Below are 115,343 nucleotides of genomic sequence, written 5' to 3'. Positions count from 1 at the left end.
TTCTCGGGCCCGTCCGCAACCCTTGTAAGCTCCACTCTCTCCATCCTTCCGCCGCGGTATTCGGGCGAAGCGAACAGGATCTGGTCACAAGGGCGGTCGAGGCACACGCGAAAGCGCACGTTCCGCAGTACAGGCGGCGGAGCCTGCTCGATGCGCCACGTTGCGTCCGCCACTCGCAGAAGGTTGACGAGGTTTGCGACCACCAGGCCGTCCTTGCGCCTCGGAATGACCCAGATCTCCTCCGCGGCATAGTCGCTCGACGTAGACGGATAATCCAGCGCGACCAAGCTGAAGTCGTCGCTCGGGAAGAAACTTGGTCCCGAGGTCCCTCCGAACAGGAGATCAGCATACCTGGCACAGAAGTCATAGTAGCCTCGGAGGCTCGAGGCGAGACGCTCAGGGACCCGCTCGTAACGAGGAAAGTACGGGTCCGCCAGCATGTTCGCGCCCTCGCCCAGCTCGATGTGCGAGCCTCCCGCGGAGAAGATGACCGCGTCGAGGTACCTTGCCGAGGCCTCGAGAGCGGGTGAGAGATACGCCGCAAGGACTACCTCCTTCCCGCCGCTCAGCCTCCTCCCTTCGGAAATGAGCTCCACTATGTCCGAGTACGTGTCGTGGGGCGGCCATACCTCAATGTAGACGATGTCCGCGTCTGACGTGGCGATCGTCTCGATGGGCCAATTGTTTACGCAGTTGAACGCGACGAAAGCCCCTGGGCGAACCGCCGTCACCGCGCGCTTTGCGTCGTCGGTGAATTCCGCGAACGCGTCGTCGACCCGGAGAACGCTTCCGCTCTCACACTCGGGGGTCGTGAAGGCGCGCTTCGGATATCCGTACTGGTCTATGTGGATCCCATCGAAGTCCATGGTAGACACGACCCTTTGGTACTCATCCATCATCCTTGCGTGCCACGGAGAGGTTCGTGCAGGATTCATGAGATAGAGGTACCCGCCGCCTAGAGTGTAGGGAACGTCTATTCCTTGCCACAGAGCCCACTCGCGGTGCGCCTCAAAGAACTGCTTCGACGCAGCGTAGACCGTGGCGTACGCCATGGCCGCCATTCCGCGCTCCTGAACGGCGCAAATCCTGTCGGCCACCGCTTTGATCGAGAGGGGTCGACCCATGCTGTCCACGAACTCTTCGTGCTCCGGCAAGAGTGTGTCATGGCGGTACATCCAGTCATAGAACTGAACGGCGTTTATGTGATAACGGTTCATCACTTTCGCTCGCTCGCGAGCGTCAGAGAGGTCGCCCGTGCCGCGCGGAAAGTCGCACATGAATCCGTACCTGGGGGTCTCTCGCCACGAGTCTGCCACATTAAAGGCAGTCGATGCACTCAGGAACTCGTCGCCTGCTTCAAACTCGACGTCGACGCCGTACCCGACTTTCTCATCCGGCGGAAACCACGAGAACGCACGCACGAAAGTCGAGCCTGCCCGCACCTGGACGACATCGCGAACGACGTGAGCTTCATGAGCCAGCCTCTTGAAAGAGACAGTCAGCCGCCCGCTCACTGAGACCGGACGCGGGTTTGAGATCGTCACCTCGATTGAAGCGGGTTCACCTGGCTTGAAGAAGCACTTGGTGGGGCATGAGTCGATGGAAAGTGCCGCGCTCCCGGTCTTCGATCCTTCGTCGCCGAACACGGGGGACGACGCAGCAAGCGTAAACAACACCAAGACAATCACCGCCCGAAAATGACCTGTCATCGCGCGTCCGCCTATCCTTTCATGCCGGTCAAGGTTACGCCCTCTATGAAATACCGCTGAGCCAGGAAGAATACCACGAGAATCGGCAGGGAGAAAACGATCGACGCGGCCATGAGAAGGCTGAATTCGGTACTGTGGAGGCTTTGGAAGAGACGAAGACCCAGCGCCAGTGTGTACTTCTCCTGGTCGCTCAGGTATATTAGGGGCGAGAAGAAGTCGGTCCAGTTCGCAACGAAGATGAATACGCCGACAGCCGTGAGAGCGGGTTTGCTCAGAGGCACTATGATCCGCATGAGGATTCCGAAGTTGCTGCACCCATCTATCTTTGCCGCGTCGCAAAGCTCGTTCGGGATGGTCATGTAGAACTGCCTCAGCAGGAATATGTTGAACGCCCCACCTCCGAGAAACGCGGGGATGATGAGCGCCCGTAGGTTGTTGTACCATCCCAGCCTCTGAAACAACACGAAAACGGGGATCATCGTCACCTGCCCGGGGAGCATCATCGAGGCAAGGAGCACTCCGAAGAGGGCGTCTCGCCCGGGCGCCCGAAGCTTGGCGAACCCATACGCCACTATCGCGCTGGCTGACAGGGCGCCCACGACGCATGCCGACGTCACCAGAGCGGTATTGCCGAGATAGCGCCAAAACGGAATGAACTCGAGCGCCCTTGCGTAATTGCCCCATACGACCGGCTTTGGAATCCACGAGAACTCGGAGGCCACGACCTGGTCGTATCCTTTGAGAGACGTGGACACCATCCAGAGAAACGGCGTCAGGACAGCGACCGATCCTGCTAACAAGGCGAGATAGACGAGAGTCCTACGAAAGATGGCACCACGTTTGGCCATGTCGGAGCCCCTACCTCCTGAAATCCCCCTCGTAGTACACCCACCGGCGGGATAGTCTGAGCTGGAGAAACGTGAAACTGACGAGGATCACGAAGAGTATCCATGCAAGGGCCGAGGCGTACCCCATTTGGAAGAACTCGAACGCGGTCCTGTAGAGATAGAGCACATAGAAGAGGGTCGAATTCAACGGGCCGCCCTGCGTCATCACGTATGACTGCGTGAAGACTTGAAATGACCCTATGATCCCCATGACAATGGAGAAGAACAAAGTCGGGGATAGCATGGGAAGTGTTACGTGAATGAACTGTTGCCAAGGCGTGGCCCCGTCGACAACCGCTGCTTCGTACAGATGTCTGGGGACGCCTTGCAGGCCGGCGAGGAAGATGACCATGCCACCCCCTATTCCCCACAACCCCATCAGGATCAATGCTGGTTTTGACCAGACCGGATCGGCCAGCCACAACGGCCCTTTCACACCAACTACAGACAGAAGTCGGTTTACGAGCCCGTGTTGGGGATTGAAGAGCCATATCCAGAGGATCGACGAGGCGACAGCCGGCATTATGGACGGCATGTAGAAGATGGTCCGGAACACCCGCACTCCGCGAACCCTCTGGTTCAGCAGAAGAGCCAGCGCGAGGCTGCCGGCCACTCCGAGGGGCACCGCAAACAAAGTGTAGTAAGCCGTGTTGTAGAGGGCTGTCCAGAAGAGAGGATCATCCGTGAAGATGGCTACGTAATTGGCAAGGCCTACCCAGGTGGGGGGCTGGAGTATGTTGTACTCGCAAAGGCTATAGTACAAAGATACCACCATAGGACCAAGAGTGAGCACCGAGAAGCCCACGAGCCAGGGGAGTATACACAGATAGAAGTCGCGCGTCTCCCTTACGGCGTTACGGCTCATGCGTCTGTGTCTCGGGCCGGGATTCCTCGAAGCACTGTAGCTGATTTCCTTGGCCATCGTCCGTGTCCCCTCACCATCAAGTCCCGTCGCGCCTTTCCGGTATCCGCGGCTTGCGCCTCTCCGGTATCTGCGGCACAGCCCTCGCAAGCGCGACCGCGGTAGTTCGCAGCGAGCCATGCCTTCCAACGCACATCAGACAGCTACCGTCCAAGGTGCTTGTTGTACCTGTCAAGCACCTTCTGTGCCCTGCTTGCAGCCCATTCCAGAGCAGCTTTCGGTGACATCTCCCCGTGAACGGCCTTGTCGACCGCTTGGTAGATGTAAGATTCGACTTCGGGAAACGCGGGGTGCACCGGCCTGTACCGTGCGTGCTCCATCGCATCGATGAACGGCTTGAGGAGAGGCTCGCCCGCGACTTGCGGATCAAGGGCGGCTGCCTTCAGAGCGGGGATCGTGCCCACCTTGCGCGCGAATAGAACCTGCGCGTCCTTGCTCACCGCGAACTTGATGAATTCCCATGCGGCGTCGGCGTTTCGGGCTCCCTTCGGGATGACAAGGGAGAATCCCCCTGCTATGGTCGCCCGAACCTTGTCTTGAGGAAGCGGAGCGATTCCCAGGTCATCCGCGACCAGCTTCGGCGCGTACTTCCGCATGTCGCTCAGCATCCAGCACCCTTCGGATTTCATAGCCACTTTGCCTGTGTAGAATGGATCCGACAAGTGGCTGCCGAAACCCGCCGCCAAGCTCACAAGGTTGTCGTACCCGTAGTAGTCGACCAGGGACACGACCCATTCCAACGCCTTTGTGCCCTCGGGCCCGTTGAACGCAACCTCGGTGGCATCGGAGTTGAACACTTCCCCTCCTGCCTGCCACAGGTAGTGGATCAGCGATACGCCGTTCCATATCGGCACGAAGCCTACTTGCACGAGCCTGCCTTTCTCATCCCGTTTAGTGAGCGCTTTTGAGTAGCGCACGAGATCGTCCCAGGTCTTCGGGGGTTTCGAGGGATCGAGCCCTGCCTCTTTGAACAGCCTCTTGTTGTACATGAGGACGCGAGAGTTCGTTTCGAAAGGAATGCTGTATGTCTTGCCCCGGTATACAGTCTCGTTCCAGCAAGCCTCGAAGAATGCACTCGGATCCACCTTGTCCCTTGCGATGTACGAGTCGAGGGGAGTCAAGGCATCACGAGACGCGTACTGTCCGGTCATGTATCTATCGAAGAGGACCACGTCAGGCGGAACTTTCCCGGCCACCGACGCCAGCAGCTTGGTCCCCAGATCGGGTGTGACGGTGGGCTTGACGACTATGCTCGACTGGGACTTGTTGAACGCGTCCACCACAGCGACTACACCGTCTCCACCTTCCCCGGTCCAATCGTGCCAAAACGCGATCTCGACGGAAGCGCGTCCCGCGAAAGCCGCTTGACCCGTCATGATCGTTGCAAGCAAACTCGCGCACAAGGTCAAAGTCACGAGCCGAAGGATCTGTCTCACGACAATTCCCTCCCGTCGGGAACCTATTCCTCAGCTGACTGCAGAGTGATGGCGAATACCCTGATGGCTGGCTCCTCGGGCAGAGTCACGGACACAACCTCCCGCGCCGGGTCGGTCTTGAAGGAGAACACATACAGTCTTCCTCCAGGCGTCACGTCTCCTTCAGAGGAATGCTTGTGATCCGTCTCCACTCCAACGTAGCCGCCGAACCCGGGAGCGCCCTTCATGTCAGGGATGCGCTGCGAGACGGTCGAACTGGACCCGTCCACGTAGGTGATGTTGAACGCCGCCCTCCTCGTCCCGGATATGGACGTGACGAGCATGTGCAGGGCCACGCAACGGGTCGCCGGAACTTTCACGACTTGGTTGTAACAGACTATGTTGTTGTCGCGGCCGTCCTCCGTCGGCGGGAATACGAAGTACACCCCACGGAGACGCGCCGCCTGTCCTGCCCGCGCGAGTTGCTCCGCGGGAAGGGACATCCAGCCAAAATCGAGGTCGCCGTCGATGGGGTCGTGGTCCCATGAGATACCATCGTTGTTGAAGTAGTCGTCGAGGTTCACCAGCGTGTAGGTCGTGCTCGTCTGGGCGGCTCGTGCCACGCTGCACGAAGCCGCGAGCGCCAAGAGAACGCACACAGCATTCAGTAAAGCCCTTCGCACTCAGGTTCACCTCCGTCCCGCTGTATCTCCCCGTCTAACTCTGCGCGGAGGCGGCGAACTCCGTCCGCGGCTAGGGCAGCGGAGCCAGCGGGAGGGGGCGGGGCCAGCGCTTCGGACGTTTGAGCCGATCGCGCCCGGTCACGATGGCCTGCCCCGGGCCCCTCCCGATGCGACAGGATCACGGGTAGACATGAGAAACGATCGCGAACGTGTCCTTGTCCTTGCTATATGAGCTCAGAATCGCCCTCTGGTCCACCCCAGGCTTGGTCAGCATGTCCAGGACATTCGGGTGGTACCCGCTTTCGTCGCTCCCTCCGAATTGCCACTCCGTCCTCTCACGGAGAACCCTCCGAACCTTGATACCATCCATCACGTCTTTGCTGCCTTCCTGCCCCATGAGGAGGACCTGGTACCCCCAACCTGGAGACGGCGTCCCCAGCCACGAAAGTGGGACCCAAATCCTTATGGTATTCCCGACAACGCTCGCCTTCTTCGCCACGTGTATGCACGATCGCATCTCGTCGTCCACAAGCCCCGCCATGATGTCCTCGACCTCGGTGCCCCACCCTCCCTCACAGAGCACTGCCTTGTCCCAGAGGGAGTCTTCCGCGAACGCCACGTTGGCCCCGGGCACACACTCGGCAAATCCCGAAGACTTCTCGCTGTCCACGTAGATGTGGAACATCTCCACACTGACGCCGTTCGGACCGCCCCAAGGGTTCGCGATGGGCTTGGCCAGGGTGATCTCGAACCGCGCCTCGTCGGCTTCCTTGTACACCTCGAATTTCACGATGTCGAATGCCCCCGGGAAGAAAACGGAGTTCGTCGGGTAGACATACGTCCCTGGTCCATAATCATCGTCCACCGGATCTGTAAGCGACGAAACAGGCGCCTCGGTTCCCTCCGCAGTGGATACACCCAGTAACACGATGAGCGCGACGAGCATGACAACACTCAACCTCTGTCGCATGGTCTCGTATCCCTCCCTGGCGTCACAGTATGTCTTCTGTCTGCACTGCCCGACTCCCTGCACAGACCCCCTGATTGCATCGCGTTTCCTCTCATTCACCCCCTTGACACGAGCCTCAGTGCCGAAGCGTCCGTATCCCTTCCATCAAGTTCCGCAACTTCGTGCGACAGAACCAGGTACATTGCGTGGGACCAAAGCAAGGGCCTGGCCACCGGACCCCAGCGCTCCACCCATACGCCCACGTATTCTGGGTCGTTCACGTGGTCGCTCACCTGCTCCGGAAGCTCGCCGCGTTCGTCTGCGCAGCCCTCGACCCAATCCAGAATCGGCGCGGCAAGGCTGGGCCGTCCCGTTAGGCAATAGTACCAGCCGAGCCAACATGCCAGGAGCGGCCACTCACCACCGCCGTAGTAGGTGTCCTCTGGGTAGCGGTGGACTCCTCGATGGTAGAGGTGTCGCTCGATCTCATCCACTGTGCATATCATGATCGGGTCGACCGGATCCACGGCAGCGAAAGGCACGGCAAGCCACAGAAGGCTCGCGTCTATGCTTGAGTTTCCTACGGACTTCGCGAACCGTCTTCCGAACGCGCCACGGTCCAGCACGCCGTTTCTCAGTATGTAGTCGCGGATGTCTCCCGCTAGTCTGGTGGCCTTCTCCGCTTCGTCCTGCTTGACGAGATTCCGTGCGGCCGTCAGCCCTCCGTATAAGCAAGCCAGGGTGGCGGGATGGAGCCGATCGCCGAACTCCTCCCAACAATCGTAGTTGGGCATCCTCCAACAAAGAGAGATGTACCTGAGAGTAAGGCTTACGCAGTCGTTGAGCCTATCTACCAGCCCGACATCGCCTGTCATCCGCACGTGTTGGGCAAGGCCCCACAGCCAAGTCCCGTATCCGTCCAACTGGAAGTTGGGCCAGGAGTCGTCCTCCGGAGCTCCATCCAGCCGGTAGCGCGTAGGGAGCATGTCCTTCGAGGAAGGGGTGCCCCCCTGCTCCACGACGCGGGCTATACGGTCCACTCGCGCGGCTCCCTGACGCAGGACCGAGCCCACCCAAAGGTAGAACCGGCGAGCGGAGTCGTGTTGGCCCGCCCGGTCCATGGCGTACGCGGTGAAGGTACCGTCCCGCAGCCAGCAGAACCTGTAAGGAGCGAAGTGCGGACAGGCCACGTATGCACCGCTCGGCGCTTGGTTGCGGCGGATGATTTCGATGCTTCGCTCACGCAGGTCTGGCATTGACTCCCCACCCTTTGAGATCGTTTCTAGTGAGATCGTTTCTAGTTCCAGCCCGACCTCGGTCGGCGGACCTCGATACGCGACTTGCAACTCGCAAGAAAGCGGAGCCCGGATCGGTTTCCATGCTGTTTACCGGTCAACTTACCTTGAGTGTACCATGAGTGGATCTGCCTGTCAAGTCCTTCGAGCGCGACCTGGAATGCCACATGGAGCCATCAACGCGTGGCTTGCTACACGGCCTCGCTACGCTGAGACGATCCACCAGACGCAGTTCGAATCCGGTTCGGGCAATGCCAAGCCGATAGCGGCGCCAACGTCATTGACGGCATGAATGAGGTGGTATAGAATTGAAGTATCGATGTGTTTACCGTGCAACGCCAGGATGTGAGCTCATCCACCTGGCAGCCGGCCAGGTCTCCTGAAGACGGCGGTGCCCGTTCCCAAAGCAACGCTGTCGGGGTTCACGTCACGTGTGCGGTCTAAGTCACGTGGGCACGGCCTGGAATGGCAGACAAAGGAGTGGCCATGATGGCGGCAACCATTCGAGATGTTGCAAGGAAGGCCGGGGTCTCGCACACGACCGTCTCTAACGTGGTGAACAACGTCCCCAAAGTCAGCGAAGAGACGCGCCAGCGGGTCCTCAAGGCAATGGCGGAACTCGGGTTCGAACCGAACCTCGCAGCGAGGAGCCTGTACACCAAGCGATCCTATCTCGTCGGCTACATGGTGCCCGCCATCACCAACGAGTTCTTCATGAACGTGGCGCGCGGGGCCGAGAGGGTGCTGTATCGCGAGGGAATCGGCCTTTTCCTGTGTGACACGACGCTTGCGTCCGAGCGCGAAGCCGACTACCTGCGGAGGCTCATCCGTCACCGAGTGGACGGCATCATCGTGAACTACGTGGCAAACCGAAGGACGATCCATGATGCCGTGCGCGCCGGAATCCCTGTCGTGGCCATCGAATCCCCCCTTGGGGAGCCAAAGATATCTCTCGTGGAAGTGGACAACGCAGGAGCGGCCATGCTCGGAGTCGATCACCTGACCGAGCTCGGACACCGCAATATCGGCGTGATCTCCATAGACTTCGAAAGCGACGTCAACAGAGAACGCTTGCGCGGCTTCCAGAACGGGCTCAAGCTCCACGATCTCCAGCCCCGTTCCGATCTATTGGTGTCTTTGTCGGCGCTCATCAGGGAGAACGGGTACTTCGATCGCACACAAGACCTCACGGCGAGCCCGGTAGCGGCCCATCGTGAACTCGCCGGGATAGTGGAGCGACTCCTGAAGCTCGAGGAGCCGCCGACTGCCCTCTTTTGCTTTGACTATCAGAGCGCCATGCTCGTAATCCGTTGCTTGAACACACTGGGCCTTGCGCCCGGCACCGACGTCTCGGTGCTTGGGTTCGATGCCCCAAACACCGTGACCGTGCCGCGCATCAGCGCAGTAACACAGCCCGCAGCGGAGATGGGCTCGATAGCTGCTGAGCTTTTGCTCGAGAGAGTGCGCGATCCGAAAGCCAGACCCCGGTCTGTGCGGCTCTCAGCCCAATTGACGCTGGGCGAGACCACAGGCCCACCGGCAGTCAGATGAGGCACGGAACGCGGCTGAGTAGTCTTGGAACCGCCGGAACCCCGACCTCTGAGGAAGCGTTCCCGCATCCGCGCCAACAGCCGTTACCATCTTCGGGACGCGCTCGCTCTCGCGGAGTCCGACGAACAACGGTCAGTTGGTGAGCACGACTCAGCGCCCCCGAATAGCGGCTCTTCCCCGGACGCTTCCGGGTCCTCGACCACGACCGCACCTCGTGGGCAGACGCGGGTCACGACGGTTCGGCACGCTACCCCGCTGGCGCCGAACGCCTCTAGCATGGCTTCCGCCACGCTATGGGGGTTGGTGCGGGCAAAGGCAACGACCGACGGACCCGAGCCGCTCAGTGCGGCCCCGAGAGCCCCTGCCCGAGTCGCTGCAACAAGCACGTTGTCTAGACCTGGCACCAGATTCGCGCGATAGGGCTGGTGAAGCCTGTCCGACATAGCAGCGGATAGAAAGTCGAGCCGGCCACACGCGATGGCTCCCACGAGGAGAGCCACGCGGCCTATGTTGTGCACAGCGTCCGCCAGCGTCACGCTTTCGGGGAGGATGCTTCGGGCGAGCTCCGTTGACACGTGGAGGTCGGGTATGGCGACCACCACGTGAAGACTCCCAGGGACGTCGAGCCTGAGATGACACGGAGGCCGATTGCCGTCGGAAACGCTTACCACGAAGCCGCCGAAGAGCGCGGCGGCCACGTTGTCAGGGTGGCCTTCGATCTCGACAGCCAGCTCGAGCAAGGCGTCCTTGGAAAGAGGAAAACCCGCGAGGGCGTTGGCGCCCACGAGCCCCGCCACGATGGCGGCGGCGCTGGAACCAAGACCTCGCGACACCGGGATCGCCTGGTTCACGTGAATGCGGAGCCCCGGCACGACCAGCCCTGCTTCCTCGAATAAGGCGACTGCTGATCTGGCCACGAGATTGGTCCGGTCGGCCGGCTGATCCCCATCGTCCCCGAGGACGGTGATCTCGAGGCCGGTAGGGGCGGTACCCATCCTGACCACGTTGAATATCTCGAGGGCCATGCCCACGGCGTCGAAACCCGGGCCGAGGTTCGCCACTGATGCCGGCACGAAGACTTCGACAGAAGTTGCCACGAACATCGCCTTCCCTCTCGCCTACTTCCTTCTCGTGAGGCTTGCTTCCGTTGATCCGAAGACGTGTTTCCGACCTTTCGACGTTCTCTTCTCGCTGGGCCATCGTTTCGTGTCCACGGCCACTTGATGCATCCACGGGCACAATCATCACGCAGGCGAGGGCGCACGCGGCAGACACGAGCCGCACGACCGCGGACCGCCGACTCCATTGGCACAGGTGTTCAGCCAAGCCTGACGCCAGCCGCGGCGAGAACGCGCTCTACCGAAGTCATGTCAGGTTCTGTCAAGAGAGGCGACTCCCCCAGCCGCATCATGGCTTCGGGATCCTTCAATCCATGGCCGGTAAGGACGCACACGACCGTCGCGTGACCTTTGCCCAAGAAATAGCCCCTGCGCGCCAGCCTGATCACGCCCGCAACCGACGCCGCCGACGCGGGCTCCACGAGGACCCCCTCTCTCGCCGCCAGCAGCCGGCACGCACTGAGGATCTCATCGTCAGTCACGCTGTCTATCAGGCCGCCCGACTCGTCTCTGGCCGCGATCGCGCCTTTCCAGCTCGCCGGGTTGCCTATCCTTATAGCCGTGGCGACCGTCTGCGGTCGGTCCACAGGCCTACCCTCCACTAGGGGAGCGGCCCCTGCAGCCTGGAATCCGATCATGCGAGGCAGCGACGGGATCTTTCCGCTCTCCCTGTACTCGCGAAAGCCTCTCCAGTACGCTGTGATGTTGCCCGCGTTTCCCACCGGAATCGCCAGATAGTCTGGCGCCCGTCCCCCTAGCTGATCACACACTTCGAAGGCAGCGGTCTTCTGTCCCTCGATGCGATCGGGATTGAGGGAGTTGAGAAGCGCGATCCGGTGACGCGCCACGAGCTCCCGCACCACCGCAAGGGCCTGATCGAAGTTGCCTCGGACGGCCACGACCGCCGCCCCATGGGCTACTGCCTGAGCCAGCTTCCCGGCGGCAACGGCGGATTCAGGGATGATGACCACCGGCCGGATCCCTGCCCTCACACAATAGGCTGCGGCTGAGGCTGAGGTGTTGCCCGTAGACGCGCAAACCCCTATCCGGTAACCGGCTTCCCGAGCCTTGCTCACGGCGTAAGCCATACCTCTATCCTTGAATGACCCGGTGGGGTTCAGCCCTTCGTACTTGAGGTACACGCGCAAGACGTCGTCTCCTGCCGAGAAGGGCGGGACGGCCTCTTCCGCCCGAGCTGCGTTCCTTCCCACCTCGGCGCGTGCGTGCCATTGGGCCTCCATCACCGCAGCTGATACTGCGCGGGCCTCGATGAGTGGAGTCCCGCCTTCTCCCAGCGTGATCACGGCGGCTGGATCCACCTTCGGGAGATGGTCGGCGTACGTGGCGATGATCCCTCTTGAACGTGAGTCGCCCATAGCCGGTGCGTTCATTCCGTCTCCCTCCGCGGCCCGGAACGAACTGTTCGGGCCATGTATTAATGGACATTCTACCACGAGCCATCGGCTAATGCCATACCTTGGTGCCAATCCTCACCGTGAATTGACTCCTCGGCAGCATCTGAGACAGTGTGATGTACGGGTCGGGTGACGGCCTCTGGCCTTTCCACGGCAGAGCGTAATTTCCCTCGTTGAGGAGGAACACGTCTTGGCGGCTGTGGTAGAATAGAAGCACGGAGGAAGGTGATCGCGGTGTTGGAAATGAAGGTCCTGAGCGTTATAGCCGATGAGAGCAGCAGCTTTTCCATGCTATTGACTGACGCGGATCAGAGGGTCATCCTGCCTATCGGCATAGGCCCGTTCGAGGCTCAATCCATAGCCATTGCGGTACAGGGAGAAGAGCCTCCTCGCCCTCTCACGCATGATCTCCTCAAGACAGTGTGCGAAGACCTCGGCGCAACCGTGGAGAAAGTTGTAATCACCGACGCCAGAGAAGGAGTGTTCTTCGCGGAGATCCACTTATACCAGGACGGCAAGTCACTCGTCCTAGACTCACGCCCCAGCGACGCCGTGGCGCTTGCCGTACGTTGTGGGTGCCCCATTCTCATGTCCCCCAAGCTCGTGGAATTCACCTACAAGTTCGAGGACATTGTCGCCCAGGAGTGAACGGCTCCGCTCCGCACCCAAACCCGAGTTTTTCCCGAAGTGGCGGACTTTGCAGGAATTCCTCGACGCACGTCGAATAGTCATATCCAGCATCAGGCAGAGTTTCCAGTGCTGCCTTGCGCGACCACATTCGCGACCGAATTCAACCAGCCGTCGGTTGGGCGTCGCCGGGAACCCACAACTCTCCGCCCCGGCTCCTGGGATGCATCGTCCGCATCGATTTCAGCTCTGTGCGGAAGGTCTGTCGCTCGGGACCTCGCTGCCTGAGTCTTCCGCGAGGTCACCCGATAGGTGCCATGGGCACCTGGCATCCCATGCCGTTCCAGCCGGCGGCACACACCACCGTATGGGAGACGTGCTGGATGCTGGACAGACTCATCACCGAACTGTCTTCGCAAAAACCCCTGAGCGCGTCCCGCCAGAAAGCGCTCTTGCTCGCCGCAGCAGCTCTAGTGGAGATGCGCGATCCCGTCACTGCCGGCCACTCCACCAGGGTAGGCAATCTCAGTGCGACCATCGCCCGCGAACTTGGGCTGATTCCAGACATACAGGGGGCTCTGCGTCTCGCGGGGCTTGTCCACGACATAGGGAAGATAGGCGTGCCCAAAGCCTACCTACTGAAAGCGGGAAAGCTCACCGAGGCAGAGATGGCGGAGATTCGTAAGCACCCGGGCCTCAGTTACGAGATAGTCTCGGAGGTGCCAGGCCTTATCCACATAGCGCAGATCGTGCTCCATCATCACGAACGTCTGGACGGTCGCGGCTATCCGGACCGCCTGGCAGGAGACGAAATCCCCCTCGGATCCAGGATCTTGTGCGTGGCGGATAGTCTGGACGCAATGGTTACTGAGCGGGCGTACCGGCCGCCGCTCCCCATCAGCGCAGCCATAGATGAACTCCAGCGTTGCGCGGGGACGCAGTTCGACCCGGTGATCGTCGAGGCGCTCAAGGCGTACCTGCTGCGCAAGGATCTTCAGTTGCCCTAGCGTTGCGGAAGTCCGCGGGCGGGGCGACGTTCATGCGGGCATTCGGGCGGATCGCCTGCACGACGAGCACAGCCGATGAGAACCATGTGCTGGCGAAGCAGGGTGCGACGTACGCAACCCCGCAACGAACGAAACAAGAGACGGAGCTGGGAGGCGTGTGCGGTGAAGTGGTTCATGAACATCAGCTTAAGATTCAAGATCGTGGCCCTGGTGGTGCTCCTCATCGGCAGCGGAGTCGGGATCGGAGCGTTCGCGCTCACGCGGCTCGAGGCGGTGAAGACGGATGCTGTCGAGCTTGCCACCAATTGGCTTCCGAAGACGGAGCTTCTGAAGAAGATGGACGCGCACGTGTCTGAGCTCGAGCTGCAAGTGCTCGAGCTCGCCATGAGCACGAGCGAAATGGACTCCAAGGCGCGCGAGGAAGAGATCCGGAAGCGCCGAAGCGAATTCGAGGCTGATTACGGTCGTGTTGGATCCATGCTCGTAACGGATGAGGGCAAGCGCATCCATGCAGATGTGGGTGGGGAATGGAAGGAGTTCACGGCATTCTTGGAGGAAGCGACAGGCCTCGCAAGCCAGATGCGGGGCCAGGAAGCCATCGAGTTGGTGCGCGGACGTGGACGTGAGGTGGGACACCGGTTGAACACCTCCATCGCCGAGATGATTGCGTTGATTGAGGGACAAGTGAACGCGGTCGTGGCTGAAGCGAACAGAACAGCTTCCGCCGCGACTCGCGACGTCATAGCGGTAATGGTGGTATCCAGCTTGCTGGGCCTCGTGTTCGGCCTCTTGCTCACCAAGGCCGTCATCGACCCGGTTCAGAGGCTGGTCCGCGCGGCCGACAAGGCGGCGAGGGGCGATCTATCCGAGGCTCCCGTGGCTCGATCCGCGGACGAAATAGGCACATTGACCAAGGCGTTCGCCAGCATGCTGGAAAGCCTGAGGACTCTGGTCAGAGAGGTGACCGCCTCCGCGCAGACCGTGGCGGCAACGAGCTCAGAGCTGTCAGCATCCGCGGAGGAGTCGGCCAAAGCTGTGCAGCAGATATCCGACACCGTTCAGCAAGTGGCCGCGGGCGCGCAGGACCAAAGCTCCAGCGTGAATGAAGTGGCGTCGTCTGTGGGCCAGGTCAACCAGGCGATAGTCCAAGTTGCCAAGGGCGCGGAGTCGCAGGTGAGAAGCGTCCATGAGGCGTCCACGGTGGTGAACGGGATGAAGGCATCCCTCAACGAAACGTTGCAAGCTCTGGAGATCGTGGGGGAGTCTTCGCGTCGAAGCGCGCGTTCGGCCGCTCGAGGGGGCGAATCGGTTCGGAACGTCATCTCAAGTATGGAACGGATAGCAGGCACGACACACGCGGTAGCAGAGCGCATCAGGGAGCTGGACAAGCATTCACAAGAGATCGGGCGGATACTGGAGATCATCGACGACATCGCGGAACAGACCAACCTCCTGGCCCTTAACGCCGCCATCGAGGCTGCAAGGGCAGGTGAACACGGGCGAGGGTTCGCAGTCGTTGCAGATGAGGTGCGCAAGCTGGCGGAGCGCTCGTCGAGTGAGACGAAGGCCATAGCGGATCTGGTGAGCCAGGTCAAACAGGCCACGGACAAGGCTGTGGCCGCTATCGACTCGGGGCTGAAGGAAGTGGAGACCGGAAGCGAGCTCTCGCAGGAAGCGGGGAACGCACTCGCGCAGATCTCGTCGGACGCCACCGAGGGTGAGACCCTCATCGGGAGGCTCATCCAGTCAGCGCAGGCTCTAGGCGAGGCGAGCGACAGGGTCGGCAAGGCCATAGACGACATAGTGAGCGTGGCCGAGGAGAACACTGCTGCAACGGAACAAATGGCCGCCGGAGCAGAGGAAGTGAGGAAGGCGGTGGACGCCATCGCGTCGGTGTCCGAGGAGACCGCGGCATCGGTGGAAGAGGTCTCGGCGTCAGCCGAGCAGGTGAGCGCGTCGATTCAGGAGATGGCGACCTCGGCCGAGTCCCTCGCTGACATGGCCGAGAGGCTTCGCGAAGCGGTCAGCAGGTTCAAGGTGTGACAAGAACACGAAAGCGTGACGCATGCCAGAGATGGGGGAGTCGAATTGCCGAGCACAGTCGCAGAAGAGTCGCACGCATCAGTCATGCCCGTCAGCGGCCCAGAGTCCAGTCCGCCGCCGAGATCCGCCGCAGAGTGGTCGAATCGTGGTGAACTCCAGGTCGTCACGTTCAAGCTGGGCGGTGGGGAGTACGGCATCGATATCATGCAGATCCAGGAGATAATCCGGCTCCCGGAGATAGTGCACGTGCCTAAGGCTCCCAAGTTCGTCGAAGGAGTCATCGCCCTGCGGGACCAGGTGCTACCAGTCATCGATCTAGCCAAGCGTTTCGGGGTCCATGCGGCACCCGCGCCCGGGCTCTCCGGGACGCCCGGCACCGGGTCGAAGGGGGCGTCCGCCTCTGGCCGCATAGTAGTCACCAAAGTCAAGGGCAGCCCCACTGTGGGTCTCATCGTGGACGAGGTGTGCGAGGTCATCCGCATCCCCCTCGAAGCGGTGGGCGCGCTTCCGGAGATCGTTGCCGACTCGGGCTCGGGGTTCCTGAAGGGCGTCGCGCGCCTCAACGACAGGCTGATCATTCTCGTGGATCTCGCAAAGACCCTGTCATCGGAGGAGAGCGCCCAGCTGCAAACAGGGATGGAAGGGGATGCGAGAACACATCCCCAAATCCCTTCAGGGATGCCCGCCTGACCGGCCCCGCTGCCGAGGGTGCGCGGACGCTTCCCTGATCCCCTGAACATACCAGTAGTACACCATGATCTGAAGCACCACAGCGAGCAGCGCACGGCTGCCCCGGCGCCTGAGCCGCTCCAGCACGCGGACGGCGCCGGGGCGATCAGGCCAGCCCCCCATCCCGAGGATTGAGACAATCCAAATGAATGGCGCCACCGTCATTGTGGTCATGCGGACGCTGAACGTGGGGTGCTTCCTGACGTATACCATGGCCATGTGGCCGCGTTCGATCTCTCGACGCCTGATAGCGGGTAGATCCTCGATGCCAAACTCGCGTTTTAGGTGATAGCCCGCGGGTGCCTCGGAGCGCACCACGCGCAGCCCCAGCTTCTTCAGCCTCTTGCCGAGCTCGAGGTCCTCCCAGCCGTATTCCGTGAAGTCCTCGTCGAAGAGGCCTGCTTCCACCACCCAGCGGCGTGCGATGGAGACATTGCCACTGGCGAAGAACGCCGTGGAGATGTCGGTGATCTTCCGGGGCTCGGTCGTGGGATCATCTAGATTCGTCGTGTAGATGACCCGTCCGTGCACTATCACCCTGCTGTTGTCCAGGACGATCGCCAAGTCGCCTCCGTCATGCCAGACCTTCGCCGACTCCGATTGCAGACATCCTCCTTCGCGAACTGCCTCGCTGACGTGCTCATTGACATGAGCCTCCACGAATCCGGCGCGGGTCACGATATCGCTGTCCAAGAAGATGAGCAGCGCACCCCTGGCCACTTTGATGCCCTCGTTCCGTGCAGCGGCTGCACATGTATGACTGCGGTAGCGATACACCAGCGGGCAGGGAGGCACATCGGAGGATTCTCGGGCCGTACCGCCTCCCCGAGTCTCCGGAGCTCGTGCATTCCACTGACGGATGAGATCCTTCACCATTTCTCGTGTCCCGTCCGTGGAACCATCGTCGATCACAATGACCTCGTAGAGACCGGCCGGGAACGTCTGGGCGAGAAGCCCGCGTAGGCATTTCTCCAGGATGGCCTCTCGATTGTATGTCGGGACTATCACGCTCACCACCGGGTCCGCGCTCAGCCCTCGGTTCTTGCGCTTGCTCAGACTGTCGTCGCGGGTCTGCCTTGCCATGGATCTTCTTCACCCGACCTATCTTGAGTTCAGTGCGCCGCCGACTCGCCGTACTGACGCTGCTCTCCGGAAAGCGTCCTGCGCGCTCTCGCCCGCGTAGGCAAGAACTCCGTAGATGACGAAGAAAAGAGGGAGCATGTCCCCAGAGTACAAAGTCATATCGAATTGAAGGTGAGCCATGACCGTAGCGAACGCAGCCAACGCAACCCCGGACACACGGCGAGCGCGCACTGCAGCCTCTTCATGCGCATGTTGCACCGAATCTCCCTCTTCGGCTCGTTCTGGAGCTGTCCCTCCGGAGCTCTCGGCGGCCGGGGCCCCTCCGAGGCGAGGAGCTGGCACGCAAGCCCGTGGGTTCTTGGCCTGCCCGCAGGCTTTCACACCGTTCGCGATGCCCAGGCCAACGACGCAGAGAAGGAGTATGAGCCCCGGTATCCCTGTCGACGCCCCGAACTCCATGAAGACATTGTGCGCTGTGGACATCGCCTGATGACCGTACCGTTCGGGATGCGGGTACCTCAGGTATACCTCGTGGAAGTTGTTCACTCCCACGCCCAGGATGGGGCGATCTCTCATCATGAGCGCGGCTGTACGCCAGACCTCCAGTCGATCTCTGTTGGCCGATGGCTTGAATATGCTCTCATATCTCGCCAAGAGAGGCGGGTACATGTAGGCGCACGTGACGAACACTGCAAACAGGCCCAACAGTGCAACGCCGAGCGCCCTGCCCGAACGTAAGCGCAGGCCGGTCATGAGAAGGACGATAAAGCCCACACCTAACGCTACTACGGCTCCCCTCGATTGCGTTGCCGCGAGCGCCCCTCCCGTTAGCGCGACCACCACCATCAAGGCGATTCTCTCCAAGCGTTTCGCAAATCCCACGCATCCCAGTGCCACTACTGCTGCCACGGCGAACACGGTTCCCGCAAGATTGCATCCCCCAACCGGCAGCTGCGCGCGCGGGACCCCCCCGCGTCCCGCCAGATACAGGCCGAAGCCGACTAGTCCATATGCTGCACTAATGCTGCTTGAAGCAAGAAAGCCCCGGAGCAGTTGTCCGCCAAGCATGGAGCGGTCCGCCATCACCTTGTTGACGGCTCCAAGCGTCACCCAGGCACTGAGCGCCATCCCGACTGTGCCGCCCCAAGCGTCGAATCGGCTTACGGCCGTAAGCCCCGACAGCATCATCCACACACCGAGCGCAAGCAGCATGATGGTGGAGCGCGTGGTCCTGATGCGTCTCGAACCGGGATCTGCGGCGATCCGCCGCAGTTGGCAAACGAGGAGCACAAGCTGTGCGGTGAGGGTGTGGCCCATACCCAGCCCTATCGCTCCGGCACAATAGGCTAGTCTCTCGACCGCGGACACCCCGGACTTCGGCGCACTCACTTGTCTTCTCAGGAAACCCGATCCTTGGACGATCTCATTGCATCTCCGCCTCATGGCAACCCCTCTGTTACCTTGCCGGTAGCGGGCCCAAGCCTGGCCACGACGCATAGGCCGTCTTGTACACATGTTCTAGCTAGACAACACGAATCCTTCAGCGCAACTCCTCGGGGTGCCTCCGACGGTTTCTTTCTCCTCTTGCCGTCGCGTTCCGCAGGAATCGCCGCTGGTTTGGAGGAAACCCGTTCTCGGAAGGATCGTAAACGAATCCCACTTCTGAGAGAAAGGAGCAAGACGGCCGACGGCAGCGCCGAGGTCCCGGCCCTCGCTCTCCACGGGCTCCTGGGCATGGGGTATCGATGGTGAGTCCACGACAGCTGTGCGGAACCTGTGGGTCTCCTACGGCGTCATTACCAAGTGATCTCCAATAGTCGGCTGCGGCCCATCACCTGGTTCGCTGACCAGACGCCGACGACCGCGCCAACCAGCGTGTCGCTGGGCCAGTGGGCACGCTCGTAGACTCGTGAGATGGCGACGAGGGTGGCGCCGGCGTAGAAAAGCACGCGATACCTCGGATACTGCCTCGCCAGGACGGTGGCAAGGGCGAACACGGCTGCGCTGTGGCCTGAGGGCATGGAGTTACGCCCTTCGCGTATGCACGGACCCGCGAACGCGTATGGCCCTTCGCCCACCTCAGGTCGCGCGCGCCCAAAAGCGGCCTTGAGAACAGCGCAGCTGATGCCGGAGTAGATGACGGCGTTCGCGGCGAGATATCCCGTCTTCGCATCGTGAAGCGCCACCAGGCCGGAGATCCCAAGGGTTGCGACACCCGTTCCGAGATCCGTGATGGCGTCCCCCAAGCGATCAACCGCGGGATCCCTGGGGCCTTTCGTGATCTCGTCATACAGCTCGCGGTCCACGAGCATGACGGTCCCGGCAGCGAACGTCAGTAACGCGACCTTTCCGGGGTCGAGCTCGACGCGAGGTGCGTAGATTCTGAGAAGGTCATCGCGAAGGCCGTCGACGCCGACCGCTTCAGAGAAAACGTCGGTGTCGTCCTCAGGTGCGGTGCCGTCCTCGGGCGCGGGAATGGAGACTGCGACTTGAACGGGAGCAGGGCACGCCAGGGTGGCTTGCGCGCACACTGCAAGAATGCCTACCCCGAACACCGAGGCAGCCATGGCTACCACCGCCACGGTCCGCACTCGTCCCACGGCTCGTCCCATGCAGGAGCTCGTGCACGAAATGAAGCGACAGCGCTTGCGGCGAATGCGCATTGCTCCACCTCTCTCCCTGAGTCAGCGTCTTCCGAAGCGCGTCTCGCGCCGCAGCTCGTCCTGGATCCCACTAGACTCCGTCAGCCGGCATAGCCGCGCGGATGGCGGCGGTGCCACTCCCAAGCAGTGGCTATTATGGTTTCGAGGTCCTCGTATCGCGGCTTCCAACCGAGCTCTCGCATTATCCTTTCGGAGCTTGCCACGAGCACGGCCGGGTCGCCCGGACGGCGCGGCGCTTCCACGACGGGGATGGATAACCCAGTTACGCGACGTGCTGTCTCTATCACCTGCCTCACGGTGTGACCCTTTCCATTGCCCAGGTTGTACACCTTTGACTCGCACCCGTCCGCGAGTGCCTCGGCGGCCAAGACGTGCGCGGTCGCAAGGTCGCACACGTGAACGTAGTCCCGCACGCAGGTCCCGTCGGGGGTATGGTAATCCGTGCCGAACAGCTCAAGGCGTGGACGCAGGCCCATTGCCGTCATGAGCACGAGTGGGATGAGCTGTGTCTCGGGGTCGTGATCTTCCCCGATGTCCCCGGATGGATCTGCTCCCGCCGCGTTGAAATAGCGTAGAGCCACGTACCGGACGCCGTACGCCCTGTCGTACGCGGAGAGCACGCGTTCGAACATGAGCTTGGTCTCGCCGTACACGTTCGTCGGCCGGCAGTCGGCGTCTTCCTCGATGGGCACCCGTTCCGGGTCACCGTACACTGCCGCAGACGAGGAAAACACCATCCGGCGGACACCCGCCTCCCTCATGACGTCGAGAAGCGTGAGCCCCTTCGCTACGTTGTTGTGGAAGTACTTCGCCGGGTCCTGCATGGACTCGGCGACCGAAGTGTGGGCAGCGAAATGCATCACCACGTCGAAGTCACGAGACGCAAAGACCTCGCGTAGAACGTCTCGGTCACCCGTATCGCCCACGACGAGCGGGCATCCCTCGACAGCCTCGCGATGGCCTTTCTCGAGGTTATCGTACACGACCACGTCGTGGCCAGCTCGGACGAGCTCGCGCACGACGTGACTCCCGATGTATCCTGCGCCTCCAACTACGAGCACACGCACTAGCGAGACCCTCCTCTCCACCCGCCTGCGAACCGCGAATCTGCCGCTTTCTGCCTCACCTATCTCGTAAACCTCACTTCGAGCCCGAACTCCCTGCGCTTCTCGCGCCACGTGGCCGCGATGTCGTAGCAGTGGTGATGGTTCGTCACCGAGAGATCCAGGTCATCCAGGACGCCGGCGTCCACGTCGTAGCTGGATCCCAATTCCACCGTCCACGAAGGCGCGAGCCGCACAGCGAGCTCCACGGTCACTTGGTTGAGCGCGCCTACGGCGTCAAAGGTGAACGGGCTTGCGCCCGACACCACCCTTCGCGTGTATTCCAGACCGGCGACGACGCGCGGCACATCGATGCCGAACGCTTCGAGGCTCCCGAACCGACCTTCGAGGTTGACTGCGGCCATCAGCGACCCGGCACTGTCTCCCGTCTCGTACCAGGCCCGCCTGGCCGATCCGGTCAACGTCAGAGTCGCATCTGCGTTCTTTGCGAACGTGAGGCTCAGAGGCCGCGATGTCACGGAGAGTGCGGCGTAAGTGCGACTGGACCGGGCGCCGCGCGCGGGCTCCTCGAACCGTCCCACGCCTGCGCTCAACGTCAAGCGCGCTCCCGAACCCGGGATCGTCACGGGGCCCAGGGACGCATCTACGGCTGGAAACGAGTATACCGGGCCTGTGCTGGGAAGGTCTTTGCGCGCAGCGGCCTTCAGGACAAGAGGCCCCAACTTCCCGGTGAGTTGCGCGCCTCCCTGCAACCCGGCGTCGTGCGCCGTGCCGGAGCGGTATCGAGCGTCAGCTGCGAAAGACATCTGAGAGAAGGGATCAATCCTGCACATGGCCGACCCGTACGGCCCCTCCCATGAGCGCAGGCCTCCCGTGACCTCCGCGCTCACCCCTGGCGCCGGGCCAGCTTGAGCACGCGCCTCGAGCTGGATGCCCCGCGCCCGCGAAGCGTAAGCTCCATCCCAGCGGATGGTAAGACCCTCGCGCGAGCGGTCCAGGTAACTCATACCGGCCACAAAGCCGCTTTGAGGGTCGTACGAGAGCCTCGGGACGGGATAGCCTTCGCCCTCGACCCATCCCACCCTCTCCCCGCGAAGCGGAATGCTGAGCCTGGGCACGACCAGCACCGGTACTCGTTCCAGCCACAGCACGGGCCAGTCCGCCACGATCCTTCGATCCGGATATATCACGAGCCTTCGCGAGGTCACTCGGTAGCACGGTTCCTCCAGGTCGCACCCGGTCGCGTGGGCGCCGGCAAGCGCAAACTCGCCGGGAGCGAGATCCATCTCCCTCCCTCTCACGAACGCGCCCGGGACGGACACCCTCGGCTCGATCACGCGCCCGGTGGCTGACGCGACATCATATGCAAACTCGCTGCAACTCGTGGTGGACGAGCCGCGACGGACGAGGACGTTCCCGCGCGCCAGGAGCTCTCCGGCGTCCACGTCCACGCTGAGATAGTCGGCGGATACGGAGATCTCTCGATGCGTCGCCCGCACGCTGCCGCGCGCCTCCACGATCGTGCCGTGGCTGCCGTAGCGATACTCGGTGACATCCGCCTCAATGACGATAGGCTCCTCGTCAGCGGACCGGTCGGGCAGAGCCACCGAGCTCGAATCGGCCAGGTCTACCCGCTGACCGCCCGCGTCGGGGCTGCTCTCGCCCATCACCTGTTCGTCTTGCGCAGCACCAGCCGCGTCCGCAGCCCAGACGCCGGCGAGAGCGACGGCGACGAGAGCGACAAGGATGGCTGTCGTGAGGACGCGCGCGCACCGCCCCGTCCCCGCCCGCGCCGCAGCGTGGGCTCCTTGTGTCCCATGCCAGGAAATACTCACTTCACTCCCGAAAGAGGCCCCTCGAACAAGCTCGGGGGGCCTTGCTCACGTATTGAATCCGATCACAGCTGACCACAGCCGAAGGCTTTTCGACTGCCGGCGGACGTCGCCCAGCCCGGCCTATGACGGAAAGCACGCCGGGCAACTGAGGAGTCGCGGTCTTCGCCTCTTCCTCCTACTTGCTACTTGCCGGGCTTCACCTTTACCGTCGGCGCGTCCTTGGCAAGCTCCACGGCTGTGTCCACGGGGAGCGTCATGCCCAAGACCTTCGTGTCGGCGCCCACAGCAACGTAGAACTCGGTGCCGTCGGGAATGTTGACGTCCTTGCCCTGAACGAAGAAGGCTCCGAGCGCCCCGACCGGCCCGAACACGATGAACCCCGCCAGGCCTGCGCCGATGGCCAGCTGCATGGACTCGTTCAGCTGCTGAGTGCTCTCGTCAAAGGCAAGCGGGACCGCCACACCGTCGAGGGTGCGCACGTCCTTGAGTTCCAGCGTTATCTTGCCGTCCTTCCCCAGCCTCCCCGCCGGAGACACGTCCGTTACCATCCCATACCCGCGCGTTCCCTTCGGGATGACGAGCTCGTTCCCGACAACGACGTCGCGGGCAACCTCGATGTCAACCTTCTGCCCCTTCTGCGTGACGCTGGAATCCAATCTCCCGATGAGCCTGATCCTGACGGGCTGGCCTGCCGGAAGCGTCGTATCCTTCGTCCTGAGCGTGCCTTCGGGCAGGCACAGCGCGGCCAGATGATCCGCTCGAACCACGATGGAGCCTTGACTCGGCGCACCGAGGAGCATCGTCTCCAGCCGGTCCAGCTTGGTCACGGCCGGCTCCGACGTCACGCGTCTCTGGACGAACCACTCGACCGCTGTGAGCTTGTACGCCACCGAAGGTCCCACCCCCGGCCCGCCCCCGCCGACCCTACGCAGCCTGGCGATCCGGTCTATCACCGACCCTTCCTGGGGTTTGCCGAGAAGCTCGCTCTCCAACCTGGCCACACGGTCCACGATCGCTCCGGTGAGCTCCCTGCCGTACAGAGCCGCCTCGATCTCCGCAAGGCTCTTCAGGAGCGTGGGCTGCTGCTCCTGGGCAAAGGCGGCAAAGGCCGGGACGAGCGACGAAGCGGTGAAAATGGCTGATAGCGCTATTGCCGCCACAACTCTCCTGATACGTCTCTTGCTGCGTGCGAACACGCGAAGTAACCCCCTTTCCCTCTTTCACAAGCCGACCCCGGGCCCACCCCAACGCCTCCCGAAGCCCCGCCGTCAAGCGAGTCTTCGCAGGACTCCCGCAGGACTCCTCTAGAACCTTATCGTCAGCTCGGCCGTGGCGACATTCGTGCGATGTGACCCTGGTGACATGGTCTCGGGATCTAGATCCTGGAAGTCAATGAGCCTGTAGCCGAGCACAATCGAGGTCGTGCCAGAGAATGTGTAGCCCACGCCGAAGCTCGCGGTGGTCTTGCGCGCATCCAGTGAGAGACCCGGCAGCGTGTAGTCGCCGAACACCCCCGCCGCCTTCAAGCCGGAATCGCGTGTCTCATCATCGGGAGAGGACCCGCTCCATTCGATGCCCTTCGGCACGAGGTCGGTGATACGCGAATACGTGTACCCTGCCTTGATGAAGGCCGAATCCGACAGGGCAAACTTGTAGTCTATCCCTAGCAGCGTCGTCGCCCTGGCTTTGGTTTCGCTGTCTTCGTCAGGCCCTTTGTCCCCCTTGACCAGCTCATAACTGGCACGGAAGATGGCGAGCTGGCTCAAAGCATACTTCAGGTCGAGACGCGCGACGACATCGTCCCCTTCGGCGGGCGCGATGCCACCGGGAACAGGCGGGCCGCCCAGCGAGAGCTCGGCCTTCGCCCCTTCGTCCAAGGGTATGCTGACTGCCTGCTTCTGGCCTCCACCTTCCTGAGCCCCCGGCGTCTGAGACACGGGCTCGAGCGCGGAGGGCGCGCCCGCTTCACTGTCCCCGAGGAGCTCGGACAGCCTCTTGCCGCCGGCAAACGCTTGGCGCCCCGCCTCTCCTGGGATAGCCAAGAGCGCCGCGTTCATGCCTGGGTCCAGACGCAGCCGAAGCGACGGCCACGCTTGGGATGTGTCGATTTGCCGCGGTGTGCCCGGAATCACTCCAAGAAGAGTCTGGGACAGCGCACTCGTCTTGGGTTCCCCATCCAAAACGAGCGCAGCGTCGGCGTCCGTGTTTCCCGCGCCACCCGCCGCCTCGGGTCCGGCGGAGACGCCCAAGTCAACAACTGAAATCGGAGCAACACCGCCAGCCCTGATGGAAGACGCACGCGTCCCGTCCTTATCGTCCGCATTCTTCATGACCCCGGAAGGAACGTACGCGCCCGTCCCAGCCACCAAGGCGAGCTCTGTCGCGAACTCCTCCTGCAGCCGTGCCAGCATGTCGCGTTGCTGCCCGGTCAAGGCCTCCCCCGCCGACGCCTCCCCTGACTTGATACGATCGCAGAGGCGCGCCACCGCCCAGGCCATCTCGTACCTTGTGACGACGCGGCCCCCGCCGAACGCGTCGGCGGAGTAGCCCTCCACGAGCCCCAAACGAGCAAACTGGGCGATGGCCTCATAGGACCAGTGACCCTGCGGCACGTCGCCGAAGGGATTGGTGGCGGCGTGCGCCGTCAAGACGGCGGAGGTGGCGAGGCACACTAAAATCGCGGCGAACACCGACCGGGCGCGACGCACGCCACGGGTCAGCCCGCGAACGCGGACACCTCTGCAGAGAGTGCTTCTCCTCTCGGCTCTTGTATGCGTACTCGCTGCGTTCATCGTAGGCCACCACACCTTAGCCATGCCCCCCGCGGGCCCCGCCTGCTCGAACCTCGCCGCCGCGGGAGACTGGCCGCCAGGGCCTTGGTTTGCCCCAACCTGCTCTGACCCAGCCTGCCTTAATAAGTATTCTATGACCTCAGATGAAATCCCTCCCGAAGTCCTACTTTTCAACCGGATGGAAAAACCTCTCGGCAAGGATGACTGCGACGTAGTCATCGAAAGGTTCACCTGGCGTTCGCATGGTCAGGGGAACGAGCCTTCCGAGGCCGCGGACCGGGTGATCCTTCAGGTACCGTCTGCGTCCCTCCATGCTGCTCTCGTGCTCGTCGATGAAGACCACGTAAGGGGCGCCCGCCCCGGCTTCATGGAATGCGGCGCGGATCGCCTGGGCAAGCGATCTCGAGCCCGTGCGATCGCCGAGCACGATCGTCTCCACGCCATAGGCGCTGGCAAGGAGTCTGACCCGCTCTGCCGCCTCTTCCCTCGGGATTATGCCCTTCGCCAGCACAGTGCCGTCAGCTTTCACCACAGCCATGCCGCATTTGTCGCGCCCTGGATCCACTGCTATCACCGCTTCAGGGACGCCGCGGACGTCCTCTTCGCCATGGCGGTTCCGCCCGTCCATGTCCACACCCCACATGACGTAGTCTTGCCCCACTCTGGATTCTACCAGGATTGGAGGTGGATGAGAACGACCTTCCCGCGAAATCCCCCAAAGGATGACGGGGCCGCGTCACCCGCACGACCGTCCCAGGACGCTGAGAAGCGTAGCACGAGAGCCTTCGGAGCCCGGGACTTGAGGCTAGCCTCGGCGTGAACCTCGTCCGAGAGTACGAACGGTCCCCGGAGAACGCAAAACCCCGGGGGAGGTGACTCCCCCGGGGCAGCGCATCGCGTCTGACTAGAAGGAGACCTTCAGCGAGCCGGTGATTATGCGCGCCGTGTAGTCCATGGTGGTGTCCGCACCAGCGGCATCGGACCTCACGATCTCGTAGCCCAACTTGAGCGTGGTGTTGGTCGCGATGTTGTAGGTGTACGTCACGTCCGCCAGGATGTTCGTGAGCGGCGCATACTCGTACTGGTCCGTCGGGTTCTCCCACCTGTCGAGCTTGTAGAGCCCGGCGTTCGCCTCGACGCTCGCCTTGGGCGTGAGCTGCGAGACTACGCCAGCCTTCAGGATGTTCTTCGTGTACGGCTTGTATTCGCCGAGGATGTCCGTCTTCAGCTCGTAGCCGTAGCTGCCGGTCACCTTCGTCCCCTCGGCGACCGGGAACTCAGCGGCCGCGCCGAACTTCAGCACGCTGGTGTTGGAGTCAACGATGTCGTCGTCGAAGCCGAGGGCGAGCTTGTCGTCCATCTTGCTCCAGTTGTAGCCGCCGGTCAGCTTGAGGTTCGGCGTCATGGCGTAGTCCAGCGCAAGGTCGAGGACGCTCTCGGTGTAGTACGGCTCGGCGACGCCACCGCTCGCCTTGAGGGTAGCCCCGGTGAGTTTGTACTCAGCCGTGGCCGGGCCGAGCTCGGCCTTCACGCCGCCGACCACCTTGAACACGCTGTCACCGGCCGTGAACTCGTCGTCGAGCACGTATGCCTTGTTCTCCAGGTCCACGCTGGGCGTCACGGTCATGGCGCCGAGGGCCATCTTGTACTCCGCGCCCGCGCTGATGGTGCTGATCTTCTCGACGTCCCAGTCGGCCGTCGCGTCCGCGTCGCCCGTGACCTCGTACCCGCCCTTGAGCGTGAGGTTGCCGAGCGGAAGCGTGCCGCTGACGCTCACGGTCTTGAAGTTGTTGCCTATTCCGTCGTCCGTCGTGTCTATGTCCACGAACGCGGGAGCGAAGGTGTCCTCGATTCGCTCGTAGTTCGCGGCGAGCTCGAGCGCCCCGAGCTTCCCGGTGGCCCCCAGCTTCGCGGCGGTGCCGGTCTGGATCTGGGTCTCACCCTCGAACTTAGTGTTCTTCGCGAACTCGCCGGACACTGTCCAACCGGGGGCTAGACCGAAGCTGCCCGCGACTCCGATCACGGTGTCCTTCGCCGGGTCCTCCACGACCGGGTCACCGTCGTCGATCAGCGCGGACTGCAGGTCCTCGAACTGCGACACGTACGCCACGCTGAGCTTCAGGTTGTCGGTGAGAGCCACCTTGCCCTCGCCGGCGCACACGTAATAGGCATACTCCGAAACCGCGGGCACCTTCAGGAACAACGCCGTCCCGGAAACCTTCCCGAAGGACGCCTCGGCGATGACGCCCTCGTACAGCGGGTCGCCGTCGTCCTCGAGGAGCGCGCCGGACATCGTGTAAGGAGTGAACGCGCCCTCCGGCAGCAGGATGCCGCCTGCGTACAGGCGCGCCAGGATCCCGGGAGTGGTCACCTCGAGGGACAGGTTGCTCAACGCGAAGTCGGTTTCGTCGTCATCGCCGTATATCTTCTTCACGGTGCCCACGCCGATGCCCACGACCACGCCGTCGGCCGGCCGCGCCGTCAGGGTCAGGTCCAGCTTGTGCTCGAAGGTGGAGGTGGGCTCGTAGACGCCGTCTGAGTGGTCATCTTCATCATCGAAATCGAAGATGTCGTTCGGGTCGACCCACGCCTTGTTGCTGTCGTCGCCGGATCCAAACTCGGCGTAGATGTCCACGTCCTCGAGCACGACCTCGCTCGACCCGCTTATCGTGACCTTCTCGTGGCCCGCGACATGCTGGTCGAACTTGGCGGCGAGCGCCGCGAGCCCTTCGCTCCCCGCGCCGATCTTCTGCTCGAGATCGGCGATCTTCGCGTTGACCAGGGCGAGCTGCTCTTCGAGAGCAACCACCCTGACGCCGAGAGCCGTGAGCTCCAGATTGAACTCAGCCTTCAAAGCGTCGATGAGGGCGATGAGCTCCTTCGCCTTGGCCTCTATCTTCGCGTTGAGCTCGCTATCGCCCGCCGCTATCTTCTGCTCGAGCTGCGCCTTGAGCTCAGCTTTCAGGGCTTCGAGTTGATCCGCGAGATCCGCATCGCCCGCGGCGATCTTGCTCTCGAGCTCAAGGGCTTTCACGCTGAACTCGCCCTCCAGTAGAGCGATGGCGCCGTCGAGCTCAACCAGCTTCGCGTTGGCTTCGTCGGCCTTCTTGTCGACCTCGTCGACCTTGCCGGAGACCGCGTCAACCGCGCCCTCCACGTTCGCGACCCTGCCTTCGATGCCGGCAACCCTCGCCGCAAGGGCGTCGAGCTCCTCCGTCTTCAGTTTCTCGACTATGGTGTGCTCGACTACCTTCTCAATGACCGGCTTCTCAACGGTCACGGTCTCCTTCTCGATGATCTTCTCGGTCGGCGCAGGGGCCGGAGCCGGAGCAGGCGCGGGCGCCGGTGCAGGCGTCAACCCTGCCTTGGCGGCCTCTATCTCCGCCTTTATCTGCGCGTCGAGGGAGACCAGCAGCCTGGCGATGACCATGGCCATCTGATACCTGGTCATCGGCTGCGCGCCCTTGAAGGTCCCGTCGGGGAAGCCCTCAACGAGCCCGTACGCAGCGAGCTGCTTCACGGCCTCGTATGCCCAGTGATTCTCAGGCACGTCCGAAAACGGACCGGCCGCCGTCGGAACCGCCAGCGCCAGCACGAGTATCGCTGCCAGCGCAATGGGCATATACCTTCTCATCACGATATACCCCCTTGGTTTTAGTCGTCTTCAGGGCGATGTGCCTCGCCCCGCGGGCTCGGCGGAGAGTAGCCTCGTTCCCTCGTCCACTGAGGCCCGCGACGCCCGGCGCACGCCCCTGTCTCTATCCCTCATCGGCCTTCGTGGGAAACCTCAGGTTCTCACCTCCTCTCGCCCACTGCCGCACGGGATAAACGTGGCTAGAACACCAGTATCGGCCTCGTCTTGATGTATTCTCCATTGTGACAAGAATTCCTTCAATTGGTCGGAAGTTTCTTGGCCGTCTCGCAGGTGTTTCGAGGAATCATTCGTCAGGTCATCCTCATTCTCCTTTTCGAAGCTGAACATGGTTATCCTGCCACGTTGGTGCCAAGACAATGCGCCCACCATCAAGTGTCTTCCAGTCTACGTCTCGGATCGCCCGCCCTTGCTCAGGACGTCGACTCGACGCCACTAAACTATATGTGAAAGCGCCCCGGGATCGTCTTCCCGGGGCGCTGCGAGCATTCTTCTTGAGGTATGCCGGCTTTGATGGAAGTCTCGGTACACGCGAGACCGCGGGCCGGGAGGGCATCCCAGCCCGCGGTCTCCTCTGGCAAGAGCGTTCCGCTGGCAAGAGCGTTCCGCGGGGCTAGCGTGACTTACACGGCTAGCCGGCTCCTGTTTCCAAAGCTCAGAGCTTCCTGCAGAAGTCTCTGATTCCTCGTCAGATCCGGAACGGTCTTGCAGCTCCAGCCTAGAACCTCACGACCAGCGACGCCGTGGCGGCGTTCGACCTGAAGTTCTGGGCCGGATCGTCCTTGGCGGTGTACGACGCTACCTTGTAGCCGAGCTCGAGATCGGTGTTCTGCGCGATGTGGTGCGCGAGGCCGACCTCCCCGGTGAGCAGGCGCCCGTCAACGCCGGGGTCCTGCACCGCTCCGGATGCCAATCCGACCTCTCCGGTCAGCTTCGTGTTGGGTGTCAGCTGGCTCTCGACTCCGGCTTTGGCCGTGGTCTTGACTCCAGCCACTTCGGCGCTGTCCTCGGTCCACGGCGTCGCTTCGCTATAGTCGACGCGTTTGTACTCCCAGGACCCGGTGACCTTCGTCACCGTAGTGAGGTTGAAGCCAAGGTCCACGCCGGCTGTCTTCACGGAGTAGTCCTCGTCAACCTCCGCGCTCCTGGGATCCTGGGCGTCCATCCTGTAGGACTTGTACCCCGCTCTCACCGCTATCTGAGGCGCTAGGTTGTGCGAGAAGTCGAGGTCCAGGACCCTTTCGGAGGACACGGGCGCGTTCGCGCCGGTGTCGCGCACGTCGGTGGCCGCGTACTCAACCGAAAGCGGAGCGTACTTCGCGGAGATGGACCGGTTGATCTCGAGCGAGTCGATTATCGGGTTCTCCTGAGCGCTGTCCCTGTGCGTAAACGCCAGGTTCGCGCCAGCCACGACGTCAGCGCCGAGGAGATTCCTCGCGAACTCCGCTCCGACCGCCTTCGTCGCCACGACGTCACGGCCGTTCTCGCCCGCCTCAGGCACCCAGTCCGCGTTGCCTGTCTTCTCATACCCGCCTTTCAGGGTGAGCTCGCCGCCAAGCATGGCAAGCGGCAAGCTGGCCTCGACGGATAGCGTCTTCACGTTGTCGTCGATCCCACGATCCTTATCGGAGTCGTGCGGCACTTCCACGAACTCCGGACGGTAACCGGCCTCGATCCTCTTGTAAGCCGCACCGACGTCAATCGGGCCGATGCGCCCGTCGAGGCTCATGTCGGTCGCGTTGTGCTGCGACCCGGCCTCGTCGGTGTGCCTCGCGAACTCGGCGGAAATACCCCATCCGGGCGCGAGGGCTATTCTCGCGTTCACAGCTGCCACGCTGTCCTTGCTCGCCTCGGCCGGCCCGTTCGCCAACGACTTGTCGTCGTCGAACGCAGTCACGTACGTCGCTCCGACTATGAGGTTATCGGAAAGGGACAGCTTCGCGTCGACGGCCGCAGCGTATCTGGCGTACGACTCGCTGCCCTCCGTGGTGTCCGGAGCCTTCAGCCTCCAAACCAGCCCCGTGGCGTTCATCCGGTCGTACGCGACCTCGGCGAGAGCGCCTTCGTACAGCGGCACCCCGTCTCCGTCGCGGAGCATGTGGCCCTGCAGGGTCAGGTTCGTGAAAGTCCCGGCAGGTTCAGCCACAGCGCCCACGCGCAAGTGCCGCAGCACGCCCGGGGTCGCGATGTCCAGATAGAGACCGTTATCCTTGATCTGGAACGTGTTATTGTCCCAACCGCCCCCGAGGATGTTCGTCATGGCCGCGAGCCCCGCCTCGACCAGGACCTCGTCCGCGACGTTGGCCGTGAGCTTCAAGTTCAGCTGGTGCTCGAACTCGCTCGTCGGGACGAACACGTAGTCGGCGCTGGACGCGTTCTCGAGAGCGTCGTTGTTCTCGGGATTGAACGGATCGAGCCAGGGAGTCCCCGTGCCGTGGACGTCGACGTCCTCGAAAGTTACACGGCTGTCGCCGGAGATGCGGACCTTATCGTGCCCGGCGATGTGGCCCTCCAACTTCGAAGTGGCTTGAGCGAGCTTCGAGCGGAGTTCCGCCGTGGCTTGGTCTACGTTCTCGAGTCTGGAGTTGGCGGCTGCGAGCTGCTCCTCCAGAGCAGTCACTCGCACACCGAGCACGCTCAACTCCTGGCTGAACTCGGCTTTGAGAGCTTCGATGATGGCTATGGCCTCGGCCACCCGCGCGTCGAGGGTCGCCTGGTCCACGCTTCCTTCCTTCTCGATTATGTGTTGCTCGATGATCTTCTCGATGATGGGCTTCTCTACTATGACCCGCTCTATGACCTTCTCGGCCGGCGCGGCGGGAGCCTGTTCCGAAACGGGCTGCCCCGCGGGCGCTTGCGCCTGGCCTTGCGCCTCAGCCCGTGCATCCTCGTCCGCCCGGGCCTCCGCCTCCGCCTGCGCCTCGGCGGCTTCATGTGCCTTCACGGCCTCTTCCGCGGCCCTCCTTGCCTCCTCGACCGCACCCTGTACAGCCTGTTCCGCCGCAAGCCTCGCTGCCTCCTCGGCAGCAACCTTCGCGGCCTGCTCGGCTGCTTGCCTCGCCGCCTGCCCCGCCTGCGCCGCTGCCTCGGCCGCGGCAACCTTCGCCGCCTCCTCAGCCGCGGCCTTGGACGCGTCGGCGGCCTGCGTCTTGGCCTCGTCGATGGCCTTCATCAATTCCTCTCGCTGCTGCGCATCGGAAATGGCCGCTTCATCCTTGGCCTGCTGGACGGCATCCCTGATCTGCGCGTCCAGGTCTGAAAGCATTCGCGCGACCACCATGGCCATCTGGTATCTGGTCATGCCTTCAGCGCCTTTGAACGTCCCATCCGGGAATCCCTCCACTATGCCCGAGGCCGCAAGCTGCTTCACGGCTTCGTACGCCCAGTGGCTCTCGGGAACGTCGGTGAAGGGACTGGCCATGACGGGCAGCGCAAGCGTGAACGCCATAACGACCGCCATGACCGCTGCCAAGTGTCTTCTCATCATCGTCCAATACCCCCTTGAGTTCACGTGAAGAAGGCCCTTCCCGAAACACAAGGTGGCTTGGGCGATGAGAGCATCCTCGTTTCCTCTCACCCCTTGTGCTCCCTGCGATCGGGGCTATGGGCCCTTTTGCCGCCGCCTGACGCTCGGACACTGATGGGGGCACCTCCTTTCCCGCCCGGATTGCCGACGGCGCAAAAGCCTGCGATCATTGCTGCGAATGTTGCTACGGTAAACGCATGAAGCGCCGCGGCGCCAGCCGCGGCCTTACGCGAGCTCCTGGAGTCAACGTTGAGTCGAGCCACCGCAGCTCATGCGCTTGGGATTGTGAGTTCTCTGTAGGTTTACATAATCCTGCCCGTGCGAGCTATACCTGCCCGTGTGGGTTAGTGGGAGCCGAGACAAGTTCGGGGGATGCAGGGATCCGTTGGACGCGGTGGGACTTGTGAGGAAGGCGGTGGTCCACGCCCTTCAGGGCATCTCGGCTTTCAGGGCATCTCAAGGCAAACGGATGCGGTCCGACGATCCCGACCCGTGACCCGTGGGGCCCGAGACGGCTCGTGCCCCGTCCAGAGCGAGCCCGCCTCGGGATTCATCGGACCACTTGGAAGGACACTTTCAGCGGGGGCTTCGTGTTCCACGTGTCCTGCGCCGCAACGGCAAGGACACGCACCTTGCGGCCGGCCTCCACGATCTTGGAGGCGGCGGCGTTGAATTCGGAGAGAGGCGCCTCTCCCACTCTCCCTTCGGAGTCCGTGACCATCCCTCGCCGGGTCGCCTCGTCGTTCGCCGCCATTAGCAGGGTCATCAGATCGTCCTGAACCCTGTTCGCCCCGAGCGACCCGTCTATCTCTCGTTCCGCCACGACCTGGCCTTGCTTGAAGATGAGCTTGTTCTCGAAGAACTGCAAGTAAGCGTACACCGGTTGCCCGACGAAAGCATTGGTCGCGGACACCAGCCTGACCACTACGGGCCCTTTCGCGCCGGCTATCCTCTGCGCGGTGTTCTCGAGGTTATCCGTGAAGAATATGATGGCCTCGTTCTCGCTTCCCTCGATCTTGGCCTTCCTCCCAAGAGCCAGCTTGTCGGCCTTCTGCAGGAAGGCGGCAACTTCTCGCCGTATTTCCTCGATGGGTCTCGAGCCTTCTATGACGGTGGCGAGGATGATCTCGTCGGCCCGGTACGTAATGTCGGAAAGCTGCAGGCCCTCCAGGTACTGGGACATCCCCTGCAGGTACGAATACAGGACGTTCGCACCCTGCGTGAGGTCTCGAATGCGCGTCTCCAGCGCCCGGCTCTCGTCCTCCAGCTTCTGCTTCTCGTCATCCAGCCGCGAGATGGTCCGCTTGAGTTCCTTCTCCGTGTCCTGGAGGGCGACGATGCGCCGGTTGGCCTCCCCGAGCTTCTCCTGGGCCTCCGTGTAGCTAGCTTTCGTCTCGTTGAGCTGGGTTTTCATGTCCTGGTACTGCTTCTGCAATCTCCCCAGCTCGCTCTGAACCTGGGTAAGGTCGCTCTCCGCCTTGACCCGCTCCCTTTTCACCTGCTCCAATTCGGCGGCAAGCGTCTCGTTCCTCGCCGTGAGGATCTCGTATTCCTTTGCTTTGGTCTTGGCGGCCGCCGACAACTTGTCTATCTCGCCCGTTAGCGTCTCTATCTGCCCCTGGAGCTCGCCCACTCTCTGTTCCTTCGCTGCCAGCTCTTGCTGCTGCGTTGAAAGGCGTGTCACGGCCGACGCCAGCTCCTGCCTGGTGGTAGCGAGCGCAGCCTGGATCTCATGCATGTCGAAGAGGGCGGTCCTGACGTCTTTGGACACTATGCTCATGACGATGAGGGATGTGGTGGACACGACTATCCCCGTTATGACGGTGACGATCATCGAGGTGTGCCTCGGTCGCAGGCCGAATATGCTGAGCCTCCTGCGTCCCACCTTCATGCCGATGCGGTCGCCTATGAAGGCGATGACCCCGCCCACCACTATCAGCATAAGCACGAGCGTAAGACCGTACACTGTATACCTCCTAGGCGGTCACGGGGCAAACCCTCGTACGTCCTCCAGCTTGCCCCCTCCACAGCCGCCCCCTCCGAGTCGAGAGCAAACGAGCTCTCTCCTCGCTCCTCGTCCCGGGACCAGGGCGATCTCAGGACTTGCGCGCGATCATCAGCGCACCGCAGATCCCGAAGACCATGTTCGAGAACCACGCCCCAACCGCAGGCGGCGCGCTGCCCCGCTCCGCAACCGCGCAACTCAAGCTCATTATAACATAGTAGACAAAGATGATGAGTATGCTCATCCCAAAGCCCAACGACGTGGATGCCCTATGAGCCCTGATGCCGAGCGGCGCTCCGACGAGCCCGAATACGAGGCTTGCGAAGGGGATGGCGAATTTGAGGTACAACTCTACGAGGAGACGGGACGTATTCGCGCCTTGCGCTGCCAGGTCGCGGATGTGATCGGCGAGCTCCCTGGCGGACATCTCCTGCGGGGTGAGCGCTCCCTTCGCGACCTCTGACGGTTCGTGAGCGATCCGTGCTTCCTGCCTCGCGAACCTCACCGACGCCACTCTGTCGCCGCCCAGCACCGTGTACACCACCCCGTCCTCAAACCACCAGACTGTGTCCTCCCAACGGGCGCGCGCCGCCTCGGTGATCCTGGCGAGCTTCCCATTCTCGAACTCCTGCACGGTGACCCTCTTGAACACCTTCTCGCGCGCGTCGTACGAATCCGCGTAGATGAGCCTCGCGAGGGCGCCACCGTCGAATTCCTTTATGACCGTCCTCTCCTGAACGAACGGGTTCTTGCGGCGTCCGACCTCCCACATGATCCGCTCGGACGTGCGATTTGCAGCCGGAACCACCGTCTCGTTCAACGCAACGGTAACCAGGCTGACTAGCAGGGCAAGCGCCACGGCCGGCGCCATCACCCGCTGCAGGCTCATGCCGGCGGCGCGCATGGCCACCACCTCGCTCCCCGCGGACAGGCGGCTGTAGCAGAGGAGCGTCCCGAGGAGCGTCGACATGGGCAGCACGAGGACCATGACTCGTGGTAGGCCGAGGGCGAAGATCTGAAGCGCGGTCCCCACGCTCACCGCGCCGTCCACGAGCATACGCGCCAGTTGGAACAGCAGATCGCCCGCTATCATCATGAGCGTGAAAGCCGCCACGGAAAACAGGAGCGGACCGAGAAGTTCCCTGTATAAGTAGCGTTCGAGCAACCTAGTCCTTGGCACGATCAAAGTGTAAACCGCTCCCCAAGGTAGAACTTGCGCGCCACGGGGTCCTCAGCGATGGACTCCGCGTCGCCCGACACCAGGATCTTGCCTTGATGCATTATGTAAGCGCGGTCCACGATGGAAAGGGTGTCGCGGACGTTGTGATCGGTGATGAGCACGCCCAAGCCCTGCCGCCGAAACCGCCCTATGATCTCCTGGATGTCTGCAACGGCTATCGGGTCGACCCCGGTGAAAGGCTCGTCCAGCAAGATGAATTTCGGCGAGGTGGCTAGAGCTCTCGCTATCTCCACCCGCCTCCGCTCCCCGCCGGACAGCGTGTACCCCATCTGCTTGCGGATGTGGCCTATGGCCAGCTCGTCCAGGAGTCCCTCGAGTCGGTCGCGGCGCGCGGCGCAAGATAGCCCCATGAGCTCTAACACGGCGAGGATGTTCTCCTCTACCGTCATCTTCCTGAAGATCGAAGGCTCTTGCGCGAGGTAGCCCAAGCCGAGCCGCGCCCGGCGGTGCATGGGAAGCCTCGTGATGTCGCGCCCCGCGAGGGTTATGCTACCCCCCTGGGCCGCTTCGAGTCCAACTATCATGTAGAACGTGGTGGTCTTGCCGGCACCGTTCGGACCCAGCAGCCCTACCACCTCGCCCTGCTCGACCTCGAGGCTCACGCCCTGCACGACCCTGCGCCGGCCGTACGACTTTGCGAGATCCCGGCAGACGATCGACACACAACACCCTCCAAACCTCTTTCCTTCCTCCGCACGTGCGGCGTCCTCACGTGGCCGCTGCGTTGCTTCTCGCTTCCATTCGACCACCTCTCGCCCGCGAAAAGCTGAGGCGTTCTTGGAGACGCAAAGACGCGGGACGGTCGGCCGCGCTACTGCTCCTTCCCAGGGCTCGACGAGTCCGGGGCGGTCATCTCCTCGCTCGGGATGATCGTGCGCGTACCGCCCGTCGCGATGATCCTCTCCTCCGAGAAGAACACTGTTACGGAGGCGGCAGTGAACACCTTTCCGCCGAGCTCCACCCGCGCGTTCCCAGCGACGACGCCCTTCTTCTCCCTGCCCAGGTAGGTAAGGATGTCGCCCGAAGCGAGGGAACGGCCGCCCTGATAGCTCAGGGTAACTCCGCCGGAGGCCTCCACTTTCTCATCACTCAAGTAGAAGACGATTTCTCCCGCACTCAACACTGTCTTGTCAGCCGTATCCTCGAACCTGACCCTTTCCTTCCCTCGCACACGCACGCACGGCACTCGATCGTCGTACTCGGCCCAATCGCCGGACACCTTGAAGGACCCATACACGATGAGAACCTTGCCTTCGGCGACGGTCACTCGATCCTTGCCACGGTACGTGACCTGTTCCGCGGTCATCTCGAAGGTCTTGCCCCCGGCCGCGGCGGCCGCGCCCGTCGACTGCGACTGCGCCCATGCCCGCCCTCCCCAGGAAGTGAGGCCTCCGGCGAGAAGCGCCAGGCACGCCACGCAGCACGTCACCTTCCGCAACGCGGGCCTTGCGACATGTCGCGCCAAGTCCACCGACCACGCGCAGGCGCTGAAGCCCCTGCCGCCACCATCATGAGCAGCACTAGCCTTTCTCAAAACCACAGCCCTCCCAGCGCCCCGTATCCAAGTAATGCACGATTATCTTCGCCGTCCGCGTGGCGGCTCCCTGCTCTCCCATCCTCTCGTAGCCTGCGCGACGCATCCTCGAGACTCGCGCGGAGTCCCCCAATATCGATAGGACTTCGCGGGCAACTGCCTCCGGCCCGCCCTCTTCAACGAGGACCAACGCGTCGCCAAGGAGTCGCTTCTGCGCTCGGGCGAACCTCTCGTTGAACTGCGGTCCGTCCGTAGGAAACGCCACCACCGGCCTGCCCAGGCCGGCGGCCTGCTCGTTCCCTGTGCCGGACAGCCCGATGATGATGTTGCTCACGTTGAGTACGTCGCCGAACCTTCCCTGTGTCAGAATGACGCAAGGCTCATCGCTCTCGACGGGGAAGAGCCGCCCAACTATCCCAGCTTCGACGTCCCCAGCCTCGCCGTCCTTCGACCCGCCGGGGACGAAGCGCCATCCGGCAGCCCTCACCGCCTGGCCAAGGAGAGTGCAGTCGAGGCTTGGCGCGAGGCCTGCCACGAAATCCAGGCCGTTCCCGGTCGCTTCCGCGAGGCGCCGCACGACACCCAGGATCTCGACCATGTTCCGGTATGCCTCCTGCCTGGACCCCGGCAGTATCCCCACGACCTTCTTCTCTAGCGTCAGGCCGAAGTTCTCTCCCGTGATGGAGAATCCGTCCATCATGACGTTCCCCGCGTAGTCCGCCCTGACCCCCACGGCCGCCAGCGCCTTGGCGGTCCTCGCGTCCCGGGCCAAGACCATGCCGGCCAGCCTGCGCATGAGCCACGTCTCCACGGCGTAGTGACCGTGGATGTACTCGGATTTCGCCGTGGAAAGACACAGTATGGGACGCCTCACGAAGAGGCCCGCAAGCAGCAGAGGGTATGCGTCCCCGACACACACGGCGAGGCTTGCTCCGCGTGCGCACGCCCGCAGGTGCCGGATCTGGTTCGCCGTGTGACCTATGAGGCCCGCCCTTATGTCCCGGAGCAGGAGACGCACCCCGTGTTTGGCGAACCCGCCGCTGGGCATGGCTCTCTGGATCCCCGCTATCCTTATGTGCGCGTCGCGGTAGGGCTTTCCGAGGCCGACGAGAGGAAAACCCACCACGTCGAGGGACGGGCGCAGCGCGCGCACCTCCCTGGCTATCATCGCCCCTATTACGTCCTCTCCGTGCCCGTTACTCAACACGAGAACCGTCGTCATTCGTGCCTCACCACGGTGCTGAACCTGACCCTGCCCTTCATGACAACCTCTTCCAAACGTGCGTCCACCTGAATCGCGTCGGCGGTGATGGTGGATCTGCCGTCAGCATACTTAACCTCTCCTGACGCGAGGAACTTCGCGAGCTCAGGGTCCCAAGCCGCCTGGCGAGCGGAAAACCCCGCTCCTCCTGCGCCCGCTACCTCGACACCACCCGCGAACTCGATCCGTCCGGTCGTAAGGTCCGCTGTCACGGCCCTGGCCCGGATGTGAGTCTGCGCCGCCCCGTTGACATATCTCGCGCCCTCGACCTCGCTCAGCCTGGCCAGCTGGCGCTCCTCTGAGATCTCGATGCGCCCGGCGGAGAACTCCCAGTCAGGCTCGCCCGATGGACGCGGAACCACAAGTTTCGTTCCCTCGAGTATCACCGCCGCACCGGGAAGGAGGTGCGCGTCTTGTCGAGGCCCTTGAGCTGCGCTCCCCTGTGTCTGTGCGGATCCATGATCGGACGGTGCCGGCGACATCCCCGGCGTCGCGCGCCTCGCCGCGCGCGGACAGATCCACGCTGTCGCAACCGCGGCCACGGCCACCGCTGCAAGCACTGCCCAGAGGAGAGGGCTCGCGCGTCGACGGCGCCCCACAGGGCCCGTTTCACCCTGAGTGCCGCCCGCAAGGACCGAGTCCCGGGAGCGCCCCCTGTGCCACCCGCCGGGCGACCGTCTGATCCTTACCACACGGCCACCTTCCTCTTCACCGTTCTCCGCGGCCCGATCTTCACGTTCCGCTTGACTACTCCGCCCTCCTCCACCACGCACTCGTCGCTCAGCACTACCCCCTCGCCGAGCGACGCGCCCCGCTCCAGGTAGCACTCGCTCCCTACCACGCAGTCCTTGAGCGTAGCCTCCCTGCCCACACGGGTGTTGTTCCAGACAACACTCTGATAGATCCGAGCCCCTTCATCCACCACGCAGTTGTCACCGATAACGCTGTAGGGGCCGACCTGAACGCCGGGACCCACCTTCGCCCCTCGCCCAATGAGCACTGGTGCCAGCAGCGTGGCGGCCCTATGTACCTCGGCACCCTCGCCGATCCACACACCGGGTGACACTTCGCGTCCGGGGATGTCGACGTGCACCGCGCCAGCAAGTATGTCCCGGTGAGCCAGCCGGTAGTGGCTGAGGGTCCCGATGTCGCACCAATACTCGTCCAAGACGAGCCCGTAGAACGAGGCTCCCTCTCTCACAAGGCGTGGAAAGACGTCCTTGCCGAAGTCGGGTGCGCCTTCCGTCGGGATGTGGTCGAAGATCTCCGGCTCGAACACGTAGATCATGGTGTTTGCAAGGTTGCTCCTGGCCTCGCCCCGCTTGGGCTTCTCCTGGAACTCGAGGACCCTGCCGTCGTCATCCGCCACGACCACGCCGAACCTCGACGGGTCTCGCACTGGCTTGAGCCCTATTGTGACGAGCGCCTTCTTCTCGCGATGGAACTCAACGAGTCGGCTGAGGTCGGCGCACGTGAGCGCATCGCCTGCGACGAGGAGGAACGTGCCCTCTCCTGCACCCGACCACAGCAGGCTCTTTGCGGCGAGCACCCCGCCCGCCGTTCCGCGAAGTTCCTCCTCGCGTGAGTAACGGAGCGACACTCCGAAAGCCGCTCCATTCCCGAAGTAAGCCTCGATAGATTCCGGAAGGTGCCAGAGGTTCGCGACGACTTCTCTCACGCCGTGTCGCCTCAGGAGCGCGAGTATGTGCTCCATCGCCGGTCTCGTGACCACTGGAACCATGGGCTTCGGGACATTCACCGTCAGGGGCTCGAGGCGGGATCCCACACCTGCCGCCATCACCATGGCCTTCATTGCGCCACCCCACCTCCCGACGCGCCTGTCTTCCGCTTGTGCGTTCCGTCCGCTGTGCCTGGTCCGACCGCTGTGTCACGGGTCCGCGGCCACCCCGAGCGGCCGAAGCCTTTCCGCAGTCGTCAGCGGCTTTGGCAATCGGCAGCTTGAGCAATGGCGGCGAGAGCCCGCGGTCTTGGGAACCCTCGGTGTTCCGCCTGGGCCGCTGCCCCGCCTATATCACCTGCTCCTCGCAGAACTTGGCGGAAGCGAGCCTCGTGTAATGCCCGTTCAGCGCCATGAGATCGTCGTGGGTGCCCGACTCGACTATCCTGCCGCCGTCGATCACCAGGATCCTGTTGGCCATTCGAACCGTTGAGAGCCTATGGGCTATGATGAAAGTCGTCCGGTTTCTGAAGAGACGGGCGAGCGCCTCCTGCACCTGCACCTCCGACTCGGGATCCAGGGACGACGTGGCTTCGTCCAGGATGAGGATGCGCGGGTCGCGCAGAACGGCCCTGGCAATGGCGATCCTCTGACGCTGCCCGCCGGACAGCATAACCCCGCGTTCCCCTATGAGAGTGTCGTACCCGTCGGGAAGGCGCATCACAAAATCGTGAGCGTTCGCCAGCTTCGCAGCCTCCACGATCTCTCTCTCGCTCGCGCCCGGCTTCCCGTAGGCGATGTTCTCCGCCACGCTCACGCTGAACAAGACGGTTTCCTGCGGCACCAAGCCGATGGCACGCCTGAGCGACGACAGTCTCAACCGCCTCAGGTCGTAGCCATCTATGCGCACGGTCCCGCTCGACGGGTCGTAGAACCTCGGGATCAGGTTGATGAGCGTCGTCTTTCCGGCGCCGCTCGGCCCCACCAGCGCCACGATCTCGCCTGGCACGACGGTGAAGCTGATGCCGTTCAGGACAGGCTCGTCAGGACGATAGGCGAAGTGTACGTCCTCGAAGTCCACCCTGCCGGATATGGTAGAGGGCAGCCCAACGGCTCCCGGGGCGTCTTCCACCTCTGGTTCCTCGTCAAGCAGATCGAAAATGCGGTCGGCGGCACCCAACGCCTGCTGAAACGCTCCGTAGGTGGCCGACAGGCGCCCTAGGGGGGTCGGGGCCGTCCCAACCGCGCCAAGGAACGCCATGAACTCGCCGAGGGTCAGGTAGCCGCGTATGACCTGGCGCCCGCCGAACCACAGAACGGCAGCGAGCCCGATCACGGATAGGAACTCGACCACGGGCCCAACGGCTGCGTTCACCCTCGCGCCCTTGAGCGAGGCCGCGAAATTGCCCTCGTTCTCGCGACGGAACCGCTCCATCTCGTGGGCCTCCATGGTGAAGGCCTTGACTATCCTGATCCCGGCCAGAGTCTCCTGGAGAACCGATGTGACGTCTGCGATCGTGCTCTGTATGAGCCCGGTTATCCTGCGGAGTCTGTTGCCGGCCTTCCCCACCACCGCTGCGACCAGCGGCATTATCGCCACCGTCACGAGGGACAGCTTCCAGTCCAGGTAGAACATGAGACCCGCGATGCCCACGAGCATGACCAGCTGCGACAAAAGCTCGGCCATGCCCGAAGACACGCTCGCCTGGACTATTGCCACGTCATTGGTGACGCGGGATATCATCTCGCCCCTGCGCCTGCTCTCGTGGAAACCGAGGGACATACGCTGGAGATGGCCGTATATCCTCTCCCGAAGATCGGCGACGACTCTGTGGCCCACGAACGCCATCAGGTACACCTGACCGTACGACACGATCCCCTTCAGGATGAACAAGACGAGAATCCCGACCACGACGAGGTTGAGCATGGCGGCGCGTCCCACCGCGTCGGGCCCTGTAAGAACCCTGTCTATGAGCTCCTTGACAACCCAGTATATGAGGAGATTGGATAGGCCCGCGAAAATCGTGCAGACGAGGCCGCCCGCAAAGACGTGGGCGTAGGGCAGCATCACCGTGATCAGCTTCTTGAGGGGACCCTGGCCGCCCCGCTTCAACGGCCTCTACCTTCTTTCAATCGCGTTTGCCTCCCGTCGACATGAGCGTCTCGAGGACCACAGAGGCCACCCTGAGGGATGCCCCGGGTTGGCCCATCGCCTGTCTCAACTCCAGAGCAATTCTACCGCGCGCCTTCGCGTCCTGCAATAGCTCCAAAACCTTGATGGCCACGTCCTGGGCTCCGATGATCCCCCTCACCTCGGGAGTGATCATACGCCTCTGTCGCTTGTTGGGAATCGCAGTAAACTCGATGCGTTCGAGCGCTCTCTGAACGCCGATACGCTTCAGATAGCGTCCGACATATGGGATCGCTCCGAGGAGCCCCGGCAACCCCGGCAGCGGGACCTCCTCCGGCATGTTCGTCGGAACGGCTACGACCGTCGGCACCCCCAGAAACGCAAGCTCAGCCGTGACAGTTCCCGGCATGGCCACGGCAACGTCGGCCGCGGCCATTGCCCCGTAGCGGTGTCTGGCCACGAGCTTCACGGCCACGCCTTCGTCCGTTTCTATCAGGTAAGCAGGCTCCGGCGCGCGCGCGGCGCTCGCATCGTGCTCGCTGTCAAGCAGCACGAGCCTGCCACGAGCCCCTTCCAATCTCCGACTGGGGCGCCAGCCGTGTCCAGAACCCCAACGCGCGCCAGACCGGTCCGCGCCAGACCGGTCCCCTTGCTCCACGTGCGTCTGCCTCGAGTCGGCCCTCGACGACGCGGCAGCGCCCGCCGCATAGGCCGACAGAGCCGCGCTCACCATGCTGGGCCCTACGTAGGGCGATAGCACGGCAACGAAATGCGCGTCACCCCGGAACTTCTTCACGATCTCCGCTACCCTCAGGAAGAACGGCATGGCGCAAGATATCTGCTGTCTCCGGCTTCCCGGCATCAGGCACACCAGCGGAGCGCCTGCCGTAACTCCCAACTCTGCCCTCGCAGCAGCCCGATCCACGCGAGCTTCCACGCCGTCTATCATGAGGTTTCCCACTATGGTGATCTTGTCCGCCGGCACGCCCTTTTTCCGCAGCTTGGCTTCGACGCGAGCATCTTCGGCCAAGAACCGGACGAAGCTTCCCACGAACCCCGCCGTGCGGTCCGTGTAGAGCACCGCCGGATAACCCAGCCTTCTCGAAAGGAGCGCTGAATGCATGGGGTCGCCCCCGAGGTGCACTACGACGCCAGGGCTACCAGAAAGCGGCCGAAGCCCCTTCGGAACCACGCCGAAAAGCGCATACTTCAGGTATTCCGATGGAGCCACAACGGCGTCCACGCCCTCGATGGCTGCGGCCACCTCGGTCTCCCGCCCGCTCGCGAACGGACACGGCGGCACGACCACTACCACACCGAGCCCGCCAAACGCAGGCGCGATCGTGGCTTCGAGGGAACGCAGGCTTGCCACGACAGGTCTCGCCCAACCCGAGATCTCCCCGGGGCTGTTGGCCACGACGACCACCGCCGCGCGTCGCCCTACCGTGCACCCATGCGGGTGAATTCCGCTCTCGCGTCCCGGGCTCATGCCCGCGCCACCTCGATAACAAGTCTGGCGACCCGCTCCAGCGCGCCGGGAGAGCCAAGGGCGGTGCGGGCCTTCGCCAGGCCCTCGATCATCTCGTCGGCAGACGCCGGGTCGTCCAGGAGCCTCAACGTTTCGCGTGCGATGCGCTCCCCGGTGGCCTCGCCTTGGAGCAGCTCTGGAACGATGCGCTGTCGCGCAAGGATGTTGGGCCACGAGATGTAGGGTATCTTCAGGAGAAGCCTCGCCAGCGCTGCCGTGGACCGAGACACTCTGTACACCACAACCATCGGTGTCCCCACGATGGTCGCCTCGAGCGTGGCCGTGCCCGACGCGACCACCAGCGCGTCGGCCGCGGCCATGCACTCGTGCGCCTGACGCCGGACCAACCGGATCGGAAGGCCAACAGCCGCGACGGCCTTTCGGACCGCCTCGTCAGGCACTGTCTCAGCGAGAGGTAGCACGAACCGAGCCCCCGGCCTCGCTCTAGCGATCCTCACCGCGCCCTCCAGCATCGGCGCGAGGAGCAGCCTCATCTCTTGGGCGCGGCTTCCCGGCAGAAGACCCACGATCGGTGCGTTGGTATCCACTTTCGAGCCTGCTCCCAATCCTAACTCCTCCCTGGCGGCCTGTCTGTCGGCAAGCCCGGCCGGGCTCACCAGGTCCAGAAGAGGATGGCCCACGAACTCCACACTCGCGCCTGCTTCGCGGTACACCTCGGCCTCGAGTGGAAACACCGAAGCGACCTTCGTGACCGTTCGCGCAATTCGCCTGGCGCGGCCTCGACGCCACGCCCATGCCGTCGGAGGGAAGAGGTACACCGATCTCACGCCCCGTCTGGCAGCCTCCCCGGCAAGTCTCGTGTTGAACTCCGGAAAATCGATTAGAACGAGACACGAGGGCCGTTCCGAACTCAAGGCTCGTCTGGCCTCGACGAGAACTTCGCGCAGCGCAACCGCACTGCGCAGTGCCTCGGCGAAGCCCACAGCGGAAAGGCCGGTAGGGTCGAAAAGCAGGCGCACACCGGCGGCCTGCATCAACTTCCCGCCCAGCCCGAAGAGATCGATGCCTGGGCGCAAGACCTTGAGCTTCTCTGCCAGGCGGCCTCCGTACATGTCGCCGGACGCCTCCCCGGTCACGATCATGACCCTCAAGCCTTCCCGCCTCTCATCCGCGATACTCCTACCAAGGCGATGCCCGCCTCGTCAGCCAGAGCGATCGTGTCGCGTTTCCTCACGATTATCGTCCTGCCGGCCTCGCATGCAAGTGTCGTAGCCTTGGCCTTCCGCATGACCTCGATGGTACCCGGTCCCACCGTCGGTATGTCGAACCTTTCGTCCCGGCCGGGCCAGGACACCTTCACCACGGCGCATCCGGACGCGATCCTGCCCGCTCGTCGTATCATCGCGTCGGTGCCTTCGGCCGCTTCCACGGCCACCACCGCCCCGTCTTTCACCGCCACCGTCTGGCCGACTCCGGCTCGAGCGACCAGCCGGGCGATCCTCGCCCCGAACTCGACGTCTTGCCATTCAGACGGGGAAGGGGCGCGGCACCCGAGGACACCCTCCTGCGGCAGTGCGTCGTCCAGATAACGCAGCTGGCTCACGAGGACGATGCCCGCCTCCTCCAGTTTCTCTGCAAAACCCAGGAGGATCTCGACATCAGTGCGGTGGGGCTTCCCGCGCGCGACCGTTTCGACCGCGGCCGCCGGCCCTCGGTGCCGAAATCCCTCGGCCCGCCAGACCTTGCCTATCATTACGGCTTCGGTCACACACTCTGCCTTGAGAATTGACACTATTGAGAGCGCATCCGCGAGATCGACCCTGTACACCTTGGCGGCAGCCGACTGCACCGCCGGATCGAGCCTCCCGGTGAGGGATATCGCGATCACTTCCGTCCCGAGAGAGGATGCTTTCTTTGCGACGAAGGATGCTAGCTCCCCCTCGCCCGCTATGAGCCCGAGCTTGGACGACGCTGCCGCGGCCATCAGCCCCGCCAGCCTCTCAGTCCTGCAGGGCGCGGGGTTCGCGAGGATGACCCGCGATGATGCCCCTGGTGGAAGTCTTTAGGAACTGCACGAGATGGTCGATCTCATCACTCCCTCGAAGCTCCTGTTCGATCCTTCCGATGGCTTGGGACAGGTTGAGCCCCGATTCGTACAGGATCTTGTACGCGCGCCGCACCGCCTCGCGCACTTCGGGAGGTGTGCCGTTCCTCCTCATGCCCACGACGTTCACGCCGATCACTCGCGCAGGGTTTCCGTCAACCAACATGTAAGGGGGCACGTCCTTTGTCACCTTGGCCATGCCGCCGATCATGGCCATCCTGCCTATCTTCACGAATTGATGCACGCCGGCCATGCCTCCCACGATCGCATAATCCTCGAGAGTGCAGTGGCCTGCCAGCGCGGCTCCGGAGGTGATGATCGTGTGACTGCCCACACGGCAATCGTGGGCGATGTGGCCGTACGACATCACCATGTTGTTGTCGCCGATCCGCGTCTCCCCGTGGCCTGAGACAGTGCCCCGGCTCACCGTGACGAACTCGCGGAAGACGTTGTTGTCGCCGATCACCAGCGCGGTCTTCTCGCCGTTGTGCTTGAAGTCCTGAGGCTCCACGCCGATCCTCGCCCCCGACGAGAAGGCACAGTTCCTGCCGATCGTGGTCGGCCCTTCCATGACGACGTGGCTCGCAAGCTTGCACCCGTCGCCTATGGTCACATCCTCGCCTATCACGCAGTACGGTCCGATGATCACGTCCTGCCCTATCCTCGCCGTCGGATGGATTATGGCGGTCTCATGGATCTTCCTGATCCGGAAACTCGGGGTCTGGGCGGTTTTCATGAGGACGCCCCCTTCGAATTCGTAGCCTCGGCCTCGCTCCGTCCCTCGCATGCCGTCCCGCCGTCCGCTCCCGCGGTCGTTCCGGCGCATGCCCCGGGAGTCAAGCCTGCCGGTGATCCGGAGCCCTCGCCGGCGCCATCCTGGATGATCCCCACCAGCGCGAAAGTCATCTCCGCGTCTGCTACCAGCTTGTCATCGACGAAAGCGGAGCAGGCGGCCCTGCCGAAATCGTCCCTCACTCTCACGAGCTCCGCCTCGAGGCGCACCTGGTCCCCGGGCACGACGGGCCTCCGGAACCGCGCCCTGTCCACGCCCACCAGGTAGGGAACCTTCCCCGGCGCGCTCCCCGTGCCCAGCGCAGCGAACGCCACGACCTGCGCCATGGCCTCCAATATGAGCACCCCGGGCATCACCGGATTGCCTGGAAAATGGCCTTGAAAGAACGGCTCGTTGGCGGTGACGTTCTTTATGCCCACAGCGCGCTTGCCGCGCTCGAGCCCGACTATGCGGTCGACCAGCAAGAACGGGTACCTGTGCGGTAAGACCTCCTGAATTCCCCTCAAATCGATCATGACTGGCTTGGCGCCCCTCCTATCCCATCCGTCCCGCGCCAGGCGTCACGGGCGACGGCCTTGGCAAGCTCATGGTGCATGGCGTGCCCCGAGCCTATGCCTATGAAATGCCCCGACACCCTGCCGAGAAGCGCCATGTCCCCCAACAGGTCGAGGGCCTTGTGCCGTGCGGCCTCGTTGGCGAACCTGGCGGAGCCGACGTAGCCGTTCTCGCCCACAATGACAGCATCGTTCACCGTCGCGCCAAGGGCGAGGCCCCTCTCGTGCAGCGTGGCAAGCTCCCACTCGAATCCGACGGTACGGGCGGGAGCGATCTCCCTTTCGAACACCTCGGGGGTGACCTTGAAGTCCGCGTGCTCCGATGCCATTCCGGGCCTAGGGGCTACAAACGTGAAGCTCACCTGGGGCGATTCCCCTTCTGTGGGAAGAGCTATGGCGCACGCCCCGTCGCGAACCACCCACGCTGGTGTCCGCACCCTCACATCCCTGCGCTCGCCCTCGAGTTCGACGATCCCGGCCTCGTCAATCAGATCCGAAAAGACGCGCGAGCTTCCGTCTCCGAGAGGGATCTCCTCCCCATCCACTTCTATGAGGGCGTTGTCGATTCCTCCCCAAACAACGGCGGCGAGAAGGTGTTCCACAGTTAGAATTCGTACGCCGTTTCGCACAAGCGCGGTCGCTCGCAACGAAACCCCGACGAACTCCACGCTCGCCGGGATCGTGGGACGTCCCGGAAGGTCGCAACGGACGAACACTATGCCCGTGCCACACGGCGCCGGGCGGATCGTGACCCGGGAAGGGCTGCCCGTGTGAAGGCCCCGTCCGCGGTACGAAACCTGCCTCGACACCGTGGTCTGGCGCGTCCCCCGCTCGAGGCACCGCGCATCCAAAGCCCGCCACTCCTTGTCGACACCCGACGAGTTTACTCGATAGTTCTACACCGGCGAAGGATTCCCTGCCTGGCCCTCCCCCCGAGAGGGATGGGAGCCCGCAGCGCCGCGTCGCCTCCAGCTCGCCGAAGCCGGCGGAGCCCTCGCCAAAGCCGGCGGAGCCTTCTTCCTGGAGCCGGAACCCTCGCGCAGCCAAGACTAGAGCTGGAGCAGCCTCCGGTACTTGCGGCCCGTCTCCGACCGCGGGTTCGCAAAGACCTCTCCGGGCGGGCCCTCCTCGGCGACGGCTCCCCGCTCGAGCAGAACCAGACGGTCCGCAGCGCGAAGCGCGAACCTCATCTCGTGGGTGACGACGATCATCGCGGTGTCCCTGACCCTCGCCAGATCCTCCATGACGTCCAGGACCTCACCGACCAGGATCGGATCGAGGGACGCGGTAGGTTCGTCCCACAGCATCAAGACCGGATCGGTGACGAGCGCCCTGGCGATGCCCACACGCTGGGCCTCACCCCCTGAAAGCTCCGCCGGCCTTCGGCGGGCAGCCGACCCCGAGAGTCCCACTCGTTCCAGCGCCCTCCTCGCTCGCTCTCGAGCCTCGTCCGGCGAAGCGCCCGCCCCAACCAGCGGGAGGGCCACGTTGTCGAGAGCGGAAAGCCGGGCGATCAGGTTGAAGCGCTGGAAGACGAAGCCGATCCTCCTGCGCACCCCGAGGATTTCGGGGTACGGGAGGCTCATGATCTCGCGCGACTCGAACGTGACGCGCCCTGCGTCGGGCTCGACCAGCCTCACGATGCATCGGAGAAGGGTGGTTTTGCCGCACCCGCTCGAGCCGGTCACGACCACCGTCTCACCTCTCGAGACGCTAAGGTCCACGCCAGCCAGGGCGCGAGTCTTCCCGTAGTGCTTGACGAGGCCGTCCACGATGAGAATGGGCTCGCAGCCCACTGTGCTTGGCACGGCACCGGGCACGGCGTCGCTCACGAACGCTCCCCTCGGCGCTCTCCTTGGAGGGCAGTCAGGAGATGGCCTCCCGGTCGTCGCAGCCGTTCCCCTCGAGGCACGGTTGGCGCTCGCTCGAGCCATCATCCCTTCATCCCCCTCAGCATGACTCTCCTGCGATTCAAGAGAGCGACTATGCCCGGTCTCGATGCCGGCACGACTATCTCACGCATCACACGCGTGTGCGTCAGGCCCATGACGAGGCCCGCGGTGATCTCGTCGCTGGAAGCGGGGCTTATCTTCTCGCTCTCGAGCGATACGAGGTATCCCATGACCGCCCCTACCGCCGCCACGTGGATGAGCCCCATGCCCGGCACCTGAGCCCCTGAGGCCGCGAACACCGGAACCAGGATGAAGACGCCCATCGCCGCCGCATAGACGGAACCCGCATCGTAAAGACGGGCGAACACGCGGCGGGCGAGCGCTCCGCCCGTTCCGTTGGCGGCCCTCTCGCGCCTGAGCTCCCTGATGGCGCTCACAATGGCCGCGTGGTCCAGCACGAGCACGAGGAGGGTGAACACGAAGGACACGAGGGCCGCCACGGTGGATCTGGCCTCTCGCAGAATCCTGTACACTTCGCTCCTCACGCCAGGCTCGACGATTCCCGCCGGGCTCACGTACACACGCACGTCAGAGCCGAACCGCTGATATGCTGCCTTCCGAGCAGTGGAAGCGTCGATGCTCCTGTCAACCAGGACTTGGAGGCTATCGCCCGGTATGACTTCGCCGCCGATGTACCTGTCGATGAGGCGGATCGACCGCCCGACCTCGTCGTCCTTTAGATTTGGCAGCGATGCCTTGACGTATTCGAGTTCCCGTATTATGGAACTCGTGTCCACCGACCGGATGGAGCTCAGATCCTCGGAAACCTCGCGAACCTGGGCCTCCATGAGCCCCGCATCCATCTCTTGAAGCTGCGAAAGAACGGTGTTCGTGGCGTTGAGCATGTCCATCACCACCAACCCGGCGCGACCGCTCGCGAGGAGGGCCCTCACGCCCGAGACTTGCTCGGCGACGGCCGAGAGTCTCTCCTCCCAGTCCGCGAGATCCTGCGCTACGGGGCTCGCACGGCGCACGAAGTCGTCTATTGCCCTTGCCTTCTCCACGACCTTCACGCCCGCGACCTCGAGCGCAGCTCGGAGGGCAGCCACATTCTGCCGGACGGTAGGAGGCAGCGGGTCCCCGTCGCCTGCACCGCTTGTCCCCGTGTCTTGCCCGAGAAGGTTCGCTGTGGATGAGACCAGAGACAGCACCTCCTTCGCCCGGGATTCGAAGGAGCCAATCTTGTCAAGAGCGGACCTCAAGGACGCCACGGCTCCCATGGCATCACTCAAGGCCTTCTCAACAGCCGCGGCCTCTCGCCATCCCAACATGCCGTCCCGCGACGACCCGAGGGCATCGGACGCCGTTTCGAGTGCCCTCTGGACATTCACCAGGCGGCCCACGGTCGTGTCGTACATGCCCAGTATGTCCAATGCCGAGATGGATGCCTGGTACGCATCCTCCCGGAAGGCTTCGAGTTCCCGGAGGAGCCGGATGCTCTCGTCGACCATGTGCGCCAGTCTCTTGCTCTCGCTCGTAACGTAGGCGGTGCCGATGCGCTTCCGGGGTCGCCCATCGGAGTCTGCAAGGTACGCAGCGACTGACGGGGTGCGATAAGAGTCGACGTTCAGGGTAACGGTCGGGGGCCGCGTTTGCGCACGCTGCCCCGTTTCCTCTGACTGTTTGAAGCCCAGCGTGTCCGTGTCGCCCTCTATGACCAGCCCCGTCGCCTCACCGCCGGAGATCTGCGTGACCTGAACCACGACGCCGGTGCGCGTCGCGGCACCTTCTCCCGGCGACCCTGGCGAAGCCGTAGGAGCCTCGAGGAACACAAGGTCTCCTGAGTGAAGCGGAGCGTCCGAGCTGAGGGATATCGCGACCTTGGCAGCATAATGCTCGAGGAAACGCTTCATCTCGTTGAGAGTCGCTGTGAGATCGGCTAGATCCGAGCTCGCCCCGTGTCGCGTGATGTCCCGGGCAAACGCCGCGTCGGTCCTCGCCCTCGAACTCGCTCCCGGAGTCACGCTTCGACTCGCGCTCGCGCCGGTTGAGGACGAAAGGTCCTCGGCGAAAGCCTGCCCTGCAGCCACGGAGTCCTCGAGCTCTTGCCCTATGGGGAACCTGACTTCCACCACACGGTAGCGATTGAGCAGAGTCTCCAGGGCTTCCGATGTTCGTCTGATGTCGGAGGTGGATTCAAGCACCACGGCTATGCTGCTGCCGTCCCTGAAGCAGAACCTCACCCCTGGGAGTCTCTCCACCTGACTCATCAGGAAGTAGAACGCCCCTGGCTCGATCCCGGAAATGCTGAGACAGGGCTCGATTATGAACGTCACGCCGCTCGCGCCCGGTACATCTCCCAGCGCGCGGGCGAGACCCTCTATCCCAGCTCGATTTCTCAGCTCGTCAGGAAGGGAGATGAAGAAGTTGGCCCGCCCGATCACCGTGGGGCCTTCTTTGATGCGCGCGCCCGCGTACGATGATGAAAGCACCTTGGAGATCTCCGAGCGCGCGGCGTCGTGAGAGTCCTGCCTCACGTGCAAGATGAGGTCGTATTCGCCCAGGTCTCCCAAAACGCCCGTGACCTGTCTGCCGAGGTATGTATCGACCAATCCCGCGACGCCGCCGGACACGGCAGCGCCCAAAACAACCGTAGCGATGAGGGCGACGAGGATGTCCCTCCCAAAGCCCTCCCTTACCATAGCAAGCATGGGCCGCCTCCCACGTTCGCCTCCAACGTTCAGCCGCGCCGTTAGGCCGCGCCGGCCTCACCCGATTATAGCACAGGCGCCGAGGAGCTGGCGGACCAAAGTGCTGTCTGCCTTGGGAACGGTTCCCACTCATTCCTCCTTCTCTTCCACCTCGAACTCCAGAGTCACGTTGTCGAGCGCCTCGACGTGATCCCGGTCGGTGCGGAAGAGCAACCTGCCGCACTTCACCGTCTCGTCGTTCTTGCCCTTGGCGAACACGTTGCCTTCGAGGATCGCAAGCTTGTCTTTCTCCGTATACGTGGCACGGTCCGCGCGGGCAAGGGTGTCTCCGCGCTTCATCTCCACGTGGCCGGAGGCCACGAACCCTCGAGTGTTCGTCTGGAGCTCCATCCGGTCGCACGTGACCACGACCCGCTCCTTGCTGGACGACCCGCTCGTGACCGCCGTGCCGCCTCCGCTGTTCCCGCTCCCGCTCGCCTTGGCGGTTCCCGCGCTGCTCGCGCCCGTGCTTCCCGATTTCTCCTCATCCTTGGTGAGGGTGACGCCGCCTTCGACCACCACGCGCTTCTCGCTGATATGCGCCGTGAGCACGTCTCCCGTCAGCACTATGTCCGGCTGCACGAGTCTCACATTCCCGGTGATCGTGGCGATCTTCCTGTCCTTGACCTCTGCCCGCTCCGCGGTGATGACCACATCGGAGTACGTTATCTTCACGTTCCCTTCCAACACGGTTATGTCCGAATCGAAGTCGATGGTGACTTTCTTGTCCGCCGTCACCACGACTTTCTCACCCGCGGCCATCGCAACGGTCCAGGGCGCCGCTAGAGCGACGAGCACCGCGAGGAGAGCGATTCTCATCGTCCAGACTCCTCCTTTTGCAGCACGTGCGTGTCCGGCCACAGCAACGGACCCTCCTTTCCATCCTCGCGAGCCTCGGCTCGATCCGCGGCCCTTCGCGCGGCTTTCTGGCGCAGCCTATCTAGTCATCGGGGATCTCTATCTCCACGGTCGTTCTGCCGACCGCCTCGAGCGTGTTGTCGCCCGGATGGTACTCCGCCCTATCGCACAGCAACAAAGAGCCCTTGCCGCGCTCCACACGAACGTCCCCTTCGACGATAACCTTCCGGTCCCTCTCGGACCAAGTGAGGGTGCGCGCGGTCAATGTGTCGCCCTCTCCGGATGAGAACCGCACGTTCTCGAGCTCGAGGTCGCTCGTTGACGCGTCCGCCACGCCCCGCGCCGCGGAGAACTGCATCCAGGGTCGTCCGTCGTCGTAAAGGACCCCGTTTCTGATGCCTTCCAACACCACGAGGCTCTCTCCCTGTTTCACGCGCACCTCGTCCACATCGAACTCCCAACGCCTCTCGCCGCCGGACCTTCCGACGAATCGTCCCTGTTCCACAGAGATGCCAGGCGCGCTTGGGGAACCGGGCTCCTCGGTCGCTTCCACGCCTGACCCTTCGCCGGACCCCGGCGTACCATCGTAGCCCGGGCTCGGGCTCGCGCCCGGGCCCGAGCCCGAGGTGAGGCCGTTGCTTGAAGCGGCATCGGGGGAAACGGGCGGCGCGGGCGGCTCAGGAGGCGCAGGTCTAAGAAGGAGCGCCCCCAGGGCAACGAGGCACGCGAAAACAAGGCAGATCATCGCCAACTTGATGGTCTTCGGCACCTCGCCCACCTCCGTCCTTAGCGCCGCTATCGTGAGGGAGCTCGAATCCACCCGACACAACGCTCGTGGCGCAGGGCCCGTGTCAAGCGTCAAGCGTGCGGCCGTCCGTCTGGCTGCCCGGACGGACGAGCGGAGTCGAGAACCCCCCGCCGCGTCAGAACAATATGCCTTGGTCCCCCAGTCCGAATCGCACACCCTCGTACGGGAAAGCCTTGATCCTGTATTCCAGCCATACCTGGTTGTCGGTGTAGCTGTAAGACAGCTTGAGCTCGCGGCAATGAAGATCGCGAGTCACGCCCACGTTCCCCCGCAGCACGCTCTTGGACGGGCCGCCATACACCACTGTGCACTGCAGCTTCCACGCCTCCCCGATGGACAAATCGACATCGCTCTCCACCCTGTCGAACGCTTGAGCCGCGAAACTGTACCTCGCTCCCACCTTGACGGTACAGCGTTCCGACGCCGAGATCTCGATCTTTCCAACGACCTCCTTCATCGCGGCTTCGTTCGGGTCGTAGCTCGCCCATCCTTCGACGGCCCACTCGCGTCCCGGTGACACGCGCACGCGCCCCACTAGGTCCTTGTAGACCCGGGTGTAGAGGTCGTACCCGCCTTCGATTGAGGCGGTAACAGGGTTGCGGGCAAGACTCAGGCTGCCGGTGAGCAGACCCTTGCGGCCTTCCGAGTCGAAGGCGAAAGGCGTTTCGCCGAACACGCCGCGGTACTCGTAGCCGCCCTTGAGCCGCAGGAGTTCCCCGAAGGCTCTGGTCTCCACTCCGAGACTGGCGGATGCGACGTAACGGCTGTCGCCCGTCGTGTAGCTGTCAAAGGCGATCCCGGCCGACACCGTGGCTCGCGTGCTCTTCGACAGTTCGTATGACTGGGATGGCGCGCGCAGCGCAAGTCCCGTCTTGGCAGCCTTCACCACTCCCGGGCCGGCCCATCCGGAAGGCCTCTCGGCGTACTTGCCGTAAATGGCTGCCAGCTGCAGCTTGAGAGGAAGGCCCCCGACGACGAATGGTCTGCTCTCAAAGGTCACCTCGGGGGCTCGCCCTATCGCCTCATAGGGCAAGGGCTCAACCTCGCCCTCCTCTTCTTGCTCCTCACGCTCGCTCGGCTTCACGTACTGCTCCCACACGGCGCGTATGGAACCCAGCGAAGTGTCCTTCGAGACATCCGCTTTGTAGTTGAGGAACCTCTCGCTTGACTCCGAGTTCCCCTCGAGGGCGCGCGAATCGAGGTATGCCGCGTTCGCCGAGAGAGACAGCCCCTCCTCGAACTTGCGCCTTGCGCTCGCGGACGCCCGTGTCTCATCCTTCGGCCTCTCGCCGCGGTTTGCCGTCCGCTCGACGACGAGGTCGATGAAACCTCTCTCGTCGCTGTGATCCAGCTCCAAGACGCCCTTCAGCTCCGTGTTGGACACGCCCGTGGACGACACGGCGTCGCCGTAACGAAGGCCGAGATGCGCCCGAGTCTCCTTTCCTAGTGAGATGTCGTGGGATATCTCAAACTTGGAATCCACGTGCCGTGTCAGCCGATTGGCGACCCCGTACGCGTATAGGAACCCGCTGCCGAGGGGATCCACCTCGTACAGATGCTTCACGCCGGCACCCACGCCCAGCTTGCTGAGGTAATCAAGGTGGAGGGAGCCTCGGGAAGACTCGCTTCGGTAGTAGTTGTAAGCCGTCTTCACGAACCATCCCTCGCTCGAGCCGTAGCCTATCTTCGGCAGCTCGAACCTGTTCTCCTCACGTATCGGCAGCACCAAGTACGGCCAATGGAAAAGGCGGAGCTTGCCCTCCCAGTACGACACGTTCCGAAGGACTATCCTGTCATCCACGTACACCTCTATCTCTCCGGCCTCCACGTGGTAGTGCGGCTCTTCCAAGTCGCACGAGGTGAAGATGCCGTTCGTGACCGTAATCTTGCCCGGCTCGGCATCGAACCCCTCCCCCGACACGTACAACTCACCGCTCATGCCGTCTCCGGTGACAGTGGCCCTGCCCCGACTGACGCTTCCACTCTTCGTCCTGAGGTTGTACCGGAGAGCATCGCCTCTCACAACGTCGTCGCCGTCACGCAGTTCCACGTTCCCATCAGCGACGAGGTCTCCCGACGATGTATCGACCTCTAGCCGGTCGCACGCGATCTGGACGTCGCCGTGAACCAGGCGAACGTTGCCCTCTGCCAACGCGCGCCTCGTCTCCATGTCCACCGTAACCCTGTCGGCGGTTAGGCGTGCGGGGTCCGGCTGTCCCGGAGAGGCCATCGCGCTCCCGGCGGTCGACACTGGGACGATAACGACGAGGAGAGCGACGAGAGCCGAGAAGAGATGCAAGACCGGCACGCTGCCCGCCGCCCCGCGGCGAGATCCCCCGCAGCCTCGCCCACAAGCCCGGGTCGCTCCCAGACCGCGCACGGACCCGCTCGAGTCCGCCGAAGCCTCAGCCCGTCCCAACCTCGTCTTCACCAGCTCATCGCACCTTCTCACTGCGCATCATTAGGAGCATTCCCGCGGCTGCGAAGACGACATTCGGGATCCAAGCCGCCGCGAGCGGGGGGAGAACCTCGTTGCACCCGAGGGAGCGGAGGACGGAAGACAAGACATAGTAGGACAACGCCACACCCCCGCTCACCGCGGCGCCGAAGAGCCGTCCGGACCTCGGCCCGGTGATCGCCAAAGGTGTGCCCGCGAAGACGAACACCAATGAGGCAAGGGGCAATGAGAGCTTGAGGTCGTAATCGACCACAAGGGCGTTCACCTCTATGCCGCTGCGGCGAAAGAGCGCGATGTGCTCGCCGAGCTCCGCGCGGCTCATCTCGGCGGGGGTCTTCTGTTCGCCAAAGAAGGACTCGAGCCCCTGGTCCATCTCAATAGTCATGGCCTTGAAAAGCGCCTCGTAGGCGACGTACCCATCGCTGTCCAGGTCGTGAACCACGCCGTCCTCCAGGATCCAGATCGTGCCCTTGGCGAAGCCACGCCGCGCCGTGATTATCCTCGGTAGCCTGTCGCTCCTCACTTCATATATCATAACGTCGCGGAGGGAGCCATCATCCGCGTGTACTTCCCGCACATAGAAGAACCTGTCCTGCGTCCCTCTGAAGAACACGTTCTCTTCCACCGACGGGAGCGCCTCTTGAAGGACGAGCTTCCTCACAATGTTCTCGTACTGATGGTTGGTCCAGGGAACAACCCGCTCGTTGAGCCAAAACGTGAGGACGCTCACGAGCAAGGAGATACCAAGCAGCGGAAGGAGGAGCCTCGGAATGCGGGCGCCGCTCGCCCTCAACGCCGAGAGCTCGCTGTCCCTGGAAAGACGTGTGACGGCGAGCAGAGCTCCGAACAAAGTGGCCACGGGAAGCGACTGGACGACGGCGTCGGGAAGTTTGTACAGGAGCATCCTCGCCACCGCCAAAGCCGCGACCTTCTTGACTATGATAAGCTCAGCAAGCCAGAATAACTGGCCCGCTAGCATTATCATGACGAACCCGCCTACACACGCGATGAACGGGCCGCAGAACTCCCTTGCCACGTAGCGGTCCACGATCCTCAGAACTTGAGCGTCACCCCTATCTGGTGCGTCCCGCCTAGACCCGGGTGCCCCGGTACCGTTCCGGCGCCCAGGTACGCGTAGTCCACGCGCCACGCGTCCGCGTCCCAGCCCACTCCCCACGTGATGGCGCCCACGGTCGGAGAAATCCCGTAGTAACCCAGGCGCGCCGAAAGTCCGCCCCACACTCGGCGTTCAACTCCCGCCCGCATCGCGAATGTGCCGCCTGTTCCCTCCTGGTCCGCATGCGCCAGCGCTCCAACGTCGTAGAGATCAACGGCCACCACTGTAGCGGGGTCGGGTTTATACGCGATCCCCGGGCGAACGTTCACACGCACCGTCTCCGCGTAGCCATCGCCCCACCTGATCGGCGAGATCCCCGCATCCTGCAGGAGCAGCCCAATAGACAGTTCGGGACTCGCCCGACACAGAAGAGCGAGGTCCAGGCCCCACCGCGATCCCAGGACAAGACCGGACCCTGCGGATCGGCGGGCGTGCGTCTCGTATCGCAGGTTCGCGCCTAGGGAAAGGGAGGGCAGGACCGACCACCCCGCCGAGTACACGAGCCACCTCGACGCGCTGTACCCTCCGCGTCCCTCCAGAGAGCCGACGTGCTCCTTGACGTAGCCGACTCCCGCTCCCCACTGGGCTGACGGAGCACGGCTCACGTACGCCAGGAATTCGTCATAGTTGAAGATGTCCCGGTTGTTCAAGGTGGACGTCAAACTCACCTGACGCTGGACGGACCATGCCAGGCCGGCGGGGTTCCAATACACCGCGGACGCATCATCGGCCACGGCTATGAACGCGCCTCCCATCGCAAGCGGTCGCGCGCCCACGCACGCGCTGGCGTCGTCGCAAGCAAGCAGGGCCCCCGCCACCGCCCCCGCCAAGGCCACGGCAACCACCAAGCCATGAGACAACGCGAGTCTACGTTTGCACGTGCGAGGTCCCGCCATGAGCCGCCCCCCTCGTATTTTTTCTCTTTGTGTGCGCGGATCCCTCCTTCGCGCGATCTGGAACCTCTCCCTTGAGTTGCCAGACGGTGCGCCGGTGCGAAACAAGCCGCGACCGCCGTCTCACGACGGCGGTCGCGGCCGCGTCCTGGCTCCAGCGTGGAGTCCGCTAGAACTTCATCTTGAACGACACACCAGCCGAGAACGTGTCCAAGTCCAGGAGACCTAGGCTCAGCGCAAGGCCCTTCGCGACTTCGAACCTGGCACCCACGTTGAAGCTTCCGCCCACGTACTCGCCTATCACTGTCGTGACAGGGAACCCGGACGATCTCCCGCTCGATATGGCCACGGGGTTCAGCACCAGGTCAACTCCGGCAAACAGCCCGTCGAACCTCCCGGACCCGAACCCGACGTGCGCGCGAGCTCCCCGCGCAGATAGCCTCTTGCTCGCGGCGACGTAGAGAGCCTCGTCCTCGAGGCCCACGGCGACCGCAGGCATGTCGCTGGATTCGCCGACGAGCCTCAGCTTGAGCAGGGGATAGACTGAGGCCCCATGCCCCGACCCGGCGGAACCCACGCCAAGCTCGAAGTTGGGTGTGAGTCCGACCCCGACCGACACGACATCCGCCAGACCCAGGCGACCATATGTGATGGCAAACGCGTTCGCGCCGAGAGTATCCGCGGATGGCGCGAGCAACAGCCCGGTTTCGCCGGTGTACGTGGTGGAAGCGTAGCCGCAGGGACCCGCAACAGCTGCAACGAGAAGCGTCAGTGCGACTGCCGCGGCGATCACGGTCCTTTTCACGCTCGAATGACCCTCCTTCCTACATGGTCTGGAGGATCATTCGCCTGGTGGACCTCGATTTCCTGTCTTAGAAACCCTGACCCATGATAACAAATAAACCCAAATGGCTGCGCCGCCGGAGCCGCACCTCGGGCAGTCACTCAAACCATCAGCGGGCTCTCTTCATCTCCTCGATCTCTGCTTCCAGCAAGCGCACGCGCTCCAGGAGTTCGGGCAGCTTGCGCGCGGCCGCGTCGATAGCTAGCTGTTCTCGGTGTGGGCGGGCAGGGCTTCCCGAGACGAATGCTCCCGGCGGCACGTTCGTGCAAACCAGGGCGTGTGCCGCAACGACGCTGCGAGGCCCTATCTTGACATGGTCTTTGACCCCCACACCGCCGGCAATGGTCGACGAGGCACCTATCTCGCTTGACCCTCCCACACCCGTTAAGCCGACAATGACGCAGTCCTCACCGACCTTCACGTTGTGACCGATCTGCACCAGGTTGTCCACCTTGGTACCCCTGCCGATCACTGTGGCTCCCATCGTTGCTCTGTCCACGCACGCATTGGCGCCGATCTCCACGTCATCCTCGATGATGACCGTGCCTATCTGCGGGATCTTGTGACGCACTCCACCCGACTCCACGTACCCGAAACCGTCGGCACCTATGACAACACCGGCGTGGATGATGACGTTCCTCCCGATGACGACCCTCTCCCCGACCACCACGTTGGGGTGGATGACCGTACCGGCTCCCACAGTCGCGTCGCGACCTATGTATACACCCGGGTAAAGGACGACCTTCTCGCCGATGGTCGCCCCTGCCTCAACAGTCACGTTCGGCCCGATCCTCACTCGCGCCGAAACGATCGCAGTCGGGTCGACGGCGCTACGCGGGTCAATGCCCTCTGCCGGCACGCCAGGCTCTGGCCTGAAGACCTCGAGGACCTCGGCGAACGCAAGCCTCGGGTTGTCCACAGCTATGAAGGGTTTCCCGTCAAGCCTGACTCCGCGAGGCACGACCACCGCTGCCGCCTGCCCTTTGGCCGCGCAGACGGCCCTCCTGGAGTCCTCGGCAAACGTGATCTCACCCGGACCTGCGGTGTCGATTGGTGAAACCCCCGTGATGAGAACCATGGGGTCCCCAAAGAGCTCCCCCCCGACAATCCGCGCGATATCCCCAAGCGTCTGCTCCCTGCGCGTCTCCATCAGAATCAACTCTCCCGGCGAAGAGCCGCAGAACCCTCCCCAGCATTCATGACCGTCTTCCGACCAAGACCGGGGCTCCGCGGCAGAGCATGGACTCACCTACTGCGAATTATCTCCAACACCCTCTCTGTAACGTCCGCGGCCTGTCCTTCCGCTGCGATCAGCGATGCTCCTCGCTCCAGCACTCTCACCTCAAGACCCATGTCCGCGCCCAGTTCCCTGACCGCCGCCCGGATGTCGTCGCAAATGGCCCTGTGCAGCGCGTCACGCCGAGCCTGGAGCCTGCTGTGCCGCTCGGTGAAGTCAGCCTCTTTCGCCGCCAGTTCCCGGGCGATCCTCTCCCTCGCGGCCGCGAGCTCGTACCTTGCGCGCCTCACTATCTCCTTGCTCCATTCCCGGGTCCCCTCGCGCAGCGAGGAGCCTGAGTCCTTCATCACCTCGGCGAGGCTCATCTCCAGCTTCGCCCTCTCTTTGGCGATCCTTTCGGAGAGGCTGGTCTCCTCTTTCGCCCGCATGGCCGCTATCTCGGCCTCAGCCGCAGCGCACCTCTCTTGCGCGTACGCCTCGAAGACAGCGTCCTGCTCCCTGGCCTTCGAATCTATCTTCGTTTCCATTTCCACGGTGAGCTTAGCGATCTTCTCTTGGAGGGCCTTGCGTTCGTCCTCGGACAGTCTGAGGAGTCTCAGCCTCAGCTGGGCGTTGAAGAGTGACAGGAAGTATTCTTTCAGAGTCTTGTCCCTATAAGCGTCGAGTTCCTGGTTGAGCCTGGCTCTCTCGGCATAGAGGTCGTCGTCGAGCCTCTGCTTGACCTCAGCGACGTAAGCCGCGATTCTCTGCTCGGTCTCGTCCCGAAGACGCGCCTCGGTCTCATCGATCTCGCTCATCAGGGCTTCGGGGCGAGGGACGTCGCCATCACCGGCCCTGTCACCGTTCCCGCGCGTCGCAAGTGCCAGAGCCAGCCTCTCTGCGGCAGCGTAACATTCTTGGATGTCTTTCTCCGTAAGGTAGGAGGCGTCAACCTCCCGCCGCCATTCCGCTTCGCAGGCCTCGATCTCCTGCTCCACCGCGGCCAGCTCCGCCCAAAGTGGGTGCCTCTTTTCGACCTCCTCGAGCACAACGAAGGCTTGGCGCGCGTTTGCTCCCACCGGAACGTCGCCGGACAAGCCGGCGGTGGCAGCGCGAGACGGCGAATCAGCACTCGGTATCGGCACGGCTCTGCCCAAGGCCAAGGCGCCCGACGCGCTGTGGTCAACGGCGCCCCCTCGCGCCTGCGGAGTGGCCGAGACTCCTCGCGGTGCCGGAGGCGACGCGGAAGGCAGCTCCCATGCAAGCCCGTTCATCCGCGAAGCCTTCCACGTTTCGCCTTCGCGTTCCGATTCAACATCATCCACCGGTCTACTATGTATTCGCAGTCCGGCGAGAGGGCCGGAACGCGTGCCCTCGTCGGCGCCCCCTGTTGCGGCGTTGTCGTGGAAAGTGTCAGTTTGCTCCTCTGGAGTCGGGGCCTCTTGGAGAGCATCTTGGGGGTCCTCGCATCTGCTGGCGAGATCGCTCATCGAGAGGGTAGACAGGTCGGGGAGTGAAGGCCTTTCCTTGTTTATGACGAGGGGTGAGACGCTCTCGAGTCTCGGGAGAAGAATCAGCAGATCCCCCCCGGCCGCCGAGGCGCCGCTCTCCATCCGCACCCCTGATTGCCGAACAAGCAACGAGGGTAGCTTCACGGTCACCACGGCAAGCGCTCCAAGCAGAGCAATTGTGCCAAGGGTCATCCGCTTCATCAGACCACCGCCACCGGCGGGCGGCTATGAGCGCGACCCGCCCGCCGGGCTGTAGTACGTTGTAGTGCCAGAGGCGAGACGCGTGAGTGCCGCGCCCTGGACTCGCCGGCCTCTGCTTGCCGACCTCTACTTAACGCCTAGCTTCTTTATGACGAGATCCGTGAGATCCTTGCCGCCGGTCACCACGATCGGCAACGATACGGGAGCAGGCTGAGATCCAACGATCTGCTCGTCTTTCCCACGGACCGGCACGAACGCCTCGAACTCCACGCGCTGGCTGAGAACTACCGACACGCCCTCGCTCTTAGCAACTTCCTCTATGGCCTTCTGGATTCTCTCCTGGAAAGGCTTGTTGAGCTCCACTTGCTTCGCGGCAAGCTTCTGCTCAAGCTCTGCCAGCTTGGCCTTCTTGGTCTGGTCGTCCATTCCCTGAGCCTGGGAGTCATAGTCTTTCTGCAGCTTCTGCGCGAAGTCCTCGTAGGTCTTCCTCGCCTTCGAGTATTCCGCCGAGCCTTCAACGGCAGCGATTATCTTCGGTGAGTAAACGAACCCCACGACGGACGAGTCACCAGCGGCGCGCAACACTGAAGACCCGTTGAGGCTCACGATGACAGCGATTGCGGCGCCCACGATCACGAGAACACCAAGCACTTTCGTCGAGCTCTTGAGCATCTCTATCCATCCTTTCCGCGGCGGCATACTGCCCCGACAGCCTTGGAGGAAGGCCGCCCGCTCGGGACATGCCCATTATAGCAATGCCACCCTTCTACCGCAAGGACCTCCCCAGGCAATCTCGCCGCGTCCCGCTGCCAATTACCTGTCGAATTGCCAGCGAAATGGCGCTATCAAAGCGTCTGGAGAGGTCCCGTGGTTCATGAGGGCTCTTCGATGGGTCGCCTCGCGCATCGACCGCCCCGGAAACGGAGGGTCTCACGCATAGACGCGCACCCAGGAATCTAGAACATCTGCCCGAAACCGAAGTACGCCTGGCCACCTTGTTTGCCCACGCCGTAGTCTATCCGAAGCATTCCTATGGGAGTGTCTATCCGCACTCCCACCCCCGCCCCGGTTGAAAGATCCGCCAGGCTCATGGGCTCGTCTTTGAGCCAAGTCGCGCCGGTGTCCACGAAGACGACACCCTGCAGACCTTTGATGATTTGGAACCGGTACTCTACGTTCGCGAGGACCATCTTGTCCCCGTAGAACTCCCCGTAGTCGTAGCCACGAATAGACTCAGAGCCGCCTATGCGATACTGCTCGTGCGGAGGCAGCGTGCCGGTCGAAACACCGGCGGCAAGGTGGAGCGCAATCACCTGATTGCGGAGAACCTCCCGGTAGACGCCGCCTTCGGCCTGATACTTCCCGAAAGTGTAGTCTCCGCCCAGTAGCCCGCCCGCCACCTCGGCGGAGGCCTGCTTGAAGCTCCCGCTCGTGGGGTTCATGTAGTGGTCACGCGTATCGTTGACAAGCGACAGGGTCAGGCTCCTCGTGTCCCCGCTCGGGTCCTTACCCTCAAGCCACCTCCACTCGGCTTCGCTCTCTCCGCCCTCCGGCAGCGGCGTGAGCTTAGTGGCATCGATCCTTAGCGAGAGGGATACGCGAGTGTCCAGATTGAGGGGACGTCCCAGCGACACGCTTCCACCCCTGCGTTGCTCGCTGTACGTCACGCTCTGTGGATGCTCACCCGCTCCTATCCACTCATACCGCTCTGCGTCCCAGTCCCTTCCCACCCGCGACGTTCGGTTGTAGAGGTTGATTCCAAACGACGTGCGATGGCTGTCAAGCCACGGATCATAGAACCCTAGCTCGTACGAGTTACGACCTCCGCCGAACTGCCAGTTGATGTTCACCCGCTGTTGCCTCCCGAGGAGATTGTCCTCGGCATACTCTATGTATCCGATGAACCCCTCCGCAGAGCTCCATCCCGCGCCCAGGGAGGCGCTCCCCGTCTTGGCCTCCTTCACCACGTAACTCACCACGTACCCTTTCTTGGCCTCGTCAAGGTCCAACTTGATGTCAACGCTCTCGAAGATGCCCAGGTTCCCGAGCCGACGCTGATCCTCGCGCAGCTTGTTCACGTTCAGGAGCTCCCCGGGTTCGGTCTTGATCTGTCTGCGGATCACGTACTCTTTGGTTTTCGCGTTCCCTTCGATCTTGATCTCGCTCACGCGAAGCTCTTCCAGGACTATCGTGACGTCTCCATGCTCCGAGATGTTCACGTCGGTGAACCTGGCTGAGTAACCCTCGTTGTAGTAGTACTTGAGGATGCGTTCGAGGTCTCCGTTGAGCTTCCTGACGTTCAGGATCTCTCCGGGCTTTATGCTCATCAGCAAGTCTAGCTTGTCCGTGGCGACCGCCTCGTTGCCTTGGAAGACAATGCTCTTCACCTTCGGGTTTTCGACGACTTCATACACCAACCTTATCCCGCCCAGGTGCGGATGGAATCTCGCCGAAACGTTGAAGAAGAGACCGAGGTCATTGATAGCCTGCATATCGGACCTGACCGCCTGCTCCGTCAGCGTGTCGCCCACCTTCACCTTGAGGACTTCCATCACGGTCTCCGACGGCACGCTCTTCAGGCCGTCGACCTCCACTGCGACTACCTTCTCACCCGACGGGACCTGTGCGAACGCACCGGCGGACACGAGGCTCAAGCCCAGCGTGATCACCAGTGCGGCGAATGCTGCGAGAAACATGCGACGTTTCTTGGCTTGAAGACCGGAAAACTGGCTCACGTTCGTCCCTCCTCTTCGTTGCCGCACGCGAAAACGTAGTCTATTTCGACTCGCCAAACGTAAATCCTTCCCATCTTGCCTTACAATTGTTGTGCCCTCCAGCAGTCTGTTCCAGCCGTGGTCCACGTCATTCGGAGTCTGGATTCGGAGTCTGGGGAACGCACAGCCTCAGAACCGCAACCTGGCCTCAACACCGAGAGTATACATTCCTCGCTCGTCGAACTTCCCCGTGAGCACGACCCCCGGACCGTACATGTAATCGAACCTCAACACCCCCGAGGACTGCGATCCGAAACCCCTCTCGTAGCTTAGGTAAAGATCGTCGACGACATACTTTCCTATCCTGAGGGTCAACTCGTTGGACGTACCCCTTTGCAATCGGAACTCGTCCAGAGAGAAGGCGTCCTCGAAAGCTCTCTCTATGCCCCCCACCAGCTGCAGCCTGAGTTCCTGGTCGAGAATGCGCACGATCTCTTCCTTCATGGCGCCCTCCATGTCCCCCTCGAGGATCTTCGCCAAAGCTCCCGGGTAATTCAAGAGCGCCAAGATCTCGTCGCGGCTCTTCGGTGGACTCGACGTGAGATCCATAGTGAGCCTGTCCGGCAGCGTCCCTTTCAACGTGAGATGTATCAGAGTGGATCCCGCGTACGTGTCGGCCTGGACCTCCAGGTACGGTATCACTCCGCCATCTTCCCGGAAGTCCGCCACGGCCTCCCGCACCGCAAATTCGTTTCCGAAGTACGCGAACCACCCGCGGTGCGCCTCCACTCTGCCCGCCAGGCTCGGCTCCCTCAGGGTGCCGCCCACCTTGACGCTGCCCGACGCACGTATGTCCATGGTCTTCGTCCGGATTCTGAGATCGTCCCCGGTGGACACCGCGACGTCGAGGTCCGCGTCCACCGGCATGGACACAGCCCCGAAGCCAGACGGTGTGAACTCCGCTCTTACCAGTTTGATATCGCCGCTGATCATAGGCCGGCTGGCTGCCCCGCGCACTTGGAGACGCGCGTCGGCGACCGCGCGGAGCTGATCCGTGCTGATCCGTGCCCGCGTGCCAGTCAACCTGAGGTCCACTTTCGGGTCTCCGCCGTTGGTGAAGGCAACCGTCCCCGACGCGCTCACGGTGCCGTCGCCCAGCTTACACGAGAGCTGGTTAATGGAAGCATTGGAGCCCTCGAAGACCACCCTGGCGGTCACGTCCTTCAGAGCGTCCTCGAGGAGCGCCAGCTTCACAGCGCCTCCGCTCACGCTTGCCCAGCCTTGGAGCCTCGGGGCGTCAAGGCCTCCCGTCACCCGAAGGTCCACGTTCGCCACACCCTCGGACCACTCGATCCGGTCAGACACCATCATCAGAAAGACGAGGCTGGCGTCTTTCATCTTGATGGCGACGTCCAATCCGCCCTCTCGTTTCTCCGGCCCGGCGATCCCCAAGGCCGCCAAACGCTCGCCTGCGAGGGGCACCTTGCCTGTGACGCTCGCGCGGTGGCCGCCCTGGACGATCTCACCCTCTTCGATCGTTATCATGCCGTCCCTGAAAAACATTCTAGCTGTGATTGCGTCGAACCTCACCCTTTCCACAACCCCGCCGGTGAGCTGCATGGCAACGGTGGCCACCGGATCCGACGACGTGCCCTCGATCTTGGCGGCGAGGTCCAGCGTGCCGCTCACGGTGTACCCGACGCCGAAAAGGCTCGCCAGCACGCCTGCGTCGAAGCCTCGCGCGGACCCCATGAACGAGATCTCGCCCCCGCTCTTGGACGTCCCGCTCGCCTCGAGGTAACCGCCACCTTCCTGGCGGAGCTTCAGCATCCGCAGGTCGATCTCTCCCCCGGCAGCCCTCGCGTCTATGACGGCGTTCGTGAAGGCGACGCCCGCAACCTTGAGGTTTGAAACTTGAAGCGCGAGCTCTACACCAGGAGCGGTCATGTCGCCCCGGATCGCCACCTGGCCGGTGACCTTACCCGAGGCGTCGGCGGCAAAATCCAGCTTGACGAGGTCCATCAATGTCTTGAGGGCGAGCCCCTCCACCTCCATCTGCATGTCGAGCGTGGAAGCGCCCTGAGGTCCCCTCGCGCTCTCCTCGAGAGCGATGACGCCCGTGACAGTCGCATCGCCGCTTCCGTCGTGAATGGCGAGCGGCGCAAGCTCGATCTCCTTTCCGTTCCACTTGACAGTGCCAGCGACTCCTGGAATGAGGACGTTCCGCAAGACCACGTTCGTCGCGGATACCTCTCCTTCCAGGCGCGGATCCCTCAATTGCCCGGCGACTCTTCCCTCGAACGAGGCGTTCCCGCCACCAACCAGGTTCCCGGGAAGGGGCACGGGCAGCCTGGCAAGGTCCATCCCACCTGCCCTGACCGCGAGATCCAGAGCCCCGTCCGAACCTATCACACCCTTCGCCGCAATCTCAGCGGATCCCACCCTTGCCTTGAGCTCCTCAATGCGGAGCGCGCCCCCGGTGAACGCGAAGTCCAGCTCGACTCGCTCCGGCCTGACTCCTGATAGCTCAGCCTCGGACACTCTCACCGAACCCAAGATCCCCGGGCTCTTGGCCGGGCCTTTCACAACCACCTCGCCTGAGAGGAAGCCTCTCAGTGGAAGGTCGCCCGCGGCCATCGCCCCTGAGTGCCTAGCTAGAGAGAGAACGTCTTGACATGGCACGCCGTTTATCTGGACTGACAGGTCTATCGCAGGCCCGCCTTCTCCATCGAGACCTACCTTCCCTGATACCAGGTAGGACGCCTTCCCGTCGCGCACGCTCACGTTCTCGAGACGCGCCTCGGTGCGGGAGAGTTTGACTCGTCCGGTGAGCGAGTCAAACTCAACGCCTGAGATGACGCCTCTCTTCACGTCCGCGAGCCCGTCCGCGACGACGTCCCGCCCCCGCACCGACACAGTCCCCGCAAATCCGAGCGTCCCTCCGGCACCCTCGTACCCGGCGATACTCGCCAGCTTCGCCAGGTCGGCGCCGCTCACGGTCGCGCGGAAGTCCGCTCCGCCAGCCAGCGACACCGTTCCGCTCGCGTCCACGTGGCCGTCGGCGCCCCTGGCCAGCAGCCGATCAAACGTTACCTCGCCGCCGACTCCTCGGAAACTAGCCTCGACGCTAGCAAAGTCGAAGCTCGTCTTCCCGAACGCTGCGCGTGCCGAGGTCATCCGGCACGACCCCGTCACGTCGAATCGCGGGCCTGACCGGCCGCCTCCGGCGACCACTAAATCGCCATCAAGAGTTCCCGACAGGACGAATGCACGAGGAAGGATGAGGGGTCCTAGCGCTCCGGCCGAAACCCCCTTGAGCTTTACATTGGCGCGGATTTGCGGAAAGCCGGCTCCTTCCTCCCCATCGAGGCCCGCTGACCCAATGCTCCCGATAGGTCCCGGCCAGGCCTTGCCCGGCGTCATGGCTCCCTCAATGGTGACGCTGCCGTCGGCGACTTGCGCTCCAACCTCTCTCAGTGTGAGCACGCCGTCAGCGTACCGAAAGCTCCCCTTCACGCTCGTTGCGGTGATGACCTTTTCCCCCGCCGGGACGGCAAGCGTCGCGAAGTTTACAGAGCCTTCCGTGGAGATTTCACCTATCCTCCCCGTTATCCTCGCAACGATCGATCCTCTGCCCGAGACGCGGTTTGCGAAGTTCGGGGCAGCCGACCCAACATCGGGGTCTCTCTCGTCACCGTCGCCCATCGCGGCTCCGGGTGCGAGTATCGACATCAGCCGGCCGATATCGGCATCCGCTAACGCCAGAGTGACGTCGAATCGGGGGTTAAGGGGATCGAGGATCTCGCCGCGCGCAGTCACCGGGAGCCCCGCGACGGTCATCTGGAGGGACTCCGTCACCATCTTCTTTCCGGACAGGGTCACGGGGCCGGAAACATCCTCTATCGGCACGCCAAGCGCTGGGTGATTCACCGTGACACGTCTGAGGGCCAACTGCCCGCTGTACTGTAGATTGGGATAGTACCCTCTCACCTTGAGGTCCACCGCTGCGCTTCCCGAGAGCGCGGCGGCTTGCCCACCAGCTCCCGCGAACCCGATCCTTCCGAGGTCGGCCAAGACGAGGTCTCTGCTCTTCAGCGCAAGATCCAGCTCCACTCTCTTCCCCGGACGAAGCCATCCCGAAGCCTCGATCCTCGACGACCCCAGGCGGCCTGTCATGCCCTTGATCTCGATGAGATCGGCGCTCATGGTGATTTGTGCGGCTATGTCCTCGACCCGAGACCCGACTGCGTTGTGGGCAAGTATGCCCCCGGTCACGGTGATCTCCGCCGTGCCTTTCAGCCCGGAGCCTCCGGTATGAGAGAACGTGAAGTGGGCCTTGCCGTTCCCGCCGAGCTCCGTGATCCCCGGATAGACTGCTCCTGCTGCGAAGGAGGCATGCGTGAGGTCGGCGCTGCCATCGTAGGAGACTGAGCCGTCGGGCTTGCTGGCGAACGAGATCTCGCCGGACATCTTTCCGGTGACGCTCTTCATGCCGGGGACTATCTCCGAGGCTCGGAAGGACGCATCACGTATGGAAACCTGGCCAACATACGAAGCGCTTGTTCCGACCCCCCCGGAGAAGGCCACATCAAGGTCGACAGGCCCCTCTATCAGCTCAATTCCCTTCGTAACCTCGCCCGCTTTGATGGTCCCTCCGAGGAGCCTCGCGCGGCCGCTGTAAGTACCGGCCTTTCCCCCGACACCACGGAAGTCCAACGTCGCCACGACGTTTCCGTCCACTCTCTCGACACCGGGAACCACATCGCTTCCGAGGGCTGCTTTCCCCGACACGATCTTCGCCGTTCCCTCGTACCTAACCCCTTCAGGAGTGCTCTCGAAGTCGAATGAGGCGTCGACCTCGCCTTCCACGTTCGCAAGGCCTGGGAACAGCCTCCCACCACGCAGGTGAGCGCCGGAAATCGCCCCTGTGCCCTTGATGTCGAGATGCCCGTCGCGGGCCGAGGAGAATTCCACGTCCATCTTCAACGGGCCCCGAGCGACGGTCACCCCAGGGTGGACTCCGTCTGAAACGAACGTGGCCGGCGCTACGACCGCCTTGCCCGAGAAAGCCTCGACCTTGCCGCCCTCCGCACGGAAGCTCATCGCCCCGGCCACCTGACCGGACAGCGACCTCGCAATGCCGGGTATTTCGCCAACCACCAGGTCAGCACCGTTCACAGACACGTTGCCCTCGAACTCCTGGGTCCCTGGGTACGTCCCCGCAAACCGCATGTCGCCCCGAGCTGGTCCTCTCAGACTTCTCACGCCGCCCGGGAGGTTCGTGGCAGCCACCTGCCCGGAGACGAGCTCCGCGACTCCAGAGTACCTGAGACCGCCTTTGGAGGATCCGGCCAGATCGACGATGACGTCTGCCGTTCCAGAGAGCGACTCTATCCCGCCGGGCGCGTCGGCCAGCTGGAATGCGGCATCCTCGAGGGCGATCCGTCCATCGTACTCCAAGTCGCCCGGGAGGCTCCCGGTCACGCTCGCCCTGCCGTACGTGCGCCCGGACACTCGGGCGATGCCCGCGGGTCCGTTTGAGATCTCCATCTCTCCTCTGGGAAACGAGCATGAGGCGCTGAAATCAGCTCTGCCGGGGTGCGCTCCCCCGAAATCCACGTGAGCCTCAGCCGCGCTCTCCCAGCGAGTCAGGCCGCCAGGCACGTCGCGAACCGCCAAGCGACCCCGTGACGCGTCCATCGTCCCCCGGTATTCGATACGCCCTGGATACTCCCCCGAAAACCGAACCGTGCCTCTGGTGCGCGCCTCTCCCGAAACGGAGCCCGCGCCCGGCCCGGAGAACTCAGCGGTCACGCCGCCTTCTCTCAGGTCCACGCTTCCCTCGAACCTTGCCCTGCCGGGATATGCCCCTTCGAACTCTATGGTTCCACTGGCACCGCTCTCGAGAGACTTCACGCCTTCCCGCGGCCGCGTCATGGCAACGGTCGCGTCTGCGACGCTGAGCCTCCCGGAGTACTCCGTGGCGCCGCCGTGTTCGCCTCTCAGGCGGACCTGTCCGGTGACCGAGCCTTTCGCTGACGTAAGCCCCAGGGCCGGGTAGCTTAGTCTCACTGTTCCCGAGAGGATGCTTATCTCTCCCTCATAGGTGGGAGCCATCGTGGCCGCTAGCCGAGCAGGACTCCCCGATTCGCCGGTGGACGTCGTTTCGCCCCACGCCGCGGAAAAGGCCATATTCGCTCGAACATCCCCCTCGAAATCGCCGACCCCCGCGATGCGCCCGGTCGTGACGGACGCCCTCTCTGTTCGTGCCCTGCCCGTGCACGTGAGCGCCCCCATCGCGTCGCGCGTAAACTCTAGCTCCCAGGCGACGTCCCCGGACACTCTCGGCACCTCAGGCACGAGATCGTCCACGAGCATGCGTCCCGCGGCCATGGTGACCTTGCCGCGCACCTCAACGCCCTTCCCACTCTGGCCGGCAAAGGCGATCGATGCGTCGACGGGGCCGTCCACTTCGAGCGTCCCCACGCCGTCTCCAATCCCAGCATTGGCCGACCCGTAAAAAGCCCCGGCCAGGGTCCTTCTCACGACGTCTCCCATAGAGACGTCGGGAATATCGAGATCCGCGCAACCCTCGAAGCTGAGGGCCTCGCCTGGCTTTTGCCAGAAGTCCACTTCTGCCTGCGTCAATGCCTCAATAGTACCAAGCCCCGCGGCGCCTCCGTCCAGCTCAGCGTGCGCGGTCGATAGGGAGACTTTGCCCTGGCACGAGAACCCCGCCGGGTCCGCTTGGAACTCCGAGGCAAGGTTGATGACGCCTCGAAGGCTTCGCAACCACGGAGCTGGATCCCTCGCCACCACGCCGGCTTGCGCGATGCTCACTTCTCCCCGCACTAGACGCCCCCCATCTTGGCCAGGTCGTATGTGCGCGTCGACCCGTAACTTCCCGCCGCTGAGCTCCACCTTGCCTTCAGCGTCGAGGTACGCCAGGAGCTCAGGACCGAGCCCAGCGCCGGTCCATGCTAGGATATCCGGTCGCTCGCGCAACGCCCGGCGCAAGTCTTCGAGGACTCCGGCGGGCATCGCCCCGGACACGGTGGCGTCACAGGCGAAGGCCTTCTGCGTCATGTCCAGGGTGCCCGCGGCAGCCAGGCGAAGCTCAGCTTTGGGACCCGTCCGCCCGCTCATCCGCCAGACAAGTCCGGCCCCGACCGATGAGACCGTGGCTTGGATGCCTTCCAGCGCGACGGTCTCCCGCAGCCCCGGAACCCCTGTGACCTCCACCCGTCCGTCCCGGACGATTATTGACCCCGAGAGAGCCTCTACCCCGTCGGGCGACACGATCTGAGATACAAAGAGATCACGCGGCCAGATACCGCCGTCCGGAGCGCGCCCCACCCTCGCCACAGGCTTCACTAGCGTCACGGAAGTGATGGTCTGGACGAGAGGCTTGCGCCGGAAGATCACGTCGAGCAGGGAGTAATCGACGGCGACCTCATCCACCTCGAGCACCGGGGCGCCCGTTCCTTCCCCAGGCATGGCAGGCACGATCACGTCTGACACCACGATGGAATCGAGGCCAGCGGCGGTGATGGAGCCCACCGTCACCTTCCGGCCGAGGCTCTCTTGGAGCGACGATTGAACGAGGTCATGCGCTTTTGCGAGCGCCGCGACCTGGAGCGCGGCAAAGTGGGTGTATACGACGAAACACACGGCCGCAACGAGCGTAAGCGCGCTCGCACCGGCCGCTATCCTGGCTCCTCTTCGGGATACGTACATGGCTTGCCCTCCCAGCCAGGAGATAGTTCGACACAAAGCAACCTATTCCTTTGTAACGCAAGTCCCCGCGCGTCGCGCGGGGACCTCCAAATCATGGTTCCCTTGGGACCTCCCTGTCCTCCATCAATTCTCCGTCAATTCCCCGTAGGCCCGGGTCTTGCGCGGCCGTCGTCCCCTCAATCCTCGACCTCATCATCCTCCAAGACCGACTCCACGTCCTCCACCTCTATCTCAACTGTGGTCTCGCCCTCGATCACGTAGCCGGTGGTGAGAGTGGCCTTGACCAACCCGGTATCCTCCGCTCCCGGGATGCCTCCCGGTTCCCTAGGGGATTTATCGTCGCCGCGAGGAAGGTCCTGGCCCATCTCCCGCCAGAGGCTCAGCCCCCCGGAGGCCTCCGCCTGGGCGGACCTCTCGTCCGCTGGAACCGCGTCCTCATCGGCGGAGGCTTCGCCGGGATAGAACTCCACCACGATGTCGCAGTTCCGTTCCTTGGACATGAATTCCTGCACGAGGTTTTCGAGACTCTCCGCAACGGTGGGCTGGGACGGCTTTCCCGTGGTGCCCGTGTCGCCTTCCTCTTCCCCCGGCGCCACCCCTCCACCACGCACAGTGAGACACAGGGTGCCAGGTGGGGTTCTTTCGGGTATCTTGACCTCGATGACCTTCGTCTCGGCGACACCCCTGAACGGCAGGAGTCTGACCTTGACCTCGATAGTATCCCCGGGCTTGGCTACCTTGGCCGCAGTCTCCGCATAGTGAATCCTGGCCGTGCGCCTTGCTTCCTCCACCTCGAAGTCGGCCTTCACACCCGTGACCTCTACTTCGGCAAACTCATTGTCGATGATGGTAGCAATGGCGTCCGCCACCTCACTGATGGACGCGGCCGAGATGTCAGACGGGCTATAGAACATGTTCTCCCTGACTATGGGTCTGGGCAGACCCTTCCCTTCCACTTGGAACCTCACGCTGGAGGTTCCCCGCCCGATTCTGTCCACGGTGGCGTCGAGGCACGACAAGACGACTGCTGCGGCAAGATCCGTCGATAGCATCTCGTCTCGAACGATGTCGGCCCTAAGCATCCTGGCTCTGCCTGTATCGCGGTCGCGCACCGAGACTGTGACGGGGACGCTCGGCGGCTTCGTGCCGATATCCGCAAGGACCCCATGCGTTCTGTCCTGGACGATCGTGCCGGCCAGGCCCAGGGGGCTCGCGATCTTGAACGGCATGGTTTCGCCGGCCACCACCACGTAGACCTCGGCCCCCGCAGCGAAGTAGCTCGCGTTCCCTCTGCCCAGGAGCGAGTGACCAAAGGCAAGTACTTCACTGCCTTGCCGGTATGTGACGGTGCCTATCGCCGTCACCGACACGTCTCCCCTGACGAGCTGAACGCCAATGCAGCTCCCGGGCTCGAGATTTGCGGGGGGCGCATTTCCCAGGGGTCCCTTCCCGCCTACGGCGCCTTGGATGGGCATGAGTCCGAAGGGTCTAAGCCCCTTCGACAACCGATCGAACGCCCGCCTGCTCGCGCCGCTAACCATCACGGGCGTCGCGACGGGGACCATCACGAGCGTCCCCTCAGACGCTTGGCTTGCAAGCCGTGCCGCTTCGTCTTTGGAGGCCGCGAGCACCACACGCTGGGCAAGGCCGTCTCCGATCCTCACCGGCTCCGGAAGACTGGCCACGCCTGGAACCGGCCTCTTCGCCGCCGCAAACACTTTGAGCATCTCTTCGATGGGTGTCACGAGGCCCACGAAGTGGTCCGCGTTCTCGAATCCGAAGGAGATGGCTCCCACGAGACGGCCGTTCACGTAAACGGGGCTGCCGCTCATTCCCGCCGCGATGCCGCCCGAAGCCTCCACGGTCTTGCCTCCCACGCGCACCAGCACGAGGTCGCCGGTGGCGGTCTCCCCTTTGACGACCGCGAGGATCTCCACGTCGAACGTGTCTATGCGGGTGCCTTGCACGACAGTCTTTCCGATGCCCTTCATGCCCGGGCGCAGCTCCGCCACGGTCATGAACGCCTGATTCTCTGACGCGAGGGCGGGACCATCCACTGTGACGACGACGCCCGCGAACACCGCGACAAGACAGAGAACGATCGCAAACTCGAGCGACCGCACCGCCCGGGGCATGTTCCGATGCACTGGAATCTGGGCCATCAACACGCTCTCCCTTCCCGGTTCGGCCTCGCGCGCCGACGGCTCGGCTTCACGCGCAAGCCTCACCAATGTCTCACCCATGTCTATCATGGCAATGTCACGGTGATGTCACGGAATCCGACGGCAACGGGCCGACGGGAGCGGGTTTCGGAAGGCTCGAGAAGACCAATATGGCATCCGCAACCGTCCTCTCCCGCCCGTCGGAGGGAGTGTTCATGACGTATTCGCGGACCACCATGGTAGACGATCCGCCACCATCAAAGTTCAGCGCGTCCTTCGCGCCGAGTTCGATCATGAGGTTGGCGAGCTCCTCGAGAGTGACCCCTATGCTATGGTGAGCCTGTCTGCCTGTGACGGCAACAAGCAAGAGCTTGCCGTCGAAAGTGACCCCAGCGGCGGTACGCGGTGCCCGACCAACGGCCACGTCCGCCTTGAACCTCTCCTCTCCCGACGTGACGTGCACCTTGCCATCCTTGACCAGCCTGGGGCCTCCCCCGACGGCGTGGACCACACCAAGCGTTCTCCAGTCAGGGATGAGGTTGCCTTGCTCGTCCAATGAGACGTTGTCTATCACGATGGCGCCGTCCGACGTGATCCCGAGTGCTGTGCGGTTCATCAAGGGAGGCGCCTTCATTCGCCCGTCGATGATCATGAGTCCCAGCGGCGTGCCGTCGGCCGAGTGGAACACCCCGTTCACCCCTGCGATCGCGCCCTCCCTCGCCACGAGCTCGCTGACCCTGGCCAGACCGGTCGCGCCGTTCTTTCCTGCTAACGTGGGTCGCACCGAGACGGTCGGATCTTTGACGTCGACCTCGAGGACGTCTACTGTGAGCGGCCCTGCCGGGGTCCCCTTGTTCACCACCGTGTAGCGCACCCCGCGAGTTACTGTGAGCGAGGCTTTGGTGTCGTACAGTTTCGGCACGTCCACGACGAACCTTGCAGGGTCTTTGAGCCAAAACGCTTTCACGTCGGGCAGGACGTAGTTGAAGTCCAAGACCGCCTTGGCCTTTCCGTTCTCCGGAGGAGCGACCCTCACCTGGTTAACCGCGACGTCGCCGATGACTCGGTCTATCGCGCCCCACACGCACGTGCTCTCGAAAGTCACCACGACTCGCGACGGGTTCTTCATCTGGACGACCTCGTATCCGGTCTCTCCCGTGAAGTCGAAGACAACCCGCACCCTGTCGGGATAGATACTGAATCTTACGTCGGTCATGACAGTCTTCGGATCGTCCTGGCCGCGCAGATACACCACCTTCGACTGGGCATCCCAGCTTACCTCGTATTCGCCGGTTATCGCCAGAAGGTCCGCGGGCACGAACGGTATACCGGCCGCCGTGGTAGGTGCCTCGGCGAATTCCCGGACCTCGCCCGATGACAACCTCCACTTGCGCTGATGTAGCACCACCTCGATGGCATTCGCCGGTGATCCGCCAGGTATGCTGAATGTGAGCCGCTGTGAGGCAGGATCGTACCTCATGGGCATCTTGAGCGTCTCTGACACGAACGTCGCGGGCAGCAACAAGCATTGTCCCCTGAACACTGCGGGAATCGCAAGCGGTCCATTCGCCGTCCCTATGATGATCCCCGCCTGATCAGGGGTGCCTCCGCCAGGCATCGTCTGCGAAAGCGCGCTACCACACAGCAGAACCACAACCACTGCCGCCCAGGTCGCCGCAGCCGCCACCGTGGTGACCCGCCGAAGCGCTCGTCGCGCCGAGCCCGCCCCGGCTTTGCCCCCAACGTTTGATGTGAAACGGGAACGTTCCATCGCCGCCCGCCTCCTCTCATCCTTCGATTCCCAAAGCTCCATTTAGTGTTCGCTACGGGATCGTTCTATCCTCTCCTGCCATCGATGAACGTGCGTGCCAAATTGTGGACGAGGCGTGGCCGCACTCACCTCAGCCTCAGAAGGTGAGCTCGCCTGAAACCGAGCTTCCCGTGACCCCATTCCCGACGCTCTACTCGATCGGTGTCCTGTACGTCGGCTACCACGTCGGCCACGCCAGGATCCGCCGGTGCCCAACGCTGCTTTTGCGACGTTCGCCGCCGCGCTCCCTGTGGATACGTGGGGTCGTTCCGGGCGCACGATGTCTGCCGCCACGCGCGCACCGATTGACGCCGGAGGGACATCTAGCTGCCTGCAAAGGTACGAGGCTGAGGCGGGACTGCGATACGAGGAGTCGGCACGACGAGGCGATGCGGCCCGTCACACGGACCTCGTCGCCACGACGACGCTCTCTCTGAACCTATCCAGGGCATCGAGGATCTTGCCCGTTCCAAGGACAACGCAACTCATGGGGTCCTCCGCGGTCTGTACCGGTATACCGGTCTCGTCGGCGAGCAGGTTCGTGAGACCCGAGAGCAGCGACCCACCTCCGGTGCACACGATGCCCTTGTCGACTATGTCGGCGGCTAGCTCTGGCGGCGTGCGCTCGAGCACTCCCTTGACCCCGTCTACTATCTCGGCGATCGGCTCCGTGAGAGCCTGGAAAGTCTCAGCGGACGTGAACTTGATGGTCCGTGGAAGGCCGGTCACGAGGTCGCGGCCTCGGATCTCGGTGGACAGCCCCTCGCCTTGGGGATACGCTGTTCCGATCTGGATCTTGATGTCTTCGGCGGTCCTCTCCCCGATCATCAAGTTGTAAACCTTCTTGATGTACCTGATGATCGCCTCGTCGAATTTGTCCCCCCCAACGCGACGCGACTCGGTCACGACGATGCCTGACAGGGAGATGACCGCGATGTCCGTCGTTCCGCCTCCTATGTCCACCACCATGTTCCCTGAGGGCTCCGAGATGTCGATGCCCGCGCCGAGGGCCGCGGCCATGGGCTCCTCGATGAGGTATGTCTGGCGTGCTCCGGCCTGAGTGGCCGCCTCCAGTACCGCGCGGCGTTCGACCCCCGTGACTCCAGACGGAACACAGATGACCACGCGCGGCCGTATGAAAGTGTGCCTGCCGCACGCCTTGGCCAGGAAATGGCGCAGCATCGTCTCGGTGATGTCGTAATCGGCGATGACACCGTCTTTCATTGGGCGCACTGCCGTGATGGTCCCAGGCGTCCTACCGATCATCCGCCGGGCATCCTCGCCGACGGCAAGCACCTTCCTGGTCTCGCTGTCGAGAGCCACCACGGACGGCTCGCGGATGACCACGCCTTTGCCTTTTACGTACACCTTCGTATTGGCAGTGCCCAGATCTATTCCCACATCCACCGAAAGCCCGAACATGGCTCAACTCCTCCCGAGCCCGCGCCCCACGAGGAGGGCAGCCCATCCTCCGGCGACATCAGGGGGCTTATCCACCGCTCCCACACGAAAAAACCCCACGAGGGGACATTCTACAGACCAGAAGGATCTCCTCCCCAAGATTGGAACCTAGCTCTTCTTTTGACGGTACTTCTTCCGCGTGGCCTCTCCTCCGCGGATGTGCCGCTCCGCTTTGTTCTGCTCGAGGATGCGCTTGACTTTCCGCGAGAGCTGCTTGCTGATGAGTGGCAGTCTTTCCGTGACGTCTTTGTGGACAGTGCTCTTGCTCACGTTGTATAGCTTGGCAGCCTGTCTGACCGTGGACTTGGTCTCGATGATGTGGCCAGCCACGTCCAGCACCCGACGCCGGATGTATTCTCTCATCTCGCCTGCCCCCCTGCCCCCGGTTTGATACAATGTATATTCGGAGAGCAGCGAGATATGTCAGGCCCTGCCGGGGCAGGGCCTTTTGCCTCACCTAGAGATTCTCTTCAGATGTTCACAGGAACTTCCTGGGGTCCTGTGCCTTGCCGCCGCTGATGACCTCGAAGTGGACGTAACACCCTGACGTGACCCCCGAAGACCCGGCCATGCCTATGGATTCGCCTTGGGCCACCGAATCCCCGCAAGACGCCGGACTAGACTCAAGGTGGCAGTACTTGGTGCGGAGTCCTCCTTCGTGCTCGAGCACTACGTACAGCCCAAGCTGCCTGTCGGTGTCCACCTCGACTACCTTGCCGGACAGCGCCGCCCGAACGGGGATGCCCTCGGAAGCGGCGATGTCAATTCCCGTATGATAACGCCAGTCGGCGAACACCGGGTGTCTTCTCCACCCGAACTCCGAGATGATCCTCCCCTGCACCGGCATGAGCATCTTCTCACGCCTGGATGCCTGCGCCGTCGTTTCCTTAGGGGTCTGGACGGAGGAACCGGCGGGCCTCGCCGCGGAAGATCCGCCAGACGCGGCAGGCATCTCGGGCTTTGCGGCAGCGCCGCCCGCGCCTTCGCGATCCGCGGAACGCAGGGACTCCGGTTGGAGCGATGATGCCGTCGCCGGCAGCTGCGACTGGGAAGGGGTCGTCACTCCCAGACTCGGCACCGGCCCCACCACTCCCCTCCCTTCATCATCAGAAGACGAGCCAGCCCCGGAGACGGGCGCGATCACGCCCGGTTGCCCTGACTCTTCCGCCGCTTGGCGCGGCCCCTCCTCACCCACGACGGAAGGCTCGGTTCCAGGCTCGTGAGAGCTTACATGCTCGATGGTGACGTACCCTTGATCCAGAGGCGCCGCGGGCGGCGCGGTGACCCGCCCGAGAGCCACTCCGAGCCCGAACGCGACTCCTCCCATGATCACGACTATCGCTGCTTCGCGCGGCGGCATGATTCTCAGGATGCCGCGCCACGCGCCCACCATTCCCCGCCTCGCTCCTCGCAGCACCCGCCGGGCGTGTGCGGCGAGGCGCGCCCAGATTCCCCCCACAGAAAGCCTTTTGTGCCTTCTCCTCGTCCTTCCCTCCATACCATCACCCCGGCGTATATTCTCCCCTGTTGTTTCCTGTCTATGCAGCCTTATGCAGACGCCGAACAGGGTGAGTGGTGGGAAGGGCACTGGACGATGCGGAGGCGGTCAGGGTAGCTGCTCGGGCGCAAGCGCCGCGAAGACCGTGACCTCGGTGCCGGGATAATAGTGTCTGAGAATGTCCGCGTAGGTCTTCCCCGCCTGGGCCATGACCTGCGCCCCGTACTGGGACATGCCCACTCCGTGGCCGTAGCCGGTGGTAACGAAGCACACCTTGTCTCCCACGATTCGGCAAGTGAGCTTGGTGGAGCGAAGTCCCAAGAGCTCGCGCAGAGAGTGCCCAGAGAATACCTTGTCGCCCACGCGGATCTCCCTGACCCTACCGGCCGGTGTAACGCTCAGCACCTCGATGGGCCGGTCCATTCTTTCCTCTGCGACGACTTGCACATCTTTACCGGCAACCTTGTACGTCCTCACCTTCCTCTCAGTGAGTTTCACACCGAGCCTCTTTTCGAGTTCCGTCACGGTGAACTCCACGAGCTGCTGGAAGCTGGGTTCTCGAGCCTCGAACTCCGTGGACACCGCCCGCAGGTACGGGACGGCCGCCTGCCACACATCCTCGGAGTCCTCGGTCGACCCACCCGAGGCCGCATGGTAGTACGCCTCAATGGGCTCGCCCCGGTACGTGACGATCTTCCCCGAGGTCGATTCCACTGCGCTCGCTATCTTCCGAGCATAGGCGTGGTATTCGAGGTAGCCGAGCTTCTTTCGCAACTCGTCGTCGGATATCCACGCCTGGCAGTGCAGGTGATCAGTGCACACGTCGGCGCCTGGGTGAGCCGAACACCCGGGACCGCCGAACTGCCTCATTCTCTTGACCGCGAACGTACGCGCCGCCACAGCTTGCGCTTTCAGCGCTTCCGTTCCAAACGACGCCGGCATCTCAGCAGCCACAACCCCTCGCACGTACTCGTCGAGGGGCATCTCCACCGTTTGCCCGGTCGCGGTCACGAATACCCGGACGGTGGGCCCCGCCGCCTGTTGCCGCGGCTCGACCCCGTAGTCGCAACCTCTTACCAGCACGGAAGGCACCACGAGGACGACCAGTATACAGAACCCGACGGAGAAGATCACCGCCCTGTCCATCCAGCCTGCCCCCTGATGAACGACAGCCGCTTGTCTATGGTGGACTCCTGGCTATCCTTACGCGGTTCGGGGGCAGAATAGAACACGCCCCGAAAGAGTGCGCCCGGCCGCGTTCCAGTTGCGGCCGGGCGCCGTTCTCCATCTGCTGCGGGTTCCGACCCCGCAGTGCCCAAAGACCGGTCCTTCCCTTCGTCCCCAATTGTCCTTCCCTTCGTCTCGTCCCCTTCGTCTGCCCTAACCCGGCCGCGCGCGTCCCGTGCCTACAGTGCGCCCGCGCCGGCCGCCAAAGACTCTCGGACATCGGTGCGTCTTTCGATCACCGCCCCGAGCATGCGTAGCTTGTGCTCGATGGCCTCGTACCCGCGATCGATGTGACCCACACCGAAGATCTCGGTCTCGCCCCGCGACGCTAGCGCCGCTACCACAAGCGCTGCACCAGCCCGGAGGTCCGTAGCCCTCACCGGAGCTCCTGAGAGAGTCTCCACTCCCTCTACCACTGCGGATCGGCCGTCTATCTTGATCCTCGCACCCATTCGGGCGAGCTCGTCAACGTGCATGAACCTGTTCTCGAAGACTGTCTCGGTGATGACGCTCGTTCCACTCGCAATGGAAAGGAGCGCCATGAATTGAGCTTGTAGGTCTGTGGGGAACCCTGGATACGGCATGGTCTTGATGTCGAGAGGCCGGACTTCACCCGAAGAGCTCACGCGCAGGCTCGACCCTTGTGTCTCTACAACAGCGCCCGCCTCGCGCAACTTTGATATGGTGGCCGCAAGATGTTCGGGGACCACGTTGTCGATCAGCACGTCACCGCGGGTGATCACCGCGGCTGCCATGTACGTGCCGGCCTCGATGCGGTCAGGCACAATGGTGTGAGAAGCCCCGCGGAGTTCGTCAACACCTTCGATCTTTACAACGCCGGTGCCCGCGCCCCTTACCTTGGCGCCCATGGCAGAGAGAAGGTTCGCCAGATCGACCACCTCAGGCTCCTGAGCAGCGTTTTCGATGACCGTGACACCGTCGGCCAAGACAGCCGCCATCAGAGCGTTCTCGGTCGCTCCAACGCTGGGGTAGTCCAGGTACACCCGCGCGCCTCGCAACCCGGCGGCGGGCGCCACAGCCTCGATGCAGCCGTTCCCGATGGTGAGATCCGCCCCCATGGCCGCAAACGCCTTTAGGTGAAGGTTTATCGGCCTAGAGCCGATCGCGCATCCGCCAGGCATTGGCATGCGCGCAACTCCGAAGCGCGCCAGGAGCGGGCCCGCGACCAGAAACGATGCCCTCATCCGCCTGACAAGGTCATACGGCGCCGGCCGTGCCGTCGCCCGAGGAGCGCGAAGCCTCACGCGACCGGGTGTCATGTTCACACACACACCGAGGTTGTCAAGGAGCTCGCACATTGTTCCCACGTCGTCCAGGGCGGGAACCCCTGTCAGGACGACCTCGTCAGCAGTGAGAAGCGCCGCCGCTATGGCGGGCAGCGCAGCGTTCTTCGCGCCGCTTATGACCACCCGGCCCGAAAGCCTCACCCCTCCCCGGATGAGGATGCTGTCCAAGCGGTTTCCTCCTCTCAGAACGGCCCGGCGACTGCCCAGGCAACCCGGCCTCTTGACGGCCTCTTGCGGCCGCGGAGAACCCCAACTGGGCTTCCGACAGCCACGGAGTGAGTGTACCATCGGAGGCTTACGTCTTCAACTGGATATTCAACCCCGGATACCCAATTAATGGCAGAGGACGAGCCCCGGGTTACCCGCAGAAATCCTCCGGGCGCTCTCGGCAAATGCCTAACCTCCACAGGACCGCTGCGAGGATGCGCTCCGATGCATGGCCGTCGCCGTATGGATTGCGGGCGCATGCCATCCTCTGGTAGGCCTCGGGATCCTCCAGAAGCTCCCGCGTGCGCTCGACGATGCGTCTGCGGTCCGTCCCCGCGAGAACGAGCGTGCCTGCCTCGAGGCCTTCGGGGCGCTCGGTGACGTTGCGCAAGACCACGACAGGCTTGTCCAGGGACGGCGCCTCCTCTTGCAGCCCACCCGAGTCCGTAAGCACCATGTAGCACCGTTTCATGAGCGCCACCATGGCCTGATAGTCCACAGGGTCTATGAGATGGACCCGCTGGACGCCTCCAAGCACGTCGATCACATCCGTCCTCACGAGCGGGTTCATGTGGACCGGAAAGACGATCTCCACGTCGGGTCGGGCGTCCACGATGTCCTTGAGTGCGTGACAGATCTCGCGCATGGGCTCTCCCCAGTTCTCCCGGCGGTGCGCCGTGACGAGGAGCACTTTCCTGTGGTCGAAATCGATGGCGGCAAGGACCGGGTCCCGAAACTCGTACGGTCGCCTCGCTACGTCAATGAGGGCGTCTATCACAGTGTTGCCCGTCACGTGGACCGCCTCTTCCCTTACCCCTTCCGCCAGTAGGTTCCTCTTGTGGTTCTCCACGGGCGCGAAATGAATGTCAGCTAGACACCCCGTAAGCCGCCTGTTCATTTCCTCCGGGAATGGAGAGTACTTGTCGTGGGTCCGGAGCCCCGCCTCGACATGGCCGACCTGCACCTGGTGGTAGAACGCGACGAGGCTCGCAATGAACGTGGTCGACGTGTCACCGTGGACCAAGACGAGGTCGGGCTTCTCCTTCGCCATGGCGGCCTCGAGCCCGGCGATTGCCCGCGTGGCTATGTCGGCAAGGGATTGTCCCTCACGCATGATGTCGAGGTCGTAGTCGGGCTCGACATCGAACAGGTCTAGAACCTGGTCGAGCATCTCTCGGTGCTGCGCGGTCACCGCGACCACGCACTTGATGGCGTCGCAGCCCTGCATGGTGCTCACTACGGGTGCCATCTTTATAGCCTCCGGGCGCGTCCCGAAGACCAGCATGACCTTCTTTCGCGACATGAGAGGACCTCCTCACCCCGGCGTGCGGCCATCCCACGACCGGTCGGGCGGACCGGACCCCGCGGACGCATCGCGCTACCACCTTCCGGCGCCTCTATCCGGCGGGTGCGTCTTGCCTATCTATGGGGAGCCTGGGTGCGCGTTTGGGCCGTAGTACGGGTGTAAGTCCTGCCAGGCCGACTCACACCGGCCACGAGGAAGCCGAGCACCAGCACGACGGCCAAGTACAGCGTGACCGTTGCGTGAACCCGCGCCACCAACACGGCGATCGAAGCAAGCAGGCCGCTTACGAGGTAAATCAGGACCACCGCGCCGCGGTGGGAGAACCCCCTCGCGAGCAGGCGGTGATGGATGTGGTCCTTGTCGGCCCGATAGAATGGGGTTCCATTGTGGACTCTGCGCGCGATGGCGAAAGCGGTATCGATGATCGGCACTCCCAGAGCAAACATGGGGACGGCGAGAGCGATGGTGGCGGCGCCTTTCAGAGCCCCTTCCACTGAGACCACCGCCACTGAGTAACCAAGGAACATGGCGCCCGCGTCGCCCATGAATATCTTCGCGGGGTTGAAGTTGAACGGGAGAAACCCGACCGCGCCACCGGCAAGGGCGATCGCAAGAGTGGCGGCGAAGACTTGGCCGCGGGCGGCGGCCACCCAGAAGAGCGCAAAGGCCGCGATGGACGACACCCCTGCGGCGAGCCCGTCGAGGCCGTCGAGGAAGTTCACGACGTTCGTGAGGGCGAGTATCCAGAGAACCGTCAGAGGGGCGCCCCACCAGCCCAGGTACACCATTCCGGGGCCGAAGGGATTGGTCACGAACTCGATGCGCACACCGAGCCACACCGCCACGAGCGCCGCAACGAGCTGACCAGCGAATTTCGGCAAGGCGCCGAGTTCGCGCATGTCATCGCGTACCCCGACCGCGAAGACCACGGCAGCCCCCGCCAGCAGACCCACTGTGTCGCCGCCGAGGCCCACCCGGTGAAGGACCGTCATCACGAACCCCGCGAATATCGCCACTCCACCCAGCACCGGCATGGGCAACCTGTGAACCGTGCGTGCATTCGGCATGTACACCAGGCCCGCGCGCAAGGCGCAGGCGCGCACTATCGGCGTGAGAACAAGGGTCACTGCGAAGGCTTCCGCGAACGCGAGGGCATACGAAGACATACCGGTTTCGCACTTCCTCTCCGACTGAACGAGCCTTGACCATATCCTGCGCGACAGGCGCTGTCCCAACGCCCGGCAGGAACCCGCGGCTGGACGTCCCTTGGGGACGTCCAGCTCCGGGCCTAGTCAACCCCATTCTAACCTTGCCGGGAAACGCCCGTCAAGGTGGCCCAACACGAAATGGCTCGTCGACCAGCCTGCTGCGAGATGAAAGGAAGCGTCTCACATTTATCCCCGCGTCTCCAAGGATCACCGACGCGAGCTCGTCTGGGTAGTCCCCGGCGTACACTATCTCTAGCACGCCCGCGTTCACCAGCATCTTGGCGCAGAGGACGCACGGATGGTTTGTACAGTATATGGTCGCCCCCTTGATGCTTATGCCGTGCAGTGCCGCCTGGATTATGACGTTCTGCTCCGCATGCAGACCTCTGCACAGCTCGTGTCTCTCACCCGAAGGTACTTCACGCTCAGCGCGAAGGCACCCTACCTCGCCGCAGTGGGCCAGGCCCGTCGGCGCGCCGTTGTACCCTGTCGCAAGGATACGTCTGTCCCTCACGGCAATGGCGCCGACTTGTCGGCGGAGGCACGTGGAGCGGCTGGCCACCAGCTTCGCGATCTCCATGAAGTACTCGTCCCACGAAGGCCGCCCGAGGGTCTTGGCCACGGTCTCGCGTTTCAAACGATGTCGCCTCTCCCTCTCATTTCGTTCCGAACAGCCTGTCCCCCGCATCACCCAGGCCGGGCACGATGTACCCGTGGGAATTCAGGCGCTCGTCTATGGCCGCCGTGAAGATGTCGACGTCTGGGTGGTTCTGTTGCACCATCTTGATGCCCTCCGGCGCGGCGATGAGCACCACCAGCTTGATGTTGGTCGCGCCGCGATCCTTGATGAACTTGATGGCCGCCGTGGCGGACCCACCCGTCGCGAGCATCGGATCCACGACTATCAAGTCACGCTCGGACACGTCCGGTGGAAGCTTGCAGTAATAGTCAACGGGTCTCAGGGTCTCCGGGTCACGGTAGATGCCGATATGGCCGACTTTCGCCGCGGGTATCAACCTCAGCATGCCGTCGACCATGCCGAGGCCTGCTCTGAGGATGGCGATGATACCGACCTTCCTTCCCGCGATCACCTTGGTCTTGGCCTTCCCTATCGGCGTCTCTACCTCCGCGTCCGTGAGAGGAAAGTCCCGCGTGACCTCGTATGCCATTAGGGTCGCGACCTCGCTCACGAGGTCACGGAAGTCTTTCGACCCGGTGTTCTTGTCCCTGATGAACGTGAGCTTGTGCTGAATGAGAGGATGATCGATTAGATGGACTCTGGACATTCTCACTTCCCCTTTCCCGCTTCTCCAAGAGCGATCTTCTCCAGCCGTCGGGCGTGTCGACCGCCCGCAAAGCCCGTCTCAAGGAATGTCTTGACGATATCGCGTGCCGCCTCCGGCCCGATGACCCTAGCTCCTAGTGCGAGGACATTCGCGTCGTTGTGCTCTCGGGCAAGCCTTGCGACCTGAGCGTCTCCCACCAGCGCGGCTCGCACCCCCGGCACCTTGTTCGCCACGATGGACATGCCAATGCCTGTCCCGCAGATGAGGACCCCTCTATCGGACCGGCCGGAGGCGACGTCCTTCGCCACACGGTAGCCCACGTCGGGGTAGTCCACTGGGTCCGCCGAGGGCGCCCCGAAGTCCTCCACCTCATGCCCTAAGGACTCGATGAACCCTTTCAAGATCTCCTTCATCTCGAAGCCCGCATGGTCGCTGCCGATGGCGACTCTCACTCGCGCAACACCTCCTGACAAGCACACAACGGTTCTACTCAACTCTGGGAGGTTCCTCCGAGGGCGCGCGGCTCTCGATCGACATCCCTCTGATCCTTCTCGTCGCGCCGTCGACCGCTCTCCTGAGGTCGTCAGCGGCGGCGCGGTACACTTCGATGGAGCCTCCGAATGGGTCGTGAGTGTCTGGACCAAGCTCCGACTCGAGGCCCGCGAACTCGTTCAGGGTGAAGACCTTGCCCTCCGACGACGGGCATATTCTCGTCACAGCTTGCTTGTGAGCCGATGTCATCACGAGCACCACATCTGCGCCTTCGACCATGTCCCTGGTAAGAAGCCTAGCGCGGTGCGACGAAATGTCCACTCCGCGCTCCGCCAGGGCGGCTTTGGCATTCTCCGACGCAGGGTCGCCCTCGCGTGCGAAAATCCCGGCGGACTCGACGACCACTCCCTCGGCGCCGCCAAACTCCTCGGCGAGGGCATGTCGCAGCATGGCCTCGGCCATGGCGCTCCTACATGTGTTGCCTGTGCACACCACGAGAATCCGCCTCGGCAGCGTCATCGCGCGCCACCTCCTGCGCCACCTCCATGGATCTGCCCTTCCAACCCCCGCGATCGTGCCCCACGTTCCGCCGCGTCGCCACAGCGCTGCGTCGCGTTCACGGCACCGCCCGCTTGCCCCCGGGCGTAGACGACGCGGCCACCCGAAGCGCGCCGAAGCCTGTTCATGATGGCGAAGCCCAGGCCCGCTTGGTCGAACCCCTCGGCGAACACGACGTCCAACGCATCCCCATCGAACGAGCGAAGTGTGGAGAAGAGGGCAGCCGCCACACTCGCCAAGTCCTTTCGCGATCCCACGGCACGCACCACGTCGGCCCTGCCAGCGTAGAGGCCCTCCGTCTCTCTGGAGCACATCACGCCCGCTCTCTTTCCTACGGCGCGACAGGCCTCCGCCTCGAGGATTATGCGCCCGACAACGGCTCGAGGCTCGCCCTCCACTAGAACCACAGGGGTCTTCGGAGCATAGTGCGTATACTTCATCCCGGGTGACGGGACCGCGCCCCCAGGGTCCAAGGCAACGAGATCCGCGGAAGCCACCGCCACCTCCCCAAGGGTCTCTTCGAGCTCCTCGACGCTGACCCCTCCGGGTCGAAGCACTTGCGGAGGGCTCGAGGTCATGTCAATCACGGTTGACTCAACGCCCACCGTGGAACTGCCTCCGTCTAGAACCATGTCGATCCTCCCGGCCAAGTCCGCGACCACGTGCTCCGCCGACGTGGGGCTCGGGCGGCCCGACACATTCGCACTGGGCGCAGCGATGGGAACCCCCGTCTCCGCTATCAGGGTCAGGGCGATGGTGTTGTCCGGCATCCGAACCCCGACAGTGGGAAGGCCGGCCGTAACCTCGTCCGGCACCTCCGGCCTCTTCGGAAGGACGAGTGTGAGCGGTCCGGGCCAAAACCTCTCCATTAGCCGTTGCGCGAGAGGTGGGATACCTGCCACGACGCGCCGGGCATCCTCCGGGGTGGCCACATGGAGTATGAGGGGGTTATCCTGCGGCCGTCCCTTGGCCGCGAATATCCTCGCGACAGCCGAAGCCGAGAGGCCGTTCGCACCAAGGCCGTACACGGTCTCCGTGGGAAACGCCACGAGACCACCGGCGCGAATGATCCCCGCAGCCCGACGGATGACGCCAACGTCAGGCCGACCTGGGTCCAGCCTCACAACCTCGGTCCCGTTCACTATCACGCTGGTGCACCTTTCCACCCTGCCCGGCGGCCGCGCACCTAAGCCGGCCGGCCGCCGCGCCCCCTTTCCCGCGACTGCCTTTCTCACAGGCGAGAAATGCCCGCCATGACAACGCGTTCGATTCCCGCGTAGTCCAGCACTACCTCGGCATCTGCGTATCCGAACTCCTCCTTGGCAAGGAGCCTCACCGTCTCCGCCTGGTCGTGGCCGACCTCGAGCGCCACGAATCCGTCAGGCGCGAGATATGCCCGAGCGCCACCAAGGATCGCCCTTGTGAAGTCGAGCCCGGCTTCACCCCCCGCGAGGGCCGCGCGCGGCTCCTTGGATACTTCAGGCGGGAGGCCTGCCATCATTCTGCGGGAGAGGTACGGAGGATTGCTCACCACCGCCAGGATCCTGCCCTCGAGACCTCGCCCCGCAAGGGGTGATAGAAGATCGCCCTCCAGGAACTCGATCCTGTCCAGGACCTCGTGACGTCTGGCGTTTTCGCGTGCCACGCGAAGCGCCTCCGGAGAGATGTCCACCGCTATCACCGAAGCTTGACGCAGGAACCAGGCGATGCTCACCGCTATGGCGCCGCTGCCGGTGCCTATGTCGGCAACGAGAACAGGCGCCCCGGCGCCCAATTCGCGCAATCGCGCTATGACCGCTTCGACCAAGGTCTCCGTCTCGGGCCTCGGAATGAGCACGTTCTGGTCCACGAGGAATTCGAGGGACATGAACTCTTTCCTGCCTGTTATGTACGCGACAGGCAGCCTCGTGAGCCTCCGCTCTATGGCTGCCTGATAATCCTGCCACTCGCCCGCGTCGAACACTTGTTCCGGATGGGCGTACAGGTGCTCCCGCCCCGTTCCGAGCACGTGCGCCAGCAACACCTCGGCGTCCAGACGCGGGGTCGGGATCCCAGCTTCGGCGAGGCGCGCAGTGGCCGCTCGGAGCGCATCACGCACCGAGACTGTCCCGACAGGCCTAGCCAATCTTCTTCAACCTCTCGCTCTGATCGACCGTGATGAGCCCCGTGATTATCTCGTCGAGGTTCCCCTCCAGGACTTGTCCCAGCTTGTATAGGGTCAGGTCGATTCTATGGTCCGTCACACGGTTCTGAGGGAAGTTGTACGTTCGGATTCGCTCGCTCCGCTCGCCCGTGCCCACCTGCATCCGTCGCGCCTCGTCCACCTCTGCCTTCTGCTCCTGCTGGAGCTTGTCGAGCAGACGGGCGCGCAGCACACGCAGGGCCTTCTCCTTGTTCTTGAGCTGCGACTTTTCATCCTGGCAGGTCACGACCATGCCTGTGGGAAGGTGGGTCACTCGCACTGCTGAGTCGGTGGTATTGACGCTCTGCCCGCCATGGCCCGTGGACCGGTACACGTCTATGCGAAGATCCTCGGGGCGGATTTCCACGTCGACCTCCTCAGCCTCGGGCAGTACGGCAACGGTCGCCGTAGACGTGTGTATACGCCCGCCCGCTTCCGTAGTGGGCACGCGCTGCACCCTGTGCACGCCGCTTTCGTACTTCAGCTTGCTGAACGCCCCACGCCCCTGGACCGCGAATATCACCTCTTTGAATCCCCCCAGATCAGTGGGGTTCGAGCTCATGATCTCGATCTGCCATCCCTGCTGTTCCGCGTATCGAGCGTACATCCTGTAGAGGTCAGCCGCGAAGAGCGCGGCTTCCTCGCCGCCCGTGCCCGCCCTGATCTCCACGATGACGTCTTTCTCATCGTTGGGGTCTTTGGGAAGCAGAAGGATCTTGAGCTCCTTCTCGAGTCGAGCCTCCTCGTCCTTCAGCCTGTCCAGCTCGGATTGGAGGAAGTCCTCCAGTTCGGGTTCCACGCCGGATCTCAGCATCTCCTTGGCCTCACTCATCTCGGCGCGGGTCTTCTTGTATTGCCTGTACTTCAGAACGATCTCTTCGAGGCTGGCGTGAGCCTTCGCCGACCTCTGGAACCTCGCCTGGTCCGCCACTATCTCCGGATCGGCAAGCATCGCCTCGAGATCCTCATACCTCTGTTCGAGCGCGTCAAGCCTGTCCAGCATCCATCTCACCCCCAATACAGCGACAGGACAGGGCACCGGCCGCTCAGCCGCCGTCCGCCTCGAGCACGCCCTTTAGAGCGGCGATAGCCACCTCGAGCTGGGCATCATCAGGCTCTCGCGTCGTCAACCTCTGCAGCCAGAGGCCGGGCGCGATGGCCAACTCGACTATCCTCGGAGGCCTGCGCCGGCCGGCGAGCCTCACCACCTCGTAGGATACCCCGGTGACGAGCGGTAGAAGAGCCAGCCGCGTCGCAATCCGTACCAGCAGCGACGTCCTTCCCAGCAAAGAGAAGACGAGCACCATGATGACCATCACGATGAGCAGAAAAGCCGTGCCACACCTCGGGTGGAGCGTGCTGTGCCGTTTGGCGTTCTCCACCGCGAGATCCTCTCCGGCCTCAAAGCTGTGGATGACTTTGTGCTCGGCGCCGTGATACTGAAACACCCGTTGGATGTCCTGCAGTCGCGATACGGCGACGATGTACCCGAGGAACACCAGGAGGCGGAACACCCCTTCGGCCAGGTTCACGGCGACGGTGGACCGCATCCATCGCTGTAAGAGGACGGCCACGAGGTTCGGCAGCACTATGAAGAGTGCTATGAAAACCGCCAAGGACATGAGGAGAGTGAGAGTAAGCTCCCATGGCTTCAGCTTCTCTCCCTCGGCCTCTCCCACTGCCTGGTCCGCCGAGAACATGAGCGCGCGGATGCCTATGACGAGCGTCTCCACGAACGCTACCACCCCGCGCACGAAGGCGAGGCGGAGCGTAGGATGTTTCGTCGCGAGCGTTCCGATGGGTTGGCTATGGATGGCGACGGAATGGTCGGGCCGCCTCACGGCTATGGCAATACACCGTCTGCCTCGCATCATCACACCCTCGATGACCGCCTGACCGCCGTAAAAGAACTCCTCGCTCAAATCGAAAGCGCCCCCTTGCCGGGCACCACATGGCACCTGCGGCACCTCGCTTGATAAGACTCCTTCGCCCCGACGAGCACTACGGGATCATTGAAGTTCGCAGGCACCCCATTGATGATCCTCTGGCTCCTTGTGGCGGGCGCTCCGCACACCTCGCACACTGCATCGAGTTTGGTCACGTGGTCGGCTATGGCCATGACCTTCGCTACCTGGATGAAGGGCTCCCCTCGGAAATCCGTGTCGAGCCCGGCCACGATCACGTGTACGCCGTTCCCCGCAAGGGTGTCGCACACCCTTACCAAGGCTTCATCAAAGAACTGAGCCTCGTCTATGGCGACCACGTCCGCGGCTCCCGCGCTCGTCCGGAGCACCTCCACCGCCCTTGTCACGAGGACAGCCTCGATCCTGCCCCCGGCATGGGAGCTGACCTCCTGCACGCTGTACCTGTCGTCGATGGCCGGTTTGAAAACCTGAACATCCAGCCCCGCGATCTTCGCCCTCCTCACCCGGCGGATGAGTTCCTCAGTCTTGCCGCTGTACATCGGTCCTACTATTGCGTCGATCCGCCCTGGCGACTCCACCTTTGCCAACGCGTTTCCCCTCTTCACAAAAACAGAGCCGCCTGGGGCTCTGCTTCCTCGTCAAATAGATTGGTTCCGTCATTACAGACCATGTCGCTTCTTGAACCTCTCCACCCGGCCGCCGGTGTCGACTATCCTCTGCTTGCCGGTGAACATCGGGTGGCACTTCGAGCATATCTCGACCCTGAGATCCTTTCGGGTCGAGCCGACTTCGAATCTCTCCCCGCACGCGCAAGTAACGGTGGTGATGAAGTACTCCGGATGTATTCCCTTCTTCAACTGGCTCACCTCCTGGACACGCCGCGTCAACGACAGCTATTGACAACAGTCAGCGGTGTCATTATAGCACAAAGGACCTCCCTCTTCAATGGCACTATCCATGCACCTGTGCGTCCGGAGCTTGCGCCCGGAGGAGCACACATGTCGAAGGAGCGTACATGCGGGAAGCGGCTGGACCGACTCGCCCATCCGCTTCCACCGCGTTCCTCTCCGCTGCCTTCAGAGTCACCGCGGTCACCTCAGCCTCATGAACACAGTGTCCCTCATCACCTTGGAGCGAACCACGTCGATGTGATCCTCCCTCAGCACGCCCTCGCGCAGGCACTCCTTGCGGGACCCTTTGGCTTTCTCCCTGTCGTTGTCTATCTCAACCGATATCCTGATGCTGCCAACCGTCAGTACCATCGTGCGACCCTCCCTTGCGTACAGGTACGCGACTTCTCCACGAATTCCCCCGAGGCTCCTCCAAGCGGCCGAGCGCAAGCCCCCGACTGGTTTGTTCACGTGCTGCCCTGTCTCACCCGCTCCTCTTGAGCTTCCCCGTGCGCATGGCGTGAAGCTCGCCCCAGTTGAACACCCTCAACCCGAGGGGAATGAGCACTGCTCCAATGATGAGGAGCAACACGAGGTCACCCCCTATCTCTCGGATGGAGGCGTCCCGAAGCAACGCCGCGCGCGCGGCTCTGAGAGTATAGGTGGCCGGGGACAGCCGCGAAAGCGGCTTGAGCCACGCGGGCAGCACGTCAACCTCGTAGTACACGCCCGAGACGAGGAGAATGGCCGCTTCCAAGATGTGTGCAGCTTGCGAGCCCTTCTCCGGAGACAGCAGCGGCAACACCGCAGCCATGAGCCCGACACCGATGAAGGAGAGGCTCGAAAGCAGAAGCACTACGAGCGCCGCCCCCAGGTCAGCGCTGCCGAGATCCAGCTTGAACAGGGACACTACCGCAAGCATGACCACGACGGTCCTCATTGCCCCGTAGCTCGCGGCAAACAGGCACACTCCGCCGAGGTATGACAGCCTCTTCATGGGCGCCATGAACGAGTACTCGATCGTACCCTCCCACCGTTCCCACTGAACCGACTCGGCCACCTCATGGAACAGCACGGACAGGAATCCCCAGAGCAGAGCCCCCACGACCAGATAGAGCACCCTGTCGCCGCTGTCTCCCGCGGCCGCTCCAGGCACGGCTCCAGCTCCGCCTGTCACCGGGCTCACGCCTATGAACGCGATCGTGAGAGTGTTCACCACCGTGTACACGAGAAACACTATCTCCCAGCCTATGTATCTCTTGATGAGGTTGAAGTTCCGCTCGACCAGAGCGTAGCTTCGTCTCAGCTCCCTCGAAAGCTCGATCACGCTAATCCGCCTCCTCCGGATTGGAGTCCTTGAGCGCCTTCCCTGTGAGCGCGAAGAACACGTGTTCCAGGGTCACGGCCTCGCCGTTAGTGGAGAGGCTCTCCTTGAGGCGCGTCGGCGTGTCCAGGGCAACGAACCTGCCCTGGTCAATGATGGCCACCCTGTCGCACAGCCGATCAGCCTCCTGCATGTCATGGGTGGTCAGGATCACCGTGGTGTCGTGCGAGTTCCTCACCTCGAGGACGTAGTCCTGTACCTCGCGCTTCGACACCGGGTCCAGACCGGTCGTCGGCTCGTCGAGCAGAAGCAGCACGGGCGACGTGAGAAGCGCCCTGGCAACCGCAACCTTCTGCTGCATCCCGCGGGACAAGTCCTCGAGCGGTTCGTACGCCTTGCTTTCGCTGAAACCGAGACGCCGCAGGATTTCCACGGCTTTCCGCCGCGCCAGGCCGATGTCCACATCGTAGAGACGCGCGGCGTAGCTCAGGTTCTCCATGGCCGAGAGCTTCTTGAAGAAGGCCGCCTCCACAGACACGCGGTTTATCAGACGCCGCACCTCGAACCGCTCCCTCACCACATCGTGGCCGAACACCCTGATCTCCCCTTCATCTGGGAGGAGCAACGTCGAAATCAGCCTGATGAGCGTGGACTTCCCGGAGCCGTTGGGCCCCAGGATGCCGAATATCTCGCCGCGTTTCACGCTGAACGTTACTCCCGACACGGCCTCCACCTTCACGGTTCTCGGAAACATCGTCGCGATGGCCCGTGAGACGGCCAGCCGGGCCCGGTGCCTGCCGTTGGTGAGCGCGTCGCGCTCAGGCTCACCAGGGACAGGGTGTTCAGGCTTCACGGCGGCCACGCATCCCCCCGAGGCCACGCCGTCCGGGCTGCCACCGGGGTCTCGGCTCGCCTGCCCGGCTCCCTCGAGTGAGAGCGTCCTTTTCGGACGCGCTTCCTTCCTGACGTAGAACACTTTGCGTGCGCCCACGCATTCGAGCGCCACCTCTTGTCCTTGCATGTCACCTTGCATCTCTTCCAAACCTCGCCTTCAGGCCCCCGGCACCACAAGGCCGGGGCGCGACTCGACGTAGAGCCGGAAAACCAAGAGGAGAGCCGGGTCCTGCCCACGACTCTCCTCGTGAAGACCTGACGCAAGGGTCAGCGTCAAACAGAAAGGGTCGTGGGCCCTCGTGCGGCCCACGACCCTACCAAAACCTACCAGCTACAAGGCAGGGTCAGGCCGCGCATGGGCAGACTCGCCCTCGGATCGTCCGCAAAGGAACGCGCACGACGCCGCGGCGCCATCAAACCGGACTTTCACGACGTCAACCGTCCTGATCACTTGCGCGACCTCCCTTCTCCTCTCACTGAATTCTCCCCTCAAATCTCGTGCGGGTTTCCGCTGTTGCCAGATATCACTATATCGTACGCCTGCCTCCGCGTCAAGCAGAACCTGGCGGGATCTTTTCACACCACGCCGTTCGCTGGTTGGCTGATCTCTCAAGCTTCGCTGGGAGAGGGGGAGTCCCCACGCCGGTGCGCGAGCCCCCTACGGCCTAGCGAGGCGTCCAAGGATCTCCCGCGCCGCCACCACGCCTGAGGCGGAAGCTTGCATCAGGCCTCTCGTGACTCCCGCGCCGTCGCCGATGGCAAAGAGATTCCTAATCTGCGTCTCGAGAGAGCTAGTCACGGCGAGCCTCGAAGAGTAGAATTTCACCTCGACACCGTACAACAGGGTGTTGCGCCCATACACTCCGGGCGCCACGGCATCGAGCGACTTCAGCATCTCTATGATGCTTACCAGATGTCTGTAAGGGAACACGAGGCTGAGGTCGCCGGGAGTTGCGTCTTCGAGCGTGGGCACGCACGTGCCCTTGGCCAGCCTCTCCCTTGTAGACCGGCGCCCCGTGATGAGGTCGCCGAGCCTCTGGACGATGACCCCGCCTCCCAGGAGGTTCGCCAGGCCCGCCACATACTTGCCATAGGCTATCGGGTCCTTGAACGGCTCGGTGAACGTCTTGCTGACCAAGAGCGCGAAGTTCGTGTTCTCGGTCTTCCTTTCGAAGTGCGTGTGCCCGTTCACCGTGATCAGCCCGTCGGAACTCTCCGTGACCACTTCTCCGTAGGGGCACATGCAGAAGGTGCGGACCTTGTCGTCAAAGGAACGCGAGTGGTATATGAGCTTGGACTCGTATGCCACGTCGGTTAGAGGCTCCGCCACGACCGCGGGCAGTTCCACGCGCACGCCGATGTCCACCGGGTTGATGGCCATGGAGAGCCCAAGCCTGCGCGCCTCTTGAGCAAGCCACTCAGCTCCCTCTCTCCCCGGGGCGACGATGACATAGTCCCCAAGGATCGTGCGGCCTTTCGAAGTCTCGATTCCCGCCACTTTGCCGTCTTCTACGAGGATCTTGGTGGCGCTCTCGCGAAGTGAGATCTCAATCTGCTCAGCGAGATGGTTCTTCATGCCCTCCAAGACGTCCTTGGTCTTCCCGGTTCCCAGGTGTCTGATCTTCGCGGGTATGAACTTGAGCTCCGCGATGAGGGCTTTGCGCTCGAGCTCGTGCAGGGCCTCCTCATCTCCGCCATAGACCTTGGTGGGCGCGCCGAACCCAAGGTAGATGCCGTCAACGTACTCGATGAGCTCCTTCAGATCTCGGTCGCCCAGGTACACGTCGAGCATGCCGCCAACCTGAGTCGAAAGAGTGAGCTTGCCGTCGCTGAAAGCGCCGGCCCCTCCCCAGCCTGACACTATGCTGCACGGCTGACACCTTCGGCAAGCGGTCTTGCCTTCGTTCGATGGGCAAACCCTGGCATCTAGATCAGAGCCCTTCTCTACGATGATCATCTTGACCGGGCCTTCCGCTGCCCGAACAAACTCCAGTGCAGCGAAAATGCCGGCGGGGCCCGCTCCCACGATTATGACATCATAGCGACCCTGTTGTCTTGCACTCGCCACGCTGCGGATCTCTCCTTCGCCTTCCTCTCTACTTTCTCAACCACGGGCACGGCTTCACTGTCACCATCACTGTCAGCGCTTCACTCATGTCGAGTCCGGGCTTGCCAGCTTGCCAGTATGGAGCATGGTCGTGTCTGTGTCCCGGACTCTCATCCATTCTTGCGCTTTCGAGGCGCGCCGGCGCCCCCAAGCGATAGCCTCCCGAGGCACGCAGCAGCGACGGCATTCTCCGGAAAGGCGTCCAGCGCCCTCGACTGCGTCTCCGCCTCGCCCACATCGCTGCTCGTTCCCGGGCCGGGATGCGCGCCGGAGCAGGCCTGTGCATCGGCCGCCGCTTGAACTCGTGTAGCTTGCCATCCTCCCGTCAAGAGAGCAAGTGCAGCGAAATCGCTCGCCATAGCTACGGCGTGGCTGCGACCCACCTGCCAACTGCAGGCGCCGCTCCCTGCGGCGACCATCGTGTTCACTTCATGGGTAGATCCTGTTCAGCAGCCTCGGAAATGGTATCGTTTCTCGCACGTGTTCGAGGCCGCAAATCCAGGCCACCGTACGCTCAACGCCGAGCCCGAACCCGGAGTGCGGGACCGACCCATACCTGCGCAGGTCCATATACCATTTGTATGCTTCCCCCGGAAGCCGATGCTCTTCTATGCGACGCTCCAAAAGTTCCGGATCGTCAATCCTCTGTCCTCCACCGATGATCTCACCGTATCCTTCAGGCGCGAGGAGGTCCGCAGATAGGCACACCTCCGGCCGGCACGGATCGGGTTTCATGTAGAACGCTTTGCAGGCCGTGGGATATCTGTGGACGAAAACCGGCCGGTCGAACTGCTCGGCGAGGATCGTCTCGTCTCCCCCGCCAAAATCCGTGCCCCACTCGAACTGTACGCCGTGCCGGCGCAGGATCTCACAAGCCTCGTCATAGGAGATCCGCGGGAAAGGCGGCTCGACGTTCTTCAGCTTGGAGGTATCGCGGCCGAGCGTGGCAAGATCCTCCGCTCGCCTCTGCAGCACTCGCTGCACGACGTAGCTCACCAGGTCCTCCTGGAGCTTCATGTCACCGTCTAGGTCGACCCACGCCATCTCCGGCTCCACCATCCAGAATTCCGTTAGGTGCCTGCGCGTTTTGGACTTCTCCGCCCTGAAGGTCGGCCCGAAACAGTAAACCTTGCCCAAGGCCATTGCCGCCGCTTCCATATAGAGCTGTCCGCTCTGAGTCAGGTACGCCTTCGTGTCGAAGTAATCCGTCTCGAATAGCGTCGTCGTTCCCTCGCACGCCGACGGCGTGAGGATTGGCGCGTCAACCAAGACAAACTCGCGCTCGTCGAGGAAGTCTCGGATAGCCTTCACGACCTCGTTCCTCACCCTCATGATCGCGCCCTGCCTTGGGGTGCGCAGCCACAGGTGTCTGTGGTCCATCAGGAAATCCACGCCGTGCTCCTTGAGAGATATGGGATACTCCCCGGCCAGCGACACGACTTCCAAACCCGACACTGAAAGCTCGTACCCGCCCGGTGCCCTGCGGTCGGCCCTCACGCGGCCTCGCACCACTATGGACGACTCTTGGGTGAGCTTGTCAGCGATGTCGAAATCTCCGTCAGGCACCTGTCCCCTCACTACTACCGATTGGATGAAGCCTGTCCCATCCCTGATGATGAGGAAAAGCACCGACCCGCTCGACCTCTTGTTGTAAAGCCAGCCCCGGATCTCCACTTCGTGCCCTTCATGCTCACCGACATGCGCTATGTGCACGCTTTTCACTTGCCTTCATCCACCTCCAATGCCGCCCTTCATATTATAGCACCACTGGAAAGTCGCTGCCACACATCGACAGCCCGGGTGGCCAAGACCACCCGGGCTGTCCGGCAGCGCACTCCTAATGCCGGGCCCGCGCCGCTCAAACGCGTCTACGTCAGAAAGGGCGGGCGATTGCCCCGCTTCACTGAATGCGCTTCATGGATGAGGTGACGTAGTATGTATGCGCGTAGTTCAGCTCGAATCTCCTGGTGACCGTGTAGTAACCCGCTAGAACGAGCGTAACCTCGTGTTCCCCGAAGGGCACCCATTGCAGGACGATTGGGCTCTTCCCCTTCTCGAAGCCGTCGAGGAACACGGTGGCTCCCGACGGGTAGGTCGACACGCTCACCGATCCGTACTTCTGTACTGGCTGTGGCTGCGGAACCGGAGGCTGGGGAACGGGCTGCGGCTGCGGAATCGGCGGGTAAGCTCCCCCTACATAGAAATACGTGTACCCGCTCACCCATGATTTCTGGGGCACTATCTTGATCTTCGCCTGGATGTTCCCGAGCACGATATCTGCCTCGCCCTTGATGTACACCTGACCGGATCGGGCGGACTCCTCCAGGTCCGACATAGGCAGCTTCTGAGTGGAGGCGAACATGATCAGGTACTCCGTTCCCGAGGGCGGTTCCACCGTGCCCGACAGCGTGTAGGCTCTGTTCGCACGAATCCACGTATCGCGTACGAGCCACCTGAGTTCCCCCGAGGCGAGAATGTCCAGGATGTAGACGTAGCTGTCCCTGCTTACTCTATAGTACACGTTGATGTTCTCACCAGGATAGTAAGTCGCGCCTTGGCCCCTATCGACCCAGATCTCAGCTTTGAACTCCGGGCTGGGATTGGGGTTGATGAAGAGCTTCACCGGCGAGTCTTGGGCGTACGCCCCGATCTGAGGCAGGACCGAGACCGCCAGCAGCACCATGCCCACAACGGCCCACTTCAACGATCTAGCCGTCACTGGCCACACTCCTTTCGTTTCCTCACCTTGTCAGGCGGGCTACTCTCGTGATCCAGTCATCCCTCTGCTCTTCCTCTACTCTTCCTCCACGTCGGTGTCGGCCAGGCTGTAGTTGGGAGCCTCTCGAGTGATGACTATGTCGTGCGGGTGACTCTCCCGCAGTCCCGCGCCGGTCATCCTTATGAACCTGGTGTTCTCCTGGAGCTCCGCTATGTTGCGTGCGCCACAGTAGCCCATTCCCGCGCGGAGTCCGCCCACCAGCTGGTAGATGGTATCCGCGAGAGCCCCCTTGTACGGAACCCGGCCTTCGATCCCCTCTGGGACCATCTTGTGCGACGCGTTTTGAAAGTACCTGTCACTTGACCCCTCCTTCATGGCCTCGATGGAGCCCATCCCGCGGTACACCTTGAAGCTGCGTCCTTTGTAGATGACACGCTCCCCGGGGCTTTCCTCGGTACCCGCAAATAGACGCCCGATCATGACGGAATCGGCTCCCGCGGCGATCGCCTTGGTGATGTCCCCCGAGTACTTGATCCCGCCGTCGGCTATCACCGGAATACCGTGCTCCCTGGCCACGCGAGCGCACTCGAATATGGCCGTCACTTGAGGAACCCCGATCCCCGCTACCACTCTTGTGGTGCAAATGGATCCCGGGCCGATGCCAACCTTCACAGCGTCCGCCCCAGCTTCGATGAGAGCCCGGGCGCCGTCGGCCGTCCCAACGTTGCCGGCGGCAACATCGACGTTCTGGAAGTTCGCCTTGAGGGCCTTCACGGTTTCAAGCACTGAGCGCGAGTGTCCGTGGGCGGTGTCCACCACCAGGATGTCCACGCCCGCGTCCACGAGAGCCCCGGCGCGGGCAATCGCGCCCACAGGCCCGACGGCCGCGCCTACTCGTAGCCTTCCCCTCTCATCCTTGGCTGCGTTGGGAAACTGCTTTGCCTTCAGGATGTCCTTTATCGTGATGAGCCCTTTCAGCATGAAGTCCTCATCGACTATGGGAAGCTTCTCTATCTTGTGCCTCTGCAAGATGGCCTTGGCTTCCTCGAGCGTGGTGCCTACCGGGGCGGTCACCAGGTTCTCCTTTGTCATCACGTTCTCAATGGGCTGGTCGTAGTTGGTCTCGAACCGAAGATCCCTGTTCGTGAGGATCCCCACCAGCCTTCCGCCTCTCGTGATCGGCACACCTGAGATGTGATAACGCTCCATTATGGCCAAAGCGTCTCTTATGAGATTGTGAGGCTCGAGGAATATGGGGTCCACGATTATCCCGTGCTCCGACCGCTTTACCTTGTCTACCTCACCCGCCTGGCGCTCGATCGACATGTTCTTGTGGATTATGCCGATGCCACCCTCGCGCGCCATGGCTATGGCGAGCCTTGCCTCGGTCACGGTGTCCATGGCGGCGCTGACTAGCGGTATGTTCAGGCGGATCCTGGCGGTCAGCTTCGTCGATATCTCCACCTCCCCCGGCATGACCTCGGAGTAGGCTGGTTCGAGAAGCACATCGTCGAAGGTCAGAGCAACATGCCCGAACTTGTCGTCGAAGTCCATGGTGGAATTCCCCCCGGGCCTATATGTTGCTCCAATTGTAGCAAATCCTTCTCTCGGACTCAAGGATGGTTATCCCTGGACACCCCGCCTCAACCTGGCCTGCCTGCATTATTATAATAACGCTGCATCTGGTTTCTGGTTCCAGAACGCCCTTGAAAAGCTAGGACCGCCGGCTCCCAGGCCAACGGTCCTAACTGGGCCAGCCATGGAACGCTCAGTACTTCACGGTGACTTTGTCTCCGATCTGCACCTTCGCACCCGCCCCAGGGGTATCCACGGTCCCGATGGAGAGGAGTTGCTCGACGCTGGTGACGGTGATGGTAGTTATCTCCATCTTCTCCGCGGAAAGCACCTGCCCTGTGAATGGGTCAGTGATGACTTCGCCCAGTCGGTACACCAGGAGTTTCTGTCCGACCTTCACTCCCTGCGCCCGCCCAAGGTTTGTGTAGACCTTGTCGCCCACGACCTTCACCACATAGCCCTCCACCGGGAAGAGCTGCATTATCTTCCCGATGAGCTGGTCAACCGCCTTGGAAGTGGCCTTACCCAGTATCGTGCTATGGAAGTTGGCGCTGCCGAAGGCCATCGGCGGCATTCCCTCGAGTCTGAGAGATATGTTCGCCTGACTTTCCTTGCCCTCAGCCATCTCGGCCAGCTTGATCGAGCCAGCGGTAGTGTCGACCACCCGCACGTGGATCTCCACAATCGCCTCGCTGGAAGTGACGGAGCCTAGGATCGGAACGGAAACCTTGCTCGTGTGGATATCGAATTTCGTCACGCTGCCCATTACCATCGCCTGCACGCCCAGCAGCTTTCCTATCTGGGCAGCGCTGGACGGGTCGACAAGGCCCGTAGCCCCGAGGCCTTGCTCCTGCATGACTTGCTCGAGCCTTTCGCGCTCGATGACCTCGAATTGCCCAGTCTGGACAAGCCTCGTCTCGAACTCGACCCTCATTCCCCTTCCGACGTGCCACTGCGGGTAGTTTGTCTGGTCGAGGAAATCCATGACAGCTATGCGGATCTTGCCCTGCTGAGCTGGTACTTGCGCATCAGCGGGCGTCGCCGTCATCTCCCATATCGGGAGCAAGCAGGCAACGGCAAGCACGAAGGTGGCGATCCCGCGCCTCGTGCAGGAAATGCCCTTTCGTCCACTCATCTCGTCATCCTCCAGTCCACTGAGGGGTCGTCTGTCTCCACAATCCACCAATCAGCACCTTGTGGCGCGCTACCTGATCACACGGACCTCGATCTTATCCCTCGTCACCATCACGATTTCCACCTTGGGACTCGCGAACGACTCGAGCGCTGCAGCCAGATCGTCCACGTTGCCCGTGGTTTGGATGTCTATCACGGCTATGTTGTTCTCGAAGGTCCTGCGGTACACAGCAGTTGTGTCGCGTGTCTCTTTGAGCGCCTGTATGATCTGATTCGCCTGGGTGTAGGAGCACCCGCTCACGGTGAGCTGAATCGTGCGCGTTCCGCCCGAGACCCCGCCACCGGCACGCTTGGGGAGCTCCCAGATGAGGCGCGAAGCGACATCGTTTGCAACCGCAGCTATGGCCTCAAGGCCGGCGGCATCAGCCGAGAGCTGGGCCTTGGTAGCCTGTGGAGTCTCTGCCCAAATGATCTGCCCCGTCTGCGTGAGCACCGCTCTGAACGTCCCGAACGCCATGCACGACTGGAACGTGAAATTGCCGGACCTGGTCGAGGTCAGGAACTTGCTGTTCACATCCCCGAAGACCACGATGTCCGCAGCAAACCTCTCGCCGAGGGTTACGGCAGCCTCGATATCGCCTTGCATCGCGCGCTTCGCCATATCGCTGGCCTTGATGGCCTCCACCTGCCGGCGATCCACGAGGTGATACCGGACGGCTGAGAGCCTCTCGATCAACTTGGTCTCGGCGATCGATGTGGCCAGCGGACTGTTGAGATTCTTCTCGTCCACGAGCACCATTATCGTTGGGTTTCCCATCATGTCTATGAGTATGCCTAGGGCCTGGACGTCGGACCTGATATCTCCCCTTACTACCCTTGCCCTGATCTTCACGTGCACGAGCCCATCGGGGGTCTGCCAGTAGTCACCGACGATCTGGTAGGACTGCACGTACCCGCCGGCCTGGCTGACGACCCTATCGTAGAACACCGTGAAATCGGACATGTCGGTGCGGCTAGCCACGGACACACCTGCGCCCTGCTCGACGGCGACCCTGTACGCGTCGCGCAGGGCCTCATCGCGGGCCCGGGCAACTCCTCCACCAGTGACGGCGCCAACCCCCTCCGCAACCACCTCAATAGCCTGGGCCTCGACAGTGGTGCGGCCAGCGCCCGCTGCGAGGCCAAGGAGCACAGCGACAAGCACTGCCGCCCAGAAATGTTGCCTCTTCATCAACGATTCCTCCCTCGTCCCGGTGATATATCGCTGCTCACGCCCGCGTGCTCTTGCTCGCGTGCTCTCGCTCGCGTGCTCGGTACCGCGTGCCTGGTGTGCGCGACAGCGTGCTCGCCCGCACGCACACCCGCCTGCATACAGCCGCTCACGTGCAGGCGCCCGCGCGAGAGACCGGCCGCGCCGCCCACACTTGGCTCACAGGCCGACTTCGCGCGGCACAGCTTGGCACAAGCAAACAAGAGCAAGCCGAAGGAGTGCGGTCAGCTTCGCCGACCAACACGGTGGGGGACTGGCAGAGACCGCGGAGCCCCCCACCGTGGCTCGATGAAACCTCTCCCGTCCTCGAACTCTGTCAGCGTCATCGCGCGGGCATCAGTACGCCACGACGACTCTGCACTCCTGGAGCACCGTAGTCATGCTGGTCGTCACCGTGACTACTTCTTGCGGAACTATGATGTCTGTGCCAACTATCCTGACCGCCTTGACGACGTACGGATTCGCGCCCACTCGGTCCTGGAGGTTCTGCTTCGCCGCGATGACGGAGTTTATGTAACTTGCGAGCCTCGATTGGCAGGCATATTCATACTTGGCGACCGAGATGCCGTATACCACTGTACCGCCCACGGTTACGACCCTGAATACTGCGGGCTTGGGGAAAGCAAGGCCGGAGACGTCTATGATGAGGCCTGTATATGGGCTCGGAACTGTGGTTGTGGTCACGACCGCTGTTCCGAATTCGTGCCGCATCGTCGAGTACACGGGCACCAGGATGTCCCTGAGGAGCATTTCCATGGTCAGCGTGCAGGTTATGCTCCCATCCGATTCCTCTTGGTACGTCTCGCTCCCCGGGACGACAACGGCATTGTTCACTATGCCTTCGGCTGCCGCGCGCACGTCGTCGTTGACAACCATGAAATCCCGCATGAGGGTCTCGCTCTGTACCAGCACCCCCTTCGTCGTTTCGAGTAGCTCCCTGTAGCCTGATACCACAGCGGCGCGCCTAGCGAGCAGCTTCCGCTGGGCCATGGGCTTGCTAGGATCTCCGACTCCGGACGCTTTGACCTGGATGACTCCGTTGGTCCAGTCTATTGCCCCGAGACCCACTGTCTGCACGGTGATGTTCGTGGTCACGCGGGTCGTCGCACTGACGGTTTGGGCGGACCCCACGACTCCGGCCATACTCACGACCGCCGCAACCGCGAGGGCCGTGACTATCAAAGCGCGCACTCGCTTCATCGCTCATTTCCCCCTCACTCGTTCTGTCATTTGTCGTCGCGCATCCCACAGGTAGCAGCTCTCTACGGCGCACGATCTCGATGAGTTCCAGTTCCTCCCTCCTCTCGACTCACTACCCAGACTGTCGACCGAAGCCCATGACCCGGCAGTCTGACAGCTGCCAGCGCGAGCTGGGCAAGCTGCCAAATGTGGGCCTTCGAACCAATCTACTGATCATTGACGGCAAGGGACACAGAAGTACATCAAATTTCGGAAGGTTTTCTTTGAGGGGTCTCCGAAGGCCAAGGCCCCACGACGCAAGGGAATCCCTGCGGGAAAACGTATGCGGCAAGACCTACGTGGGAAGGCGTGGGGAGGAAAAGGCATGCGGGAAAACGCGTATGAGAGATATGAGAGACCTGTACAGAAAGACGGGAGAGGCTCCGGCGGGGTGACCGGAGCCTCTCGCAGCGTGGGAGCGGTGATTTCTTTACCAGGTCCAAGGGGTCGACGCTGAGAGCAGCGACTGCTAAGCGCCCGACCCTAGCTGGCGGCGGACTCGCTCGAATGAGCGGCGGCGTAGTCAGCCAGTATCTTCGGGATGTCGTCCGGCTTGACGCGCGCGAACACCGTCTCGCCGATCATCACAACGGGAGCGAGTGCGCAAGCCCCCAGGCACCTCACGGCCTGGAGTGTGAACAGCCCGTCCCGGCTGGTTCCGCCGATGTCCACGCCGAGCTCTTTCTTGAGCGCCTCCAGACACGCCGCCGCGCCTCTCACGTAGCAAGCGGTGCCGAGACACACACTTATGGTCCACTTGCCCTTCGGGCGGAGCGAGAACAGCGAATAGAACGTGGAGACGCCGTACACCTCGCTGTCCGGCACCCCGAGGCCCTTCGCTATCCTCGATTGCACGTCTTCAGGGAGGCAACCGAAGAGCTGCTGAGCCTCATGGAGAACGGGTATCAGCGATCCCGGGGTGTCCTTGTGCCTCGCGATTATCTCGTCGAGCTTCGCATACCTGTCATCGGGCAGCTTGCCCTGGCACGCACACGTGCCCCTTCCGGACTCCCCCGGCCTCGGCGCGACCTCCAGTCGTGCCCGCCTATCCTTCGTCTGCTTGGTTTGGGCCGCCGACATATCACATGGCCTCCTTCCTGACGCTCGCGGCGGAACCGACTTCCTCAACGCTCCGGTACGTCGTGTGGAGCAGGCTGTGCGCAACCTCTCCACCAGGCTCGCCAAGGAATTCATCGTAGAGCCTGCGCACGGCGAGGTTTTCGTGGGACCTCCTGGCTTTCATGCGCCGATCCTCGGCGTACAGGGCTGCGGTTCTCTTCGCGGCGGTCTCCGGGTCGCTCGTCCTGGGCTGACCGCCGCCGTCCACACACCCTCCCGGACACGCCATGATCTCAACAAAGTGGTATGACGCCTTGCCGTCGCGTATCCTCTGGAGTAATCTCGCGGCGTTCCCAAGCCCTGATGCGACCGCGACACGAACCTCCTGGCCCCCCAGCTCCACGATGGCCTCTCGTATCCCATCGACGCCGCGGACCTCGGCGAACTCCAGCTTGCCGGCACCCGTCCTTCCTGACGGTTTCCTCGCGGCCACCTCCGCCACCGTCCGCAGGGCAGCCTCCATCACACCCCCGGTCGCGCCGAAGATGGTCGCCGCGCCCGTGGAGGCGCCGAGCGGGGAATCGAAGTCCCCATCAGGCAGGGCCGCGAGATCTATGCCCGCGGACTTGATCATGCGAGCAAGCTCGCGAGTGGTAAGGGCCACGTCTACGTCACGCACCCCTGAAGCGTTCATTTCCGGACGCGCCGCCTCGTACTTCTTTGCCGTGCAAGGCATGGCGGATACGCTGAGGATCTTCTCAGGCGCGATGCCCATCTTCTTCGCGTAGTACGTCTTGATCACTGCCCCCATCATCTGCTGCGGCGACTTGCACGACGACAAGTTGTCCAAGAAATCGGGGAAGAACGTCTCACAGAACCTCACCCATCCGGGGCTGCACGACGTGATGAGAGGCAGCTTGCCCCTGGACTTGATGCGCTCGAGAAGCTCATGGCCTTCCTCCATGATCGTGAGGTCCGCCCCGAATTGGGTGTCGAAGACCCCGTCGAATCCGAGCAGGTGAAGCGCTGTAGCCAGCTTCCCGGTAACGGCCGTTCCGGCGGGAATCCCAAACTCCTCCCCTATGGCGGCGCGCACGGCGGGAGCTACTTGAATGACCACGTGGAGATCGGGGTCGGCTATCGCATCCAGGACGCGCTCCCATTCCTCTTTCTCGCTTATCGCGCCAACCGGGCAGACCTTCGTGCACTGCCCGCACGACACGCACTTCGACTCACCGAGCCCGTGCTCGAACATGGGCGTCACACAGGAACGGGTACCCCTGTACGCGAAGCCGAGCACCCCCACCGCCTGCACCTCGTTGCACGCCTTCACGCATCTGCCGCACAAGACGCACTTGTCAGGTCTCCGGACGAGCGCGGGGCTAGAATCGTCCGCCGTCCTGTGATCCGTTTCCCTACGGAACCTTGCCGTGCGTATCCCGAGGCGCATCGCTAGAGCCTGAAGATCGCACGTCCCGTTCCTCTCACACTTGAGGCAGTCGTGAGGATGAGCCGCAAGGAGCAGTTCCACGACCGTACGGCGCGCCTCGCGCACCGCGGCGGTGTTCGTGCGCACCACCATGCCGTCGGCAACTGGCGTCACACAGGACGCTGGAAGGTTTCTCGCTCCTCCGATCTCCACGACGCATACCCTGCACGACCCGATGCGTCCGACCGCCGGGTGGTAGCACAGAGTCGGTATGTCCCTGCCCGCGCGCCGTGCCGCCTCAAGTACCGTCTCACCTTCGTATGCCTCGACCTCTTGGCCGTCTATGGTCAGCCTGACGACCTTCCGCGGCTCGGGAGCCGGGGCGGGAGCGGATTCGGCGTGCGTTTGGCTTTGCGACAAAGCGGTCTTCATCGAATTCACCTCTTCACCACCGCCTGGAAGCGGCACGCGCTTGCGCACGCCCCGCATCCCTGGCACGTGTCTGCGTCAATGGCGTATACTCTCCGCCCGCGAGCGCGACATGCGGCCTCTGCTCCACCCGCCGCTTTTGCCACGGCCTCTTCGGTCTCCGTCGCCGCGAGCGAGATAGCGCCCACCGGGCATGCTTTGGCGCAGAGCCCGCATCCTCTGCACTTGTCAGGATCAATGCGGTAGCGTGTGAGCGCCGCACAGACGCCCGCCGGGCACCTCTTGTCATGAATGTGGGCTTCGTACTCGTCCCTGAAGTACTTGATGGTGCTGAGCACGGGATTCGGAGCTGTCTGGCCGAGTCCGCAGAGCGCGGTGTTCTTTATCGTGTTGCCGAGGGCTTCCAGGGTCTCGATGTCCCCGGGCTGACCCTTGCCTTCTGTGATGCGGGTCAAGATATCCAGCATCACTTTCGTGCCTTCCCGGCACGGAACGCACTTCCCGCACGACTCGTCCTGGGTAAACTGCAGGAAGAACCTGGCGATATCCACCATGCAGGTCTGCTCATCCATGATGATGAGTCCGCCGGACCCCATCATCGCTCCCAATCTGACCAGGGTGTCGTACTCCATGGGTGTATCCAGGAAGGCCGCGGGAATGCATCCGCCGGAAGGACCGCCGGTCTGAGCGGCTTTGAATGCCTTTCCGCCCGGTATCCCGCCGCCTATCTCATACACGATCTCCCGGAGCGTGGTGCCCATGGGTACCTCAACGAGCCCCGTGTTGTTGATCTTGCCGGCAAGCGCGAAGACCTTCGTCCCCTTGCTCTTCTCCGTGCCTATGCTTGCGAACCACTCGGGGCCTCGGAGAATGATGGGCGGGATGTTCGCAAGGGTCTCCACGTTATTGATGACAGTCGGTTTCCCCCACAGGCCTTCGTTAGCCGGGAACGGCGGCTTTGGCCTAGGCATGCCGCGCTTGCCCTCAACCGAAGCGAGGAGGGCCGTCTCTTCGCCGCACACGAATGCGCCGGCTCCGACTCTGATCTCTAGATCGAAGTTGAACCCAGATCCGAAGAGGTTCTCGCCAAGCACGCCGAACTCACGGGCTTGACGAATTGCGTGCGACAGTCGCGCCACGGCGAGCGGGTATTCGGCACGGACGTACACGTAGCCCTGGCTCGCGCCAATGGCGTAGCCGGCGATGGCCATGGCTTCGATGACGCTGTGTGGGTCGCCCTCCAGCACGCTCCTATCCATGAACGCTCCCGGATCGCCCTCGTCGGCGTTGCAAACGACATACTTCTGGTCGGCCCTCACGCGCGCGGCGAACTCCCACTTGAGCCCTGTCGGGAACCCCGCGCCACCGCGTCCTCGGAGGCCTGACCTCTTGACGATGTCTATGACGTCTTTGGGCTCCATTTCGGTGAGCACCCGCGCCAGCGCCTCGTACCCATCGCGGGCCACGTACTCGTTGATGTTCTCGGGGTCTATCACCCCGCAATTGCGGAGAACTATCTTGACTTGCTTCTTGAAGAAATCTATCGAACCCAGGGTCGGTACCAGGGCCCCTTCGGAATTCCTGTGAAGGAGGCGCTCCACCGGCCTGCCTTTCACTATGTGCTCGCGCACGATGTCCTTCACGTCGTCCGGACGGACCCGCTGGTAGAACGTGCCTTCCGGGTAGATCACGATTACCGGGCCGAGGTCGCACGACCCGATGCACCCGGTCTGCACGACCTTGACCTCCCCCAGGACTCCTTCCGCCTCGAGGTTCTTCATCAATGACTCGTACACCGCCTGACAGCCCGAGGACACACACCCCGCCCCCGCGCACACCAGGACGTGGGCACGACAAAACGGACTCATTTCTCGCTCACTCCCCACCCTGCTCACGAGCTCTCAAGAACCAGCCATCATGCTACGGACGTCGGCGGCTGCACGACGGGGAACTTGGCAACCGGTCGCCGGCTGTCGAGCCCTGTCGCGCCGTGTCGGCCCGCGCTTCGCGCTTGAGGCACGCTGAAGCTGCGGCCCAGCTTCCTCCGCCCTCCACGTCCAACTCAATTCTCGTCGAACCTTGCCTCCATACGAGCCTCGCGCATCTGCTTCTCGAGGCGCGCCGCTCGCTTGAACCACGTTCCATCGGGGTACGGGAGCCCGTATTCCCGCATGACCTTCTCGTATTCGATCAAGAGGTCCTCATCTACGTCGGGAGGCGAATTGCGCCGCATCGCCTCCGCTTTGAGAGCCATGGCCGACACGATGTACTCCTCCTTTGTGCGTCTCTTCACAATCTGCGGTCGTTTTTCGGCGCCGGCCCGCACAACGGCAGCGGAGCGAAACCAGCTGACACCCGTGCCCGCCAGCTGCGTCTCGTCGCGCCCTCTGTCGGCCTTGCGCCACCATCGTTCGTAGCAGACCGTTGTCGTCCATCGCTTACAGCAATTCGCGTGCCAATCGCCGCCACGAACACAAAGAACCCGCTCGGATCGCCCGAAAGCGGCGTTCCGAGCGGGTTCTCTCCCCTCCTCCGTGGCCCGACGGCGTTCGAGAGGGAGGCCCGATAAGTCAATTATTTGGCTTCGATGTCCAATGCTTTGGCGTCTTGACTCCGCCGAGATCCTCCGCCCGTCATTCCCAGTCTCTTCATCATCTCATTAAGGGTGGTCCTCTTCACGCCAAGGTCCTCCGCCGCCCTGGCTTGGACTCCTCCTGCCTTTTCGAGGGCTCTAGCTATGAGTTCGCGTTTGTAGGCGGCGACGAGCTCGTCGAACTTCGCGCCGGCCGGTGCGTCCGCTGCCCTTTTCGAGATATCCTCGGGGAAGTCTCCGAGAGTCAGTTCGTTGCCCTCGGCAAGCACGACAGCTCTTTCCACAGCGTTCTCCAGCTCGCGCACGTTGCCCGGCCAGTCATACGCTGTAAGAGCCGCCATGGCCTCTGCGGAAAAGGTGATCGGCCCCTTGAGGAGACTCGCCGCGTATTTCCTGGCGAAATGCTTTGCCAGAAGCGGTATGTCCTCACGCCTCTCCCTCAGGGGAGGAAGGTGGACCGTGATCACATTGAGCCGGTAGTACAAGTCGCGCCTGAACTCTCCCTGTTCTATGGCTTCTTCGAGGTCTTTGTTGGTCGCGACTATCACCCGGACGTCCACGCGCCTCACCGAAGTCTCCCCCACTCTGATGAATTCCTTGCTTTGGAGGAATCTAAGGAGCTTGGCCTGGAGCCCGAGGCTCACGTCGCCTATCTCGTCGAGGAACACCGTGCCTCCCTCTGCCTCCTCGAAGAGCCCGCGCTTCGTGGAAACGGCACCGGTGAACGCTCCGCGAGCGTGGCCGAAGAGCTCGCTCTCGAGGAGGGCTTCGGGAAGAGCCGCGCAGTTTATGCTGACAAACGGCTTCGTGGCCCTGAGGCTTTGGCGGTGTATCTCGCGGGCTATGAGATCCTTGCCGGTCCCGCTTTCGCCCCGGATGAGGATGGTCGCGTCCGTCCTGGCCACCTTCTCAACCAATTTGAAAACGGACTGCATCTTCGCGCTGGCGCCTATGATGTCTCCGGACCTCTCCCTGATCGTCTGAAGCTCTCTTCGGAGCCTGCGATTCTCGAGGGCGATCTCGCGCCGCTCCAACGCCTTCTTCACCACGAGCCTGACCTCGTCCACTTTGAATGGCTTCGGCAGATAGTCAAAGGCGCCCGCCTTCATCGCTTCAACGGCGTTCTGGACGGTGGAATAGCCGGTGATGACGATGACTGGCGTATCGGGAAGAGACCTCCTGGCCTCTTCCAGGACTTCCATGCCGCCGGTGCCTGGCATCATGAGGTCTGTCAAGATGACGTCGATCTCATCCCCAGACCTGATCTCCTCCAGAGCTTGCTCTCCGCCTGAAGCGCACACCACCTGGTGCCCGTCCTGGGCGAGGACGAGTTGCAGGAATTCGCACATCTTAGCCTCGTCATCAACCACCAGCACGGTACCCGCTGCCAAAGCGCATCACGCCCCCCTCTCGCGGGACGGCAGAACGATCGTGAACGTCGTGCCCTTGCCGACCTCGCTTTCTACCTTGATGGATCCCGCATGCTTCTCGACAATACCGAAACTCACGGAAAGCCCCAATCCGGTGCCCTTCCCCACCTCCTTGGTGGTGAAGAAGGGATCGAATATCCTGCCGAGGTTCTCCTCTGGAATTCCGCAGCCCGTATCGGCTATCACGATCTCCACGACGCGCTCCCGCGCGGGCCGTGTGGTATGCCCCACTCCATCAACGCGCCGGCCGCCTCCAACCACGATCGCGCGGCCGTTCCGCGTCCCGCCGAGAGCGGCGTGGCCGTCTTCCTCAGAGCCGTCGTCGCCGGCTTGTTCGCGTGTCCGCGTGGATATGGCCAGAAGTCCTCCATCGGGCATCGCTTGAATGGCGTTCAGCACCATGTTGAGGAGCACCTGCTGCAGCTCGCCCGCGTCAATGGCGGCCTCAGGATCGTTGCCGTCCAGCTCCAGCTTGACCTCTACGCCCTTGTGAGCCAACTGTCCTCCGAAGATCCTGAGCGTCCTCTCGACTGCCTCGTTGACCTTGCACTTGCCCGACGGCGTCGACGCGGGACGTGCGAAGCTGAGAAGGCTCCGGACTATCTCAGCGATCCTCTCGGATTCATCCGCGATGGTCTTGAGGTAGGATGCGGCCGGGCTGTCGGGCGCGGTGAGCCTCGCCAGGATCTCAGTGTATCCCGATATGAGCGTGAGCGGAGTATTGACCTCATGGGCCACGCCCGCCGCGAGCTGGCCAAGAGCGGCCAGCCTGTCGGACTGAATGAGCTGGGTTTCCAGCCTCCGTCTCTCGGTGATGTCGTCGCTGAGGAGCACCGCGCCGTACACGTCGCCGCTCGAGTTCCGGAGGGGGCTCACCTTCAGGGTGACGACGACCTTCTCCTTGGGATCCGCGCCGCCCGCGCCGGCACTTGTGACCTTGCCATCCCCGGTCTCCTTGCCGAGAAGGTAAGTGATCTCCCCGATCTGCGTCGGAACTCCCCGCCTGATTGCGTGCTCGAACGCCCGCCTGCACGCCGGAGTGTCCAGCACAGGAAGAACGTCGAATATCTTTCGTCCGATGGCGCCTGCGGGAGCCTGGCGGCTCACTCGGCCGCCCGCATCGTTGAAGCTCGTCACGATCATGTTGCGGTCTACGACCACGATACCCTCGGTGATGCTCTGGATGATGTCCTCATGGTACGCTTTCAAGTCCGCAAGCTGCCTGTTGTGAACCTCGAGTTGTTTAATGAGGTACGGCAGACACATCTTGTTCTCCGCGAGGCCTTGGAAGACGGCCACCGCCTTCTCGCGGCAAGTGTCGTAGCCGCACGCTCCGCAGTTGAGCTCGTCCTCCTGTCTGGTCTTGTCGAGCTCCTTCAGTATGCGCCGGATGTCCGCCTCGGTTGGCACGGGCATCGGGACGTTCCTCGGTCGGAAAGAGCGTCTCGCCACAATATCTGGGAACGACCAGGAAAGCGCCTCGGGTTCGGCATCCCCGGAACCATCGCGCGCCATGGCGGCCCTCCCGGCCGGCGCCGAATCAGCGTTCCTCGCGAAGTCCACTGCCACGCGCCTACGACCGTACCCGAGAAGCGGGCTCGAGATCATCGGCCCGTTGATGCACCCCTCACAGAAGAGCATGTCCACAAACTCCGGGCATTCTCGCCCTCGTTTCAACGCCTCCAGGAACTCGATGCAGTTGTCCTTGCCCTCCACGGTGATGATATCGTTCTCGAGGATATCCGCACGGAAGGCCGCGCTTCGAAGGAGCCCTCCGGATACCGGATACAGCCTGCCAAGATATGCGCCCGGCCGGTCGAAGGCCGTATCCGGCAATGTGTCCGGCCGCACTGGCAAATCGTTCAGGAGCGACCTAGCCTCGGCGAAAGTCAGCACTGCGTCGACGGCGTCCGCGACCTCCGCGTCCACGATCTCGCTCTTCTTGGCGACGCACGGTCCTATGAATACCGTGCGGGCTCCAGGATGAAGGCGCTTTATCATCCTCCCAGCCGCCACCATTGGCGAGACTACGGGTGCAAGCTTGTGTAGGAGCTCGGGGAACCTCGCCTCAACCAGGTTGACCACGGCCGGGCAAGGTGTGGAGATAACGCCGCGCCGCCCTTCTTCCTGGACCAGTCTGACGTATTCCTGCGTGACACGTTCGGCCCCCCACGCTACCTCATGCACGCCGGCAAACCCCATCCGGCGCAACGCCTCCACCACCTGACCCGGGCGGAGCTCCCCCGCGAACTCCACGACGAAAGACGGTGCCAACATGGCGTACGCTGTCCCTGACCGAAGCGCTTCCCGCACCGCGGGCAGATCCTCTTTGATGTGCTTGGCGCGCTGGGCGCAAACGCGCACGCAGTAACCGCACGCGATACAGAGATCTTCTATGACAGCTGCCTGCCCGTCTTCGACCTTGATGGCTTTGACGGGGCAATTGCGCACGCATGCGTAACATCCTCTGCACTTGCCCTTGATAGTTGTGACGACGTTCACAATCAGCGCCCTCCCACTGCTTTGGCCTTATTCCAGCCAGCTCCCGGGCTCCTCTCGTTCATTCTACCACAGACCACCGTTAAAGGGCAGCTTCATCGCGACGGGCGGACGGGCCCGAGCGGACGAGCCGCGCCGGCGACGAGCACGAGAGGGGCGCGCTCTCGGTCGACATAGGGCGTCGATGCTTCACGTCGATGAGAAACGTACTCCACGTCGATGAGGAACGTACGCCGACTAGGAACGAGAAGGATCCGGATCGTGTGATCCGGATCCCTGGTTCACTCCTCGAAGGTTCGGCGATCGCGCCGAAGTCAGTCGCCACCGCTTGGTGGTGAGCCGGCCCCTACCGCCTTGCCCTTATCGACTGGAAGCACTCGGAACAGTATACAGGCTTGTCGTTGTGCGGCTTGAACGGGACGGTGGTCTCTGCCCCGCAGTTTGAGCAGACAGCCGGGTACATCTCCCTAACCGCCTGACGCTCACCGAAACGACCGCCTCGGCTGGCCTGCTTCCGCGCCGCCCGGCACTCCGGGCAGCGGCCGGGCTCGTTCTCGAACCCTTTGGACGCAAAGAACTCCTGTTCGCTCGCGGTGAAAGTGAACTCCCGACCGCAGTCCCTGCACACGAGGGTCTTGTCCTGGTACATAGAAAACCTCCTCATTGATGTAGCCCTCAAGGGGGCCTATTTGCCGTATCCTCTGGGCTACGTGTGGAGGCAAGAACTCCAAATCAGGAGCAGGTTTGCTGGTCCAGGCAACCCTCGGTTTTAGGCTCTTTGAGTATATCACTTGCGAGACGGGACGGCAATACGGGGATGGAAATAAAAAAGCCTTCCGGCAGCGACCTACTCTCCCGCACCGTTTCCAGTGCAGTACCATCGGCGCTGGAGGGCTTAACTTCTGTGTTCGGAATGGGAACAGGTGTTTCCCCTCCGCCATAGCCACCGGAAGAGCTTATGAACTTGTTGGTGCACCTTGAAAGCTGCACAGTTTAGGTGGGCTCATCTTAGGTCAAGCCCTCGACCGATTAGTACCGGTAAGCTCAAGGCATTACTGCCCTTACACCACCGGCCTATCAACCAGATCATCTCTCTGGGGTCTTACCGGCTTTACGCCGTGGGAGATCTCATCTTGGGGCGGGCTTGGCGCTTAGATGCTTTCAGCGCTTATCCCTGCTGCACTTGGCTTCCCAGCTATGCCCCTGGCGGAACAACTGGTACACCCTCGGTGCATCCATCCCGGTCCTCTCGTACTAGGGATAGAACCCCTCAAATCTCCTGCGCCCGCGACAGATAGGGACCGAACTGTCTCACGACGTTCTGAACCCAGCTCACGTACCGCTTTAATGGGCTGTTCGCCCATTAAAGC

General features: G+C 62.9%; 86 protein-coding genes, 2 rRNA genes and 1 pseudogene (1 of these 89 running past the window's edge). 5 read left to right on the top strand and 84 right to left on the bottom strand.

What is annotated here, in order from left to right; all coding sequences use genetic code 11:
* The 7 genes from NUW12_00445 to NUW12_00415 form a co-directional block, all read right to left on the bottom strand.
* Positions 1-1,709, bottom strand: the 5' portion of a protein-coding gene (locus NUW12_00445) for a glycoside hydrolase family 66 protein (protein MCR4401244.1). Its footprint begins 58 nt before the window's first position; the window shows 1,709 of its 1,767 coding nt (coding positions 1-1,709); its start codon is at positions 1,707-1,709; its stop codon lies beyond the left edge, outside the window.
* Positions 1,710-1,720: 11 nt separating this feature from the next.
* On the bottom strand, positions 1,721-2,557 hold the full coding sequence (locus NUW12_00440; protein ID MCR4401243.1) for a carbohydrate ABC transporter permease: 837 nt from the start codon (positions 2,555-2,557) through the stop codon (positions 1,721-1,723).
* 10 nt (positions 2,558-2,567) lie between these two features.
* The gene (locus tag NUW12_00435; GenBank protein MCR4401242.1) at positions 2,568-3,518 is read right to left on the bottom strand and encodes a sugar ABC transporter permease; all 951 of its coding nucleotides are present in this window, start codon (positions 3,516-3,518) and stop codon (positions 2,568-2,570) included.
* Between the two features lie 143 nt (positions 3,519-3,661).
* A complete protein-coding gene (locus NUW12_00430; GenBank protein ID MCR4401241.1) occupies positions 3,662-4,954 on the bottom strand; it encodes an ABC transporter substrate-binding protein in 1,293 nt (430 codons plus the stop codon).
* A gap of 23 nt (positions 4,955-4,977) precedes the next feature.
* A complete protein-coding gene (locus tag NUW12_00425; protein MCR4401240.1) occupies positions 4,978-5,616 on the bottom strand; it encodes a hypothetical protein in 639 nt (212 codons plus the stop codon).
* A 178-nt stretch (positions 5,617-5,794) separates the two neighbouring features.
* On the bottom strand, positions 5,795-6,586 hold the full coding sequence (locus NUW12_00420) for a hypothetical protein (GenBank protein ID MCR4401239.1): 792 nt from the start codon (positions 6,584-6,586) through the stop codon (positions 5,795-5,797).
* A gap of 95 nt (positions 6,587-6,681) precedes the next feature.
* Complete coding sequence (locus tag NUW12_00415; GenBank protein MCR4401238.1) at positions 6,682-7,821, bottom strand: glycoside hydrolase family 15 protein; 1,140 nt, start codon at positions 7,819-7,821, stop codon at positions 6,682-6,684.
* Between the two features lie 504 nt (positions 7,822-8,325).
* Between NUW12_00415 and NUW12_00410 the strand changes: the two genes are divergently transcribed.
* Entirely contained in the window at positions 8,326-9,411 is a 1,086-nt protein-coding gene (locus tag NUW12_00410; protein ID MCR4401237.1) for a LacI family transcriptional regulator, read from the top strand.
* An 83-nt stretch (positions 9,412-9,494) separates the two neighbouring features.
* Here NUW12_00410 and thrB read toward each other — a convergent pair whose 3' ends face one another.
* Both thrB and thrC read right to left on the bottom strand, forming a co-directional pair.
* Positions 9,495-10,514, bottom strand: coding sequence for a homoserine kinase (gene thrB / locus NUW12_00405; GenBank protein MCR4401236.1), 1,020 nt, complete (start codon positions 10,512-10,514; stop codon positions 9,495-9,497).
* Between the two features lie 215 nt (positions 10,515-10,729).
* Positions 10,730-11,920, bottom strand: a complete 1,191-nt coding sequence (gene thrC, locus NUW12_00400; GenBank protein MCR4401235.1) for a threonine synthase — start codon at positions 11,918-11,920, stop codon at positions 10,730-10,732.
* Positions 11,921-12,187: 267 nt separating this feature from the next.
* On the opposite strand from thrC, the gene NUW12_00395 reads away from it, so the two are divergent.
* The 4 genes from NUW12_00395 to NUW12_00380 all read left to right on the top strand — a co-directional run bounded on the left by NUW12_00395 (position 12,188) and on the right by NUW12_00380 (position 16,311).
* Positions 12,188-12,592: a bifunctional nuclease family protein gene (locus NUW12_00395; protein MCR4401234.1), complete on the top strand. Its 405-nt coding sequence runs from the start codon at positions 12,188-12,190 to the stop codon at positions 12,590-12,592.
* Positions 12,593-12,954: 362 nt separating this feature from the next.
* Positions 12,955-13,578: an HD-GYP domain-containing protein gene (locus tag NUW12_00390; GenBank protein ID MCR4401233.1), complete on the top strand. Its 624-nt coding sequence runs from the start codon at positions 12,955-12,957 to the stop codon at positions 13,576-13,578.
* 162 nt (positions 13,579-13,740) lie between these two features.
* Positions 13,741-15,621, top strand: a complete 1,881-nt coding sequence (locus NUW12_00385; GenBank protein ID MCR4401232.1) for a methyl-accepting chemotaxis protein — start codon at positions 13,741-13,743, stop codon at positions 15,619-15,621.
* Positions 15,622-15,666: 45 nt separating this feature from the next.
* Positions 15,667-16,311: a chemotaxis protein CheW gene (locus NUW12_00380; GenBank protein ID MCR4401231.1), complete on the top strand. Its 645-nt coding sequence runs from the start codon at positions 15,667-15,669 to the stop codon at positions 16,309-16,311.
* Here NUW12_00380 and NUW12_00375 read toward each other — a convergent pair.
* The 75 genes and pseudogenes from NUW12_00375 to NUW12_00005 form a co-directional block, all read right to left on the bottom strand.
* Complete coding sequence (locus NUW12_00375; GenBank protein ID MCR4401230.1) at positions 16,294-17,433, bottom strand: glycosyltransferase; 1,140 nt, start codon at positions 17,431-17,433, stop codon at positions 16,294-16,296. The two genes, NUW12_00380 and NUW12_00375, sit on opposite strands and share 18 nt — an antisense overlap.
* Positions 17,434-17,451: 18 nt before the next feature.
* The gene (locus tag NUW12_00370) at positions 17,452-18,876 is read right to left on the bottom strand and encodes an O-antigen ligase family protein (protein MCR4401229.1); all 1,425 of its coding nucleotides are present in this window, start codon (positions 18,874-18,876) and stop codon (positions 17,452-17,454) included.
* Between the two features lie 353 nt (positions 18,877-19,229).
* A complete protein-coding gene (locus NUW12_00365) occupies positions 19,230-20,015 on the bottom strand; it encodes a phosphatase PAP2 family protein (GenBank protein ID MCR4401228.1) in 786 nt (261 codons plus the stop codon).
* 161 nt (positions 20,016-20,176) lie between these two features.
* On the bottom strand, positions 20,177-21,163 hold the full coding sequence (gene galE, locus NUW12_00360; GenBank protein MCR4401227.1) for a UDP-glucose 4-epimerase GalE: 987 nt from the start codon (positions 21,161-21,163) through the stop codon (positions 20,177-20,179).
* Positions 21,164-21,222: 59 nt separating this feature from the next.
* Positions 21,223-22,995 (bottom strand): DUF3769 domain-containing protein, encoded by a 1,773-nt coding sequence (locus NUW12_00355; GenBank protein MCR4401226.1) that lies wholly within the window; start codon positions 22,993-22,995, stop codon positions 21,223-21,225.
* A 182-nt stretch (positions 22,996-23,177) separates the two neighbouring features.
* A complete protein-coding gene (locus tag NUW12_00350) occupies positions 23,178-24,191 on the bottom strand; it encodes a TrbI/VirB10 family protein (GenBank protein ID MCR4401225.1) in 1,014 nt (337 codons plus the stop codon).
* 108 nt (positions 24,192-24,299) lie between these two features.
* Positions 24,300-25,961: an S-layer homology domain-containing protein gene (locus tag NUW12_00345; GenBank protein ID MCR4401224.1), complete on the bottom strand. Its 1,662-nt coding sequence runs from the start codon at positions 25,959-25,961 to the stop codon at positions 24,300-24,302.
* Positions 25,951-26,448: a pre-16S rRNA-processing nuclease YqgF gene (locus NUW12_00340; GenBank protein ID MCR4401223.1), complete on the bottom strand. Its 498-nt coding sequence runs from the start codon at positions 26,446-26,448 to the stop codon at positions 25,951-25,953. Before NUW12_00340 ends, NUW12_00345 begins: the two co-directional genes overlap by 11 nt.
* 243 nt (positions 26,449-26,691) lie before the next feature.
* Positions 26,692-29,421: an S-layer homology domain-containing protein gene (locus NUW12_00335; protein ID MCR4401222.1), complete on the bottom strand. Its 2,730-nt coding sequence runs from the start codon at positions 29,419-29,421 to the stop codon at positions 26,692-26,694.
* Positions 29,422-30,157: 736 nt separating this feature from the next.
* Positions 30,158-33,016 (bottom strand): S-layer homology domain-containing protein, encoded by a 2,859-nt coding sequence (locus NUW12_00330; GenBank protein MCR4401221.1) that lies wholly within the window; start codon positions 33,014-33,016, stop codon positions 30,158-30,160.
* 499 nt (positions 33,017-33,515) lie between these two features.
* Positions 33,516-34,931 carry a DUF3084 domain-containing protein gene (locus NUW12_00325; GenBank protein MCR4401220.1) on the bottom strand — a complete coding sequence of 472 codons (1,416 nt, stop codon included), beginning with the start codon at positions 34,929-34,931 and terminating at the stop codon, positions 33,516-33,518.
* Between the two features lie 130 nt (positions 34,932-35,061).
* A complete protein-coding gene (locus NUW12_00320; protein MCR4401219.1) occupies positions 35,062-36,150 on the bottom strand; it encodes an LptF/LptG family permease in 1,089 nt (362 codons plus the stop codon).
* A 2-nt stretch (positions 36,151-36,152) separates the two neighbouring features.
* Positions 36,153-36,872: an LPS export ABC transporter ATP-binding protein gene (gene lptB / locus NUW12_00315; GenBank protein ID MCR4401218.1), complete on the bottom strand. Its 720-nt coding sequence runs from the start codon at positions 36,870-36,872 to the stop codon at positions 36,153-36,155.
* Positions 36,873-37,021: 149 nt separating this feature from the next.
* Positions 37,022-37,744 carry a hypothetical protein gene (locus tag NUW12_00310; GenBank protein ID MCR4401217.1) on the bottom strand — a complete coding sequence of 241 codons (723 nt, stop codon included), beginning with the start codon at positions 37,742-37,744 and terminating at the stop codon, positions 37,022-37,024.
* A complete protein-coding gene (locus NUW12_00305; protein MCR4401216.1) occupies positions 37,731-38,966 on the bottom strand; it encodes a lipid-A-disaccharide synthase-related protein in 1,236 nt (411 codons plus the stop codon). Before NUW12_00305 ends, NUW12_00310 begins: the two co-directional genes overlap by 14 nt.
* Positions 38,963-39,697 (bottom strand): hypothetical protein, encoded by a 735-nt coding sequence (locus NUW12_00300; GenBank protein ID MCR4401215.1) that lies wholly within the window; start codon positions 39,695-39,697, stop codon positions 38,963-38,965. Before NUW12_00300 ends, NUW12_00305 begins: the two co-directional genes overlap by 4 nt.
* Entirely contained in the window at positions 39,691-40,818 is a 1,128-nt protein-coding gene (locus NUW12_00295) for an NDP-sugar synthase (protein ID MCR4401214.1), read from the bottom strand. The genes NUW12_00300 and NUW12_00295 overlap by 7 nt, the downstream gene beginning before the upstream one ends.
* Positions 40,819-41,032: 214 nt before the next feature.
* Positions 41,033-42,796, bottom strand: a complete 1,764-nt coding sequence (locus NUW12_00290) for an ABC transporter ATP-binding protein/permease (protein MCR4401213.1) — start codon at positions 42,794-42,796, stop codon at positions 41,033-41,035.
* 16 nt (positions 42,797-42,812) lie between these two features.
* Positions 42,813-44,303 carry a hypothetical protein gene (locus NUW12_00285; protein MCR4401212.1) on the bottom strand — a complete coding sequence of 497 codons (1,491 nt, stop codon included), beginning with the start codon at positions 44,301-44,303 and terminating at the stop codon, positions 42,813-42,815.
* Positions 44,300-45,445: a lipid-A-disaccharide synthase gene (lpxB, locus tag NUW12_00280; GenBank protein ID MCR4401211.1), complete on the bottom strand. Its 1,146-nt coding sequence runs from the start codon at positions 45,443-45,445 to the stop codon at positions 44,300-44,302. Before lpxB ends, NUW12_00285 begins: the two co-directional genes overlap by 4 nt.
* Before the next feature lie 5 nt (positions 45,446-45,450).
* Entirely contained in the window at positions 45,451-46,287 is an 837-nt protein-coding gene (lpxI, locus tag NUW12_00275) for a UDP-2,3-diacylglucosamine diphosphatase LpxI (GenBank protein ID MCR4401210.1), read from the bottom strand.
* A 16-nt stretch (positions 46,288-46,303) separates the two neighbouring features.
* Positions 46,304-47,143: an acyl-ACP--UDP-N-acetylglucosamine O-acyltransferase gene (gene lpxA / locus NUW12_00270; GenBank protein MCR4401209.1), complete on the bottom strand. Its 840-nt coding sequence runs from the start codon at positions 47,141-47,143 to the stop codon at positions 46,304-46,306.
* A 155-nt stretch (positions 47,144-47,298) separates the two neighbouring features.
* Positions 47,299-47,715, bottom strand: a pseudogene (gene fabZ / locus NUW12_00265) (3-hydroxyacyl-ACP dehydratase FabZ).
* A complete protein-coding gene (gene lpxC, locus NUW12_00260; GenBank protein ID MCR4401208.1) occupies positions 47,712-48,605 on the bottom strand; it encodes a UDP-3-O-acyl-N-acetylglucosamine deacetylase in 894 nt (297 codons plus the stop codon). The pseudogene fabZ and the gene lpxC overlap by 4 nt, the downstream one beginning before the upstream one ends.
* Before the next feature lie 198 nt (positions 48,606-48,803).
* The gene (locus NUW12_00255; protein MCR4401207.1) at positions 48,804-49,535 is read right to left on the bottom strand and encodes an ATP-binding cassette domain-containing protein; all 732 of its coding nucleotides are present in this window, start codon (positions 49,533-49,535) and stop codon (positions 48,804-48,806) included.
* A gap of 152 nt (positions 49,536-49,687) precedes the next feature.
* A complete protein-coding gene (locus tag NUW12_00250) occupies positions 49,688-52,357 on the bottom strand; it encodes a hypothetical protein (protein ID MCR4401206.1) in 2,670 nt (889 codons plus the stop codon).
* A 129-nt stretch (positions 52,358-52,486) separates the two neighbouring features.
* Positions 52,487-53,215 (bottom strand): hypothetical protein, encoded by a 729-nt coding sequence (locus NUW12_00245; protein ID MCR4401205.1) that lies wholly within the window; start codon positions 53,213-53,215, stop codon positions 52,487-52,489.
* 121 nt (positions 53,216-53,336) lie between these two features.
* Positions 53,337-54,074 (bottom strand): hypothetical protein, encoded by a 738-nt coding sequence (locus NUW12_00240; protein ID MCR4401204.1) that lies wholly within the window; start codon positions 54,072-54,074, stop codon positions 53,337-53,339.
* 103 nt (positions 54,075-54,177) lie between these two features.
* Positions 54,178-56,493, bottom strand: a complete 2,316-nt coding sequence (locus tag NUW12_00235; GenBank protein ID MCR4401203.1) for a hypothetical protein — start codon at positions 56,491-56,493, stop codon at positions 54,178-54,180.
* A 4-nt stretch (positions 56,494-56,497) separates the two neighbouring features.
* Complete coding sequence (locus tag NUW12_00230) at positions 56,498-57,556, bottom strand: LptF/LptG family permease (GenBank protein ID MCR4401202.1); 1,059 nt, start codon at positions 57,554-57,556, stop codon at positions 56,498-56,500.
* A gap of 17 nt (positions 57,557-57,573) precedes the next feature.
* The gene (locus NUW12_00225) at positions 57,574-58,533 is read right to left on the bottom strand and encodes a hypothetical protein (GenBank protein ID MCR4401201.1); all 960 of its coding nucleotides are present in this window, start codon (positions 58,531-58,533) and stop codon (positions 57,574-57,576) included.
* A gap of 166 nt (positions 58,534-58,699) precedes the next feature.
* Positions 58,700-59,335 carry a YjbH domain-containing protein gene (locus tag NUW12_00220; protein ID MCR4401200.1) on the bottom strand — a complete coding sequence of 212 codons (636 nt, stop codon included), beginning with the start codon at positions 59,333-59,335 and terminating at the stop codon, positions 58,700-58,702.
* 148 nt (positions 59,336-59,483) lie between these two features.
* Positions 59,484-60,524, bottom strand: coding sequence for a UDP-3-O-(3-hydroxymyristoyl)glucosamine N-acyltransferase (gene lpxD, locus NUW12_00215; GenBank protein MCR4401199.1), 1,041 nt, complete (start codon positions 60,522-60,524; stop codon positions 59,484-59,486).
* Between the two features lie 95 nt (positions 60,525-60,619).
* Entirely contained in the window at positions 60,620-62,302 is a 1,683-nt protein-coding gene (locus tag NUW12_00210; GenBank protein MCR4401198.1) for a hypothetical protein, read from the bottom strand.
* Positions 62,303-62,428: 126 nt separating this feature from the next.
* Positions 62,429-62,974 (bottom strand): OmpH family outer membrane protein, encoded by a 546-nt coding sequence (locus NUW12_00205; GenBank protein ID MCR4401197.1) that lies wholly within the window; start codon positions 62,972-62,974, stop codon positions 62,429-62,431.
* A gap of 284 nt (positions 62,975-63,258) precedes the next feature.
* Positions 63,259-65,037, bottom strand: a complete 1,779-nt coding sequence (locus NUW12_00200; protein MCR4401196.1) for a BamA/TamA family outer membrane protein — start codon at positions 65,035-65,037, stop codon at positions 63,259-63,261.
* Positions 65,038-65,205: 168 nt separating this feature from the next.
* On the bottom strand, positions 65,206-72,753 hold the full coding sequence (locus NUW12_00195) for a translocation/assembly module TamB domain-containing protein (GenBank protein ID MCR4401195.1): 7,548 nt from the start codon (positions 72,751-72,753) through the stop codon (positions 65,206-65,208).
* 176 nt (positions 72,754-72,929) lie between these two features.
* Positions 72,930-74,981: a hypothetical protein gene (locus NUW12_00190; protein ID MCR4401194.1), complete on the bottom strand. Its 2,052-nt coding sequence runs from the start codon at positions 74,979-74,981 to the stop codon at positions 72,930-72,932.
* Between the two features lie 31 nt (positions 74,982-75,012).
* Positions 75,013-76,686 carry a phosphodiester glycosidase family protein gene (locus tag NUW12_00185; protein MCR4401193.1) on the bottom strand — a complete coding sequence of 558 codons (1,674 nt, stop codon included), beginning with the start codon at positions 76,684-76,686 and terminating at the stop codon, positions 75,013-75,015.
* A 438-nt stretch (positions 76,687-77,124) separates the two neighbouring features.
* Positions 77,125-78,147 (bottom strand): rod shape-determining protein, encoded by a 1,023-nt coding sequence (locus NUW12_00180; protein ID MCR4401192.1) that lies wholly within the window; start codon positions 78,145-78,147, stop codon positions 77,125-77,127.
* Positions 78,148-78,294: 147 nt separating this feature from the next.
* Positions 78,295-78,549 (bottom strand): sporulation transcriptional regulator SpoIIID, encoded by a 255-nt coding sequence (gene spoIIID / locus NUW12_00175; GenBank protein ID MCR4401191.1) that lies wholly within the window; start codon positions 78,547-78,549, stop codon positions 78,295-78,297.
* Between the two features lie 115 nt (positions 78,550-78,664).
* A complete protein-coding gene (locus NUW12_00170) occupies positions 78,665-79,579 on the bottom strand; it encodes a peptidoglycan DD-metalloendopeptidase family protein (GenBank protein MCR4401190.1) in 915 nt (304 codons plus the stop codon).
* 213 nt (positions 79,580-79,792) lie between these two features.
* Positions 79,793-80,830 (bottom strand): stage II sporulation protein D, encoded by a 1,038-nt coding sequence (spoIID, locus tag NUW12_00165; protein ID MCR4401189.1) that lies wholly within the window; start codon positions 80,828-80,830, stop codon positions 79,793-79,795.
* 260 nt (positions 80,831-81,090) lie between these two features.
* Positions 81,091-82,386, bottom strand: coding sequence for a UDP-N-acetylglucosamine 1-carboxyvinyltransferase (murA, locus tag NUW12_00160; protein MCR4401188.1), 1,296 nt, complete (start codon positions 82,384-82,386; stop codon positions 81,091-81,093).
* A gap of 190 nt (positions 82,387-82,576) precedes the next feature.
* The gene (gene wecB / locus NUW12_00155; protein ID MCR4401187.1) at positions 82,577-83,728 is read right to left on the bottom strand and encodes a UDP-N-acetylglucosamine 2-epimerase (non-hydrolyzing); all 1,152 of its coding nucleotides are present in this window, start codon (positions 83,726-83,728) and stop codon (positions 82,577-82,579) included.
* Between the two features lie 116 nt (positions 83,729-83,844).
* Entirely contained in the window at positions 83,845-84,897 is a 1,053-nt protein-coding gene (locus NUW12_00150) for an undecaprenyl/decaprenyl-phosphate alpha-N-acetylglucosaminyl 1-phosphate transferase (GenBank protein ID MCR4401186.1), read from the bottom strand.
* A gap of 160 nt (positions 84,898-85,057) precedes the next feature.
* Complete coding sequence (locus tag NUW12_00145) at positions 85,058-85,576, bottom strand: cytidine/deoxycytidylate deaminase family protein (protein ID MCR4401185.1); 519 nt, start codon at positions 85,574-85,576, stop codon at positions 85,058-85,060.
* Between the two features lie 19 nt (positions 85,577-85,595).
* On the bottom strand, positions 85,596-86,225 hold the full coding sequence (upp, locus tag NUW12_00140) for a uracil phosphoribosyltransferase (GenBank protein ID MCR4401184.1): 630 nt from the start codon (positions 86,223-86,225) through the stop codon (positions 85,596-85,598).
* A gap of 2 nt (positions 86,226-86,227) precedes the next feature.
* Positions 86,228-86,677, bottom strand: a complete 450-nt coding sequence (gene rpiB, locus NUW12_00135) for a ribose 5-phosphate isomerase B (protein MCR4401183.1) — start codon at positions 86,675-86,677, stop codon at positions 86,228-86,230.
* Between the two features lie 34 nt (positions 86,678-86,711).
* Positions 86,712-87,236: a low molecular weight protein arginine phosphatase gene (locus tag NUW12_00130; protein ID MCR4401182.1), complete on the bottom strand. Its 525-nt coding sequence runs from the start codon at positions 87,234-87,236 to the stop codon at positions 86,712-86,714.
* A complete protein-coding gene (locus NUW12_00125; GenBank protein MCR4401181.1) occupies positions 87,233-88,417 on the bottom strand; it encodes an L-threonylcarbamoyladenylate synthase in 1,185 nt (394 codons plus the stop codon). The genes NUW12_00130 and NUW12_00125 overlap by 4 nt, the downstream gene beginning before the upstream one ends.
* Before the next feature lie 89 nt (positions 88,418-88,506).
* Positions 88,507-89,400: a peptide chain release factor N(5)-glutamine methyltransferase gene (gene prmC, locus NUW12_00120; GenBank protein MCR4401180.1), complete on the bottom strand. Its 894-nt coding sequence runs from the start codon at positions 89,398-89,400 to the stop codon at positions 88,507-88,509.
* Positions 89,393-90,460 (bottom strand): peptide chain release factor 1, encoded by a 1,068-nt coding sequence (prfA, locus tag NUW12_00115; GenBank protein ID MCR4401179.1) that lies wholly within the window; start codon positions 90,458-90,460, stop codon positions 89,393-89,395. Before prfA ends, prmC begins: the two co-directional genes overlap by 8 nt.
* Before the next feature lie 43 nt (positions 90,461-90,503).
* Positions 90,504-91,379: a DUF1385 domain-containing protein gene (locus NUW12_00110; GenBank protein MCR4401178.1), complete on the bottom strand. Its 876-nt coding sequence runs from the start codon at positions 91,377-91,379 to the stop codon at positions 90,504-90,506.
* Complete coding sequence (locus NUW12_00105) at positions 91,376-91,969, bottom strand: thymidine kinase (protein ID MCR4401177.1); 594 nt, start codon at positions 91,967-91,969, stop codon at positions 91,376-91,378. The genes NUW12_00110 and NUW12_00105 overlap by 4 nt, the downstream gene beginning before the upstream one ends.
* Positions 91,970-92,041: 72 nt before the next feature.
* Positions 92,042-92,239, bottom strand: a complete 198-nt coding sequence (gene rpmE / locus NUW12_00100; GenBank protein MCR4401176.1) for a 50S ribosomal protein L31 — start codon at positions 92,237-92,239, stop codon at positions 92,042-92,044.
* Between the two features lie 234 nt (positions 92,240-92,473).
* Entirely contained in the window at positions 92,474-92,644 is a 171-nt protein-coding gene (locus NUW12_00095; protein ID MCR4401175.1) for a hypothetical protein, read from the bottom strand.
* Between the two features lie 112 nt (positions 92,645-92,756).
* The gene (locus tag NUW12_00090; GenBank protein ID MCR4401174.1) at positions 92,757-93,599 is read right to left on the bottom strand and encodes an ABC transporter permease; all 843 of its coding nucleotides are present in this window, start codon (positions 93,597-93,599) and stop codon (positions 92,757-92,759) included.
* Position 93,600: 1 nt separating this feature from the next.
* Entirely contained in the window at positions 93,601-94,617 is a 1,017-nt protein-coding gene (locus tag NUW12_00085) for an ABC transporter ATP-binding protein (protein MCR4401173.1), read from the bottom strand.
* A gap of 531 nt (positions 94,618-95,148) precedes the next feature.
* Complete coding sequence (locus NUW12_00080; protein ID MCR4401172.1) at positions 95,149-96,558, bottom strand: NAD(P)/FAD-dependent oxidoreductase; 1,410 nt, start codon at positions 96,556-96,558, stop codon at positions 95,149-95,151.
* Between the two features lie 468 nt (positions 96,559-97,026).
* Positions 97,027-98,319, bottom strand: coding sequence for an asparagine--tRNA ligase (gene asnS / locus NUW12_00075; protein ID MCR4401171.1), 1,293 nt, complete (start codon positions 98,317-98,319; stop codon positions 97,027-97,029).
* A gap of 178 nt (positions 98,320-98,497) precedes the next feature.
* On the bottom strand, positions 98,498-99,316 hold the full coding sequence (locus tag NUW12_00070; protein ID MCR4401170.1) for a PEGA domain-containing protein: 819 nt from the start codon (positions 99,314-99,316) through the stop codon (positions 98,498-98,500).
* A gap of 75 nt (positions 99,317-99,391) precedes the next feature.
* Positions 99,392-100,870 (bottom strand): IMP dehydrogenase, encoded by a 1,479-nt coding sequence (gene guaB / locus NUW12_00065; GenBank protein MCR4401169.1) that lies wholly within the window; start codon positions 100,868-100,870, stop codon positions 99,392-99,394.
* 214 nt (positions 100,871-101,084) lie between these two features.
* Complete coding sequence (locus NUW12_00060; GenBank protein MCR4401168.1) at positions 101,085-102,026, bottom strand: hypothetical protein; 942 nt, start codon at positions 102,024-102,026, stop codon at positions 101,085-101,087.
* 69 nt (positions 102,027-102,095) lie between these two features.
* Positions 102,096-103,256, bottom strand: a complete 1,161-nt coding sequence (locus NUW12_00055; GenBank protein MCR4401167.1) for a hypothetical protein — start codon at positions 103,254-103,256, stop codon at positions 102,096-102,098.
* A 375-nt stretch (positions 103,257-103,631) separates the two neighbouring features.
* On the bottom strand, positions 103,632-104,495 hold the full coding sequence (locus NUW12_00050; GenBank protein MCR4401166.1) for a hypothetical protein: 864 nt from the start codon (positions 104,493-104,495) through the stop codon (positions 103,632-103,634).
* Positions 104,496-105,017: 522 nt separating this feature from the next.
* Positions 105,018-105,614, bottom strand: a complete 597-nt coding sequence (locus tag NUW12_00045) for an NAD(P)H-dependent oxidoreductase subunit E (protein MCR4401165.1) — start codon at positions 105,612-105,614, stop codon at positions 105,018-105,020.
* 1 nt (position 105,615) lies between these two features.
* Positions 105,616-107,454 (bottom strand): NADH-dependent [FeFe] hydrogenase, group A6, encoded by a 1,839-nt coding sequence (locus NUW12_00040; GenBank protein MCR4401164.1) that lies wholly within the window; start codon positions 107,452-107,454, stop codon positions 105,616-105,618.
* 5 nt (positions 107,455-107,459) lie between these two features.
* Positions 107,460-109,319 carry an NADH-quinone oxidoreductase subunit NuoF gene (gene nuoF / locus NUW12_00035; protein ID MCR4401163.1) on the bottom strand — a complete coding sequence of 620 codons (1,860 nt, stop codon included), beginning with the start codon at positions 109,317-109,319 and terminating at the stop codon, positions 107,460-107,462.
* 194 nt (positions 109,320-109,513) lie between these two features.
* Positions 109,514-109,714 carry a hypothetical protein gene (locus NUW12_00030; protein MCR4401162.1) on the bottom strand — a complete coding sequence of 67 codons (201 nt, stop codon included), beginning with the start codon at positions 109,712-109,714 and terminating at the stop codon, positions 109,514-109,516.
* A gap of 311 nt (positions 109,715-110,025) precedes the next feature.
* A complete protein-coding gene (locus tag NUW12_00025) occupies positions 110,026-111,435 on the bottom strand; it encodes a sigma-54 dependent transcriptional regulator (GenBank protein ID MCR4401161.1) in 1,410 nt (469 codons plus the stop codon).
* Between the two features lie 6 nt (positions 111,436-111,441).
* Complete coding sequence (locus tag NUW12_00020; protein MCR4401160.1) at positions 111,442-113,976, bottom strand: ATP-binding protein; 2,535 nt, start codon at positions 113,974-113,976, stop codon at positions 111,442-111,444.
* Between the two features lie 343 nt (positions 113,977-114,319).
* Positions 114,320-114,622, bottom strand: a complete 303-nt coding sequence (locus NUW12_00015) for a zinc-ribbon domain containing protein (protein ID MCR4401159.1) — start codon at positions 114,620-114,622, stop codon at positions 114,320-114,322.
* A 185-nt stretch (positions 114,623-114,807) separates the two neighbouring features.
* Positions 114,808-114,924: ribosomal RNA gene (gene rrf / locus NUW12_00010) — 5S ribosomal RNA — on the bottom strand.
* Between the two features lie 58 nt (positions 114,925-114,982).
* A 23S ribosomal RNA gene (locus tag NUW12_00005) occupies positions 114,983-115,343 on the bottom strand; the annotation flags it as partial.

This window comes from Bacillota bacterium, from assembly GCA_024653485.1.
In the GTDB taxonomy this organism is placed as follows: domain Bacteria; phylum Bacillota; class SHA-98; order UBA4971; family UBA4971; genus UBA6256.
This window is presented reverse-complemented; position numbering and strand designations above follow the sequence as displayed.

Coding starts and splice junctions, on each gene's coding strand:
- NUW12_00285 (MCR4401212.1), bottom strand. CDS start 44,303: ATGAGCCCGGGACGCGAGAGCGGAATTCACCCGCATGGGTGCACGGTA.
- NUW12_00415 (MCR4401238.1), bottom strand. CDS start 7,821: ATGCCAGACCTGCGTGAGCGAAGCATCGAAATCATCCGCCGCAACCAA.
- wecB (MCR4401187.1), bottom strand. CDS start 83,728: ATGTCGCGAAAGAAGGTCATGCTGGTCTTCGGGACGCGCCCGGAGGCT.
- NUW12_00420 (MCR4401239.1), bottom strand. CDS start 6,586: ATGCGACAGAGGTTGAGTGTTGTCATGCTCGTCGCGCTCATCGTGTTA.
- NUW12_00060 (MCR4401168.1), bottom strand. CDS start 102,026: ATGAGTGGACGAAAGGGCATTTCCTGCACGAGGCGCGGGATCGCCACC.
- NUW12_00045 (MCR4401165.1), bottom strand. CDS start 105,614: ATGTCGGCGGCCCAAACCAAGCAGACGAAGGATAGGCGGGCACGACTG.
- NUW12_00050 (MCR4401166.1), bottom strand. CDS start 104,495: ATGAAGCGAGTGCGCGCTTTGATAGTCACGGCCCTCGCGGTTGCGGCG.
- NUW12_00335 (MCR4401222.1), bottom strand. CDS start 29,421: ATGAGAAGGTATATGCCCATTGCGCTGGCAGCGATACTCGTGCTGGCG.
- NUW12_00170 (MCR4401190.1), bottom strand. CDS start 79,579: ATGGTGGGCGCGTGGCGCGGCATCCTGAGAATCATGCCGCCGCGCGAA.
- NUW12_00130 (MCR4401182.1), bottom strand. CDS start 87,236: ATGACGCTGCCGAGGCGGATTCTCGTGGTGTGCACAGGCAACACATGT.
- thrB (MCR4401236.1), bottom strand. CDS start 10,514: ATGTTCGTGGCAACTTCTGTCGAAGTCTTCGTGCCGGCATCAGTGGCG.
- NUW12_00390 (MCR4401233.1), top strand. CDS start 12,955: ATGCTGGACAGACTCATCACCGAACTGTCTTCGCAAAAACCCCTGAGC.
- NUW12_00440 (MCR4401243.1), bottom strand. CDS start 2,557: ATGGCCAAACGTGGTGCCATCTTTCGTAGGACTCTCGTCTATCTCGCC.
- lpxD (MCR4401199.1), bottom strand. CDS start 60,524: ATGGAGACGCGCAGGGAGCAGACGCTTGGGGATATCGCGCGGATTGTC.
- NUW12_00055 (MCR4401167.1), bottom strand. CDS start 103,256: ATGAAGAGGCAACATTTCTGGGCGGCAGTGCTTGTCGCTGTGCTCCTT.
- NUW12_00305 (MCR4401216.1), bottom strand. CDS start 38,966: ATGACGACGGTTCTCGTGTTGAGTAACGGGCACGGAGAGGACGTAATA.
- NUW12_00180 (MCR4401192.1), bottom strand. CDS start 78,147: ATGTTCGGGCTTTCGGTGGATGTGGGAATAGATCTGGGCACTGCCAAT.
- NUW12_00210 (MCR4401198.1), bottom strand. CDS start 62,302: ATGAAGCGGATGACCCTTGGCACAATTGCTCTGCTTGGAGCGCTTGCC.
- guaB (MCR4401169.1), bottom strand. CDS start 100,870: ATGGACTTCGACGACAAGTTCGGGCATGTTGCTCTGACCTTCGACGAT.
- NUW12_00150 (MCR4401186.1), bottom strand. CDS start 84,897: ATGTCTTCGTATGCCCTCGCGTTCGCGGAAGCCTTCGCAGTGACCCTT.
- NUW12_00205 (MCR4401197.1), bottom strand. CDS start 62,974: ATGCTCAAGAGCTCGACGAAAGTGCTTGGTGTTCTCGTGATCGTGGGC.
- thrC (MCR4401235.1), bottom strand. CDS start 11,920: ATGAACGCACCGGCTATGGGCGACTCACGTTCAAGAGGGATCATCGCC.
- upp (MCR4401184.1), bottom strand. CDS start 86,225: ATGTCCAGAGTCCATCTAATCGATCATCCTCTCATTCAGCACAAGCTC.
- NUW12_00435 (MCR4401242.1), bottom strand. CDS start 3,518: ATGGCCAAGGAAATCAGCTACAGTGCTTCGAGGAATCCCGGCCCGAGA.
- nuoF (MCR4401163.1), bottom strand. CDS start 109,319: ATGAGTCCGTTTTGTCGTGCCCACGTCCTGGTGTGCGCGGGGGCGGGG.
- lpxI (MCR4401210.1), bottom strand. CDS start 46,287: ATGGCCGCGGCAGCGTCGTCCAAGCTCGGGCTCATAGCGGGCGAGGGG.
- NUW12_00085 (MCR4401173.1), bottom strand. CDS start 94,617: ATGCAAGGACAAGAGGTGGCGCTCGAATGCGTGGGCGCACGCAAAGTG.
- prfA (MCR4401179.1), bottom strand. CDS start 90,460: ATGCTGGACAGGCTTGACGCGCTCGAACAGAGGTATGAGGATCTCGAG.
- spoIID (MCR4401189.1), bottom strand. CDS start 80,830: ATGGACAGGGCGGTGATCTTCTCCGTCGGGTTCTGTATACTGGTCGTC.
- NUW12_00245 (MCR4401205.1), bottom strand. CDS start 53,215: ATGAGAATCGCTCTCCTCGCGGTGCTCGTCGCTCTAGCGGCGCCCTGG.
- NUW12_00040 (MCR4401164.1), bottom strand. CDS start 107,454: ATGAAGACCGCTTTGTCGCAAAGCCAAACGCACGCCGAATCCGCTCCC.
- NUW12_00250 (MCR4401206.1), bottom strand. CDS start 52,357: ATGCTTGCTATGGTAAGGGAGGGCTTTGGGAGGGACATCCTCGTCGCC.
- lpxA (MCR4401209.1), bottom strand. CDS start 47,143: ATGAAAACCGCCCAGACCCCGAGTTTCCGGATCAGGAAGATCCATGAG.
- NUW12_00410 (MCR4401237.1), top strand. CDS start 8,326: ATGGCAGACAAAGGAGTGGCCATGATGGCGGCAACCATTCGAGATGTT.
- lpxB (MCR4401211.1), bottom strand. CDS start 45,445: ATGATCGTGACCGGGGAGGCGTCCGGCGACATGTACGGAGGCCGCCTG.
- NUW12_00225 (MCR4401201.1), bottom strand. CDS start 58,533: ATGGCGGGACCTCGCACGTGCAAACGTAGACTCGCGTTGTCTCATGGC.
- NUW12_00375 (MCR4401230.1), bottom strand. CDS start 17,433: ATGGCAAGGCAGACCCGCGACGACAGTCTGAGCAAGCGCAAGAACCGA.
- NUW12_00185 (MCR4401193.1), bottom strand. CDS start 76,686: ATGGAACGTTCCCGTTTCACATCAAACGTTGGGGGCAAAGCCGGGGCG.
- NUW12_00295 (MCR4401214.1), bottom strand. CDS start 40,818: ATGAAGGCCATGGTGATGGCGGCAGGTGTGGGATCCCGCCTCGAGCCC.
- NUW12_00195 (MCR4401195.1), bottom strand. CDS start 72,753: ATGTACGTATCCCGAAGAGGAGCCAGGATAGCGGCCGGTGCGAGCGCG.
- NUW12_00395 (MCR4401234.1), top strand. CDS start 12,188: ATGAAGGTCCTGAGCGTTATAGCCGATGAGAGCAGCAGCTTTTCCATG.
- NUW12_00095 (MCR4401175.1), bottom strand. CDS start 92,644: ATGGTACTGACGGTTGGCAGCATCAGGATATCGGTTGAGATAGACAAC.
- NUW12_00370 (MCR4401229.1), bottom strand. CDS start 18,876: ATGAGGCGGAGATGCAATGAGATCGTCCAAGGATCGGGTTTCCTGAGA.
- spoIIID (MCR4401191.1), bottom strand. CDS start 78,549: ATGAGAGAATACATCCGGCGTCGGGTGCTGGACGTGGCTGGCCACATC.
- NUW12_00015 (MCR4401159.1), bottom strand. CDS start 114,622: ATGTACCAGGACAAGACCCTCGTGTGCAGGGACTGCGGTCGGGAGTTC.